General features: G+C 68.7%; 109 protein-coding genes, 1 tRNA gene and 2 riboswitches (1 of these 112 only partly in view). Of the genes, 47 read left to right on the top strand and 63 right to left on the bottom strand.

Going from position 1 to position 114,354, the window contains the following annotated elements; genetic code table 11:
* Nucleotides 1-90: 90 nt before the first annotated feature.
* Entirely contained in the window at nt 91-2,199 is a 2,109-nt protein-coding gene (locus BR47_RS0106210; protein ID WP_029118928.1) for an acyl-CoA dehydrogenase family protein, read from the bottom strand.
* 255 nt (nt 2,200-2,454) lie between these two features.
* Between BR47_RS0106210 and kstR the strand changes: the two genes are divergently transcribed.
* Together kstR and otsB are read left to right on the top strand one after the other, a co-directional pair.
* Nucleotides 2,455-3,060: a cholesterol catabolism transcriptional regulator KstR gene (gene kstR / locus BR47_RS0106215; protein ID WP_177127349.1), complete on the top strand. Its 606-nt coding sequence runs from the start codon at nt 2,455-2,457 to the stop codon at nt 3,058-3,060.
* Between the two features lie 3 nt (nt 3,061-3,063).
* On the top strand, nt 3,064-3,807 hold the full coding sequence (gene otsB, locus BR47_RS0106220) for a trehalose-phosphatase (RefSeq protein WP_029118929.1): 744 nt from the start codon (nt 3,064-3,066) through the stop codon (nt 3,805-3,807).
* Here otsB and BR47_RS0106225 read toward each other — a convergent pair.
* Entirely contained in the window at nt 3,804-4,904 is a 1,101-nt protein-coding gene (locus tag BR47_RS0106225; RefSeq protein WP_029118930.1) for an Rv3575c family transcriptional regulator, read from the bottom strand. The genes otsB and BR47_RS0106225 overlap by 4 nt on opposite strands.
* Before the next feature lie 97 nt (nt 4,905-5,001).
* On the opposite strand from BR47_RS0106225, the gene BR47_RS0106230 reads away from it, so the two are divergent.
* Genes BR47_RS0106230 through BR47_RS0106240 form a run of 3 tightly spaced genes read left to right on the top strand, consistent with a single transcriptional unit; the run spans nt 5,002 to nt 7,552 of the window.
* Nucleotides 5,002-5,922, top strand: a complete 921-nt coding sequence (locus BR47_RS0106230; RefSeq protein WP_020100875.1) for a metal ABC transporter solute-binding protein, Zn/Mn family — start codon at nt 5,002-5,004, stop codon at nt 5,920-5,922.
* Nucleotides 5,923-5,931: 9 nt separating this feature from the next.
* Complete coding sequence (locus BR47_RS0106235) at nt 5,932-6,729, top strand: metal ABC transporter ATP-binding protein (RefSeq protein ID WP_020100876.1); 798 nt, start codon at nt 5,932-5,934, stop codon at nt 6,727-6,729.
* The gene (locus BR47_RS0106240) at nt 6,722-7,552 is read left to right on the top strand and encodes a metal ABC transporter permease (protein ID WP_020100877.1); all 831 of its coding nucleotides are present in this window, start codon (nt 6,722-6,724) and stop codon (nt 7,550-7,552) included. The genes BR47_RS0106235 and BR47_RS0106240 overlap by 8 nt, the downstream gene beginning before the upstream one ends.
* 20 nt (nt 7,553-7,572) lie before the next feature.
* On the opposite strand, the gene BR47_RS0106245 is transcribed toward BR47_RS0106240, so the two are convergent.
* On the bottom strand, nt 7,573-8,376 hold the full coding sequence (locus tag BR47_RS0106245) for a sulfurtransferase (protein WP_029118931.1): 804 nt from the start codon (nt 8,374-8,376) through the stop codon (nt 7,573-7,575).
* Between the two features lie 24 nt (nt 8,377-8,400).
* On the opposite strand from BR47_RS0106245, the gene BR47_RS0106250 reads away from it, so the two are divergent.
* The 4 genes from BR47_RS0106250 to BR47_RS0106265 all read left to right on the top strand — a co-directional run bounded on the left by BR47_RS0106250 (nt 8,401) and on the right by BR47_RS0106265 (nt 12,900).
* On the top strand, nt 8,401-9,159 hold the full coding sequence (locus tag BR47_RS0106250; RefSeq protein WP_029118932.1) for a LamB/YcsF family protein: 759 nt from the start codon (nt 8,401-8,403) through the stop codon (nt 9,157-9,159).
* Nucleotides 9,159-10,079 carry an MBL fold metallo-hydrolase gene (locus tag BR47_RS0106255; protein WP_029118933.1) on the top strand — a complete coding sequence of 307 codons (921 nt, stop codon included), beginning with the start codon at nt 9,159-9,161 and terminating at the stop codon, nt 10,077-10,079. The genes BR47_RS0106250 and BR47_RS0106255 overlap by 1 nt, the downstream gene beginning before the upstream one ends.
* On the top strand, nt 10,052-11,200 hold the full coding sequence (locus tag BR47_RS29890; protein WP_197035047.1) for an SLC13 family permease: 1,149 nt from the start codon (nt 10,052-10,054) through the stop codon (nt 11,198-11,200). The genes BR47_RS0106255 and BR47_RS29890 overlap by 28 nt, the downstream gene beginning before the upstream one ends.
* Nucleotides 11,201-11,343: 143 nt before the next feature.
* On the top strand, nt 11,344-12,900 hold the full coding sequence (locus BR47_RS0106265; RefSeq protein ID WP_051634653.1) for a purple acid phosphatase family protein: 1,557 nt from the start codon (nt 11,344-11,346) through the stop codon (nt 12,898-12,900).
* 1 nt (nt 12,901) lies between these two features.
* On the opposite strand, the gene rlmB is transcribed toward BR47_RS0106265, so the two are convergent.
* The 4 genes from rlmB to carD are packed head-to-tail and all read right to left on the bottom strand — an operon-like array spanning nt 12,902 to nt 16,254.
* Nucleotides 12,902-13,840, bottom strand: a complete 939-nt coding sequence (gene rlmB / locus BR47_RS0106270) for a 23S rRNA (guanosine(2251)-2'-O)-methyltransferase RlmB (protein ID WP_029105093.1) — start codon at nt 13,838-13,840, stop codon at nt 12,902-12,904.
* Nucleotides 13,841-13,842: 2 nt separating this feature from the next.
* A complete protein-coding gene (gene cysS, locus BR47_RS0106275) occupies nt 13,843-15,252 on the bottom strand; it encodes a cysteine--tRNA ligase (RefSeq protein WP_029118935.1) in 1,410 nt (469 codons plus the stop codon).
* Between the two features lie 19 nt (nt 15,253-15,271).
* A complete protein-coding gene (gene ispF, locus BR47_RS0106280) occupies nt 15,272-15,745 on the bottom strand; it encodes a 2-C-methyl-D-erythritol 2,4-cyclodiphosphate synthase (RefSeq protein ID WP_020100885.1) in 474 nt (157 codons plus the stop codon).
* A 20-nt stretch (nt 15,746-15,765) separates the two neighbouring features.
* Entirely contained in the window at nt 15,766-16,254 is a 489-nt protein-coding gene (carD, locus tag BR47_RS0106285; RefSeq protein WP_020100886.1) for an RNA polymerase-binding transcription factor CarD, read from the bottom strand.
* Between the two features lie 358 nt (nt 16,255-16,612).
* On the opposite strand from carD, the gene BR47_RS0106290 reads away from it, so the two are divergent.
* From BR47_RS0106290 to disA, 4 genes are all read left to right on the top strand, one after another.
* Nucleotides 16,613-17,203 (top strand): copper chaperone PCu(A)C domain-containing protein, encoded by a 591-nt coding sequence (locus BR47_RS0106290; protein WP_020100887.1) that lies wholly within the window; start codon nt 16,613-16,615, stop codon nt 17,201-17,203.
* 67 nt (nt 17,204-17,270) lie between these two features.
* Nucleotides 17,271-17,849 carry a DUF4241 domain-containing protein gene (locus BR47_RS31940; RefSeq protein ID WP_029118936.1) on the top strand — a complete coding sequence of 193 codons (579 nt, stop codon included), beginning with the start codon at nt 17,271-17,273 and terminating at the stop codon, nt 17,847-17,849.
* A gap of 35 nt (nt 17,850-17,884) precedes the next feature.
* The gene (radA, locus tag BR47_RS0106300) at nt 17,885-19,279 is read left to right on the top strand and encodes a DNA repair protein RadA (protein ID WP_029118937.1); all 1,395 of its coding nucleotides are present in this window, start codon (nt 17,885-17,887) and stop codon (nt 19,277-19,279) included.
* A 75-nt stretch (nt 19,280-19,354) separates the two neighbouring features.
* Nucleotides 19,355-20,434 (top strand): DNA integrity scanning diadenylate cyclase DisA, encoded by a 1,080-nt coding sequence (gene disA, locus BR47_RS0106305; protein ID WP_177127355.1) that lies wholly within the window; start codon nt 19,355-19,357, stop codon nt 20,432-20,434.
* A gap of 2 nt (nt 20,435-20,436) precedes the next feature.
* Here the strand turns inward: disA and BR47_RS0106310 are convergent, their stop codons facing one another.
* The gene (locus tag BR47_RS0106310) at nt 20,437-21,180 is read right to left on the bottom strand and encodes a hypothetical protein (protein ID WP_020100891.1); all 744 of its coding nucleotides are present in this window, start codon (nt 21,178-21,180) and stop codon (nt 20,437-20,439) included.
* A 153-nt stretch (nt 21,181-21,333) separates the two neighbouring features.
* Nucleotides 21,334-21,951 (bottom strand): carbonic anhydrase, encoded by a 618-nt coding sequence (locus tag BR47_RS0106315; protein ID WP_029105097.1) that lies wholly within the window; start codon nt 21,949-21,951, stop codon nt 21,334-21,336.
* A 37-nt stretch (nt 21,952-21,988) separates the two neighbouring features.
* Here BR47_RS0106315 and BR47_RS0106320 point away from each other — a divergent pair, with 37 nt between their 5' ends.
* Together BR47_RS0106320 and BR47_RS0106325 are read left to right on the top strand one after the other, a co-directional pair.
* Nucleotides 21,989-22,876 carry an iron-sulfur binding domain-containing protein gene (locus BR47_RS0106320; RefSeq protein WP_029118938.1) on the top strand — a complete coding sequence of 296 codons (888 nt, stop codon included), beginning with the start codon at nt 21,989-21,991 and terminating at the stop codon, nt 22,874-22,876.
* A 99-nt stretch (nt 22,877-22,975) separates the two neighbouring features.
* Nucleotides 22,976-23,320, top strand: a complete 345-nt coding sequence (locus tag BR47_RS0106325) for a hypothetical protein (protein ID WP_051634655.1) — start codon at nt 22,976-22,978, stop codon at nt 23,318-23,320.
* Here BR47_RS0106325 and BR47_RS0106330 read toward each other — a convergent pair.
* Nucleotides 23,317-24,291, bottom strand: coding sequence for a helix-turn-helix domain-containing protein (locus BR47_RS0106330; protein ID WP_029118940.1), 975 nt, complete (start codon nt 24,289-24,291; stop codon nt 23,317-23,319). The genes BR47_RS0106325 and BR47_RS0106330 overlap by 4 nt on opposite strands.
* Nucleotides 24,292-24,363: 72 nt before the next feature.
* On the opposite strand from BR47_RS0106330, the gene BR47_RS0106335 reads away from it, so the two are divergent.
* The gene (locus BR47_RS0106335) at nt 24,364-24,564 is read left to right on the top strand and encodes a hypothetical protein (protein ID WP_020100896.1); all 201 of its coding nucleotides are present in this window, start codon (nt 24,364-24,366) and stop codon (nt 24,562-24,564) included.
* On the opposite strand, the gene BR47_RS0106340 is transcribed toward BR47_RS0106335, so the two are convergent.
* Nucleotides 24,565-25,323 (bottom strand): alpha/beta fold hydrolase, encoded by a 759-nt coding sequence (locus BR47_RS0106340; protein WP_029118941.1) that lies wholly within the window; start codon nt 25,321-25,323, stop codon nt 24,565-24,567.
* A gap of 42 nt (nt 25,324-25,365) precedes the next feature.
* On the opposite strand from BR47_RS0106340, the gene mhuD reads away from it, so the two are divergent.
* Together mhuD and BR47_RS0106350 are read left to right on the top strand one after the other, a co-directional pair.
* Nucleotides 25,366-25,683, top strand: a complete 318-nt coding sequence (mhuD, locus tag BR47_RS0106345; RefSeq protein ID WP_020100898.1) for a mycobilin-forming heme oxygenase MhuD — start codon at nt 25,366-25,368, stop codon at nt 25,681-25,683.
* Nucleotides 25,646-27,010: a serine hydrolase gene (locus tag BR47_RS0106350; RefSeq protein ID WP_081633376.1), complete on the top strand. Its 1,365-nt coding sequence runs from the start codon at nt 25,646-25,648 to the stop codon at nt 27,008-27,010. Before mhuD ends, BR47_RS0106350 begins: the two co-directional genes overlap by 38 nt.
* On the opposite strand, the gene BR47_RS0106355 is transcribed toward BR47_RS0106350, so the two are convergent.
* The 4 genes from BR47_RS0106355 to BR47_RS0106370 all read right to left on the bottom strand — a co-directional run bounded on the left by BR47_RS0106355 (nt 26,976) and on the right by BR47_RS0106370 (nt 30,227).
* A complete protein-coding gene (locus BR47_RS0106355) occupies nt 26,976-27,635 on the bottom strand; it encodes a (2Fe-2S)-binding protein (RefSeq protein WP_029118942.1) in 660 nt (219 codons plus the stop codon). The genes BR47_RS0106350 and BR47_RS0106355 overlap by 35 nt on opposite strands.
* On the bottom strand, nt 27,628-28,182 hold the full coding sequence (locus BR47_RS0106360) for a TetR/AcrR family transcriptional regulator (protein ID WP_081831217.1): 555 nt from the start codon (nt 28,180-28,182) through the stop codon (nt 27,628-27,630). The genes BR47_RS0106355 and BR47_RS0106360 overlap by 8 nt, the downstream gene beginning before the upstream one ends.
* 65 nt (nt 28,183-28,247) lie before the next feature.
* Nucleotides 28,248-28,715: a DUF4334 domain-containing protein gene (locus BR47_RS0106365; protein WP_029118944.1), complete on the bottom strand. Its 468-nt coding sequence runs from the start codon at nt 28,713-28,715 to the stop codon at nt 28,248-28,250.
* A gap of 93 nt (nt 28,716-28,808) precedes the next feature.
* Entirely contained in the window at nt 28,809-30,227 is a 1,419-nt protein-coding gene (locus BR47_RS0106370; protein ID WP_029118945.1) for a short-chain fatty acyl-CoA regulator family protein, read from the bottom strand.
* Between the two features lie 119 nt (nt 30,228-30,346).
* On the opposite strand from BR47_RS0106370, the gene prpD reads away from it, so the two are divergent.
* Genes prpD through BR47_RS0106390 form a run of 4 tightly spaced genes read left to right on the top strand, consistent with a single transcriptional unit; the run spans nt 30,347 to nt 37,272 of the window.
* On the top strand, nt 30,347-31,852 hold the full coding sequence (prpD, locus tag BR47_RS0106375) for a 2-methylcitrate dehydratase PrpD (protein ID WP_036426876.1): 1,506 nt from the start codon (nt 30,347-30,349) through the stop codon (nt 31,850-31,852).
* Nucleotides 31,849-32,769 (top strand): methylisocitrate lyase, encoded by a 921-nt coding sequence (gene prpB / locus BR47_RS0106380; protein ID WP_029118947.1) that lies wholly within the window; start codon nt 31,849-31,851, stop codon nt 32,767-32,769. The genes prpD and prpB overlap by 4 nt, the downstream gene beginning before the upstream one ends.
* Entirely contained in the window at nt 32,766-33,884 is a 1,119-nt protein-coding gene (locus BR47_RS0106385) for a bifunctional 2-methylcitrate synthase/citrate synthase (protein WP_029118948.1), read from the top strand. Before prpB ends, BR47_RS0106385 begins: the two co-directional genes overlap by 4 nt.
* Before the next feature lie 7 nt (nt 33,885-33,891).
* Complete coding sequence (locus tag BR47_RS0106390) at nt 33,892-37,272, top strand: pyruvate carboxylase (protein ID WP_036426911.1); 3,381 nt, start codon at nt 33,892-33,894, stop codon at nt 37,270-37,272.
* A gap of 12 nt (nt 37,273-37,284) precedes the next feature.
* On the opposite strand, the gene BR47_RS0106395 is transcribed toward BR47_RS0106390, so the two are convergent.
* From BR47_RS0106395 to lysS, 8 genes are all read right to left on the bottom strand, one after another.
* Entirely contained in the window at nt 37,285-38,202 is a 918-nt protein-coding gene (locus BR47_RS0106395) for an NADP-dependent oxidoreductase (RefSeq protein ID WP_029118950.1), read from the bottom strand.
* Between the two features lie 151 nt (nt 38,203-38,353).
* Nucleotides 38,354-40,627, bottom strand: a complete 2,274-nt coding sequence (gene metE, locus BR47_RS0106400; protein WP_029118951.1) for a 5-methyltetrahydropteroyltriglutamate--homocysteine S-methyltransferase — start codon at nt 40,625-40,627, stop codon at nt 38,354-38,356.
* A 115-nt stretch (nt 40,628-40,742) separates the two neighbouring features.
* A riboswitch (cobalamin riboswitch) is annotated at nt 40,743-40,950 on the bottom strand.
* 26 nt (nt 40,951-40,976) lie between these two features.
* Nucleotides 40,977-41,393, bottom strand: a complete 417-nt coding sequence (locus BR47_RS0106405; protein WP_029118952.1) for a YbjQ family protein — start codon at nt 41,391-41,393, stop codon at nt 40,977-40,979.
* 57 nt (nt 41,394-41,450) lie between these two features.
* Nucleotides 41,451-42,359 carry a CbtA family protein gene (locus BR47_RS0106410; RefSeq protein WP_029118953.1) on the bottom strand — a complete coding sequence of 303 codons (909 nt, stop codon included), beginning with the start codon at nt 42,357-42,359 and terminating at the stop codon, nt 41,451-41,453.
* A gap of 15 nt (nt 42,360-42,374) precedes the next feature.
* Nucleotides 42,375-42,590, bottom strand: coding sequence for a CbtB domain-containing protein (locus BR47_RS0106415; protein WP_029118954.1), 216 nt, complete (start codon nt 42,588-42,590; stop codon nt 42,375-42,377).
* Nucleotide 42,591: 1 nt separating this feature from the next.
* Nucleotides 42,592-42,738, bottom strand: a riboswitch (adenosylcobalamin (AdoCbl) riboswitch).
* 69 nt (nt 42,739-42,807) lie between these two features.
* Nucleotides 42,808-45,330, bottom strand: a complete 2,523-nt coding sequence (gene clpC1, locus BR47_RS0106420) for an ATP-dependent protease ATP-binding subunit ClpC (protein ID WP_029105103.1) — start codon at nt 45,328-45,330, stop codon at nt 42,808-42,810.
* A 257-nt stretch (nt 45,331-45,587) separates the two neighbouring features.
* Nucleotides 45,588-45,935, bottom strand: coding sequence for a histone-like nucleoid-structuring protein Lsr2 (gene lsr2 / locus BR47_RS0106425; RefSeq protein ID WP_020100914.1), 348 nt, complete (start codon nt 45,933-45,935; stop codon nt 45,588-45,590).
* Between the two features lie 109 nt (nt 45,936-46,044).
* Nucleotides 46,045-47,547, bottom strand: a complete 1,503-nt coding sequence (gene lysS, locus BR47_RS0106430) for a lysine--tRNA ligase (protein WP_029118955.1) — start codon at nt 47,545-47,547, stop codon at nt 46,045-46,047.
* Between the two features lie 24 nt (nt 47,548-47,571).
* Here lysS and BR47_RS0106435 point away from each other — a divergent pair, with 24 nt between their 5' ends.
* Nucleotides 47,572-48,819 carry an alanine racemase gene (locus BR47_RS0106435; RefSeq protein ID WP_029118956.1) on the top strand — a complete coding sequence of 416 codons (1,248 nt, stop codon included), beginning with the start codon at nt 47,572-47,574 and terminating at the stop codon, nt 48,817-48,819.
* On the opposite strand, the gene BR47_RS0106440 is transcribed toward BR47_RS0106435, so the two are convergent.
* The 11 genes from BR47_RS0106440 to ftsH all read right to left on the bottom strand — a co-directional run bounded on the left by BR47_RS0106440 (nt 48,816) and on the right by ftsH (nt 58,153).
* Nucleotides 48,816-49,616, bottom strand: coding sequence for a type III pantothenate kinase (locus BR47_RS0106440; RefSeq protein ID WP_020100917.1), 801 nt, complete (start codon nt 49,614-49,616; stop codon nt 48,816-48,818). The genes BR47_RS0106435 and BR47_RS0106440 overlap by 4 nt on opposite strands.
* 5 nt (nt 49,617-49,621) lie before the next feature.
* Nucleotides 49,622-50,029 carry an aspartate 1-decarboxylase gene (gene panD, locus BR47_RS0106445; RefSeq protein ID WP_020100918.1) on the bottom strand — a complete coding sequence of 136 codons (408 nt, stop codon included), beginning with the start codon at nt 50,027-50,029 and terminating at the stop codon, nt 49,622-49,624.
* Nucleotides 50,029-50,985, bottom strand: a complete 957-nt coding sequence (panC, locus tag BR47_RS0106450; protein WP_029118957.1) for a pantoate--beta-alanine ligase — start codon at nt 50,983-50,985, stop codon at nt 50,029-50,031. Before panC ends, panD begins: the two co-directional genes overlap by 1 nt.
* The gene (locus BR47_RS0106455) at nt 50,982-51,908 is read right to left on the bottom strand and encodes a Rossmann-like and DUF2520 domain-containing protein (protein ID WP_029118958.1); all 927 of its coding nucleotides are present in this window, start codon (nt 51,906-51,908) and stop codon (nt 50,982-50,984) included. Before BR47_RS0106455 ends, panC begins: the two co-directional genes overlap by 4 nt.
* Nucleotides 51,909-51,988: 80 nt before the next feature.
* Nucleotides 51,989-53,041: a DUF6779 domain-containing protein gene (locus BR47_RS0106460; RefSeq protein ID WP_020100921.1), complete on the bottom strand. Its 1,053-nt coding sequence runs from the start codon at nt 53,039-53,041 to the stop codon at nt 51,989-51,991.
* A gap of 67 nt (nt 53,042-53,108) precedes the next feature.
* The gene (locus BR47_RS0106465; RefSeq protein WP_020100922.1) at nt 53,109-53,585 is read right to left on the bottom strand and encodes a DUF3180 domain-containing protein; all 477 of its coding nucleotides are present in this window, start codon (nt 53,583-53,585) and stop codon (nt 53,109-53,111) included.
* Complete coding sequence (gene folK, locus BR47_RS0106470) at nt 53,585-54,088, bottom strand: 2-amino-4-hydroxy-6-hydroxymethyldihydropteridine diphosphokinase (protein WP_029118959.1); 504 nt, start codon at nt 54,086-54,088, stop codon at nt 53,585-53,587. The genes BR47_RS0106465 and folK overlap by 1 nt, the downstream gene beginning before the upstream one ends.
* Nucleotides 54,081-54,455 (bottom strand): dihydroneopterin aldolase, encoded by a 375-nt coding sequence (folB, locus tag BR47_RS0106475; RefSeq protein ID WP_020100924.1) that lies wholly within the window; start codon nt 54,453-54,455, stop codon nt 54,081-54,083. The genes folK and folB overlap by 8 nt, the downstream gene beginning before the upstream one ends.
* Nucleotides 54,448-55,242, bottom strand: coding sequence for a dihydropteroate synthase (gene folP / locus BR47_RS0106480; RefSeq protein ID WP_029118960.1), 795 nt, complete (start codon nt 55,240-55,242; stop codon nt 54,448-54,450). Before folP ends, folB begins: the two co-directional genes overlap by 8 nt.
* Nucleotides 55,243-55,289: 47 nt before the next feature.
* Entirely contained in the window at nt 55,290-55,898 is a 609-nt protein-coding gene (gene folE, locus BR47_RS0106485) for a GTP cyclohydrolase I FolE (RefSeq protein WP_020100926.1), read from the bottom strand.
* 8 nt (nt 55,899-55,906) lie between these two features.
* On the bottom strand, nt 55,907-58,153 hold the full coding sequence (ftsH, locus tag BR47_RS29900; protein WP_051634676.1) for an ATP-dependent zinc metalloprotease FtsH: 2,247 nt from the start codon (nt 58,151-58,153) through the stop codon (nt 55,907-55,909).
* 132 nt (nt 58,154-58,285) lie between these two features.
* Here ftsH and BR47_RS0106495 point away from each other — a divergent pair, with 132 nt between their 5' ends.
* From BR47_RS0106495 to BR47_RS0106505, 3 genes are read left to right on the top strand one after another with little or no spacing between them, the layout of a single operon-like run.
* Complete coding sequence (locus tag BR47_RS0106495) at nt 58,286-59,206, top strand: alpha/beta fold hydrolase (protein ID WP_286154335.1); 921 nt, start codon at nt 58,286-58,288, stop codon at nt 59,204-59,206.
* Nucleotides 59,203-60,387 carry an LLM class flavin-dependent oxidoreductase gene (locus tag BR47_RS0106500; protein ID WP_029118962.1) on the top strand — a complete coding sequence of 395 codons (1,185 nt, stop codon included), beginning with the start codon at nt 59,203-59,205 and terminating at the stop codon, nt 60,385-60,387. Before BR47_RS0106495 ends, BR47_RS0106500 begins: the two co-directional genes overlap by 4 nt.
* 5 nt (nt 60,388-60,392) lie before the next feature.
* Entirely contained in the window at nt 60,393-61,103 is a 711-nt protein-coding gene (locus BR47_RS0106505) for an SIMPL domain-containing protein (RefSeq protein WP_020100930.1), read from the top strand.
* On the opposite strand, the gene BR47_RS0106510 is transcribed toward BR47_RS0106505, so the two are convergent.
* Genes BR47_RS0106510 through dacB form a run of 5 tightly spaced genes read right to left on the bottom strand, consistent with a single transcriptional unit; the run spans nt 61,100 to nt 67,309 of the window.
* Nucleotides 61,100-63,316 carry a molybdopterin-dependent oxidoreductase gene (locus tag BR47_RS0106510; RefSeq protein WP_029118963.1) on the bottom strand — a complete coding sequence of 739 codons (2,217 nt, stop codon included), beginning with the start codon at nt 63,314-63,316 and terminating at the stop codon, nt 61,100-61,102. The genes BR47_RS0106505 and BR47_RS0106510 overlap by 4 nt on opposite strands.
* A 19-nt stretch (nt 63,317-63,335) precedes the next feature.
* On the bottom strand, nt 63,336-63,935 hold the full coding sequence (gene hpt / locus BR47_RS0106515; protein WP_036420423.1) for a hypoxanthine phosphoribosyltransferase: 600 nt from the start codon (nt 63,933-63,935) through the stop codon (nt 63,336-63,338).
* Nucleotides 63,936-63,957: 22 nt separating this feature from the next.
* Entirely contained in the window at nt 63,958-64,914 is a 957-nt protein-coding gene (gene tilS / locus BR47_RS0106520) for a tRNA lysidine(34) synthetase TilS (RefSeq protein ID WP_029118964.1), read from the bottom strand.
* Complete coding sequence (locus BR47_RS0106525) at nt 64,893-65,942, bottom strand: Rv3626c family coenzyme F420 biosynthesis-associated protein (RefSeq protein WP_029118965.1); 1,050 nt, start codon at nt 65,940-65,942, stop codon at nt 64,893-64,895. The genes tilS and BR47_RS0106525 overlap by 22 nt, the downstream gene beginning before the upstream one ends.
* Nucleotides 65,939-67,309: a D-alanyl-D-alanine carboxypeptidase/D-alanyl-D-alanine endopeptidase gene (gene dacB / locus BR47_RS0106530; protein ID WP_029118966.1), complete on the bottom strand. Its 1,371-nt coding sequence runs from the start codon at nt 67,307-67,309 to the stop codon at nt 65,939-65,941. The genes BR47_RS0106525 and dacB overlap by 4 nt, the downstream gene beginning before the upstream one ends.
* 89 nt (nt 67,310-67,398) lie before the next feature.
* Here dacB and BR47_RS0106535 point away from each other — a divergent pair, with 89 nt between their 5' ends.
* Both BR47_RS0106535 and BR47_RS0106540 read left to right on the top strand, forming a co-directional pair.
* The gene (locus BR47_RS0106535) at nt 67,399-67,887 is read left to right on the top strand and encodes an inorganic diphosphatase (protein WP_029118967.1); all 489 of its coding nucleotides are present in this window, start codon (nt 67,399-67,401) and stop codon (nt 67,885-67,887) included.
* Between the two features lie 65 nt (nt 67,888-67,952).
* Nucleotides 67,953-69,359, top strand: a complete 1,407-nt coding sequence (locus tag BR47_RS0106540; RefSeq protein WP_029118968.1) for a lipase maturation factor family protein — start codon at nt 67,953-67,955, stop codon at nt 69,357-69,359.
* Here the strand turns inward: BR47_RS0106540 and BR47_RS0106545 are convergent.
* On the bottom strand, nt 69,356-69,910 hold the full coding sequence (locus BR47_RS0106545) for a TetR/AcrR family transcriptional regulator (RefSeq protein WP_051634677.1): 555 nt from the start codon (nt 69,908-69,910) through the stop codon (nt 69,356-69,358). The genes BR47_RS0106540 and BR47_RS0106545 overlap by 4 nt on opposite strands.
* A gap of 131 nt (nt 69,911-70,041) precedes the next feature.
* Between BR47_RS0106545 and BR47_RS0106550 the strand changes: the two genes are divergently transcribed.
* The 3 genes from BR47_RS0106550 to BR47_RS0106560 are packed head-to-tail and all read left to right on the top strand — an operon-like array spanning nt 70,042 to nt 73,509.
* A complete protein-coding gene (locus BR47_RS0106550; RefSeq protein WP_029118970.1) occupies nt 70,042-71,463 on the top strand; it encodes an ABC1 kinase family protein in 1,422 nt (473 codons plus the stop codon).
* Nucleotides 71,450-72,601, top strand: a complete 1,152-nt coding sequence (locus BR47_RS0106555; RefSeq protein WP_029118971.1) for a cytochrome P450 — start codon at nt 71,450-71,452, stop codon at nt 72,599-72,601. The genes BR47_RS0106550 and BR47_RS0106555 overlap by 14 nt, the downstream gene beginning before the upstream one ends.
* On the top strand, nt 72,601-73,509 hold the full coding sequence (locus tag BR47_RS0106560; RefSeq protein ID WP_029118972.1) for an NAD-dependent epimerase/dehydratase family protein: 909 nt from the start codon (nt 72,601-72,603) through the stop codon (nt 73,507-73,509). The genes BR47_RS0106555 and BR47_RS0106560 overlap by 1 nt, the downstream gene beginning before the upstream one ends.
* Here the strand turns inward: BR47_RS0106560 and BR47_RS0106565 are convergent.
* Nucleotides 73,501-73,887 (bottom strand): thiol-disulfide oxidoreductase DCC family protein, encoded by a 387-nt coding sequence (locus tag BR47_RS0106565; RefSeq protein WP_029118973.1) that lies wholly within the window; start codon nt 73,885-73,887, stop codon nt 73,501-73,503. The genes BR47_RS0106560 and BR47_RS0106565 overlap by 9 nt on opposite strands.
* Nucleotides 73,888-73,944: 57 nt before the next feature.
* Nucleotides 73,945-75,264 (bottom strand): HNH endonuclease, encoded by a 1,320-nt coding sequence (locus BR47_RS0106570; protein ID WP_029118974.1) that lies wholly within the window; start codon nt 75,262-75,264, stop codon nt 73,945-73,947.
* A 112-nt stretch (nt 75,265-75,376) separates the two neighbouring features.
* On the opposite strand from BR47_RS0106570, the gene BR47_RS0106575 reads away from it, so the two are divergent.
* The 6 genes from BR47_RS0106575 to BR47_RS0106600 all read left to right on the top strand — a co-directional run bounded on the left by BR47_RS0106575 (nt 75,377) and on the right by BR47_RS0106600 (nt 83,451).
* Complete coding sequence (locus tag BR47_RS0106575) at nt 75,377-75,898, top strand: 2-oxo-4-hydroxy-4-carboxy-5-ureidoimidazoline decarboxylase (protein WP_020100944.1); 522 nt, start codon at nt 75,377-75,379, stop codon at nt 75,896-75,898.
* A gap of 62 nt (nt 75,899-75,960) precedes the next feature.
* Nucleotides 75,961-79,845 carry a Pls/PosA family non-ribosomal peptide synthetase gene (locus BR47_RS0106580; RefSeq protein ID WP_029118975.1) on the top strand — a complete coding sequence of 1,295 codons (3,885 nt, stop codon included), beginning with the start codon at nt 75,961-75,963 and terminating at the stop codon, nt 79,843-79,845.
* Nucleotides 79,842-81,176, top strand: a complete 1,335-nt coding sequence (locus BR47_RS0106585; RefSeq protein ID WP_029118976.1) for a M1 family metallopeptidase — start codon at nt 79,842-79,844, stop codon at nt 81,174-81,176. Before BR47_RS0106580 ends, BR47_RS0106585 begins: the two co-directional genes overlap by 4 nt.
* The gene (locus BR47_RS0106590; protein WP_020100947.1) at nt 81,173-82,381 is read left to right on the top strand and encodes a polysaccharide biosynthesis protein; all 1,209 of its coding nucleotides are present in this window, start codon (nt 81,173-81,175) and stop codon (nt 82,379-82,381) included. The genes BR47_RS0106585 and BR47_RS0106590 overlap by 4 nt, the downstream gene beginning before the upstream one ends.
* 21 nt (nt 82,382-82,402) lie before the next feature.
* Nucleotides 82,403-83,095 carry a polyprenyl-phospho-N-acetylgalactosaminyl synthase PpgS gene (gene ppgS, locus BR47_RS0106595; RefSeq protein WP_020100948.1) on the top strand — a complete coding sequence of 231 codons (693 nt, stop codon included), beginning with the start codon at nt 82,403-82,405 and terminating at the stop codon, nt 83,093-83,095.
* Nucleotides 83,092-83,451: a DUF2304 domain-containing protein gene (locus tag BR47_RS0106600; protein WP_020100949.1), complete on the top strand. Its 360-nt coding sequence runs from the start codon at nt 83,092-83,094 to the stop codon at nt 83,449-83,451. Before ppgS ends, BR47_RS0106600 begins: the two co-directional genes overlap by 4 nt.
* On the opposite strand, the gene BR47_RS0106605 is transcribed toward BR47_RS0106600, so the two are convergent.
* From BR47_RS0106605 to BR47_RS0106615, 3 genes are read right to left on the bottom strand one after another with little or no spacing between them, the layout of a single operon-like run.
* Entirely contained in the window at nt 83,442-84,038 is a 597-nt protein-coding gene (locus tag BR47_RS0106605; protein ID WP_020100950.1) for a TetR/AcrR family transcriptional regulator, read from the bottom strand. The genes BR47_RS0106600 and BR47_RS0106605 overlap by 10 nt on opposite strands.
* 1 nt (nt 84,039) lies before the next feature.
* On the bottom strand, nt 84,040-85,824 hold the full coding sequence (locus BR47_RS0106610; protein WP_029118977.1) for an N-acyl-D-amino-acid deacylase family protein: 1,785 nt from the start codon (nt 85,822-85,824) through the stop codon (nt 84,040-84,042).
* A gap of 57 nt (nt 85,825-85,881) precedes the next feature.
* Entirely contained in the window at nt 85,882-86,814 is a 933-nt protein-coding gene (locus BR47_RS0106615; RefSeq protein WP_029118978.1) for an NAD-dependent epimerase/dehydratase family protein, read from the bottom strand.
* Nucleotides 86,815-86,865: 51 nt separating this feature from the next.
* Between BR47_RS0106615 and BR47_RS0106620 the strand changes: the two genes are divergently transcribed.
* From BR47_RS0106620 to BR47_RS0106630, 3 genes are all read left to right on the top strand, one after another.
* On the top strand, nt 86,866-88,611 hold the full coding sequence (locus BR47_RS0106620) for a hypothetical protein (protein ID WP_029118979.1): 1,746 nt from the start codon (nt 86,866-86,868) through the stop codon (nt 88,609-88,611).
* Between the two features lie 96 nt (nt 88,612-88,707).
* Nucleotides 88,708-89,052 carry a hypothetical protein gene (locus BR47_RS0106625; protein WP_029118980.1) on the top strand — a complete coding sequence of 115 codons (345 nt, stop codon included), beginning with the start codon at nt 88,708-88,710 and terminating at the stop codon, nt 89,050-89,052.
* A 35-nt stretch (nt 89,053-89,087) separates the two neighbouring features.
* A complete protein-coding gene (locus tag BR47_RS0106630) occupies nt 89,088-89,444 on the top strand; it encodes a hypothetical protein (RefSeq protein WP_029118981.1) in 357 nt (118 codons plus the stop codon).
* A gap of 12 nt (nt 89,445-89,456) precedes the next feature.
* On the opposite strand, the gene BR47_RS0106635 is transcribed toward BR47_RS0106630, so the two are convergent.
* Both BR47_RS0106635 and BR47_RS0106640 read right to left on the bottom strand, forming a co-directional pair.
* A tRNA-Thr gene (locus tag BR47_RS0106635) sits at nt 89,457-89,532 on the bottom strand.
* Between the two features lie 57 nt (nt 89,533-89,589).
* Nucleotides 89,590-90,822, bottom strand: coding sequence for a DNA polymerase III subunit delta' (locus tag BR47_RS0106640; RefSeq protein ID WP_029118982.1), 1,233 nt, complete (start codon nt 90,820-90,822; stop codon nt 89,590-89,592).
* Between the two features lie 83 nt (nt 90,823-90,905).
* Here BR47_RS0106640 and BR47_RS0106645 point away from each other — a divergent pair, with 83 nt between their 5' ends.
* A complete protein-coding gene (locus BR47_RS0106645) occupies nt 90,906-92,501 on the top strand; it encodes an adenylate/guanylate cyclase domain-containing protein (protein ID WP_029118983.1) in 1,596 nt (531 codons plus the stop codon).
* On the opposite strand, the gene topA is transcribed toward BR47_RS0106645, so the two are convergent.
* The 3 genes from topA to BR47_RS0106660 all read right to left on the bottom strand — a co-directional run bounded on the left by topA (nt 92,498) and on the right by BR47_RS0106660 (nt 96,376).
* Nucleotides 92,498-95,323, bottom strand: coding sequence for a type I DNA topoisomerase (gene topA / locus BR47_RS0106650; protein WP_029118984.1), 2,826 nt, complete (start codon nt 95,321-95,323; stop codon nt 92,498-92,500). The genes BR47_RS0106645 and topA overlap by 4 nt on opposite strands.
* Nucleotides 95,324-95,468: 145 nt before the next feature.
* Complete coding sequence (locus tag BR47_RS0106655) at nt 95,469-96,050, bottom strand: hypothetical protein (protein ID WP_029118985.1); 582 nt, start codon at nt 96,048-96,050, stop codon at nt 95,469-95,471.
* Nucleotides 96,051-96,172: 122 nt separating this feature from the next.
* On the bottom strand, nt 96,173-96,376 hold the full coding sequence (locus BR47_RS0106660) for a cold-shock protein (protein ID WP_029118986.1): 204 nt from the start codon (nt 96,374-96,376) through the stop codon (nt 96,173-96,175).
* 181 nt (nt 96,377-96,557) lie between these two features.
* Here BR47_RS0106660 and BR47_RS0106665 point away from each other — a divergent pair, with 181 nt between their 5' ends.
* The gene (locus tag BR47_RS0106665; protein ID WP_029118987.1) at nt 96,558-98,900 is read left to right on the top strand and encodes a DEAD/DEAH box helicase; all 2,343 of its coding nucleotides are present in this window, start codon (nt 96,558-96,560) and stop codon (nt 98,898-98,900) included.
* 55 nt (nt 98,901-98,955) lie between these two features.
* Nucleotides 98,956-99,996 (top strand): PAS domain-containing protein, encoded by a 1,041-nt coding sequence (locus BR47_RS0106670; RefSeq protein WP_029118988.1) that lies wholly within the window; start codon nt 98,956-98,958, stop codon nt 99,994-99,996.
* Between the two features lie 12 nt (nt 99,997-100,008).
* Here the strand turns inward: BR47_RS0106670 and soxR are convergent, their stop codons facing one another.
* From soxR to ssd, 8 genes are all read right to left on the bottom strand, one after another.
* Complete coding sequence (gene soxR / locus BR47_RS0106675) at nt 100,009-100,497, bottom strand: redox-sensitive transcriptional activator SoxR (protein WP_020100963.1); 489 nt, start codon at nt 100,495-100,497, stop codon at nt 100,009-100,011.
* A 110-nt stretch (nt 100,498-100,607) separates the two neighbouring features.
* Nucleotides 100,608-100,991: an Rv3654c family TadE-like protein gene (locus BR47_RS0106680; RefSeq protein WP_353582937.1), complete on the bottom strand. Its 384-nt coding sequence runs from the start codon at nt 100,989-100,991 to the stop codon at nt 100,608-100,610.
* The gene (locus BR47_RS0106685) at nt 100,942-101,283 is read right to left on the bottom strand and encodes a TadE family type IV pilus minor pilin (protein WP_029118990.1); all 342 of its coding nucleotides are present in this window, start codon (nt 101,281-101,283) and stop codon (nt 100,942-100,944) included. Before BR47_RS0106685 ends, BR47_RS0106680 begins: the two co-directional genes overlap by 50 nt.
* Complete coding sequence (locus BR47_RS0106690) at nt 101,264-101,464, bottom strand: DUF4244 domain-containing protein (RefSeq protein WP_029118991.1); 201 nt, start codon at nt 101,462-101,464, stop codon at nt 101,264-101,266. Before BR47_RS0106690 ends, BR47_RS0106685 begins: the two co-directional genes overlap by 20 nt.
* Before the next feature lie 23 nt (nt 101,465-101,487).
* The gene (locus BR47_RS0106695; protein ID WP_197035045.1) at nt 101,488-102,057 is read right to left on the bottom strand and encodes a type II secretion system F family protein; all 570 of its coding nucleotides are present in this window, start codon (nt 102,055-102,057) and stop codon (nt 101,488-101,490) included.
* Nucleotides 102,054-102,842, bottom strand: a complete 789-nt coding sequence (locus BR47_RS0106700; protein ID WP_029118993.1) for a type II secretion system F family protein — start codon at nt 102,840-102,842, stop codon at nt 102,054-102,056. The genes BR47_RS0106695 and BR47_RS0106700 overlap by 4 nt, the downstream gene beginning before the upstream one ends.
* Nucleotides 102,839-104,005: a TadA family conjugal transfer-associated ATPase gene (locus BR47_RS0106705; protein WP_029118994.1), complete on the bottom strand. Its 1,167-nt coding sequence runs from the start codon at nt 104,003-104,005 to the stop codon at nt 102,839-102,841. The genes BR47_RS0106700 and BR47_RS0106705 overlap by 4 nt, the downstream gene beginning before the upstream one ends.
* Complete coding sequence (ssd, locus tag BR47_RS0106710) at nt 104,002-105,075, bottom strand: septum site-determining protein Ssd (protein WP_029118995.1); 1,074 nt, start codon at nt 105,073-105,075, stop codon at nt 104,002-104,004. Before ssd ends, BR47_RS0106705 begins: the two co-directional genes overlap by 4 nt.
* 506 nt (nt 105,076-105,581) lie before the next feature.
* Between ssd and BR47_RS0106715 the strand changes: the two genes are divergently transcribed.
* On the top strand, nt 105,582-106,439 hold the full coding sequence (locus BR47_RS0106715) for an HAD-IB family hydrolase (protein WP_225433701.1): 858 nt from the start codon (nt 105,582-105,584) through the stop codon (nt 106,437-106,439).
* A 447-nt stretch (nt 106,440-106,886) separates the two neighbouring features.
* Here the strand turns inward: BR47_RS0106715 and BR47_RS0106720 are convergent, their stop codons facing one another.
* Nucleotides 106,887-107,657 carry a Fic family protein gene (locus BR47_RS0106720; protein ID WP_029118996.1) on the bottom strand — a complete coding sequence of 257 codons (771 nt, stop codon included), beginning with the start codon at nt 107,655-107,657 and terminating at the stop codon, nt 106,887-106,889.
* Nucleotides 107,658-107,781: 124 nt separating this feature from the next.
* Between BR47_RS0106720 and acs the strand changes: the two genes are divergently transcribed.
* Nucleotides 107,782-109,728, top strand: a complete 1,947-nt coding sequence (gene acs / locus BR47_RS0106725; protein ID WP_029118997.1) for an acetate--CoA ligase — start codon at nt 107,782-107,784, stop codon at nt 109,726-109,728.
* Nucleotides 109,729-109,753: 25 nt separating this feature from the next.
* Here the strand turns inward: acs and BR47_RS0106730 are convergent, their stop codons facing one another.
* Nucleotides 109,754-110,419, bottom strand: a complete 666-nt coding sequence (locus BR47_RS0106730; protein WP_502685818.1) for a chymotrypsin family serine protease — start codon at nt 110,417-110,419, stop codon at nt 109,754-109,756.
* 117 nt (nt 110,420-110,536) lie between these two features.
* On the opposite strand from BR47_RS0106730, the gene BR47_RS0106735 reads away from it, so the two are divergent.
* Entirely contained in the window at nt 110,537-111,046 is a 510-nt protein-coding gene (locus BR47_RS0106735) for a phage holin family protein (protein WP_029105113.1), read from the top strand.
* Nucleotides 111,046-112,011 carry an alpha/beta fold hydrolase gene (locus BR47_RS0106740; RefSeq protein ID WP_029118999.1) on the top strand — a complete coding sequence of 322 codons (966 nt, stop codon included), beginning with the start codon at nt 111,046-111,048 and terminating at the stop codon, nt 112,009-112,011. The genes BR47_RS0106735 and BR47_RS0106740 overlap by 1 nt, the downstream gene beginning before the upstream one ends.
* Here BR47_RS0106740 and marP read toward each other — a convergent pair.
* The 3 genes in view from marP to BR47_RS0106755 are tightly spaced (each overlapping or abutting the next) and all read right to left on the bottom strand, a layout consistent with a single transcriptional unit that may run on beyond the window.
* On the bottom strand, nt 112,000-113,193 hold the full coding sequence (gene marP, locus BR47_RS0106745) for an acid resistance serine protease MarP (protein WP_020100977.1): 1,194 nt from the start codon (nt 113,191-113,193) through the stop codon (nt 112,000-112,002). The two genes, BR47_RS0106740 and marP, sit on opposite strands and share 12 nt — an antisense overlap.
* Nucleotides 113,190-113,954 carry an NUDIX hydrolase gene (locus BR47_RS0106750; RefSeq protein ID WP_029119000.1) on the bottom strand — a complete coding sequence of 255 codons (765 nt, stop codon included), beginning with the start codon at nt 113,952-113,954 and terminating at the stop codon, nt 113,190-113,192. The genes marP and BR47_RS0106750 overlap by 4 nt, the downstream gene beginning before the upstream one ends.
* Nucleotides 113,951-114,354 carry the 3' portion of a TlpA family protein disulfide reductase gene (locus tag BR47_RS0106755; RefSeq protein WP_029105114.1) on the bottom strand. 250 nt of this gene lie beyond the right edge of the window, so the window shows 404 of its 654 coding nt (coding positions 251-654); the start codon falls outside the window, past its right edge — the gene reads right to left on this strand; it ends in the stop codon at nt 113,951-113,953. The genes BR47_RS0106750 and BR47_RS0106755 overlap by 4 nt, the downstream gene beginning before the upstream one ends.

The raw sequence follows: 114,354 nt of genomic DNA on the forward strand, positions 1-114,354 counted from the left end.
GCTACACACCTACAATCACCACCGCGGCCACACCGCACTCAACGGTCAACCACCCGCTACCCGCGTACCCAACCTCTCAGGTCAGTACAGCTAGCGCGGCAGGCCCAACAGGCGCTCGCCGGCCACGGTCAGCAGAATCTGTTCCGTGCCACCGGCAATCGACAGGCAGCGGGTGTTGAGGAAGTACCGGACGTCGGGCGAATCCTCGATGCCCGAACCGTCGTGGGCATCCATGATGGTCTCGGCCAGCGTCTGGCGGTAGCGCACGCCGATCAGCTTGCGCACGCTCGACGGCGCACCCGGATCGTGGCCACCGACGGCCATCTGCGCCGTCAACTGATCCAGCAGTGAACCCACCTGGGCCGCAACGATAAGTGCGCCAAGGCGTTCCGATTCGGCGGCGTCCAACTCGCGGTCACCGAGCACGTCCAGCAGGTGCTCCATGCCCTTGTCCAGGGCGCCACCGGCGGCCATGGCGACACGTTCGTTGGCCAGCGTGGTGCGGGCCAGGGCCCAGCCGCCGTCGACGGGGCCGATGACGCAGTCGTCCGGCACGAACAGGTCGTCGAGGAAGACCTCGTTGAACAGCGCCTCGCCGGTGATCTCGCGCAGCGGACGGATGTCGATGCCGGGCGAGCTCATGTCGACCACGAAGTAGGTGATGCCCTTGTGCTTCGGCGCGTCAGGGTTGGTGCGCGCCAGGCAGATTCCCCAGTTGGCCCGGTGCGCGTTGGAGGTCCACACCTTCTGGCCGGTGAGCTTCCAGCCACCGTCGACCTTGACGGCCTTGGTGCGCAGGGCCGCCAGGTCCGAGCCGGCGCCCGGCTCACTGAACAGCTGGCACCAGTACACGTCACCGGTGAGCGTGCCGGGGATGAAGCGGTCGATCTGCTCGGGGGTGCCGTGCCCCAGGATGGTCGGCGCGGCCCACCAGCCGATCGAAATGTCCGGGCGCACAACGCCTGCGGCGCTGAGCTCGTCGTCGATCACGAGCTGCTCACCCGGCGACGCGGCGCGACCGTAGGGCGCGGGCCAGTGCGGCGCCATCAGCCCGGCCTCGGCCAGCGCGGCCTGATGCTTCTCGACGGGCAGCGCGGCGATCTGGGCGACGGTGGCGGCGATCTCGGGACGGATCGTCTCGGCCGCACCGGTGTCGACGTGCAACTGGCGACGCAGCCCCGAGCGGGTCAGCGCCGCCACGCGGCGCAGCCACGTGCCGTGGCCACCGAGAATCTGCGCGGTGGCGTACGCGCGCCGCAGGTACAGATGGGCGTCGTGCTCCCAGGTGAAGCCGATGCCGCCCAGGACCTGAATGCAGTCGCGCCCATTGTGTTTCGCGGCGTCGATGGCGGCCGCGGCAGCCACCGCGGCGGCGATGGAGAGTTGCGTGGCGTCGCCTTCGACGGCGGCCTCGGCGACGTCGCTCGCGGCGACCGCAACCTGCTGCGAACGCAGCAGCATCTCGGCGCACATGTGCTTGACGGCCTGGAAGCTGCCGATCGGCTTGCCGAACTGCTCACGCACCTTGGCGTAGTCGGCGGCCGTCTCGAGCTGCCAGCGGGCCAGGCCCGCGGCCTCGGCGGCCAGCACCGTCACGGCCAGATCGGCCACTGGCGCGTCGAGGGCGGTCGCCGCGGCGCCGGCCAGCTCGACGCGGGCCAGCGGGCGTGAGAAGTCGGTGGCCTCGAGCGGCGTGACGGTGACGCCGGCCACGGTGGCGTCGACGAGCAGCCAGACGTCGTCTGCAGGCAGGATCAGCAGGCCGTCGGGCAGGGCGCCCAGGACAAACTTGGCGGTGCCGGTGGCGGTCTGCCCGTCGAAGGCGATGTCGGAGCTCAGGGCCAGGCCTGCGGTGCGCTGCCCGGAGGCCAGCGCCTCCAACAGCCCGGCGTCGGTGATCACGAGAGTTGCCAGGGCGGTGGTGGCGACGGGGCCGGGCACCAGCGCCGCAGCGGCTTCGTCGACCATCACGCACAGGTCGGCGATGGACCCGCCGGCGCCGCCGAGGTCCTCGGGCACCGCGACGCCGAAGGTCCCTAGTTCGACAAGACCGTCATACGGGCCCCGCCAGGCGTCAGCGCTATTCTCCTCGGCAGCGCGGACCGCGGCGATCGAACCCGACGCGACAGCCCAGCTACGGACCATTTCGCGAACCTCGGCCCGCTCCGCATCGACGGTTGTGGAAGTGATGGACACCATGCGCTCCTAGCGTTTGGGCGAGAAGAACACGCTTCTCACTAGAACGTGTTCTAATGGTGACAGCAATCAGACGTCAAGTCGATCGCCATTACAGCAGGACACTTGGGTGTCCCGGGGCGCCTGGAGGTGGGAAATTACCGATCACTTTGCGTATCGTTTTCACCCAATGCGCTACCCGAAGGAGCTGACCGCCGCATGCCGACGCCAGCAACACCCGAGTCCGATTCCGCTGTTCGCCCGAGGGAGGTGACGACCATGGCTGTACTCGCCGAATCCGAGCTCGGCTCCGAAGCGCAGCGCGAGCGGCGCAAGCGCATCCTCGATGCCACCCTGGCGATCGCCTCCAAGGGCGGCTACGAGGCAGTTCAGATGCGTGCGGTGGCAGAACGTGCCGACGTCGCCGTCGGCACGCTGTACCGCTACTTCCCGTCCAAGGTGCACCTGCTGGTGTCGGCGCTGGGCCGCGAGTTCGAACGCATCGACGCCAAGACCGATCGCGCCGCGCTGACCGGTGGCACGCCGTACCAGCGGCTCAATGCGATGGTCGGCAAGCTCAACCGGTCGATGCAGCGCAACCCGCTGCTGACCGAGGCCATGACGCGTGCATTCGTGTTCGCCGACGCCTCCGCGGCCGGTGAGGTTGATCACGTCGGCAAGCTCATGGACTCGATGTTCGCGCGCGCCATGAGCGAGGGCGAACCCACCGAGGACCAGTACCACATCGCCCGCGTCATCTCCGACGTCTGGCTGTCGAACCTGCTGGCCTGGCTCACCCGCCGCGCCTCGGCCACCGACGTGAGCAAGCGGCTCGATCTGGCGGTCCGGCTGCTGATCGGTGACGGGGAGCACCCTAAAGTCTGACCGGTGCTCCCGGCTGATCTGATCGCGGCGCTCGACACCGTCGCCGCCACCCCCCGACTGCTCGTCACCTCGGATTTCGACGGCACGCTGTCGCCGATCGTGAACAACCCTGCCGACGCGCGGGCGCTACCCGCCGGATCGGCCGCCCTGCTGGACCTGGCGGCCCTGCCGGACACCTTCGTCGCGCTGGTGTCGGGACGTGCCCTCGACGTCCTGCGCGAGCTGTCCGGCATGCCGGACTCGGTGCACCTCGTGGGCAGTCACGGCGCGGAGTTCAACACCGGCTTCACGCAGACCGTCGACACCGCGCTGCTGGCCGAGATCGTGGATTCGCTCACCGAGATCGCAAGCCGGTACCCGGGCACGGCAGTCGAGACCAAGCCGGCCAGCGCCGCCCTGCACGTACGCAACGCCACGGCGGCCGACGGCGAGGCCGCCCTCGCCGCTGCGCGCAAGGCGGGGACGCAGTGGGCCGCCGAGCCCACCGAGGGCAAGGCGGTGCTGGAGTTCGCGGTGGTCACCACCAACAAGGGCTCGGCCATCGACGTCCTGCGGGAGCGCGACGACGCGACCGCCGTGGTCTTTCTCGGCGACGACGTCACCGACGAGAAGGCCTTCGCCCGGCTGCGCGACGGTGACGTCGGCGTGAAGGTCGGTCCGGGGCCGTCGGCCGCGCAGTACCGCGTCGACTCCCCTGAGGACGTCGCGGCGGCGCTGGCGTACCTGGCGGCGCGCCGGGCGGGTTAGGCGGGCGGGCCCGAGGTGCGGCCGCGGACCAGTTCGGTGTCGAGCACCTCGATCACCGGGATCCCGGACCGCGGCGGATTGTTCAACAGGTATCCGGCCCGGCGGCCCTTCTCCAGGCTGGGCTGCGCGACGGTCGTCAGCCCGCGCGCCAGTGCCTCGGGGACACCGTCGAATCCGGTGACGGTCATCTGGCCGGGCACGTAGATACCGCGCGATCGCAGGTGGTCCATCGCCGAGAGCGCCAGCACGTCGGCAGTGCACATCAGCGCCGTGATGCGCGGATTTGCTTGCAGCGCAACGGCCGCCGCCGCCCCGCCGGAACTCGGCAGGTGCTCGAAGGTCTCGACCACTGTGAGGGCACCGGGATTGAGGCCGGCATCGGACATCGCGTCGCAGACGCCGAGGATGCGCTCGCGCTGCACGTGGAAGTGCGGCGAGGTGAGCCGCTCGGGGTCCGCGACGGCCGACTGCGCGTCGCCGTGCGGCCACTGCCGCCCGAGCCGCATGGTCAGCAGGCCGATCTCCCGATGACCAAGGCTGACAACATATTCCGCGATCCCGCGCATGGCCGCCCGGTCGTCGATGCAGACCCGCGACGCGCCCTGCACGTCCTTCGGCTGGTCGACGACCACGATCGGCACGCCCCGCTGCTGGACCACGGGCAGGTACGGATCGTCGTCCGAGGCCGCGTACACCGCGAAGCCGTCGACCCCGGCGGACAGTATCGCCGCGGTGCCGTCCTCGACCGACCGGTTGGGCCCGGCCGCCACCAACAGCAGACCCTGCCCGGCCTCCTCGCACGATTCGGCAAGTCCGGCAACGAAATCCAGCGCCGCCGGATCACGGAACGAGTAGTTGAGCGACTCGGTGATCATGAGCCCGAAGGCACCGGCTCTGCGGGTGCGCAGAGAACGCGCCACCGGGTCGGGGCCGGGGTAACCCATCTCCTTGGCCGCGGCGAGCACGCGCTCACGCAGCTCCGGCGAGAGCTGATCCGGCCGGTTGTAGGCATTCGAGATCGTGGTGCGCGAGACCTTCAACTCAGCAGCGAGCGAGGCCAGCGTGGCCCGACGCCTCGGGTTGGGGCTCCTCGGCATATTTGTGACGCTAGCGCATCCGATTCGCGCTGCACGGCTACGGTGCACTAGATTTATTGCAAACGGTTTTCATTAACACTAGCCCACAGGAGCACACATGACCCGGACCAGGCTCATCGCACTGTCCGCCCTCACTGCGCTGGCCTCGGTCACCGGGTTGGCCGCCTGCGGGTCGCAAGGCGACTCCGGCCACGCCAACGGCGCCGCCAAGGTCGTCACCACCACCAACGTCTGGGGCAGCGTCGCTACGGCAGTGGCCGGCGGACACGCCGACGTCAAGGCCCTCCTGACCAGCGACGTCGACGACCCGCACTCCTACGAGGCCACCCCGGCCGACGCCGCCGCCATCGCCGACGCGTCGCTCGTCGTCATCAACGGCGGCGGTTACGACCACTGGGCCGACGACGTGTTGAAGAACCACAAGAACGTCACCACCGTGGACGCGTACTCGCTGCTGCCGCACAGCGCGCCCGGCGAGGCCAACGAGCACGTCTTCTACAACATGGCCGTCGCCAAGGCCGTCGCCGCCAAGATCGCCGAGGACCTGGCCAAGTCCGATTCCGCAAACGCCGACGCCTACCGGGCCAACGCCACGGAATTCGGCAAGAAGACCGACGCGATCGCCGCCACCGAGCACGCCATCGGACAGAAGCACCCGGGCGCAGCGGTCGTCTCCACCGAACCCGTCGCGCATTACCTGCTGGCCGCCGCGGGCGTCGTCGACAACACCCCGCACGGCTTCGCCGCCGCCGCCGAAGAAGGCCACGACCCCGCCCCGGCCGACGTGGCCGCGGTGCTCGACCTCATCAACGGCCACAAGGTCGACGCACTGGTGGTGAACAAGCAGACCGAGACCGCCGTCACCAAGCAGCTGCAGGACGCCGCGCGTAAGGCCGCGGTGCCCATCGTCGAGGTCACCGAGACCCTGCCCGCCGGACAGGACTTCCTGACCTGGCAGCGGCAGACCGCGGAGGCATTGGCCCACCAGCTCGATAGCGCCGCGGCGCCGGGTCGATAATCAGTAACCGTGCCTTCTGAAGCGGTCGCCGAACTCACCGGCGCACGACTGTCGTTCGGCGACCGCGTGCTGTGGGACCGGCTGGATCTGACGGTGCGCCGCGGCGAGTTCATCGCGGTGCTCGGCCCGAACGGCACCGGCAAGACCTCGCTGCTCAAAGTGCTGCTGCGCCAACAGTTGCTGACCGCCGGCCGGATGACCACCACCGGCGCCATCGGCTACGTGCCGCAGCACCGCTCACTGGACACCGGGCTGACGCTGCGCGGCCGCGACCTCGTCGGCCTCGGCTGCGACGGGCACCAGTGGGGTTTCGCCGGTCCACGGAAGCGCGCGCAGCGCCGCGCCGTGGTGACCAAGGCACTCGGCCAGGTCGACGGCGCCCGGCTGGCCGACGTCCCCGTCTCGGTGATGTCCGGCGGCGAACTGCAACGGGTCCGCATCGCGCAGGCCCTGGCGTCCGACCCCGCACTGCTGCTGTGTGACGAACCGCTGCTGAACCTCGACCCGGCCAACGCGAAACTGGTGTCGAGCCTCATCGACCAGCGCCGCAAGGACGCCGGTACCGCGGTCCTGTTCGTCACCCACGAGGTCAATCCCGTGCTGCCGTACGTCGACCGCGTGCTGTACCTGGTCGACGGCCGCTTCCGGATCGGCACCGTCGAGGACGTCATGACGTCCGAGACGCTGTCCGCGCTGTACCGCGCCGACATCCAGGTCGCCCAGATCGGCGGACAGTACGTCGTCGTCGGTCAGGACGGTGCGGTCGTGGACAACTCCGAGCATGCGAGCGGACACTGCTGTGAATAACTTCGTCGACACGGCACTGACGGCCGACCTGCTCGGCCGTGATTTCGTCCAGCAGGCCGTGCTCGCGGCGGCGCTGCTGGCGCTGCTCGGTGGTCTGATCGGACCGTTCATCGTGATGCGGCAGATGTCGTTCGCCGTTCACGGCTCGAGCGAGCTGTCCCTCACCGGCGCGGCCTTCGCACTGCTGACGGGGCTCAACGTCGGCCTCGGCGCCCTCGTCGGGAGTGCCCTGGCGGCAATCCTTTTCGGCATCCTCGGGCAACGCTCGCGCGAGCGGGACTCGGCCATCGGCGTCGTACTGGCTTTCGGGCTGGGCCTGGCCGTGTTGTTCATCCACCTGTATCCCGGCCGCACCGGCACCAGTTTCGCGTTGCTCACCGGACAGATCGTCGGCGTCGGCTATTCGGGTCTGGCACTGCTGGCGGTGGTGACCGTGTTGGTGGTCGCGATCCTGGCGGCCTGTTACCGGCCGCTGCTGTTCGCCACCGCCGACCCGGAAGTGGCTGCCGCTCGCGGCGTTCCGGTACGGGCGCTGGGCATCGTGTTCGCCGCACTGGTCGGTGTCGCGGCCGCGCAGGGCGTGCAGATCGTCGGGGCACTGCTGGTGATGTCGCTGTTGATCACCCCCGCCGCCGCGGCCGGACGCGTGTTCAGCTCCCCCGTCACGACGATGGTGGCCTCCGTGGTGTTCGCCGAGATCGCCGCGGTCGGCGGCATCGTGCTGTCCCTCGCCCCAGGCGTCCCGGTGTCGGTGTTCGTGACGTCGATCTCGTTCGGCATCTACCTGCTGTGCTGGGGCGCGGGTCGGGTCCGTCGCCGGTAACAGGATCAACCACCCCGTCGCTACGCTCGCCCCACCGGTCGCCCCGGCTCGTTGCTCCATTGCGACCACGAACCGGGGAACAGCGCCACGTCCCGGCCGGCGGCCGCCAGCGCGGCCACCGCCACCGCCGCGGTGACGCCCGAGCCGCAGTAGACACCGTCCACGTCTGCACCGCCATCGGTGCGCAGGGTGCCGTCGGCGGCCAGCACGCTGGGCAGGTTGATCGCCCCCGGAATGTGTCCGGCGATGGGGTCGATGGGCTCGACGTCGCCGCGGAACCGTTCCGGCGCGCGGACATCGCCCAGGCGCGGGCCCAGGGCCGCCGCCTCGTCGGCGGTCAGCGTCGGCATGGCACCGGCGTACAGGTCCTGGTGCGTGACGGTGATGTCGCCCGGTGCCGGTTCGACGTCGCCGCGGTCCAGCGGACCGCCCGACGTGGTCCACGCGGCCAGCCCGCCGTCCAGGATGCGCACGTTCTCGACGCCCGCCGCGCGCAGCACCCACCAGGCGCGCGCCGAGCCGGCACGGTTCCAGTCGTCATAGATGACCGTCGGCACGCCCTCCCGCACGCCCCAGCGGCGCGCGGCCTCCTGCACCGCGGCGCCCGACGGCAGCGGATGACGGCCGCGCCCCGTGACGGTGTGATCCGACAGGTCGTCCTCCAGCGAGACGTACACCGCATCGGGGATGTGCCCGGCCAGGTACTCGTCGCGGCCGTCGGGCTTGGCCAGCTGCCAGCGCACGTCGAGCAGCGTCACGTCGCCGGCGGCGATCAACTGGGCGAGGCCGAACGCGGTGATGAGAATGTCGTCACGAGTGGACATGGCGGCCAGCCTAGGCTGGCTGACATGTCAGCGGTGGACCTCAATGCCGATCTCGGAGAAAGCTTCGGGGTGTGGAGTCTGGGTGACGACGACGCGATGCTCGATCTGGTCACCAGTGCCAACATCGCCTGCGGGTTCCACGCCGGCGACCCGGCCGGGCTGCTGCGGGTCTGTCACGCGGCCGCCGAGCGCGGCGTGCGCATCGGTGCTCAGGTGGGCTACAACGACCTGGCAGGCTTCGGCCGCCGCTACATCGACGTCAGCCCCGAAGACCTGACCGCCGAGGTGATCTACCAGATCGGCGCGTTGCAGGCGCTGGCACGGGTCGCCGGGTCGACCGTCAGCTACGTGAAACCCCATGGCGCCCTTTACAACACGATCGTCACCGATCACGTGCAGGCGCGGGCGGTGGCTGCCGCGGTGCACGCCGTGGATCCTGCGCTGCCCGTGTTGGGGCTGGCCGGTTCGGCGTTCTTCGCCGCCGCCGACGAACTCGGGTTACGCACCGTGCCCGAGGCCTTCGCCGACCGCTCATATCGCCCCGACGGACAACTCGTTCCGCGCACGCAACGCAACGCGGTGCTGCACAACGTCTCGACCATCGCCGACCGGGTGGCGTCCATGGTGACCGCCGGTCGCGTCGGCGCCGTCGACGGTTCCACCATCAAGATCACCGTGAAATCAATTTGTGTACACGGCGATTCGCCCGGCGCCGTCGACATCGCCCGGGCGGTCCGCGAACGGCTGACCACTGAGAACGTACAGATCGAGGCATTCTGCTGATGCGACCGAAACTCGGACGGCCCGACCTGGCCGCATACACCCGCTACTTCGACCAGCCGGCCGCCGGCGCCGACTCCCCGCTGACCGTCACCTGGGCCGGCGTCACCACCATGCTGGTGTCCGACGGGTCGTCGGCGCTGTTGACCGACGGCTTCTTCTCCCGGCCGAGTCTCTTGGCCGTCGGGCTGGGCAAGCTGAGTCCCGCGCCACCACGCATTGATGGCTGCCTGCACCGGCTCGGCATCGACCGGCTCGACGCCGTGCTGCCGGTCCACACGCACTTCGACCACGCCATGGACTCCGCGGCCGTCGCCGCGCGCACCGGCGCGCAACTGGTGGGTGGGACGTCGGCCGCACATATCGGCCGGGGCGGCGGCCTTCCCGACTCGCAGCTGACGGTGGCCACTCCCGGCGAGTCGATCACGTTGGGCGCCTTCGACGTAACGCTGTTCACCGGACACCACTGCCCACCCGACCGCTTCCCCGGCACCATCACCGCACCGGTGGTGCCGCCGGTGCGGGCGTCGGCGTACAAGTGCGGCGAGGCCTGGTCCACGCACATCCATCACCGCAGCAGCGGCCGTCGTCTGCTCGCCGTCGGCAGCGCCGGGTTCGTGCCGGGCGCCCTCGCCGGGCAACGCGCCGAGGTCGTGTATCTCGGGATCGGACAGCTCGGTCTGCAGCCCGAGCAGTACCTCGTCGACTACTGGAACGAGACGGTCCGGACCGTCGGTGCGCGCCGGGTGGTGCTGACGCACTGGGACGACTTCTTCCGCCCGCTGCACGAGCCGCTGCGCGCGCTGCCGTACGCCGGTGACGACCTGAACGTGTCGATGCGGGTGCTGAGCCGGCTGGCCGCCGAAGACGGCCTGCCGCTGCACCTGCCGACGCTCTGGCAACCCGCCGATCCCTGGCTGTGAACACCGCACTCCACGAGATCGGCCGATTGCTGCCGGTCGTCGGGTTTCTGGCCGCCGTCCTGGTGCTGGCCAAACTCTGCGACGACGAAGGGCTGTTCCACGCTGCCGGTGTCTACATGGCCCGGCACAGTTGGGGCGCCGGACAGTCGGCGGCGCGCCGACTGCTGGTCACCGTCTTCGTCATCGCGGCCGGGACGACCGCCGTGCTGAGCCTCGATGCCACCGTCGTGTTGCTGACACCCGTCGTGCTGTCGACCGCACGGACCCTGGGCGTACCGGCACGGCCACACGGCTATGCCGCGGCCCACCTGGCCAACACCGCGTCGCTGCTGCTGCCGGTGTCGAACCTGACCAATCTGCTGGCCTTCACGACCGCGGGCCTGAGCTTCACCAGATTCACCGCGGCGATGTCCCTGCCCTGGCTGTTCGCCGTCGCCGCCGAATATGTGTTGCTGCGGTGGTACTTCCGGCGTGAACTGCGCGCCGGCGCCGTGGACCGGCCGGCACCACCCGCACCCGAGATCCCCTATTTCGTCCTGACCGTGGTGGTGCTGACGCTCATCGGCTTCGGCGCCACCTCGCTGCTCGGTCTGGAACCGGCGTGGGCCGCGTTCGCCGGTGCCGCGGTACTGGCGGTGCGCGCCGTCGTGCGCGGTCACGAGACGATCCTGGGCATCGTGCGGGCGGCCAACGTGCCGTTCCTCGTCGCCGTGCTGGCGCTGGGCGTCCTGGTGAGCGTCGTACTGGACCTCGGCCTGGGCCGGGTCATCTCGCAGGTGTTGCCACACGGCGCCACCCTGCCGGCATTGCTCGGTATCGCCGCCATCGCGGCGGTGCTGTCGAATCTGATCAACAACCTGCCCGCCGTGCTGGTGCTGCTGCCGCTCGTCGCGGCCGGCGGGCCGGTCGCGGTGCTGGCGGTCCTCATCGGCGTGAACATCGGGCCCAACCTGACCTACCCCGGCTCGCTGTCGAACCTCTTGTGGCGCAACGTCGTCCGCGACGAGATGCCCGCAGGGGCCCGGGAGTTCACCACCGTCGGACTGGTGACGGTGCCGGTCACCCTGATTCTGGCCGTGACCGGATTGTGGTTGACCTGTTCGATGTTGGGACTGCGATGAGCGGGGAAGAAGACCGACCGGCCATCTCGGTCGTCGAGTTGCAGCGGCGCTGAATCAGCGCGGTTACCGCAGCGCGAACAGCACACGTCGATTCGTGGCCGGGCGGTGTCGCCGCCGGGCCGGCGGTCCGCATCACAGGCAAGATGGCTGTCGTGGACGTGAGCCGCAGATCGCTGATCGTGGGAGGCACGTCGGCTCTCGTCGGCGCGGGCCTCGGAGCCGGCGCCACCGGATACGTCACGACCAGGCGCACCGGTCCGATGCTGTGGCAGCGGGCCGACCGCGGCGGTGCACCACCGGTCACCGGATTGCACACCCAGTTCGGCTCCGACGCGGCCACCGAGGTCGTGGTGTCCTGGCACACCGCTGCCGCCGTGCAGAACCCCCACGTCATGGTGGGCACCCCGGACGACGGGGTCGGCAACACCGTCACGGCCGAGACCGTCACCTACCGGGATGCGGCGTCACGCAGCGAGATTCGCGTCCACCATGCCCGATTGACCGGCCTCGCGCCCGACACCGACTACATCTACGCCGCCGTACATGACGGCGCGAGTCCCGAGCTGGGCTCGGTGCGTACCGCACCCCGCGGCCGCGCACCCATCCGGTTCACCAGCTTCGGCGATCAGTCGACTCCGATGCTCGACGCCAAGGTGGCGGCATCCTTCGGCAGCGATCACGTCGGATCGCCGGCCGCCGGTGACATCACCACCGCGGTCGAACGGCTGGCCCCGCTGTTTCATCTCGTCAACGGCGACCTCTGCTACGCCAACCTCGCGCACGACCGGGTCCGCACCTGGTCGGAATGGTTCGAGAACAACACCCGCTCCGCGCGGCACCGACCGTGGATGCCGGCGCCGGGCAATCACGAGAACGAGCTGGGCAACGGCCCGATCGGCTACGGCGCCTACCAGGCCTACTTCGGGCTGCCGGACTCCGGTGCCGACCCCGAACTGCGCGGCCTGTGGTACGCCTTCACCGCCGGCTCGGTCCGCGTGATCATCCTGGCCAACGACGACGTCTGCTACCAGGACGGCGGCAACTCGTATGTGCGCGGCTACTCCGGTGGCGCCCAAAAACGGTGGCTCGAACAAGAACTCGAGCGCACCCGCAGCAACAGGGAGATCGACTGGGTGGTGGTGTGCATGCACCAGACGGCCGTTTCCACGGGCAACAAGACCAACGGCGCCGACCTCGGCATCCGCGAGAACTGGCTGCCCCTCTTCGACCGGTTCAACGTCGACCTCGTGGTCTGCGGGCACGAGCACCACTACGAACGCAGCCATGCGATCCGCGGCACCTTGCCGACCGACACCCTCACACCGAATCCGGTTGACGCACAATCGGGTTCGATCGACACCAGCAAGGGCACCGTGCACCTGGTCATCGGCGGGGGCGGCACGTCGATTCCGTCGAACACGATGCTGTTTCCCGAGCCGCGGTGCCGCGTCCTCATGTCCGTGGGCGAGGTGAATCCCGGCACCGGCAGGAAGACGCCGAACTACATCGAGGAAGCCGCGCCCTGGTCCGTCTTCCGCGATCGGGAGAACCCCTGCGGCTTCGTGGCTTTCGATGTCGACCCGGGCCGGCCGGGCGGCAATACCTCGATGGACGCCACCTACTACGCGGTGAGCGGTCCGTTCGGCGAGGTGCGGGCCGTCGACAGCTTCAGGCTGACGCGGCCCCGCACCGACCGCTGAATCAGCGCCGCTGCCGGGCGATCTCGGCCAGCACCACGCCGGCGGCCACCGACGCGTTGAGCGACTCGGTGGGCCCGGCCATCGGGATCGAGACGATGTGGTCGCAGTTCTCCCGCACCAGTCGTGACAGGCCCTTGCCCTCGGAACCCACAACGACGACCGTCGGCCCCGAGGCGTCCAGTTCGTCCAGGGTGGTGTCGCCGCCGGCGTCCAGTCCGACGATGGTCAGGCCGGCGTCGGCCCAATCCTTGAGCGTCCGATTGAGATTCGTCGCCCGAGACACCGGCAGCCGGGCCGCGGCACCGGCGCTCGTACGCCAGGCCACCGCACTGACCGACGCCGAACGCCGCTGCGGGATCACCACGCCATGCCCGCCGAACGCCGCCACGGACCGCACGATGGCGCCCAGGTTGCGCGGGTCCGAGATGTTGTCGAGCGCGACGAGCAGGGCCGGGCTCGAGTCAGAGGTCGCCGACTTCAGCAGATCGTCCGGGTGCACGTACTGGTACGGCGGCACCTGCAGCGCGATCCCCTGGTGCATGCCATTGCTGGTGATGCGGTCCAGATCGTGGCGCTGCACCTCCATGATGGCGATGCCGGCATCGGCCGCGCGCGTCACCGATTCGGTGAGCCGCTCGTCGGCTTCGGTGCCCAGCACGACATAGAGCGCGGTGGCCGGGACGCCGGCGCGGAGGCATTCCACGACGGGGTTGCGGCCGACCACGACCTCGACGTCATCGGTCTTCTTGTGCCGTCCCTGATTCGACCGGGCCGCCTTCTGCGCGACCTTGTACGCCTTGTGGTTGGGGCGCTGTTCGGCGCGCGGCGTCGCGCCCTTGCCCTCCAACCCACGCCGGCGTTGGCCACCGGAGCCTACTGTCGGGCCCTTCTTCGTGCCCGCCTTGCGAATTGCGCCGCGGCGCTGGGAGTTTCCGGCCATGGTCAGGCCCCATCAGTCAGGGCCCATTGCGGGCCATCAGCGGTATCGGTGACCTCGATGCCGGCCAGCTTCAGCTGGTCGCGGATCGCGTCGGCGGCAGCCCAGTCCCGGTTCTCCCGGGCCTCGGCGCGGCTCTTGAGGGCCCACTGCACCAGGGCGTCAACAGCATTCAGCGCTGCCGATGTCTCGTCACGGGTTTCCCAGCGCTCATCGAGCGGATCGCACCCGAGGATGCCCATCATGGCCCGGATCGACGTCGCTGCGGCCATCGCGCCGGCGTGGTCGCCGGCGTCCAGTGCGCGGTTGCCGTCGGCGCGGGCGGCGTGCACCTCGGCCAGTGCCGCGGGCACCGCCAGGTCGTCATCCAGTGCGGCCGCGAACTTCTCGGTCCAGGTACCGACCTCGACGGCACCCACCCGGGTGCGGACCCGGTGCAGGAATTCCTCGATGCCGGTGTAGGCCTTGGCCGCGTCCTGCAGCGAGTTCTCGGAGAACTCCAGCATGGACCGGTAGTGCGCACTGCCCAGGTAGTAGCGCAGCTCGGCGGCACGAACCCGTTGCAGCACAGCCGGGATCGCCAGCACATTGCCCAGCGACTTGCTCATCTTCTCGCCACCCATGGTGACCCAGCCGTTGTGCAGCCAGAACCGCGCGAACTCGTCGCCGCAGGCGTTGGCCTGCGCGGTCTCGTTCTCGTGGTGCGGGAAGATCAGGTCCATACCGCCGGCGTGGATGTCGAACACGGAGCCCAGGTACTCCTGGCACATCGCGACGCACTCGGTGTGCCAGCCGGGGCGGCCCCGGCCCCACGGCGTCGGCCACGACGGCTCACCGGGCTTGGCGCCCTTCCACAGGGTGAAGTCCCGCGGGTCGCGCTTGCCGGTCGCCACGCCCTCGCCCTGGTGGACGTCGTCGATGCGGTGGCCCGAGAGCTTGCCGTAGTCGGGCAGGCTCAGCACGTCGAAGTAGACGTCGCCGTCGGCCGCGTACGCGTGCCCGCGCTCGATCAGCTTCTCGATGACCTCGACCATCTGGGTGATGTGCCCGGTGGCCCGGGGCTCGGCCGACGGCGGCAGGACGCCCAGCGCGTCGTAGGCGGCCGTGAAGGCCCGCTCGAAGGTGGCGGCCCACTCCCACCACGGCCGGCCGGCTTCGGCGGCCTTGTTGAGAATCTTGTCGTCGATGTCGGTGACGTTCCGGATGAACGCGACGTCGTAGCCCTTGGCCGTCAGCCAGCGGCGCAGCACGTCGAACGCGACGCCGCTGCGAACATGGCCGATGTGGGGCAGGCCCTGCACGGTTGCGCCACACAGGTAGATGGATGCGTGTCCGGGCCGCACCGGGGTGAAGTCCCGCACGGCACCGGTCATGGTGTCGTAGAGCCGCAGGCCCTCGAGACGGTTTTCGGTCACGACGGGCCAGCTTACCGGCCTAATCGAGCGAGACCACCAGCGCCGTCGCAATCGCCGCCAGACCCTCGCCCCGACCGGTGAGCCCGAGCCCATCGGTGGTGGTCGCCGAAACGGAGACGGGAGCATCCAGAAGCGCCGACAGCACCTGCTGGGCCTCTTCCCTGCGGGGCGCGATTTTCGGGCGGTTGCCGATCACCTGGACCGCCGCATTGCCCACCCGGAAACCGGCAGCCGTCAGCAGCGTGGCGACATGTTTGAGCATGTCGGTACCGGTGACGCCGCGCCATTCGGGACGGTCGGTCCCGAAGACGCTGCCCAGGTCACCGAGGCCGGCAGCGCTCAGCAGGGCATCACAGAGTGCATGCGCGGCGACGTCGCCGTCGGAATGCCCGGCACAGCCGTCGGCATCGTCAAAAGACAGGCAGAGCAGCCAACACGGCCGCCCTGCCTCGATGGGATGTACATCGGTACCAAGACCGATACGGAAGTTCACTGCTCCGTTGGAGATGGCGTTCAGGACGCCGCGGCGAGAACCTCGTCCAGGATGGTGGCGGCCTTCGCGTCATCGGTGTTCTCGGCCAGGGCCAGCTCACCGACAAGGATCTGACGAGCCTTGGCCAGCATGCGCTTCTCGCCGGCGGACAGACCGCGCTCCTGGTCACGACGCCACAGGTCACGAACGACCTCGGCGACCTTGTTCACATCACCGGAAGCCAGCTTCTCCAGGTTCGCCTTGTAACGACGGGACCAGTTGGTTGGCTCCTCGGTGTGCGGGGCGCGCAGCACCTGGAACACCTTGTCGAGGCCTTCCTGACCCACCACGTCGCGAACACCGACGTATTCAGCGTTTTCTGCGGGTACTCGAACGGTCAGATCGCCCTGCGCAACCTTGAGGACGAGATATTCTTTCTGCTCGCCTTTGATGGTCCGGGTTTCAATCGCCTCGATCAATGCTGCACCGTGGTGTGGGTAAACGACGGTGTCTCCGACCTTGAAAATCATCAGATTCGGGCCCCTTTCACATAGCAATGTTAGCACGGGCGTCAGACACCCGCGGATCAACAATGCAGGTCAGGGGCCATACAGATGCGTGAAAGGGGTTGACAGCGCAGCGTTTACGTGCAGTGGCGGGGGCCACAATCCGGCCGAATTCCCCCGGATTCACGTCCCATTCACCGGTCATTCGCGGCCGGAAAGACGCCCGAACCAGGCAGATGGCGGGCCTCCGCTACCGCCGCCAACCGCCACCTACTACTCTGCATAGTCGAACGCCGGACCAGTCCGGGGACACAGCAGGACATACCCAAGGCCGTCACGCGCATCGCCGCTGGCGCCCAAGCAGGAGGCTTGAGTGAACCGCATGAAATCGCGCACTTCTGCCGTCACGCTGGCCGCCTTCGGGCTGGCCACCGCGGTGACGCTCACCGGCTGCAGCAGCGGCCAGGTCTCACAGAGCGCGAACCAGCTGCCTGCGGTCAACGGCACCGCCACCACCATCGGCAACGAGAAGGCCGGCGTGGACCTGCGCAACGTCTACCTGCGCGCCCCGCAGACCCGCGACTTCGTCAAGCCCGGCACCATGGTCGAGCTGCTGTTCGTCGCGACCAACAAGTCGCCCGACAACGCCGACAAGCTGGTCGGCATCACCTCCGACACCGGCGAGGTGCTGGTCAACGGCGGCACCACGGTGCCCGCGGGCGGCGTGCTGCTGGTCGGCACCCCGGACGGCCAGAAGCAGACGCTGCCGCGGTCCGAGGACGCCACGACCTCCATCGCGATGGTGGCGCTGACCAAGCCCATCAGCAACGGCCTGAACTACAACTTCACGTTCAAGTTCCAGAACGCCGGCGAGAAGACCATCTCGGTCCCGATCTCCGCAGGCGAAGCCCCGCGCCGCGAGGCCGGCGAAGCCGCTCCGGCACCTGCCGGCGGCGGCGAGGGACATCACTAGCCTCGTTTCGTTCCTCGCAGCCACCACCGGTCGCGCTGCGGGATGCACCGTCGTCGAACTCGGAACGGTGCAGGTCAGCACCGGCGCATTGATCGCGCGCGATCCGTTCGGCCCGAGAAGCGGCGGTTGCGTACTTGCCGTCCCGAATGGCTCGTACCGGGTTTGGGCAACGGTGGTCGACGTGAGCGACGACGGCATCCCTGAACCCCGCCAGGCATATTTGAGCGTGGCGATCGGCGACGGCCAACCAGCCCTACTCGGTTCCGCCGACGAATTACTGGTGCCGCCCGTCCCCAGCTTCGGCGCGTTCACCGGCACCGACCACGGGCTGCTCGCGGTTCACGATGCGGCGGTCGAGGATTCCGTGCTCGCAACTCGCACCGAGGCCGTCGACCGCGGCCTGTGGGCACCGGATATCGGCCCGGGCTACGCCAATGTGTCACTCGACTCGGCCTCCGGCGCCAATATCGTCGTCAGCGGATCCGGTTGGGGCGACGGCGGTTTCCCGGTCCTTGCGACGTACGACCGCGACGACAGGCCCGTTGCCGTACACGTGGATTTCGGTGTCATCGGGGACCACCCGGATGATCAACCCGGCTTGATGCGAAAACTGGCCAGGCGTCTCGGATTCGGACGCCGAGCCTGACGCAATCTGTCGGTACCAGCGACTAAGTTCGCGGCATGGCCAGAACCGGTTCGAAAGTACGTTCGCAGTTTCGCTGCTCGGAGTGCCAGCACACCACGGCGAAATGGGTGGGCCGCTGCCCGGAGTGCGGCACCTGGGGCACGGTCAACGAAGTCGCCGTTCTGAGCTCTCTGACGCCCGCGACGCACCGCGCTGTCGCGCCGGCCTCCCCCGCGGTGCCGATCAGCTCGATCGATCCGGGCACGACCAGGCATTTCCACACCGGGATCAGCGAATTGGACCGCGTGCTGGGCGGCGGCGTGGTGCCGGGTTCGGTTACGCTGCTGGCCGGTGATCCCGGCGTCGGCAAGTCGACGCTGCTGCTCGAGGTCGCACACCGCTGGGCCATGTCCGGTCGGCGTGCGCTGTATCTGTCGGGCGAGGAATCCGCCGGGCAGATCCGGTTGCGCGCCGAGCGCACCGGCTGCACGCATGACGACGTCTTCCTGGCCGCCGAATCCGACCTGCAGACCGCACTCGGCCACATCGAGGCGGTCCAGCCCACGCTGGTGGTGGTGGATTCGGTGCAGACCATGTCTACCGCCGAGGCCGACGGCGTCACCGGCGGCGTGACGCAGGTTCGGGCCGTCACCACCGCCCTCACCATGGCCGCCAAGACGACGGGCATCGCGATGGTCCTGGTCGGCCACGTCACGAAGGACGGGGCCATCGCCGGGCCGCGCTCACTGGAGCACCTGGTGGACGTCGTGCTGCACTTCGAGGGCGACCGCGCCTCGGCACTGCGCATGGTCCGCGGCGTGAAGAACCGCTTCGGCGCGGCCGACGAGGTCGGCTGTTTCATGTTGCACGACAACGGAATCGAATGCGTTGCCGATCCGTCGGGGCTCTTCCTCGACCAGCGGCCGGCACCGGTGTCCGGCACCGCGGTGACCGTCAGCCTCGACGGCAAGCGGCCACTCATCGGCGAGGTGCAGGCCCTCATCGGCTCGCCGTCGGCGGGATCGCCGCGCCGCGCGGTCAGCGGTATCGACTCGGCCCGCGCGGCCATGATCACCGCGGTACTCGAGAAGCGGGCGCGGCTGCCCGTCGGCACCAACGACATCTACCTGTCCACGGTGGGCGGCATGCGGTTGACCGATCCGTCGTCGGATCTGGCGGTGGCGCTGGCCATCGCATCGGCGTACACCGACCTGCCGCTGCCGGCCACCGCGATTGCCATCGGCGAGGTGGGTCTGGCGGGCGATCTGCGGCGGGTGACCGGCATGGACCGCCGGCTCGCCGAGGCCGCCCGGCTCGGATTCACGACGGCCGTGGTGCCCACCGGAATCGAGTCGCCGCCGCGCGGGCTTCGGGTGCTGCCGGCCGACAACATCACCGCGGCGTTGCGGGTGTTACGCAAGATCACAGAGAATGTGGACCGGACCGGGTAGAGCCCGGCCGGAAAACCACCGAGGAGTGCACCGATGTCGGTGAAAGCGGGAACCCGGGCCGGGCGCGGCAACGTCGTGCATCTGACCCGACCGACACTGCGTGAGACGTTGGGCAAGCTGGCGCCCGGCACCCCACTGCGGGACGGCCTCGAGCGCATCCTGCGCGGCCGTACCGGCGGGCTGATCGTGCTGGGTTACGACGACAGCGTCGAGGCCATCTGCGACGGCGGCTTCCCGCTGGACGTCCGGTTCGCGCCGACCCGGCTGCGGGAGCTGTCGAAGATGGACGGCGCCGTGGTGCTCTCCAGCGACCTCACCCGCATCCTGCGGGCCAACGTGCAGCTGGTGCCCGACCCGTCGATCCCGACCGACGAATCCGGTACCCGGCACCGCTCCGCCGAGCGCGCCGCCATCCAGACCGGTTTCCCGGTCGTGTCCGTCAGCCACTCGATGAGCATCGTGACGGTGTACGTGGCCGGCGAGCGGCACGTCGTACCGGAAACTCCGACCATCTTGTCGCGCGCCAACCAGACCGTCGCCACATTGGAGCGCTACAAGTTCCGCCTCGACGAGGTCAGCAAGCAGCTGTCGATGGCAGAGATCGAGGACTTCGTGACGCTGCGCGATGTCATGACCGTCGTGCAGCGCATGGAGATGGTCCGCCGGATCAGCCTGGAGATCGACGCCGACGTCGTCGAGCTCGGTACCGACGGGCGCCAGCTCAAGCTACAGCTCGACGAACTGGTCGGCGACAACGACGCGGCCCGCGAACTGATCGTGCGCGACTACCACGCCAACCCCGATCCCCCGACCGCCGATCAGGTGACCGCGACGCTCGAGGAACTCGATGCGCTCAGCGACAACGAACTGCTCGACTTCACCACGCTTGCAAGGGTTTTCGGCTACCCGTCGACGCCCGAGGCGCAGGATTCGGCGATGAGCTCGCGCGGCTACCGCGCGATGGCCGGCATCCCGCGCCTGCAGTTCGCGCACGTGGACCTGTTGGTGCGGTCGTTCGGATCGCTACAGGGCCTGCTCGCCGCGAGCGCCGACGACCTGCAGTCGGTCGAGGGCATCGGGTCCATGTGGGCCCGCCACATTCGCGAGGGTTTGTCGCTGCTCGCCGAGTCGACGATCGCCGACCGGCTCGCCTGAGATCAGTTGGCGGGGCCGGGCAGCGTCGGCTCGCCGGGTGCCGGGGCAGCGGGGGCCGGCGGCGGTGCCTCGCCCGCCGGCGGTGCACCCGCGCCGGGCTGCTGCGCCTCCGACAGTACGAACGGCACGGGAGCCGATCGCAGGTTGCCCAGCTGGACGACCAGGTTGTAGGTGCCGGGCCCGATCGCCTGGCGCGGCAGCGGGCAGTTCGGCGCCGAGCCCATCCCGGTCCAGGTGACCTCGGTGGTCACCTGCTCGCCGGGCTTGAAGCCCCGCACCAGGGTCTCGTTCGACGGCGCGCAGTCCAGGTTGGACCACAGCCGGTTGTTGTCCAGTGAGTAGACGTAGGCGGCCAGCACGGCGGCACCGACGTCACGCTTGCACTCGACCAGACCGATGTTGGTGACGACCATGGTGAACTTCGGCTGGTCACCGATCACGTAGGTCGGCTGGTTGGTGATGCCCTTGGCCGCCAGCGTGGTGTCCGGGCAGTCGTCGCCCGCCTTGAGCACCGGCGGCGGCGTGACCGCCGTGGTCGGGGTGGGCGTCGGGGCCGGAGCCGCGTTCGGCGGCGGCGCGATCGGACTCTTCACCCCGGGCGTCTCACCGGGCAGTGGGGTCGCGGACGTCGACGTCTTGGCGGTGGGCTGAGTCTCTTTGGAATCGCCCGTGCTGTTGCTGAAGACGACGACCCCGATGATCACGACGAGGAGCAGGACGACTGCGGCGACACCGATCGCCAGCATCCGCCGACGGAAATAGATCTGGGATGGCAGCGGGCCATGCGGTTCTAGATCCGGCACATTGTCACGGTAAGGGCACAAAACGCGGTGGGCTCTGACCTGGTGCGGCGTGTCGTCTGTGAACTGGGGTGGTGTTCGCCACCCCAGTTCCACCGACTATTCGCCGATATCGCCGACGTGGTCGCGCTTGGTGACCCGACCCTCGGCCAGGTGGTAGGTGGCGCCGACGATGGCGACCTTGCCCGACTGCAGCTTCTCGGCGACGATGCTGGATCGCGTGCTCAGCAGGTGCACCGTCTCGTTGACGTGCCGGGCCTCGAGTTCGTCGACCTCGGTGAGGCCCTCACGGCGGCCGACCAGGATCGACGGCGTGACCCGCTCGACGATGTCGCGGACGTAGCCACCCGGCACCGCGCCGTCGTCGAGAGCGGTGATGGTGGCCTTGACCGCGCCGCAGCTGTCGTGGCCGAGCACGACGATCAGCGGCACTTCGAGGACCGCCACGGCGTACTCGATCGAGCCGATCACGGCGGAATCGAGAACGTGGCCCGCGGTGCGCACGACGAACATGTCGCCGAGGCCTTGATCGAAGATGATCTCGGCGGCGACGCGGCTGTCAGCACATCCGAACAACACGGCGGTCGGCTTCTGGCCACCGGCCAACTGCGTCCGACGCTCGATGCTCTGGCTGGGGTGCGCTGGTTCACCGGCAACGAATCGCTCGTTACCCTCTCTCAGTGCTTTCCAGGCATTTATCGGGTTTGAGTTGGGCATGCCGCCCATTGTGCCCTGCTTGCATAGTGGGTGTGCAATGAGTTCAGGGCAAATTCTCATCCCGGTCGGCGAGCTCCTGGAGTGGTATCGCACGGCGCAGCGCGACCTGCCGTGGCGGGCGCCGGATGTCACCGCGTGGCAAATTCTGGTCAGCGAATTCATGCTGCAGCAGACCCCGGTGTCGCGGGTCGAACCGATCTGGCGGGACTGGATCGCCCGCTGGCCGACACCGTCCGCCACCGCCGCGGCCGGGGCCGCCGACGTGCTGCGCGCGTGGGGCAAATTGGGCTACCCGCGGCGCGCCAAGCGATTACACGAATGCGCCGAGGTGATCGCCACTGAACACGGCGACGAAGTCCCCCGCGACGTCGAGACGCTGCTGACGCTGCCGGGCGTGGGCGCCTACACCGCGCGGGCCGTCGCCTGCTTCGCCTATCAGCAGGACGTCCCCGTCGTCGACACCAACGTGCGCCGGGTGGTGGCACGCGCGATTCGCGGCGTGGCCGACACCCCCGCACGCTCCCGCGACCTCGACGACGTCGCCGCGCTGCTGCCCGAAGATGGCACGGCACATGTGTTTTCGGCCGCGTTGATGGAACTCGGCGCGATCGTCTGCACCGCCCGCACCCCGAAATGCGGAGTCTGCCCGTTGACCGTCTGCGCGTGGCGCAGCGCCGGCCATCCGGAACTGGACGCGCCGACCCGTCCCGTGCAGAAATACGCGGGAACCGATCGCCAGGTCCGCGGCCGGCTGCTGGATGTGTTGCGCGGCAGCGCAACTCCGGTGACGCGGGCGCAATTGGATGTGGCGTGGCTCACCGATACCGCGCAGCGCGACCGGGCGCTGGACTCGCTGCTGGTCGACGGCCTGGTCGAGCAGACCGCCGATGATCGGTACGCGCTGGCGGGTGAGGGCGAGCGCTAGAAACCCCGTTTCAATGAGAACGGCATGAAATCGCGTGCTTTCCAATGAGAACGGCATGAGTCAGTACCACATGCGGTGATGCTCGGATAGAACGGAAGCATGACCGCATACCGAATTTCAGGTGAACAGAAAGCAAACAACAAGCGACGCGGCCTCGTTATCGTCGGAGCCGCCGCAGCGGCAATCGCTGCCGGGGCACTCGCCCCGGCCACGGCCTCCGCGCTGCCGACCGGCGGCGGCTCGGCCGTCGACACCATCAACGAGCTGCAGTCCCGCGGCTATCACGTCCAGGTCAACACCAGCACCTCCGGCCCGCTGTCCGCGTGCTCGGTGACCGACGTGCACGGGCTGACCGGCTCCAACATCGACGGCCGGGGCCAGCGCATCAACTCCGGTCAGTTCGACACCGTGTACGTCAACGTGCAGTGCAGGCCGCAGGGCTAGTCAACCGGTTGCGGCGCAACCAGATTGGGACACGCGAAGCGCCGCCGATAGTCGGACGGGTTGACGCCGACAACGCGCCGGAAATGGTGCCGCAGCAAGGTTGCGGTACCAAATCCGGCCTTGTCCGCCACGCGATCGACATCGAGATCCGTCTCCTCCAGCAGCGTGCGGGCGTACAGCACGCGCTGATCGGTGACCCACTGCATGGGCGTCCGCCCGGTCTCCTCGACGAACCGCCGTGCGAACGTGCGGCCCGACATGCTGGCCCGTTTGGCCAGGCTCGCCACCGTGTGCGGCTGCCGCAGGTTGGTCAGAATCCAATCCAGATGCGGCGCAAAGCCTTCCGAGCACCGCACCGGGATGGGCTGCTCGATGAACTGCCGCTGACCACCGTCGCGCTGCGGCGGTACCACCATGCGGCGCGCGATCTTGTTGGTGATCTCGCTGCCCATCTCGCGGCGCACCAGGTGTAGGCAGGCGTCGATACCGGCGGCGGTACCCGCGCTGGTGATGAGATTTCCGTCGTCGACGAACAGCACGTCACGATCGACGCGGGCGGTGGGAAACATGCGGGCCAACTTGTCCGCGTGCATCCAGTGCGTGGTACACGCACGGCCGTCGAGCAGCCCTGCGGCGCCGGCGACGAACACCCCTGAGCAGATGGTCAGGATCATCGAACCGGAATCCGCGGCATTGCGGACGGCGTCCAGCGCCGCCTGCGGATAGACCGGACCCGCCACTGCCGGAATTGCGACCAGATCGGCCCCCAGCAGCTGGTCGATGCCGTGGTCGGGGGTCAATGAAGCGCCCACCGACGTGCGCACGGGCCGTCCGGCCTCCGGTCCGCACACCTTGAAATCGAAGTTCGGCACACCGTCGGCTGACCGGTCGATGCCGAAGACCTCGCACACCACGCCGAACTCGAACGGCGCCACTCCGTCCATCACCAGGACCGAGACACTGTTGATCATGGCAGTATTTTATCGAATGCCGTCCGAACTGCCACTGTTTATTCAGTTGCCCCGGATTCGAGAATTATCGGTATGAACACCATCCTGACTCTCGTCGCGATGGTCGCGATCATGGTCGCCCCCTTCGCACTCGGCGCCCTGTTGAGCGCCATCACCCGAAATCCCGGTGCACGCAACGGCTTCGGCAACTTCAACTGGACCGACGTGGGAGACTCCCGCGACCTGGACCGCGTCGCGCACGACCTCGCCGCGGCACGGTCCCGATACGAATAGTCAGACGGACGCGAGGAAATCCTCGACCGCGCGGCGGTAGACCTCGGGCGCGTCGTCGTGCACGAGGTGGCCGGCCCCCGGAACTTCCACATACGTTGTCCGGTACCCGATCTCGGCCATCTTGCGCATCTGTCCCGGCGGCGCGACCCCGTTGCCGGCCTCGATGAGCAACGTCGGCGCCCGTACTGCCGTCCACTGCTGCCAGTAGTCCCGGGTGCCCCACTCGGCGGCGATCGCGACCCAGTGCGCCGCCTCGCCGTGCAGCCGCCAACCGGTCTCGGTGCGATCGAACGCGTCCAGGAAGTACTGGCCGGCGACCGGGCCGAAGAGATCCAAAACCTTTTGCGCCGAATCGAATTCGACCGGAATCGAATGTGTCCAGGGATCCCAGGCACCGATGGTGAAGCCGACGAAATCCGCTGCCATGTCCTCGACCACCAGCGCGGTGACCAGTTCCGGATGTTCGGCGGCCACACACCAGCTGTGCAGCCCACCCATCGAGTGCCCGATCAACCGCGCCGGACACCCCAACGAGCCGACCGCGTCGGCCAGGTCGGCGACGAACCGTTCGGTGCTGATCGGCTCGGAATCGTGGACACCGCGCCCGCGGTGCCACGGCGCGTCGTACGTATAGACCTCGCCCAATTCGGTCAGCCACGGCAACTGCCGGTCCCACGTCGTCCCGCGGCCCATCAATCCGTGCACCAGCACAATCGGCTCGCCGGTGCCGCCCCGGGCGGTGAGCAGGTCGGTCGTCATGGCCCCATCCTGCCTGTCGAGTAGCGCGGTAACCTGAACCACATGCCTGTGGTGAAGATCAATGCGATCGAAGTTCCGCCCAACGCCGGCCCGGAATTGGAGAAGCGGTTCGCCAACCGCGCTCACGCAGTGGACGGCCAGCCCGGCTTCCTCGGATTCCAGCTGCTCCGCCCGGTCAAGGGCGAAAACCGCTACTTCGTGGTGACGCAGTGGGAGTCCGACGAGGCGTTCCAGGCCTGGGCCACCGGCCCGGCCGTCGAGGCCCACGCCGGGCAGCGGGCCAACCCCGTCGCCACCGGAGCGTCACTTCTCGAATTCGAGGTTGTGTTGGACGTTGCTGGTTCCGGCCAGCAGGCATAAGACCCGGGCTGCGCTGGCCACGGCCGGCGCAGTCATCGTCGTCTTAGGCGGCTGTAGCAGCACGCCCGCAGCCGTCGCGCCACCATCGAGCGCTGCCTATGGCGCCCTGATCGACATGAGCACCCCGCAGGGCATGCGGTCCCGGCAGACGATGGACATGCTCAACTCGGACTGGTCCATCGAGCCGGCCGGGGTGAAGACACTCGCCGCACCCGACCAGGTCGACGACATCACCTACCGGATGAAGTGGATCTGGTGGGACCGCCCGTTCAAGCTCACCGGCATCGACATCGGCGCAGGACAGTCGACGCTGCACGTCACCAACTCCTACGGCGTGAACCAGGACATCCAGCTGCACGTCGACGGCAAGGGCACCGTCGACCGCATGGAGGTCTCGCTGCGTCCGCCGCCCGTCAAGTCCTGGGCTGACGTCGACGCGGCCATCGCGAAGTCCGGCGCCCACTACTCGTATCAGGTCGCCAAGGTCGTCGACGGCAAGTGCGTCAAGGTCGCCGGCACCAACGTCGACGAGCCGATGCCGCTGGCGTCGATCATGAAAATCTATGTGCTGCTTGCCGTTGCGCGAGCGGTGTCGGCCGGCACCCTCAGCTGGGACGACAAGGTCACCGTCACCGCCGAAGGCAAGAAGCTCGGTTCGGCCGGCATGGACAACCTGGCCCCGGGCACACAGGTGACGGTCCACGAGGCGGCCCAGCAGATGATCTCGGTCAGCGACAACATGGCCACCGACATGCTGATCAACAAGGTCGGCCCCGCCGCGGTGGACGAGGCACTCGTGGTCGCCGGGCACCACGACCCGGCAAGTCTGACGCCGTACCCGACCATGCACGAGCTGTTCTCCATCGGCTGGGGCAAGCCCGATGTGCGTGACCAGTGGAAGAACGGCGACAAGGCGCAGCGCACGGCGCTGTTGCAGCAGGTGAGTTCGCGGCCGTACGAGCCCGACCCGTACCGCACCCGGACGCCGGCCTCGAGCATCGGGGCCGAGTGGTACGGCAGCGCCGCCGACATCTGCCGCGAGCACGTCGCGGTGCAGGCCGCCGCAGTCGGGCCCGCCGCACCGGTCCGGGACATCATGTCGAAGGTCGCCGGCATCGACCTGGACCGCGCCAAGTGGCCCTACCTGGGCTCCAAGGGCGGCAACCTGCCCGGCGACCTCGGCTTCAGCTGGTACGCCGTCGACCACACCGGCCAGCCGTGGGTGGTGAACTTCCAGCTGACCTGGCCGACGTTCAAGGGTCAGACCGCGGCGCAGTGGCTGCTGAGCATCATCAAGCAGGCGTTCGATCTGATCCCGGTGCGGTGAGCACGCAGTCGCCGCAGCACGCCGCCCTGTCGCCTGCCAGCTGGTAGATCAGGCAGCAGCTGCTCCGCCGAAAATCCGGCCCTGAGCGCAACACTCCCCCGTCGACCCTGAGGTCCGCGAGCACGACGTCGGCCGCTTGTCGCGCCTGCTGTCCCAAGTCCGGCCGGGCCCGGCCGATCTGCTGGGCCGCACTGTTGGCCGCTGATCCCACGTTGCCCCACAACACTTTCGGGCTGACGCCGAATCGCCCGAACGCGTTCGTGAGCGCCTCGACGGCGGGTGGGCCACCCGTCGACTCGGTGGAGACCGACAGCGGATAGGGGCCGCCCAACTGGTCCTGCCAGGCGAGGTCGCCCAATGACCACGACACCGGCTCGCCGAGGGCAGCGGTACCGATCATCGGCGCGATCAGCCGGGCCACCAGTCCCAGATGTGCGACGGACGCGGCAACGCGAATCTCGGGCTCGCCGTTGCCCATCAGCGCCGACCTGACCTTGTGCACGCGCGCGGTCAGCGCGTCCGGATCGTCGATGAGCTCGGACATCGGCCGCCACGGCTGCGTCGGCGAAACCTGGTGCCGTGCAACGGCAAAGAACGGGCCGAACCCGTCCAGGTCGTCACTCACCGGCGGGCTGCTGAACCAGCCGGCGCGCGGCCTCGGCGACGGCGGCACGCCGGACGGCCGCGGTTTCCGGCGACAGCGGCTGATCGACGATGCGGTCGATGCCGAATCCGCCCGCGGCGAGCGCGTAGGTCATGTCGTTGAGCAGCACCAGCAGATCCATCGGCCGCCACGACGCGTCGATGATCCCGCTGCGCTGCGCCTCGGCGATCCGGTCCAGCTTGGACTGAAAGATGCGACGCAGCACGTGGTCACCGAACATCCCCTCGGCGGCCTCCAACTCGATCCAGCGCTGCAGCCGGGCCCCGACCGGGTCGGCCACCATGTAGTCGAAGAGCGCGACCGCGTACGCCGGGACGTCGTCGGGCTTGAAGATCGCGTCGTACGGCGCGTCCTGAATCCACTGCTCGACGACGGCCTCGAACAGGTTCTGCTTGCTCTGGAAGTAGCTGTACAGCCGCTCCTTGCTGGCATTGGCTTCGGCAGCAATGCGATTCAGCCGGGCGCCGGCAAATCCGAGGGCGGAGAACTCCACTTTGGCGGCAGCCATGATGCGCTCGCGTGTCGCATGTCCGGCTGCTCTCATAGCATCCGCCAGGGTAACAGCCAGCTACCTCACTGGTCGCGTTCGAGAAGGAAGTAGAACAGCTTGTCGTCGGTGCGCTGCCGCTTGCCGTTCATGATGCCCATCAGGGTGTCGCTGTCGACCCGCTTGAAGTGGTCGAACACCGGCTGCCCGTCGTAGACCATGGTCCCGGTCACCTCACCGCGAAACTCGATGTCCCACAACGTCGCGCCGCCACGGCTCAGGTCCCTGTTCGAAAACAGTTGCCCCGCTTCGTCGTAGCAGACGATGGGCTCGACTTCGTTGATCGATTTGAAGATTTTGCCGTACCACCGGGCCGCCTGCAGCTGGCCGTTCATCTTGTGGCCGGTGTCGAACTCGTCGCCTTTCCAGTTGCCGACCATGTCGACGGCGCGGACCGGTTCCAGCGAGGCCCAGATTTCGTCCAACTCGGCCGGATCGACACGAGCCTGACCCCGCAGTTCGGCGAAACGAGCGCGGGCGGTATCGACGTCCACAAGGACCTCCCAAGTCAGTTGGTTCGGAAACTGACTGTAATCCCGAACCAACCGGTTCGGCAAGCCTCGATATTGACGTCTGCAGATATTCATTCAGCCGCCCTCCGGCGACGACGAGTAGGGCAGGTCGCTGCTGGTGTGCCGGTCGACCTGCACCGGACGCCCGATGTAGGGAAACGCCCGCTGCGGACAGGCGGGGCGATCACAGATCTTGCAGCCCGCACCGATCGGCACCGCAGCCTCGGGGTCGGCCAGATCGATGCCGGCCGAATAGATCAGCTTGTCGGCGTGCGCCAGGTCGCAACCGAGACCGATGGCGAAACGCTTCCGCGGCCCCCGGAACCGGCTCGGGGTCGACGTCGTCGTGCGCGCGATCCAGAAATACGACCGCCCGTCGGGCATCTGCGCCACCTGGGTGATGAACTCCCCCGGTCTCGCGAAGGCGTGGTGCACCACCCACAGCGGGCAGTTGCCGCCCACCCGAGAGAAGTGAAAGGCCGTGGCGGACTGACGTTTCGAGATGTTGCCCGCACTGTCGGTGCGCACGAAGATGAAGGGCACGCCCCGGGCATCGGGGCGCTGCAGCGTCGAGAGCCGATGGCACACGGTCTCGAATCCGACCTCGAACCGGCGCGCCAACCTGTCGATGTCGTACCGCAGTTCCTCGGCCGCCGCCAGGAACAGCCGGTACGGCATCAGCAGCGCGCCGGCGAAGTAGTTCGCCAGCCCGATCTGCGCGACTTCCCTTGCCTCGGAACTCAATTGGTCGTCGCCGGCCACCAGCGCCGCGATCAGGTCGGCATACATCAACAGCGCCACCTGAGTGGCCAGCTGGAACGCGCGCTGCCCCGGATGCAGCCAACGGGCCAGATACAGAACGCCGACGTCCTCCCGGTAGAACCGTTTGGCGTTGGGGCCCAATACATCCCCGTCGTCGATGACCACAGTGATGCCGAGCTCTGCGGTCAACAGGTCGGCAAGTTGCGCGTCCAGACCGCCGAGCCGCATGCCGGACCGGTCGAACAACGACTCGGCCGCCGCGTCCAGTTCGCCGACGTGGTTCTTCCGGTCGTAGAAAAAGTCGCGGACCTCTTCGAACGGCATCGGCTGCGGCAACGGCGCCGACGCGTCGACAGTGGCGCGGGTATGCATGGCGTCGAGTTCGGTTGTGGCATCAAATAATCGGCGGTTCATGCTGACCAGCATCTGACCAACCGCCGGCATTCTGGCCACCAGCTCCTCGATCTGGCCGGCAGTCGCCGAGGTGTCGGCGAGAATCTCGCGCAGGTCGGAAACCAGCCGCGCATCGGAATCGGGGGCGAAGTAGTTGGTCGGCAGATCGAAGCGCTCCGCCAGGGTGAGCAGCACCGGTACCGTCACCGGGCGCTGGTCGTTCTCCAGCTGGTTGACGTAGCTCGTCGACAAATCCAGGGCGCGCGCCAGCGCGACCTGCGTCAGGCCCTGTTCCTCGCGCAGCCGTCGCAGACGGGCGCCCACGAATGTCTTTGCCACTGCCGCGAGCCTAACCCCGGCGGCTTACACAAAGTTCGCAAACCACGGCCACCAAGGACGCAAAATTACGCAAATACAGGGTCTTTCCGGCTCGCGACCAGCTGCGTAGCGTGCGAATCATGCAGACACACGAGGTACGCACCCGACGCAGCGCGGAGGAATTCCCCCGCTCGGAACACCTGGCGTGGAAGATCGCGGAGGTCGCCGCCGATCCGGTCGACGTGACGCCCGAGGTGGCGGCGATGGTCGTCAACCGGATCATCGACAACGCCGCGGTCTCGGCCGCATCGGTGATCCGGCGTCCCGTCACCGTCGCCCGGACCCAGGCACAGGCGCACCGCACGCCGCGCGGTGCCACGGTCTTCGGCATCGACGGCACCTACTCGCCCGAGTGGGCCGCCTGGGCCAACGGGGTGGCCGTCCGCGAACTCGACTTCCACGACACCTTCCTGGCCGCCGAGTACTCGCACCCGGGGGACAACATCCCGGCCCTGGTCGCGGTGGCCCAGCAGCTCGACGTCCGCGGCGCCGACCTGATCCGCGGCATCGCCACCGCATACGAGGTGCAGATGGACCTCGTCCGCGGAATCTGTTTGCACGAACACAAGATCGACCACGTTGCGCACCTCGGCCCGTCCGTCGCGGCCGGCCTCGGCACCATGCTGCGGCTGGACCCCGAGACCATCTATGCCGCGGTCGGCCAGGCGCTGCACCTCACCACCGCCACCCGCCAGTCCCGCAAGGGTCTGATCTCCAGCTGGAAGGCCTACGCCCCGGCGCTGGCCGGCAAGGTCGCCATCGAGGCCGTCGACCGGGCCATGCGCGGTGAAGGCTCCCCGGCCCCCATCTGGGAAGGCGAGGACGGCGTCATCGCCTGGCTGCTGTCCGGGCCCGAGCACACCTACCAGGTGCCGCTGCCGGGTCCCGGCGAACCCAAGCTCGCCATCCTGGACAGCTACACCAAGGAACACAGCGCCGAATACCAGAGCCAGGCCCCCATCGACCTGGCGCGCCGGATGCGTTCGCGGATCGGCGATCTGGACCAGATCGCCACAATCGTGCTGCACACCAGTCACCACACGCACGTGGTGATCGGCACCGGCTCGAACGATCCGCAGAAGTTCGATCCGGATGCAACACGAGAAACCCTCGACCACTCCGTGATGTACATCTTCGCGGTCGCACTGCAGGACGGTGCGTGGCACCACGAGCGGTCGTACGCCCCCGAACGCGCACACCGGCCGGACACCATCGAGCTCTGGAACAAGATCTCGACCGTCGAGGATCCGGAGTGGACCCGGCGATACCACTCGAATGACCCCGCCGAGAAGGCATTCGGCGCCCGGGCCGTGGTGACGCTCAAGAGCGGCGAGGTGATCGTCGACGAGCTGGCCGTGGCCGACGCCCACCCGCTGGGCGCGCGCCCGTTCGAGCGGGCGCAGTACCGCCACAAGTTCACCGAGCTCGCCGACGGCGTGATCGCCAACACCGAGCAGGAGCGTTTCCTGACCGTCGTCGATGGTCTCGCCACCATGAAGCCGGGCAGCCTCGACGCCCTCAACCTGCGGGTCGAACAGGTCGTGCTGGACAAGGCTCCGACCATCCCGTCGGGGATCTTCCGATGAGCGCCGGCCTGCTCGGTTCGCGGGTCTCGGCGGCCGACAAGCGGGCGGCATTACGGGCGGCACTGAATTCCGGCCGGCTGCAACGCTATCCGGGCGCATTCTCGCCACTGGTGGCCAAGCTGGTGTCGGAGATCGGCTTCGAGGGGGTCTACGTCTCGGGCGCGGTCCTGTCGGCCGACCTGGGCCTGCCCGACATCGGGCTGACCACCTTGACCGAGGTGGCCGGACGCAGCGCCCAGATCGGCGCGGCAACCGATCTACCCACCCTGGTGGACGCCGACACCGGCTTCGGCGAGCCGATGAGCGCCGCCCGCACCATCACGGTCCTGGAGGACGCCGGGCTGGCCGGCTGCCACCTCGAGGACCAGGTGAACCCCAAGCGCTGTGGCCATCTGGACGGCAAGGCCGTCGTGCCGGCCACCGAGATGATCAAGCGACTGCGTGCCGCGGTCGCCGCGCGCCGGGACCCGAACTTCGTCATCTGTGCCCGCACCGATGCCGCCGGGATCGAGGGCATCGACGCCGCCATCGACCGCGCGAAGGCCTACGCCGACGCCGGCGCCGACCTGATCTTCACCGAGGCACTCTCCACCCCGGAGGAATTCGAGCGCTTCCGGACGGCCGTCGACACTCCCCTGTTGGCCAACATGACCGAGTTCGGCAAGTCGGAACTCGTGACGGCTCAGCAGTTGTCCGACATCGGCTACGACATGGTGATCTACCCGGTCACCACCCTGCGCCTGGCGATGCACGCGGTCGAGGCCGGCCTACGCGAAATCCATACCGCCGGAACCCAAGCCGGCCTATTGGACCGGATGCAACACCGCAGCCGGTTGTACGAACTGCTGCGCTATGCCGACTACAACCAATTCGATGCAGACATCTTCAATTTCACCCTCCAGGACGTGAAAGCATGACCACTGAAACGCCCCACATCCACAAGGGCCTGGCCGGTGTCGTCGTCGACACCACCGCCATCTCCAAAGTCGTGCCCGAGACCAACAGCCTGACCTACCGGGGCTATCCCGTGCAGGATCTGGCGACGCACTGCACGTTCGAGCAGGTGGCCTACCTGCTGTGGCACGGCGAGCTGCCGACCGAACACGAACTCGCGATGTTCTGCCAGCGCGAGCGGGCGTCCCGGCGGATCGACCGGTCGATGTACTCGCTGCTGGCCAAGCTGCCCGAGAGCTGCCACCCGATGGACGTGGTCCGCACCGCGATCAGCTATCTCGGCGCCGAGGACCCGGAAGAGGACGACAGCACGGTTCCGGCCAACTACGCCAAGTCACTGCGCATGTTCGCCGTCCTGCCGACCATCGTCGCCGCCGATATCCGCCGCCGGCAGGGACTTTCGCCCAGCCAGCCGCACAGCCAGCTGGGATACGCCGAGAACTTCCTGAACATGTGCTTCGGATCGGTCCCCGAACCGGCGATCGTCGACGCCTTCTCCCAGTCCATGGTGCTGTACGCCGAGCACAGCTTCAACGCATCCACGTTCGCGGCCCGGGTGGTGACTTCCACGCAGTCGGACATCTACAGCGCGGTCACCGCGGCCATCGGCGCCCTCAAGGGCTCGCTGCACGGCGGCGCCAACGAGGCCGTCATGCACGACATGCTGGAGATCGGCTCGGCCGAGAACGCCCCGAAGTGGTTGCACGGCAAGTTGTCCCGCAAAGAGAAGGTGATGGGCTTCGGACACCGCGTCTACAAGAACGGTGACTCTCGGGTGCCGACGATGAAGGCGGCACTCGACCGGGTGGTGGCTGCTCGCGGCGGCCAGCGGTGGCTGGACATCTACACCGTGCTGGAGCGCGAGATGTTCACCGCCACCAGGATCAAGCCGAACCTCGACTTCCCCACCGGGCCGGCCTACTACCTCATGGGCTTCGACATCCCGGTCTTCACACCGCTTTTCGTGATGGCCCGCATCGTGGGCTGGACCGCGCACATCATGGAACAAGCGGCGTCGAACGCACTGATCCGTCCCCTGAGTGAATACTCGGGCCAACCACAGCGTTCCATTGCCTGAGCGCGCCATCACCAAAATCCTCGTCGCCAACCGGGGTGAGATCGCGATCCGGGCCTTCCGGGCGGCCTATGAGCTGGGTATCGCGACGGTGGCGGTGTACGCCCACGAGGACCGGAACTCCCCACACCGACTGAAGGCCGACGAGTCCTACCAGATCGGCGAGCCGGGCCATCCCGTTCGCGCCTATCTGTCGGTGCCCGAAATCATCCGGGTGGCGCAGCTATCCGGCGCCGACGCGGTGTACCCGGGATACGGATTCCTGTCGGAGAACCCGGAACTCGCGTCAGCGTGCGCCGCGGCGGGCATCACGTTCGTCGGCCCGAGTGCCAGCGTCCTGGAGTTGACCGGCAACAAGGCCAGCGCCATCGCCGCGGCCCGAACCGCCGGCCTGCCGGTGCTCGCATCGTCGGAGCCGTCGGCTTCGGTCAGCGAATTAATCACGGCCGCAGCCGGTATGGAGTTTCCGCTGTTCGTCAAGGCCGTCTCGGGTGGTGGCGGACGTGGCATGCGGAGGGTGACCGAGCCGGCCGCCCTGGCCGAGGCCATCGCGGCGGCGTCGCGCGAAGCGGAGTCTGCTTTCGGTGACCCGAACGTCTACCTCGAGCAGGCGGTCCTCAACCCCCGCCACATCGAGGTGCAGATACTGGCCGACGGAACCGGCGAGGTGATCCACCTCTTCGAACGGGACTGCAGTGTGCAACGCCGGCACCAGAAGGTGGTCGAGCTGGCCCCCGCCCCGAACCTCACCGACGAACTGCGGAACCGAATCTGTTCGGACGCGGTGACATTCGCGCGCCAGATCGGTTACTTCTGCGCCGGAACCGTCGAGTTCCTGCTCGACGAGCGCGGGCACCACGTGTTCATCGAGTGCAATCCGCGCATTCAGGTCGAGCACACGGTGACCGAGGAGATCACCGACGTCGACCTGGTGGCCGCCCAGTTACGGATCGCGGCCGGCCGGTCGTTGGCCGAGCTCGGGCTGAGCCAGGATCGCATCAGAATCCGTGGCGCCGCCATGCAGTGCCGCATCACCACCGAAGATCCCGCCAACGGTTTCCGCCCCGACACCGGCCGGATCACCGCCTACCGTTCTCCCGGTGGTGCCGGCGTCCGGCTGGACGGCGGCACCAACGTCGGTGCGGAGATCAGCGCCCACTTCGACTCGATGCTGGTCAAACTCACCTGCCGCGGTCAGGATTTCGCGACGGCGGTCAGGAGGGCCCGACGCGCCCTCGCGGAGTTCCGCATCCGCGGGGTGTCGACGAACATTCCTTTCCTGCAAGCGGTTCTCGATGATCCGGACTTCGCCGCGGGCAAGGTGTCGACATCGTTCATCGACGAGCGTCCGCAACTACTGACGGCCCACACTCCAGGGGACCGCGGCACCCGCATCCTCAACTACCTCGCGGACGTGACGGTGAACCAGCCGCACGGCGGTCGTCCGTCGACTGTGTATCCACGTGACAAGCTGCCGAAGATTGATCTCGACGGTCCGGCGCCGGCGGGCAGCAAGCAGCTGCTGACCGAGCTCGGCCCAGAGCGCTTTGCGGCCGCCCTACTGGAGTCGCCGCGGCTGTGGGTCACCGACACCACGTTCCGCGACGCCCATCAGTCGCTACTCGCCACGCGAGTGCGTACCTCGGGCCTGGTCAAGGTGGCACCGTACGTGGCCCGCATGACGCCGCAGCTGCTGTCGGTCGAGTGCTGGGGCGGCGCGACTTATGACGTGGCGCTTCGGTTCCTGAAGGAGGACCCGTGGGAGCGGCTGGCCGCGCTGCGGGAGGCGATGCCCAACATCTGTCTCCAGATGCTGTTGCGCGGCCGAAACACCGTGGGTTACACACCCTATCCGGCATCGGTCACGTCGGCATTCGTGCAGGAGGCCACAGCCACCGGCATCGACATCTTCCGGATCTTCGACGCGCTGAACAACGTGGAATCGATGCGGCCGGCGATCGACGCAGTGCGTGAAACCGGTTCCGCGGTGGCCGAAGTCGCGATGTCCTACACCGGCAACCTCTCCGACCCCACGGAGACGCTGTACACGCTCGACTATTGGCTGAAGCTGGCCGAGCAGATCGTCGATGCCGGTGCCCATGTGCTGGCCATCAAGGACATGGCCGGTCTGCTGCGACCGCCCGCGGCGGCAGAACTCGTGTCGGCGTTGCGATCCCGGTTCGACCTGCCTGTACACGTCCACACCCACGACACCCCGGGTGGACAGCTGGCCACGTACGTCGCGGCCTGGCAGGCCGGCGCCTCGGCAGTCGACGGGGCGGCGGCACCGCTGGCCGGCACCACCAGCCAGCCTGCCCTGTCGTCGATCGTTGCGGCAGCCGCGCACACCACGCACGACACCGGTCTGTCGTTGGCGAACGTCTGTGAGCTGGAACCGTATTGGGAGGCGTTGCGCCGCGTCTACGCGCCTTTCGAGGCGGGCCTGCCCGCACCGACCGGCCGCGTGTACACCCACGAGATCCCGGGCGGGCAGCTCAGCAATCTGCGTACCCAGGCCACCGCCCTCGGGCTGGGCGGCCGCTTCGAGGACATCGAAAACGCCTATGCCGGAGCAGATCACGCTCTCGGCAGGCTGGTGAAGGTGACGCCGTCGAGCAAGGTGGTAGGTGACCTTGCGCTGGCGCTCGTCGGCGCCGGGATGAGCGCCGGGGAGTTCGCCGCCGACCCGCACCGCTGCGACATCCCGGATTCGGTGATCGGCTTCCTCCGCGGCGAGCTCGGCGACCCGCCCGGCGGCTGGCCGGAACCCTTGCGCAGCAAGGCCCTTCACGGAAGGTCCGACACCAGGCCGACGGCAACCCTCACCGTCGAGGACCACGCCGAACTGGCGGAGCCCGGTCTTACCCGCCGAGCCGCCCTGAATCGGCTGCTCTTCCCCGGTCCGACCCGCGAATTCCTGACGCATCGAGAACAATTCGGCGACACCTCCCGCCTGAGCGCCAACCAGTTCTTCTACGGGCTGCGCCGCGGCGAGGAGCACCGCGTCAAGTTGGAGAAGGGCGTCGAGCTGCTCATCGGTCTCGAGGCCATCTCCGAGCCCGATGACCGCGGCATGCGGACGGTGTTGTGCCTGTTGAACGGTCAGCTGCGCCCGATCCTGGTGCGGGACAGGTCGATCGACAGCGCAGTCCCCGTCGCGGAGAAAGCGGACCGCGGCAACCCGGACCACGTTGCGGCGCCGTTCGCCGGTGTCGTGACGATCGGGGTGACCGTTGGCGAGCGGGTCAGCGCGGGCCAAACGGTCGCCACCATCGAGGCGATGAAGATGGAGGCAGCCATCACGGCGCCGAAGGCCGGTACCGTCACGCGGATCGCGTTGGCGCCCACCGCGAGCGTCGAAGGCAATGACCTGCTCGTGGTGGTCAGCTGACCAACGCCGTGTTCACGGCACGACGACGAGCTTGCCGTGCACGTGGCCCGCCGTGCTCGCCGAGAGCGCGGCACCGGCTTCGGTCAGCAGGTACGTCTCGCTGATCGAGATGGTGAGGCGTCCCTGCGCGACAAGCGTCGCCAGTTCCCGCAGGGCGGCGCCCAGTTCGCTTCCGGAACCACCGACATGCACCTGGATTCCGGTGGCGGCCTGGTCGAAGGCGACCAGCGTGAGAACGCGCGCCGGGTCGCCGGTGAGCTCGATGGACAACGGAATCTCGCCGCGACCGGAGGCGTCGAGAACGGCGTCGACCCCGTCGGGTGCGGCGGCCCGGACCCTGTCGAGCAGACCAGCGCCGTAGGTGACCGGCGTCGCGCCGAGCGAACGCAGGTATTCGTGGTTGGATTCACCGGCTGTGCCAATGACGTTGACGCCTTGAGCCTTTGCGAGCTGGACGGCAAAAGTACCGACGCCGCCGGCGGCCGCGTGGATGAGCAGGGTGTCGCCCGCCTTGACGCCGAGCTTCCCCAGCACCGTGTACGCAGTGCCGCCCGCGCCTGCCAGCGAGCCCGCCACTTCCCAGCTGACGCCCTCAGGCTTACGGACGAGCTCGGCAGCTTCCGCCAGCGCGAGATCCGCGAACGAACCTGTCGTGGACCGGCCCAGGACCTCGTCGCCAACCGCCCACTCGGTTACCTCGGACCCGACGGCGTCGACGACGCCGGCCACGTCGGACCCCACACCGGCGGGCAGCTCGAGCGGCATCAGTTCGCGCATGTACCCGCCGAGGATCTTCCAGTCGATCGGATTCACGCCCGCGGCACGTACCGCGATTCGCACCTGGGTGGGTAAGGGAGCCGGCGGCTCGACATCGACAACTCGCAAAACCTCGGGTGCGCCGTATTCGGCGAACTGCACTACTCGCGACATCGATTCGTCTCCAATCGGTTTCCGGGCACCGGCCCAGCAAGGTCAAGGCTCGAGCAGCCGGTTTTATTTCAGGTGACGCACCGCCGCGTGACCCCGAAATGAACTGCGCTCCGGAACCTGAGCCAGATTCCGGAGCGCAGTCATCGGCGAGCTATCCGGCGCGAACCAACTGTGCCGCCTGCACCATGTGCCGCAGCGACTCGGTCACCTCATCGGTCTTGCGGGTCTTCAGCCCACAGTCCGGGTTCACCCAGAGCCGTTCTGCCGGAACGGCATCCAGCGCACGGCGCAGCGATGTCGCCATCTCGCCGGTGGTGGGAACCCGCGGTGAGTGAATGTCGTACACACCGGGGCCGACGCTGTTCGAGAACCCGATGCCGTTGAGGTCGTCGAGGACCTCCATGTGGGAGCGGGCCGCCTCGATCGACGTCACGTCGGCATCGAGATCGGCAATGGCACCGATCACCTCACCGAACTCCGAATAGCACAGGTGCGTGTGAATCTGCGTGGCGTCGCTGACGCCCGACGTCGAGAGCCGGAACGCATCGACCGCCCACTGCAGGTAGGCCGCCTTGTCGGCATTGCGCAGCGGCAGCAGCTCTCGCAGTGCCGGCTCGTCGACCTGGATGATCGCGATGCCGGCGGACTGCAGATCGACGGTCTCGTCCCGGATGGCCAGCGCCACCTGGTTGGCCGAGTCCGCCAGCGGCTGATCGTCGCGAACGAACGACCAGGCCAGGATCGTCACCGGACCGGTGAGCATGCCCTTGACCGGCTTGTCGGTCAGCGTCTGCGCGTACGTCGCCCACTCGACCGTCATCGGCTGCCGCCTGGTGACGTCACCGAAGAGGACCGGCGGGCGCACGCAGCGGCTGCCGTACGACTGCACCCAGCCGTTCTTGGTGGTCAAGAAGCCGTCGAGCTGCTCGGCGAAGTACTGCACCATGTCGTTGCGCTCGGGCTCGCCGTGCACCAGCACATCGAGGCCGAGTTCCTCCTGCAACCGGATCACCGTCTCGACTTCGGATTTCATCCGGCCGGTGTAATCGGCCTCGTCGATCTCGCCGGCGACGAACGCCGCCCGGGCCTTGCGGATCTCGACGGTCTGCGGGAACGAACCGATCGTGGTGGTCGGCAGTGCCGGCAGGTGCAGCCGGGCATCTTGTGCCTTACGCCGTTCGGCGGCCGGCCCGCGGCTGATGCCACCGGACAGGACCGTGTCGAGCCGGGCTCGGACGGCGGCGTTGTGCAGTCGCGGGTCGTGCGTGCGCGACGCGACCGCCCGGTTCGACGCCTCGAGCTGCGCAGTCACCGAGCCCCGGCCGTTGCGCAGCGCCGTCGCCAGCGTCGCGACCTCGCCGACTTTCTCGGCACCGAACGCCAGCCAGCCGCGGAGCGCGTCGTCGAGCCCGTCCTCAGGTTCGAGCGAGTACGGGACGTGAAGCGTCGAGCACGACGTGGACACAGCCACCGAACGTGCCGACTCCTGCACTGACTCCAGCCGGACCAGTGCGGCCTCCAGGTCAGTGCGCCAGACGTTGCGGCCGTCGACTACGCCGGCCACCAGCAGCTTGTCCGCGAGGCCTGGAACACCGGCCACCGGCCGGTCGCCACCGGAAACGAAATCGACTGCGACGCCGTCGATCTGGGTACGAGCCAGTGCCGGCAGCACGGGCCCCAGTTCGCCGAAGTAGGTCGCGACCAGGATCGCCGGGCGCTTGGTGGTTGCCGCGAGCGTGGCGTAGACGTGCTCGGCCAGTTCGGCGGCGTTGGCAGCGTCGCCCAGGATGTCGGTGACCAAGACGGGTTCGTCGATCTGCACCCACTCGGCACCGGCTGCGGCGAGCCGGCCCAGCAGTTCGGCATACAACGGCAGCAGCTCACCGAGGCGCCCGATGGGCGCCTCTGCGCCGTCGACGGCCTTACTCAGCGCCAGGAACGTGATCGGCCCGACGATCACAGGCCGGGCCGGAATACCCTGCGCCTGAGCCTCTTTGAGCTCGGCCAGCACCTTGTCCGGATGCAGCGCGAACGTGGTGTCGGGGCCGATCTCCGGGACCAGGTAGTGGTAGTTGGTGTCGAACCACTTCGTCATCTCGAGCGGTGCAATGTCCGCCGTCCCGCGAGCCGCCGCGAAATAGCGGTCGAGATCGTCGGCAATGCCGCTCACGCGACTCGGCAGGGCGCCGAGCAGCACCGCGGTGTCGAGCACCTGGTCGTAGTAGGAGAACGTATTGACCGGAACGGAATCCAGTCCGGCGGCCGACAACGCGGCGACGGTCTCGCGGCGCAGGCCCGCGGCGATTTCCTCGAGCGCGGCCCGGCCGATCCGGCCCGCCCAATAGCGTTCGACGGCCCGTTTGAGTTCACGGTTCGGACCGATGCGGGGCGCGCCGAGAATGGTTGCGGTGAATGGTGTTGACAACTGACGTCCTTCAAATGCGACGGAAGTGCGCACCGCCCAAGGACATTCATCGAGGACAGCACAAACCGCCCTCGGCGATCAGCCCATTCCACGAGGCGATGCACCGCCGGACGCGGCGCATCCGGCACAGCTGGCAGGTCTTCGGACTCGCGGGCACGCACCCCTCGGGTGCACCTAGTGGCCGTCGCTTCCCAGTTCGGTACGAACCAGTGCCGATGACGGCGGTCGTTCCTGCTCACCGCTGCGGGACAGTCCCGGATTCTCACCGGGTTCCCTCTCATGGCGGATTTCCGCCATTCGATGCCGCAGACGCCGAAGCGTCATTGGCAAACCAGCTGCGCCGTGGAGATTACCCTGTCGGGCCCGGACCGCCGGGGCCAACCGGGCCGGCCGGGCCCGGACCGCCGCCGTAACCCAACTGCTGTGCGGTGTAGCGGGCCGCGTCGGTGACCGGAACCGCTTGTACCGCAGTGCCGTACGCGCAGATCTCGGTCCACACATCGCCGATCTCGGTGGTGTCGAACCGCATCCCGATGATGGCATTGCCGCCGCGGGCGTGACACTCCTGGAGCAGCCGGCCCATGGCTTCGTTGCGGCTCTCGGCGAGATTCTTGGTCATGCCCTGCAGCTCGCCGCCGAACATCGCCTTGAAGCCGGCGCCCATCTGCGCGAAGGCGTTCCGGGACCGGACGGTGAGGCCGAATACCTCACCGCAGACCCGCTGAATCTCCCACCCGGGCAGGTCATTCGTCGTGACAACCAGCATGCTGCCGCCTTTCTGTGTCGGTATGCCTCGAACTGTAGTGCGCGGCAACCGCAATCGTCAGAGCGCGGCTGCCACGTCCTGCACCGGTGCGGCCTTCCTGGTGCCACCGAGGTAGCGCTCGACGAGCCCGCCGAACACCAGCCCGATGACCGTCCAGATCAACGCCTGGTCGATCAGCGAGTACCACCGGAACTTCCACAGCAGGTCGGCGTCGAATCCGGGGTAGATCAACTGCCCGGGGGCATAGACCTTGCCGTCGACGGTGACCGGCGTATCGAATGTGTTGGTGATCGGCTGCGGCGTCTCGGTGGCGGCGCGCGCGAAGCCGAACTCGCCCGAATGCTCGACGTTGGCGGCCAGATCACCCAGCGACGGCAGCGCCGCCAGCAGACCGCCGTACACGACGAAGAATCCGAGCACCGAGATTCCGACGGCACGCGCCCAGCCGACCTTCGCGGACAGCTTGCGCGCGGCGAACACCGCGAGGCCCAGCAGGGTCAGCGATCCCCACACCATGCCCAGGTACAGGAAACCGCGGGCCTCCATGGTGAATTCGTGGCCGACGGCAGGCGGGTTCGACGGGTATTTCACGAACGGCAGCAGGTACACACCCAGGAAGCCGAAACCGGCGACGGTCCAGCCCAGCACCTTGGGCCGCACGCCGAACCGGCCGTGCAGCACCAGATACGCGACCGCCACCAGCGCACCCATCGCCACGGAGAACGCGATGATGCCGGTGGCCGCACCGATACCCGACTGGATGGACCGGCTGAACAGCTCCGGCCCGTCCGGCTCGACCGGATGCCCCATGGCCGTATGAACGGTCGAGAGCACGTTCATGCGGCCGGATTCGTAGTCGATGGCCTTGTCGATGGTGGGTTCAGCAAAAATCCAGGCAAACAGGAACCCCAGAATGCCGGCGATCAGACCGGCGAGGGCTCCGCGCCCGATGACGCGGATTTCCACAAGAAGTCCCGTGGATCAGTGGCAGGGGAAGCCGAGGAAGTGCCGCGAGTCGTGCACCCACTCGTGGACCACGACGGTCTTACCGAACATCGACATCATGCCCTCGTCGATGCCGACGAGGTAGTACGCCAGCACGGCAAGGAAGATCGTCACCCCGAGCAGCACTGCCACCCGGGTGGCCGAAAGCGCCTTGGTCGATACGCCCGGCTTGGAAACCGCAATACTCGTCATGGTCAAACCTCCTACGGGGTCACGCGCCCCTACATTGTTCGGTTCTGCACGACGGCGAAAGATCTGACTCGCCGCAGAGGGCTCACAGTGGCGCAACCGTGCCGGATTTCCACCGGCTTCCATGCACCGTCGTACGGGATGAACATACACGCCCAACGAAAAATACCCTCCCCCGATGTTCGGGGAAGGGCATTTTTCGCGATCGGTTACGGCAGGTTTACTCCGAGGCAGTCGCAGCGGCCTCGGCCAGGTCGGCCGATTCCTTGCGACGGCCGGCGAAGGTGAACACCGCATCCTCGGTGTTGTTGCTCTCGCCGTCCCAGTTCTCGACGTCCACGGTGACCAGCTGACCGGGGCCGACCTCCTCGAAGAGAATCTTCTCGGAGAGCTGGTCCTCGATCTCGCGCTGGATGGTCCGGCGCAGCGGGCGGGCACCAAGGACCGGATCGAAGCCGCGCTTGGCCAGCAGTGCCTTGGCCTTGTCGGTCAGCTCCATCTCCATGTCCTTGGCCTTCAGCTGCTTGCCGACCCGGCCGATCATCAGGTCGACCATCTGGATGATCTCGTCCTGCGTCAGCTGGTGGAACACGATGATGTCGTCGATACGGTTCAGGAACTCCGGGCGGAAGTGCTTCTTCAGCTCGTCGTGCACCTTGAGCTTCATCCGCTCGTAGTTGTTCTCGCCGCCACCCTGGGTGAAGCCGAGGCCAACCGCCTTGCTGATGTCGCTCGTACCGAGGTTCGAGGTGAAGATCAGCACGGTGTTCTTGAAGTCGACGGTGCGACCCTGACCGTCGGTCAGGCGGCCGTCTTCGAGGACCTGCAGGAGGCTGTTGTAGATCTCCTGGTGGGCCTTCTCGATCTCGTCGAACAGCACGACGCTGAACGGCTTGCGGCGCACCTTCTCGGTGAGCTGGCCGCCCTCTTCGTAGCCGACGTAGCCCGGAGGGGCACCGAACAGCCGCGACGCGGTGAAGCGGTCGTGGAACTCGCCCATGTCGATCTGGATGAGCGCGTCGTCGTCACCGAACAGGAACTCGGCCAGCGCCTTCGACAGCTCGGTCTTACCGACACCGGACGGGCCGGCGAAGATGAACGAGCCCGACGGACGCTTCGGGTCCTTCAGGCCGGCGCGGGTACGCCGGATGGCCTTCGAGACCGCCTTGACGGCGTCGACCTGGCCGATGATCCGCTTGTGCAGCTCATCTTCCATGCGCAGCAGACGCGTGGTCTCGGCCTCGGTCAGCTTGAAGACCGGGATGCCGGTCCAGTTGCCCAGGACCTCGGCGATCTGCTCGTCGTCGACCTCGGCGACCACGTCGAGATCACCCGAACGCCACTGCTTCTCCCGCTCGGCGCGCTGGGCGACCAGCGTCTTCTCCGAGTCGCGCAGCCGGGCTGCCTTCTCGAAGTCCTGCGCGTCGATGGCCGATTCCTTCTCCCGGCGGGCATCGGCGATCTTCTCGTCGAACTCGCGCAGGTCTGGCGGAGCGGTCATCCGGCGGATGCGCATGCGGGCGCCGGCCTCATCGATGAGGTCGATGGCCTTGTCCGGCAGGAACCGGTCGTTGATGTAGCGGTCGGCCAGGGTGGCCGCGGCCACCAGCGCACCGTCGGTGATGGAGACGCGGTGGTGCGCCTCGTAGCGGTCACGCAGACCCTTGAGGATCTCGATGGTGTGCTCGACGGTCGGCTCACCCACCTGCACCGGCTGGAACCGGCGCTCGAGGGCGGCGTCCTTCTCGATGTACTTGCGGTACTCGTCGAGCGTCGTCGCACCGATGGTCTGCAGCTCGCCACGGGCCAGCTTCGGCTTCAGGATGCTGGCGGCGTCGATGGCGCCCTCGGCGGCACCCGCACCCACGAGCGTGTGCAGCTCGTCGATGAACAGGATGATGTCGCCGCGGGTGTTGATCTCCTTGAGGACCTTCTTGAGGCGCTCTTCGAAGTCACCGCGGTAGCGGCTGCCGGCGACCAGCGAACCCAGGTCCAGCGTGTAGAGCTGCTTGTCCTTGAGGGTCTCGGGGACCTCGCCGTGCACGATGGCCTGCGCCAGGCCCTCGACGACGGCGGTCTTACCGACACCGGGCTCACCGATCAGCACCGGGTTGTTCTTGGTGCGGCGGCTCAGCACCTGCATGACCCGCTCGATTTCCTTCTCGCGGCCGATGACCGGATCGAGCTTGCCCTCGGCGGCGGCGGCGGTCAGGTTGCGACCGAACTGATCGAGCACGAGCGACGTCGACGGGTTGCCCGTCTCGCCACCGCGGCCACCGGTACCGGCTTCGGCGGTCTCCTTGCCCTGGTAGCCCGAGAGCAGCTGGATGACCTGCTGACGCACGCGGGTCAGCTCGGCGCCCAGCTTCACGAGCACCTGGGCGGCGACGCCCTCACCCTCGCGGATCAGGCCGAGCAGGATGTGCTCGGTGCCGATGTAGTTGTGGCCGAGCTGCAGCGCCTCGCGCAGCGACAGCTCGAGCACCTTCTTGGCGCGCGGCGTGAACGGAATGTGGCCGGACGGCGCCTGCTGGCCCTGGCCGATGATCTCCTCGACCTGGCTGCGCACACCCTCCAGCGAGATGCCCAGCGATTCCAGCGACTTGGCAGCTACGCCCTCGCCCTCATGGATGAGGCCAAGCAGGATGTGCTCGGTGCCGATGTAGTTGTGGTTGAGCATCCGGGCTTCTTCTTGAGCCAAGACGACGACCCGGCGGGCCCGGTCGGTGAATCTCTCGAACATCGGTGTTACCTGCTCTCCCTCGTAGCGCAGCTCCTGCCACGTCACTTCGCGTGTCGCGACGCTGTGCGCCTACCGTCCACTCTAATGGGCGGCGACCATGCGTGCCCTGCGGTATCCCCTAGCTCGCAAGGCCACTCAGCGCTGCGAAAAGGCCAACGCGCTGCGGCGACGAAACGTTTCCCGGATCAGCCTGACCGGGCTACGCCGAAAGCGAACAGAGAAACTGCGGGCAATCCTGAATTCTGTTGCCCGCGGGCTCAGGTGGCGGCGTGGAACGCGTCGATGATCTCCGCCGGAATACGGCCCCGGCTGGAGACATTGTGACCGTTGCGGCGCGCCCATTCCCGGATGGCGGCGCTCTGCTCACGGTCGATGGACGCGCGGCCCCGCCCCGTGGCACCGGTGCTGGCGCGGCCGCGGCGGCGACCACCGACACGACGGCCGGCCTCGACCCATTTCTTCAAATCATTCCGAAGCTTGGTGGCGTTCTTGGTGGTGAGGTCGATCTCGTAGTTCACCCCGTCGAGAGCAAATTCGACCGTCTCATCCGCCGCACCTTCACCGTCGAAATCGTCGACGAGCGTGACAGTCACTTTCTTTGCCATCGGCCCACACTAACCCTTCTGCCTCGGAAAAATGCAGAATCGACTCTGCCATAACAATGCTGGCATAGGAGTTCAATTCCTTCAACAAGTCTCAGGGTCAGCTCAGTTTTCAGTCCGCTTGGCGCCGCACAATCGGGAACAAAACCGTGTCCCTAATCGTCAACCCCGTCAACGCCATCAGCAAGCGGTCGAGTCCCATTCCTGTTCCGGTCGTCGGCGGCATCGCATACTCCAATGCGATAAGGAAATCCTCATCAAGTCGCATTGCCTCGTCGTCACCGGCCGCGGCGGCACGCGCCTGCGCCTCGAAACGCTCGCGTTGAATCACCGGATCGATCAACTCCGAATAGCCGGTGGCTAGCTCGAACTTCCGGACATACAGATCCCACTTTTCCGTAACGCCCGGAATAGTGCGGTGGGCGCGAGTGAGCGGCGTGGTCTCCACCGGGAAATCCCGGACGAACGTCGGCGCCCAAAGGTGATCACCGACGGTGTGCTCCCACAGTTCCTCGATCAATTTCCCGTGGCCGTATCCACGGTCGCGGGGAATCTCGGCACCCAGCCGTTCGGCCACCTTCCACAGGTACTCGACGGAAGTCTCCGGAGTGATCTCCTCACCCAGCGCTTCCGACAACGACGGATACATTTCGACGGTCGCCCATTCACCGTCGAGGTCATAGGTGGAACCGTCCGGCAGCGGGACCATTCGGGTCCCAATGGCCTCGTCGGCAACCTCCTGAATAAGCTCACGCGTCACAATCGCGGAATCGTCATATGTGCCGTAGGCCTGATATGTCTCCAACATCGCAAATTCCGGTGAATGCGTGGAATCCGCGCCCTCGTTGCGAAAGTTCCGATTAAGCTCAAAAACCTTCTCGAAGCCACCGACCAGGCAGCGCTTCAGGAACAACTCGGGCGCGATGCGCAGGTACAGATCCGCATCGAGCGCGTTGGAGTGCGTGATGAATGGCCGCGCCGCGGCGCCACCGGGCAGCGTCTGCAACATCGGGGTCTCGACTTCGAGAAAACCGCGACGCTCCAATGCCGAGCGCAATGCCCGTACCACCGCAATGCGCTGCCGGGCGACATTGCGGGCCTCGGGGCGCACGATCAGGTCGACGTACCGCTGCCGGACCCGGGTCTCTTCATTCAGTTCCTTGTGCGCGACGGGAAGCGGTCGCAGGGCCTTGGACACAATTTGCCAGTTCTGGGCAAGCACAGATAATTCACCGCGGCGGGAACTGATGACCTCGCCCTCGATGAACACGATGTCGCCCAGGTCGACGTCGGCCTTCCAGGCGTCGAGCGACTCCTGGCCCACCTTGTCCAGGCTCAGCATGGCCTGCAGCTGCGTGCCGTCGCCCTCCTGCAGCGTCGCGAAGCACAGCTTTCCCGAGTTCCGGGCGAACACGACGCGCCCTGCCACACCGACGATGTCGCCGGTCGCGGTGTCCGCGGCGAGCTCCGGGTACGCCGCCCGCAGCTCTGCCAGGGTGTGGGTACGCGGCACCTCGACCGGATACGGATCGCGCCCCTCGGCCAGCAGCCGCTCACGCTTGGCCTGGCGGATGCGGAACTGCTCGGGAATGTCGGGGCTGTCGGCTTCGCTCACGAAATGCCAGCTTAAATGAAGCCCATGGCCACCAGTTTGGAGCAGTCCGCCGTAGACGCGCTGGACCACGAGCCGATCGACTGGAAATTCAAGGGACTGCCGGCCTCGTGGTGGGGCCAGACCCCTGCTCAGGTGTGCCGTCGACGCCCCAGTCTGTTCGCCGACGGCGCGGTATCGCCGGTGTGCACGCTGCGTACGCAGCCCCTGGTGCACAACATGGTCACCATGGCGCGCTGGTGCCGCCGCCGGGGCGTACAGCTCGCGCCGCACGGCAAGACCCACATGTCACCGCAGCTGCTGGCCCGCCAGCTCGGCGCGGGTGCGGTGGCCGTCACGGCCGCCACCATCAGCCAGGTCCGGGTGTTCCGCGCGTTCGGGGTGCGCCGGATCATCCTGGCCAACGAGCTCGTCGACGTCACCGGGCTGCGGTGGCTGGCCGCCGAACTGGACGCCAACCCCGACTTCGAGCTGACGTGCTGGGTCGACTCGGTGCGCGGCGTGCAGCTCATGACGTCCGCGCTCACCGGCCGTCGCCGCCAGGTGGACGTCTGCGTCGAGGTCGGTCAGCCGGGCGGCCGCACCGGCTGCCGCGACGCCGAGACCGCCGACGCCGTGGCGCGCGCGGTGGTGGACTCGGACCGGCTGCGGCTCGTCGGCGTCGCCGGATACGAGGCGGCGACGGGCCATGAGGTCGGCGACGCCGCGGTGGCTGCCGTCACGGGCTACCTGCAGTCGATGCGGGACACCGTCATCCGGTTGCACCCGCTGTTCGAGACCGACGAGATCTTGGTGACGGCCGGCGGCAGCACGTACTTCGACCTGGTCGCCGACATCCTGACCGGCTGGCCCGAGGGCATGACGGTGCACACCGTCCTGCGCAGCGGCTGCTACCTGACGCACGACGACGGTCTGTACGCCCGCACGACACCGCTGGGCCGTACCGACGACGCCCACCTGGAGCCCGCGCTCAGCGTGTGGGCGCAGGTGCTGTCGCGGCCCGAACCCGACCTCGCCATCGTGGGCATGGGCCGCCGGGACGTGTCGTTCGACCAGGACCTGCCCGTGCCCTACGGACGGCCCGACAGCCGCGTCGAGAAGCTCAACGACCAGCACGCCTACCTGCGGCTGGCACCGGCCGACCAGGACCTGGCCGTCGGCGACTGGCTGGAATTCGGCATCTCACACCCCTGCACGGTGTTCGACAAGTGGCAACTGATCCCGGTGCTCGACGCCGACCACCGGGTGGTCGAGTTGGTCCGGACGTTCTTCTAGCCGCGGCGGGCGTTGCGCTGGTTGCGCTCGAAGACCAGTCGGAGGCCGTCGAGGGTGAGGTTCTTGTCGTAGTGCTGCACGGTCCGCAGATCGGGCAGCACCAGCTGCGCGGTGTGCCCGGTGGCGACGACCGTGACGTTGTGGCCGTCGAAGCCGTCGACGTCGTCACGTACCCGGTTCACCAGACCGTCCACCAGAGCGGCGAAACCGAACACCGCACCGGCCTGCATGCACTCGACGGTGTTCTTGCCGATCACCGATCGCGGCCGGGTCAATTCGACGCGGCGCAGCGCCGCCGACCGCGCCGCCGCGGCGTCCGAGGACACCTGGACACCGGGCGCGATGGCACCGCCGAGGAACTCACCCTTGGCCGAGACGACGTCGACGCAGATCGACGACCCGAAGTCGACGACGATGGCCGCGGTGCCGTACTTGTGGTACGCCGCAAGGCAGTTGACGATGCGGTCGGCCCCGACCTCTTTCGGGTTGTCCACCAGCAGCGGGATGCCGGTGCGCACCCCCGGCTCGATCAGCACGTGCGGCACCTTCGGCCAGTACTGGTCCAGCATCACCCGGATTTCGTGCAGCACCGACGGCACCGTCGACAAACCCGTTGCCCCGAGCAGGTTTTCGGCGTCGTCACCGATCAAGCCGTCGATGGTCAGCGCGAGCTCGTCGGCCGTCACCTCCGACTCGGTCCGAATCCGCCAGTTCTGCACCACTTTTGCGTGATCTCCGGAGCCGGAGATCAACCCGACGATGGTGTGGGTGTTGCGGACATCGATTGCCAGCAGCACCGGCGTTACCGCGGCGACAGCAGGCCGTCGACACCGTCCGGGACGTGCGCGGCGTCGTGCGAGAAGTCGATCTGCCGGTTCTGCGCGTCCACGAAGATGACGTTCGGCTGGTAGGTGCGGGCCTCGGCGTCGTCCATGGTGGCGTAGGCGATGAGGATCACCAGGTCACCCGGGTGGATGAGATGCGCTGCGGCGCCGTTGATCCCGATGATGCCGGTACCGCGCTCACCGGTGATGGCGTAGGTGACCAGCCGGTTGCCGTTGTCGATGTCGACGATGGTGACCTGCTCGCCCTCGAGGATGTCGGCGGCGTCCATCAGGTCGGCGTCGATGGTCACCGAACCCACGTAGTGCAGGTCCGCCTGCGTCACCGTGGCCCGGTGAATCTTGGACTTCAGCATGGTGCGAAACATCAATTCCTCCAAGGTAATTCGTGGCTACCGTCATTGCCGATGGCAGACCCCACATTGGGGTGACCGTCGATCCCTGCGGATGCACCGATATCGATGGCGATGTTGTCCAACAATCTGGTCGTGCCGAGCCGGCCCACCACCAGCAAGCGGGCCGGGCCCGAAGCCGGTGCCGGACCCAGCCATGGGTCCCGGACCTCCAGATAGTCGACGTCGATGGCGGGTACCTCATCGAGGACCGCCCGGGCCGCATCGAGTGCGGCGGCCGCGCCGTGCGACGCGGAGTACTTGCCGGCGAGCAGCGCCGCGGACAATGCCCCGGCCTGTTCGCGCTGTTCAGCATCGAGGTAGCGGTTGCGCGACGACATGGCCAGTCCGTCGGACTCGCGCACGATCGGCACCGCCTGGATGCGCACTTCGAGGTCGAGGTCGTCGACCATCTGGCGCACCAGAACCAGCTGCTGGTAATCCTTTTCGCCGAAGAACGCGCGATCGGGTCGCACGATGTTCAGCAGCTTGAGCACCACCGTCAGCATCCCGGCGAAGTGCGTCGGCCGCGAGCCGCCCTCCAGCTCGGCACCCAGCGGGCCCGGGACGACGGTGGTGCGCTGGCCGTTGGGGTACATCGCGGCAGCGCTGGGCGCGAAGACGATGTCGACGTCCTCGCCCCGCAGCAGCTCGACGTCGGAGTCCAGCGTCCGCGGGTAGGCGTCCAGGTCCTCACCCGCGCCGAACTGCAAGGGGTTGACGAAGATCGATACCACCACGACGGCGCCGGGCACCTTCTTGGCCGAACGCACCAGCTCCAGGTGACCCTCGTGCAGCGCGCCCATGGTCGGCACGAGCATCACGCGGCGCCCTGTCGCGCGCAGCACCCGCGACACATCCGACACGTCGGTCGGATTGGTGTAGAGGTTCAGCTCGCCGGCGGTGAACTTCGGCGGCCTGCGATCGGTCACTGCGCTCTCCCTGAGTCGTTCAACACGGCGAAAACCTCTTCGGGTGCGTGGGCACGTTGTGCGGTGCGCAGCGACATGGCCCGATATGCCTGCGCCAGTTCGGGATTCACTTCTTCCATGGCGCGCAGGTGGGCCGCGACAGCGGCGCCGTCACCCCGGGCCACCGGGCCCGTCAGCGCACTCTGCCCGCGCTGCAGCGCGTTCTCCAGGGAAGCCCGCGCCAGCGGCGCGAGGATGCGCTCGGCGATGCCGGCGGGGTCGCCCGTGACGAGTTCCTGTCCCAGCAGTTCCTGCCCGGCCAGCGCATCGCGCAGGGCTTCGACGGCGTCGAGGACGACGGTGATGACGTGATTGCCGGCGTGCGCCAGGGCCGCGTGATAGAGCGTGCGGGCGTCTTCGCGAACCCGGAACGGTTCGCCGCCGATTTCGAGAACAAGGGATTGGGCGATGGCGTAGCCGATGTCGTCGGCCGCGGTGATGCCGAAACAGGTCTCCGACAGCCGGGTGATGTCTTCGTCCGCGCCGGTGAACGTCATGGCCGGGTGGATGGCCAGCGGGATACAGCCCTGCTCGGTCAGCGGGGCCAGCACGGCGATGCCGTTGGCGCCCGAGGTGTGCACGACGATGGTCCCGGGCCGGACCGAACCGGTGGCCGCCAGGCCGGCGACGACGGACGTCAGCTCGGCGTCGGGCACGGCCAGCAGCAGAAGTTCGGCTTTGGCGGCGACGTCGTGCGCGGGCAATACCTGGGTGTCGGGCAGCCGGCGCTCGGCACGGCCGCGCGACGCGTGGGAGATCGCGCTACACGCGACGACGACGTGGTCGGCGCGCTCGAGCGCCACACCCAGCGCACTGCCGACCCGCCCTGCGGAAATGATTCCGACAGTGAGCCGGGCCGGACGCAGTCCGTCGAGCTGCTTCATTGCAGCGACCTCACAATTGGTGGTTTCTCCTCGTTCCAGTCCTGCTCGGCAGGTACCGGACGGTCACCGCAGAGCGTAGCTCAGTCCTCGCGGCGACGTCGACGGCCGCCGCCGCTGGTGTTGGCCTGCAGCCGCGCCAGCAATTCCGCCGCCGGTTGCCCGCCAACGTGCTGACCTGCGGGTTCGTCGTCCGGTTCGGCGCGGCGCCGACGACCGGATGTGACAGGGGTCTCTGTCGCGGGCGGCTCGACGGGGGCCCCGTGGCGGCCGCGGCGCGGCGGTTCGGGGGTCGGCTCGGGAGCGGGCGGGACGACCGGCAGGGTCATGGTCGGCTCGGGACCACGGTCCTGGACCGGCGGCGGAGGCGGCGTCGGTTCCGGCGTCACCGGGGCCCAGTTGCTGCCGGGCTGACCGGCCGGAATCCACTGGCCCTCGGCCGGGGTGGGCTGCCAGTCGGACGGCGCCGGCTGCGGGGGCAGACGGTGCGCGCCACCGAACGGCGGCTGCGGCGGCGGGGGCGGCGGTGCCCAGGGATCCGGCGGTACGTGCGGCTCGGCCGCCACGTCGATGATGGGGCTCTCTTCGGTGTTCGGCTCCGACATCAGGTCCGGCCGGTCCTCGGTGTCGATCCGGCTGGCGACGACGCGGCCGACCGGCGCGGACTGCCCGCTGCGGTCGGTCTCGAGCGCCGGGCGGTGGGCCAGATCGGTGTCGAAGTAGAACTCGAGGTTGGCGCGCAGCGCGGCCAGCTCCGCACGCAGCGCCGCGACCTCGTCGGCCGACTGGGCGCGCAGTTCGGAGGCCAGCTCACGGCGCAGATGCGATTCCAGCGACAGTTCGTATTCGCGACGCGCCGCGATCTCGCGGTCCAGCTGCAGGTCGTACACGAGCTTGAGGTCGCGGGCCCGGGCCTGGTCCAGATCGGCCTGGCGCCGGTAGATGAACGAGGCGAACGCCGCCGCCACCGCGGCCCACAGGGCAATGACCACGGCGAGTTTCAGCAACTCGACCTGATCGGTGAACACCAGCGCGGAACTGGCGATGATCGCGAGCACCAGCAACGCCGTCAGCAGCAACCAACCCGGCCTGCGGTTCGCACGCCTGCCGCGCGCAGCCCGGGTCGGATCGATCATGGGCTGACTGTACCGTTTTGCCTTCCCATCGCAGGTCGACCGACACCCCGTCCGGACGGATCGTTACCTATTCGGTTGCGCCGTCGGACTTCTCCGGCGGGTCCAGCGGTGCGCGGCAGCAATGCTGCAACCACAGACTCGCCACCACCAGGGCCAGCGCACTCACCGCGGCGACCGTCACACCCGGGAAATCGGCCGCGGCCACCCGCAGTACACCGCGCCGCGGGAGCACGTAACCGAGCACGCCGAGCCACCAGCCGAGGGCCAGCGCACCGACCCAGGCCGACGCCTTGGCCACCACCACCGACCGCGCGACCGCCAGCGGATGGATCCGGCCGGCCCCCACCCCGATGGCACCGTCGCGGATCTTGGCCCGCAGGAAGAACGCCCAGCCCGCCTCCACGGCGGCAAAAACCAACAGCGACAAGCCCGTCCACACCGTGATCGGTGGGAACCAGCGGTACACCACGATCACCAGCAGGTACGCGACGACCGTGGCCAGCGCCGTGCCGATCGCCAGGTCCCGCTTCCGGGTGGGTCCCATCAGGGCACCAGCGCCAGGTCGGTGCGGCGCACGCCGTCGCGCTCGCCGGCGTCGATGGCGGCCAGCAGCTCGGTGACCGGAACACCTCGCAGTTGGGCGGCGGGGTCGGCGGCCAGCCACGGCACCAGCACGAAAGCGCGCTGATGCGCCAGCGGATGCGGCAATGTGAGGACCGGATCGTCAGAGCGCACTTCGCCGTCGCCGTCGTGGCAGCTGACGATGTCGACATCGAGAGTTCGTGGGCCCCAACGCTGTTCGCGCACCCGGTCCGCCGCGTTCTCGAACTCGTGGGCCCGCCGCAGCCAGCCGGGACCGTCGAGGCCGGGATCGTCGGCCAGCAGCACGGCGTTGAGGAACGGCCCCTGCTCGACACCGCCCCAGGCCGCCGTCTCGTAAACCGGGGAGACGGCCCGGACCGCACCGCGCAGCCCCGAGACCACCGACTGCAGGTGAGCGAGCCGGTCGCCCAGGTTGGAGCCGATGGAAAGAACGACGCTAGCCACGACCGCCCCGCCTCGACCGGCGCGCCACGACCGCAACGTCCTTGAACGTCAACGGGATCGGCGCACTGGGCTTGTGCAGCACCACCTCGACGGCGTGGACGCGCTGGTCGGTCATCACCGAGTCGGCGATCTCGGCCGACACCGTCTCGATCAGATTCCGCGGCGGCCCCGCGATGATGTCGGCGGCCTGCTGCGCCAGCGCGCCGTAGTCCAGGGTGTCCGACAACTCGTCGCTCATCGCGGCCGCGACCAGGTCGATCCACACCGTGATGTCGACAATGAAGTCCTGCCCGTCCTGCCGCTCGTGGTCGAAGACGCCGTGGTTGCCACGAACGGTCAAGCCCCGCAGTTCGATTCGATCAGCCATGCCAGGCCCCCACCACTTTCACCGCATCAACCGACGCCTGCACATCATGCACCCGCACTCCCCACGCGCCCTGCTGCGCCGCCAGCGCCGAGATCACCGCGGTGGCCGTCTCCCGGCCGTCGGGTGCGCGCGGCGTGCCGTCGGCATCGGCCAGCAGGGTGCCGAGGAACCGCTTGCGCGACGCCCCGACCAGCACCGGGATGCCGGTGGCCACGAATTCGGGCAGCGCCCGCAGCAGCGCCCAGTTGTGCTGCGCCGACTTGGCGAAGCCCAGACCCGGATCGATGATCAGGTTGCCCGGATCGACGCCGGCCGCCACCGCGTCGTCGACCGCGGTGAGGAGTTCGGCCCGGACATCGGCCACGACGTCGGCGTACTCCGGGATCCGGTGCGGCTGCTCGGCATCGACCTCGCGCCAGTGCATCAGCACCCACGGCACCCGCGCGCCCGCCAGCAGCGGGGCCATGTTCGGATCGGCCCGGCCACCTGAAACGTCGTTGACGATGTGCACGCCGCATTCCAGTGCGGCCTCGGCCACGTCGGCGTGCATGGTGTCGACGCTGACCGTGATGCCTTGTGCGACAAGCTCTCTGATCACCGGAAGGATGCGGCCGCGTTCGACCTCGGGATCCAGCCGGGCGGCGCCGGGCCGGGTGGACTCCCCACCGACGTCGATGATCTGTGCTCCCTGGGCCGCCAGCGCCAGACCGTGCTCGATCGCGCGATCGTGGTCGAGGAAGCGTCCACCGTCGGAGAACGAGTCGGCCGTGACGTTGACGACGCCCATGACCTGCGTGGAAAGTGTCACGGCCTGGGCGAGCGGAGCGACGGGATTCACTTCCGCAGGATCAGATCCAGCGCTTCGGCTCGCGACGACGCGCAGGTCTTGAACTGGCCGCGCACCGCCGAGGTGGTGGTCACCGCGCCGGGCTTGCGGACTCCGCGCATCGCCATGCACAGGTGCTCGGCCTCGATCACCACGATGGCGCCCTGCGGGTTCAGCTTGCGCATCAGGGCGTCGGCGATCTGGCCGGTCAGCCGTTCCTGCACCTGGGGCCGCTTGGCGTACAGGTCGACCAGGCGGGCGATCTTGGACAGCCCGGTCACCCGGCCGTCCTCGCCCGGGATGTAGCCGACATGCGCGACGCCGTGGAACGACACCAGGTGGTGCTCACACGTCGAGTACATCGGGATGTCCTTGACCAGCACGAGCTCGTCGTGGCCCTCGTCGAAGGTGGTGTCGAGCACCGAGTCGGGGTCGGTGTACAGCCCGCCGAAGATCTCTTCGAAGGCGCGGGCAACGCGGCCGGGGGTGTCCCGGAGCCCGTCCCGGTCCGGGTCCTCGCCCACGGCGAGCAGCAGCTCACGCACTGCTGCTTCGGCTCGATCGTGATCGAACTTCGGCGGGGTGAGCCTGGCCGAATGGATCTGCGACCGCGTCATCTATGCGCCTACTCGTCGTTGGGCTTGGCAGGCGGCGGTGCCGGCTGCTGCGGATACGGCTGGTAGCCCTGCGACGGGCCGGGTTGTCCCCAGCCCGGCTGCGGGTACCACTGGCCCTGCTGGCCGTGGTGGCCCTGGCCATGCTGCGGCGGCCAGCCCGGGGCCTGCCAGCCCGCGGGTGCGCCGTAGTTCGGCTGGGTCTGGCCGTGCTGGGGCTGGCCGTTCGGCGCGGCGTGCGCGCCGTTGGTGCCGTTCACGCCGGATCCGGCGGCGGCCTGGCTGGCCGCGGCGATGGCCGCCTTGAATGCCGGCTCCTTGACGGGCGGGGGCCACGGCTCGCCGCGCTCGATGGCCAGCTCGCCCGGCGTCTTGATGGGCGGCTTCTCCGACGGGATCCGGCCACCGAAGTCGTCGAACATCGTCAGGCGGGGCCGCTTCTCGACGTCGACCAGGATGCGCTCCAGGTCGGGGCGGTGCAGCGTCTCCTTCTCGAGCAGCTCGCCGGCCAGCGTGTCCAGCTGGTCGCGGTACTGCGTCAGCACGTCCCAGGCTTCGGTGTGGGCGGCCTCGATGAGCTTGCGGACCTCGTCATCGATGAGCTGCGCGACCTCGTGGCTGTAGTCGGCCTGCGTGCCCATGGTGCGGCCCAGGAAGGGGTCACCGTGTTCGGTGCCGTACCGGACCGCGCCCAACCTCGCGCTCATGCCGAATTCCGTGACCATGGCGCGGGCGATCTTGGTGGCGTTCTCGATGTCGGACACCGCGCCGGTGGTGGGCTCGCGGAAGATCAGCTCCTCGGCGGCGCGGCCGCCAATCGCCATGACCAAGCGCGCGATGAGTTCGGAGCGGGTCTGCATACCCTTGTCGTCCTCGGGGACGGCGACGGCGTGCCCGCCGGTGCGGCCGCGGGCCAGGATCGTCACCTTGTACACCGGGTCCAGGTGCGGCATGGCCCAGCCGGCCAGCGTGTGCCCGGCCTCGTGGTAAGCGGTGATCTTCTTTTCCAGCTCACTGATGATGCGGCCCTTGCGGCGCGGACCACCGACGACGCGGTCGACGGCTTCCTCCAGCGCCGGACCGGTGATCACGGTGGCGTTCTCGCGGGCGGTCAGCAGCGCGGCCTCGTTGATGACGTTGGCCAGGTCGGCGCCGGACATGCCGACGGTCCGCTTGGCCAGGCCGTCGAGGTCGGCGTCGGGGGCGATGGGCTTGCCGGCCGAGTGCACCCGCAGCACGGCCTTGCGGCCGGCCAGGTCGGGCGCCGAGACCGGGATCTGCCGGTCGAAGCGGCCGGGACGCAGCAGCGCCGGGTCCAGGATGTCGGGCCGGTTGGTGGCGGCGATCAGGATGACGCCCTGGCGGTCGCCGAAGCCGTCCATCTCGACCAGCAGCTGGTTCAGCGTCTGCTCGCGCTCGTCGTGGCCACCGCCCAGGCCGGCGCCGCGCTGGCGGCCGACAGCGTCGATCTCGTCGACGAAGATGATGCACGGGCTGTTCTGCTTGGCCTGCTCGAACAGGTCGCGGACGCGGGAGGCACCGACACCGACGAACATCTCGACGAAGTCCGAGCCAGAAATCGTGAAGAACGGAACCCCGGCCTCACCGGCGACGGCGCGCGCCAGCAGCGTCTTACCCGTTCCGGGCGGGCCGTAGAGCAGCACGCCCTTGGGGATCTTGGCGCCGAGGGCCTGGTAACGGCTCGGGTTCTGCAGGAAGTCCTTGATCTCGTAGAGCTCTTCGACGGCCTCGTCGACACCGGCGACGTCGGCGAACGTCGTCTTCGGCATGTCCTTGCCGAGCATCTTGGCGCGCGACTTGCCGAAGCCGAAGCCCATGCGGCCGCCGCCCTGCATGCGGGAGAACATGAAGAACAGGCCGACGAGCAGCAGCAGCGGCAGCAGGTAGATCAGCAGCGAGCTGAGGATGCTGCCCTGGTTCACGACGGTCTTGGTCTTGACGTTCTTCGCGTTGAGCGCATCGAACAGCGGCACCGCGTAGCCCGTCGGGAACGACGTGATGATCTTGTTGCTGTTGTCGGTGTCGGCGCTGACGCTCTTCAGGTCCAGCCGGACCTGCTGTTCGCGATCGTCGATCTGGGCGCCGGTGACGTTCCCGGCGTTGATCTGAGCGACCGCCACAGACGTGTCGACCTGGTGATAACCACGCGTGTCATCACTGAAATAGAAGAAAGACCAACCCAGCAGCAACACGACCGCGACGACGGTCAGGGTGCGGATGACGTTTTTTCGCTTCATCGACATATTTCGGCCGGCGAATACTCGTCGGCCAGGTCCTTCCGATACACAGATGCGGGATAGTTCACAGGTTACCGCTATGCAAACGATCGGCAGTTCCCGGAGGGAAACCTGTGCTTTGGTGAAACGGTGATGACGTCCACCAAACGGTCAGTCGAGACCAATGGCGTGCAGTTGCAGGTCACGGAGGCGGGTGACCGTGGCGCTCCCGTCGTGGTGCTGGCGCACGGGTTCCCGGAACTCGCACACTCCTGGCGGCATCAGATTCCCGCGCTCGCCGCGGCCGGCTACCACGTGCTCGCACCCGACCAACGCGGCTACGGCGGCTCATCACGCCCGCCGGCCATCGAGGACTATGACATCGTCCACCTCACCGGGGACCTGGCCGGCCTGCTCGACGACGTCGGCGCCGAGCGCGCGGTGGTCGTCGGGCACGACTGGGGCTCCCCGGTGGTGTGCAACTTCGCGCTGTTGCACCCGGACCGGGTGACGGCCGTCGCGACGCTGAGTGTGCCGCCGGTGCCGCGGGCGTCGGCGCCGCCGACCGAAATCTGGCGCCGGCGGGTCGGCGACAACTACTTCTACATGCTGTATTTCCAGGAACCCGGCGTGGCCGACGCGGCCCTGGGCCGCGATCCGTACAGCTCGATGCGCCGGATGGTCGCCGAGGAGGGCTTCGCGGCACCACCAGACACGCTCGTCGACCACCCGCTGCCGCCGCTGCCCGACTGGCTCACCGAAGACGAATTCGAGCCGTATGTCACGGCTTTCACCGAGAGCGGCTTCACCGGACCACTGAACTGGTACCGCAACTTCGACCGCAACTGGGAGCTGACGGAGACCACCCCCGCACCGACCATCACGGTGCCGACGCTGTTCGTGGCCGGCAGCGCCGACCCCGTACTGACCTTCACGCCACGCGACCGCGTGCGGGACGTCGTCGCCGGCGACTACCGCGAGGTCATGATCGACGGCGCCGGGCACTGGCTGCAGCAGGAACGTCCCGACGAGGTCAATGCCGTACTCATCGAGTTCATCGAAGGACTGAAATGACGCTTCGCCCACTGGATTTCGGGGCTTTCATCACACCGTTCCACCCGGTCGGCCAATCTCCCACCACGGCACTGGAATACGACCTGGAGCGCACCGTCCGCCTGGACCGGCTGGGCTACGACGAGGTCTGGTACGGCGAACACCATTCCGGCGGTTACGAATTGATCGCCTGCCCCGAGGTTTTCATCGCCACGGCAGCCGAACGCACCAAGAACATCCGGTTCGGCACCGGCGTGGTGTCGCTGCCGTACCACCATCCGCTGATGGTCGCCGACCGCTGGGTGCTGCTCGACCATCTGACCCGCGGCCGGGTGATGTTCGGGACCGGTCCGGGCGCGCTGCCGTCGGACGCCTACATGATGGGCATCGACCCGGTGAACCAGCGGCCGATGATGCAACAGTCACTCGAAGCCATCCTGGCCCTGTTCCGCGCCGCACCCGATGAGCGCATCTCCCGCGAGACCGACTGGTTCACGCTGCGCGACGCGGCGCTGCACATCCGGCCGTACACCTGGCCGTATCCCGAGATATCCACGGCGGCAATGGTTTCCCCCTCCGGTCCACGGCTGGCCGGGCAGCTGGGCACGTCGCTGCTGTCGCTGTCGATGTCGGTGCCGGGCGGCTACGCCGCCCTCGAGACGACGTGGGACCTGGTGCGTGACCAGGCCAAGAAGGCCGGCCGGCCCGAGCCGGACCGGCGGAGCTGGCGGGTGCTGGGCGTCGTGCACCTGGCCGACACCCGGGAGCAGGCCATCGAGGACTGCACCTACGGCCTGGAGGACTTCTCGAATTACTTCGGCGCGGCCGGCTTCGTCCCGCTGGGCAGCCAGACCGGTCCGGCGCCGACGTCCCGGCAGTTCGTCGAAGACTATGCGGCCAAAGGCAATTGCTGTATCGGCACGCCCGCCGACTGCATCGGCTATATCCAGGACATGCTGGACCGTTCCGGCGGCTTCGGCACGTTCCTGATGCTGGGCCACGACTGGGCGCCGCCGGCGGCCACCATGCACTCGTACGAACTGTTCGCCCGTGAGGTGATCCCGCATTTCAAGGGTCAGCTCACCGCGCCGCACGCCTCGCACGAATGGGCAAAAGGCCTGCGCGACCAGCTGTTCGGCCGGGTCGGCGAAGCCGTCGGCAACGCGATCGCCGAGCACACCAAAGACGCGTCGGTACGCTGAAAACCATGCCATTTGCGACCCGACGTACTGCCGCCCTGACCCTTGCCGGAATAGCGATCGCCACGGCTGTCGGCGTCGCCGGTTGTGGTTCCGACGACGCCAAGCCGGAGAGCCGCCAGGTCACCGTCGTCGGCAACGGCAAGGTCCAGGGCACGCCGGACACCCTGAACGTCACCGCGTCCATCGAGGCGACCGCGCCCGACGTCACCGCCGCCATGAACCAGACCAGCAGCCGCCAGCAGGCGGTGATCGATGCACTGACCGGGGCCGGTATCGACAAGAAGGACATCGCCACCAAGCAGGTCGAGCTGCAGCCCGACTACCGCGACTCCGTCATCACCGGATACCGGGCCAGCAACACCATCGACATCAAGGTCCGCAAGCTCGATACCGCGTCGCAGGTGCTGGCGAAGATCGTCACCGCGGGCGGCAATGCCACGCGGATCAGCAACGTCGCCTACTCGATCGACGACGACTCGCAGCTGGTGAAAGATGCCCGCACGCATGCCTTCAACGACGCCAAGGACCGCGCCCAGCAGTACGCGCAGCTGTCCGGGCTGAGCCTGGGCAAGGTCGTCTCGATCTCCGAGGCCACCGGCGGCACCACCCCGACGCCCATGCCGGTGCCGCGGATGGCCATGGCCGAATCCGTGCCGCTGTCCCCCGGCCAGCAGACCGTCAGCTTCTCGGTGACGGTGATCTGGGAGCTGGGTTAACCCGCCGCCGAGATTTCCACCGGAATCCCGTTGAGCACCGCGGTACCCGACAGCCGGTCCAGGTGGGTGCCGTCGTTGAGCTGGTTGACGTTGACGCCGGGATGGCTGCTCGCGAGCTGCTGACCGGTGCCACCGCGGTTGTGGCCCCAGCCGTGCGGCAATGACACCACGCCGCGCCGCATCACGTCGGTCACCTCGATCGGCGCGAGCAGTTCGCCGCCCGGGCCCTTGATGATGGCGATGTCGGTGAGACCGAGATCGGCGGCGTCGTCGGGGTGAATCTGCAGGGTGCAGCGGTTGGAACCACCCGAGAGCGCGGGCAGGTTGTGCATCCAGCTGTTGTTGGAGCGCAGGTGGCGGCGGCCGATCAGCAGGAAACCGCCCGCCGAGCGGCTCAGCGCCTCGTGTAGCCGCACCACGTCCGCCACGATCGGTTCCGGCGCGAGTTCGATTCTGCCGCTGGGGGTTCGGAGCACCTCGGGGATTCTCGGCTGCATTGCGCCCAGATCGATACCGTGCGGATTGGCCTTGAGCTTCTCGAGTGTGAGGCCGTCGGGCTTGGCGCCGAATGCGTCACCGTAGGGCCCGAGCCGCAGCATCATGTCGAGGCGGCGCTCGTAGCCGGGGGCCGCGGGGAGCCTGGCGGTCAGTTCGTCGACGTCGCGTCCGGCGACCGGCGAATCGGGGTCTTGCGTCTCCTTGGCCAAGGTCATCGCGATCACCTGCGCATCGACCAGTGCGGGATCCGCTTGTGCCCCAAGGCCGGACAGGACCAACGCGATACGCGACAGAATCTCGGCCTCGCCGGGCCGGTCGTCCAGCGGCAGCACCGGCGGCGAGTAGCGCACGTTGTTGCGCACCGCGAGGTTGTTCAGCAGGACGTCGAAATGGGGACTCTGCGAGGGCGGGGGCGGGGGCAGGATGACGTCGGCATGCCGCGTGGTCTCGTTGAGATAGGGGTCGACGGACAGCATGAATTCGACACTGTCCAAGGCCTTGTCGAGCCGGTCGCCGTCCGGCGCGGACAGCACGGGATTCCCGGCGATGGTGATCATCGCCTTGATCTGCCCGTCGCCCGCGGTATCGATCTCCTCGGCGAGCGCGGTGGCCGGCAACTCGGACATCACCTCGGGGTACCCGGACACCCGGCTGGCCCACCGGCCCGTCCGGAACCCGCGGCCGGGCTTCGGTGGCCGCGGCGCCGGGACCGCCGCACCCAGCGGGAACATCACCCCGCCGGGCCGGTCCAGGTTGCCGGTGAGGATGTTGATGACGTCGACGAGCCAGCTGCCGATCGTGCCGAATTCGACTGTGGAGGTGCCGATCCGGCCGTACACCGCCGCCGTCGGCGCCGCCGCGAGTTCGCGGGCCAATTCGCGGATCTCGTCGGCACCGACCCCGCAGGCCTGTTCGACCGCTTCGGGCGCGAAGTCGGCGGCCAGCGCCCGGACCTGCTCGACGCCGATGACGTACTCGGCGTTCGCACCGAGATCGACGAGGCCCTCGTCGAACAGCACGTGCACGACGGCCAGCAGCAGCGCGGCGTCGGTCCCGGGGCGCGGCGCCAGGTGCCGGTCGGCGAGCTTGGCGGTCTGGGTACGCGCCGGGTCGATCACGACGAGCTTGCCGCCGCGCTTCTTCAGCGCCCGCAGCTTGCCGGGGAAGTCGGCGGCCGTCGTCACGCTGCCGTTGGACACCAGCGGATTCGCGCCGATGATCACCAGGTGGTCGGTGCGGTCGAGGTCCGGCACCGTGAACGCGCCCGGGCTGCCGAACATCAGGCCCAGCGCAACGTGTTTGGGCATCTGGTCGAGGGTGCTGGCGCTGAACACCTGGCGGGTGCCCAGGGCTTTGAGGATCAGCGGGGCATACAGCGCGCCCGCGATCGTGTGCGCGTTCGGGTTGCCCAGGTACACCCCGACCGACGCGCCACCGTGCGCGGCGATGACGGCGCCGAGCCGTTCGGCGACGACGGCGTAGGCCTCGTCCCAGGTGGCCTCGGTCAGCACGCCGTCACGGCGGACGAGCGGGCGGGTCAGCCGGTCGGGATCGTTGTCGAGCTCACCGAAGCTCGCGCCCTTGGGGCAGATGAAGCCCGCGCTGAAGACGTCGTCGTGGTCACCACGCGCGGCCGTGACACGGCCGTCGTCGATGGTGAGGGTCAGGCCGCAGGTGGCTTCACAGAAGGGGCAGATCCGGAGCGCGGTAGGCATGCCTGCGATTCTGCGCCCACTAGCGCTGTTCGTACACCTTCGGATCGAGCGTGCCGATGTACGGCAGGTCGCGGTAGCGCTCGTCGTAGTCCAGGCCGTAGCCGACGACGAACTCGTCCGGGATGTCGAACCCGATGTGCGCGACGTCGATGTCGGCGCGCATGGCGTCGGGCTTGCGCAGCAGCGTGCACACGCGCAGCGTGCGCGGGCCGCGGGTCGCCAGGTTGCGCAGCAGCCACGACAGCGTCAGGCCGGAGTCGATGATGTCTTCGACGATCAGCACGTCGCGGCCGCTGATGTCGCGGTCGAGGTCCTTGAGGATGCGCACGACGCCCGACGACGAGGTCGACGACCCGTACGAGCTGACCGCCATGAACTCCAGCTGCGTCGGCAGCGGGATCGCGCGGGCCAGGTCGGTGACGAACATGACCGCGCCCTTGAGCACGGTGATCAGCAGGAGGTCCTGGTCGCCGGAGTCGGCGCGGTAGTCCTCGGCGATGAGCGCGGCCATCTCGGCGATGCGCGCCTGAACCTGCTCCTGAGACAGGAGAACCGACTTGATGTCACCCGGATACAGCTCCACGGCAACAGCGTGCCACGTTGCCTCGCCGAGTACCAAGACCGTCCCATTCGGCGGTCGCTCACACGGGCCGGGCGGCGACTGTGAGCAGTCCCGCGCGGCGGGTGACGATCAATCGCTGGTACCGCAGCGGCGAGCTCACGGCGGCGCCGCCCTGCCCGTGCCAGTCCGCCACGAGCGCGTCGACGGCGCGCAGCTGGACGTCCGTGAGCGTGGTGGCCCCGACGCTCAGCAGCCAGCCGCGGATCACCCGGCGCCGCAGCGCGGCGGGGAGGTCCTCGAGGCCGGCGACGGTGAGGCCCTCGCTTTCGCACAGGGCGGCCAGGTGCTCGGCGGCCAGGGCATCGAGGGCGTCGTTGTCCTCGCGCAGCGCCGCGGCCGTGCGGGCCAGCGCCGGCGCGACGCCACCGGCCAGCACATCCTCCAGCAGCGGCAGCACCTCGGTGCGCAGCCGGACCCGGGTGTAGCGCGGATCGGTGTTGTGCGGGTCCTGCCACGGCGTGAGTCCCAGCTCGGCGCAGACGGCTTCGGTGTCGGCGCGCCGCACCTCCAGCAGGGGCCGTCCCCACGGCGGGTCCCAAACCCGCATGCCGGCAATGGATCTCGGGCCCGAACCGCGGCCCAGGCCGAGCAACACCGTCTCGGCCTGGTCGTCGAGGGTGTGCGCGAGGAGCACCGGCGCCTCACCACGGGCGGCGTCCAGGGCGGCGTAGCGTGCGGTGCGGGCCGCGGCTTCCGGCCCGCCGTCGGTGCCGACGTCAACGGAGATCACTTGTGCGTCAACGCAACCCAGCTGCCGGGCCTGTGCCGCCGCAGTGGCGGCCACGTCGGCCGATCCGGTTTGCAGGCCGTGGTCGACGATCAACGCGACGGTCGGCTTGAGGGCGGCGGCGAGGGCGGTCAGTGCCAGCGAGTCGGCGCCACCGGAGAGCCCGACGCACCACCGGTCGGCCGGATGCCGACGCGCGAAGGCGGTGACGGCCGCGCGCAGCGGGGTCAGAGCACTCGATCGATCCATCGCCGCGGCTCGTCGATTTCGTTTGTCAGCGGCAGGGTTTCAGCGTCGGTCCAGACCGCGTTGAACCGCTTCATGCCGACGGTCGACACCACCTCGTCGACGAACTTCTTGCCGCGGGTGTACTGGGCGATCTTGGCGTCGACGCCGAGCAGGGCGCGGACGATCCGTTGCAGCGGAGACTGTTTGCGGTGCCGGCGCTCGTCGAACCGGCTACGGATGGTGGCGACCGACGGCACCACCGCCGGACCGACGGCGTCCATCACATGGTCGGCGTGCCCCTCCAGCAGTGTCCCCAGTACCAGCAGCTGATCCAGCGCGCGCTGCTGCTCGTCGGACTGCATGATGCGCATGATGCCAAGGATGCCTTGCGAATTCGCGTCGGCGTCGCCGTCACGCTGCGCCCGCACGTACTCGGCGAGCCGGCCGATGACGTCACCGGCATCCAGACCGGATTCGTCCGTCAGCACAGCGAGCGCCTGTGACATGTGTTCGGTGAGCCACGGGTTGGCGCGGAACTGCACGCGGTGGGTCACCTCGTGCAGGCACACCCAGAGCCGGAAGTCGGTGGGATCGACCTTCAATTGCCGTTCGGCGGCAAGCACATTCGGGGCGACGAGCAGCAGCTCTCCACCATTGGCGGCGAACGGGTCGTACTGCCCGAGGATGCCCGACGACACGAACGCCAGCACCGCGCCCGTCTGCGCGCCGGTGATACGTCCGCCCAGCTTCGCGGCCAGGCCTGTGGGGCTCGAGGTTTCGCCGCCCGTCATCACCCGCATGGACTCGGTCGCGGCGCGCACCCAATCCTGCCGATCGACGACGCGCGCTTCGGGCACTTCGGCGCCCTCGTTGAGCAGCGTCACCTCCCGCACCGGGAGCTCGGCCCGCCGCGCCGAATCGGCGAGCTGCGCGCGCACCTGGTTGCGGGTGTAGTCGGTGGTCTCCGGTTCCGGGCGGGTCAGCTTTGCCCCGACCGTGGCGGCGAAGCCCCAGTCGACGGCGCGGCCGACGGTCGGCGTCCGGCTCACGTGCCGCACCCGCAGGACCGGAACGCCGCGGCGAGGGCGTCCAGCGCGGTGCGTCCCTCCGGACCGGCGTTGTTCGAGATGAGCGCGAAGGTCAGGACCCGTCCGCTCTGGTCGGTGACGATGCCCGCCAGGGCGTTGGTACCGGTCAGCGAACCGGTCTTGGCGCGCAGGTATCCGGCCGACGAGGTGTCCGCGTAGCGGTTCCACAACGTGCCGCTGCCGCCGGCGATCGGCAGGACGTCGAGCAGCGGACGCAGGCGGGGCTCGCTGGTGCCCGCGGCGGCGTTGACGACGTCGTCCAGGACCGTCGCGGTGAGGCGATCGTTGACCGACAGACCGCTGGCGTCGAACAGCGTCGCGCCCGAGGTGGTCAGTCCCGCCTTCGCCAGCTGCCCGAGAACGGCGCGGACTCCGCCGTCGAAACTCTGCGGCTGGTTCACCGCGGCGGCGACCTCCCGGCCGATCGACTCGGCCATCACGTTGTCGGAGGCGCCCATCATCTCGCGTAGGCGCTCGATCAGCGGCGGGGACTGCACCGCGGCGAGCTGCTGACCGCCGGCGGGTGTGGTGCGGAGCGTCACGTTGGCCGGGTCGACCCGCAGGGCCGCCGCCAGTGCGCGGCCGGCATCGAGGGCCGGTGTCGTCGAGCGCTTGGACTCGACCGTGGTGGGCTGGACGCGACCGGCGTCGACCATGACCGATTGGATCGGGGCCCAGTCGCCGCCCTCGATGTCGGCGACGTCCCAGCCGGGCGCCATGCTCGGGCCGGAGTAGAGGCTGGTGTCGACCTGAATGGCGCGAGGTGTGACGCCGGCCTTCCGGATCTGGTCGGCCAGGTCGGAAATCCGGGCCGCATCGCCGTACCAGGTGTCGGTGCCCGGCGGCGCCGCCGACAGTGTCGGGTCGCCGCCGCCCTTGAGCACCACGACGCCCGGGCTGTCGCCGGACACGACCGTGGTGGTCAGCCGGGCGTTACGGTCGAGGGTCAGCAGGGCCGCGGCCGCCGTGAGGGTCTTGTTGGTGGATGCCGGCTGCAGCGGGATGTTCGCGCCCTGCGCCCACAGCTCTGTCCCGGTGATGGCATCGGTGATCCGGCCACCGAGCATGCCGAGATTCGGGTTGGCGGCCAGCGGCGCCAGCACGGCGGCGAGCTGCGCGGGCACCACCTGCGGGGCGGCGTCGGAGACCGGTTGCACCGCAGGTCGGGGCGAGACGAGCGCGGGTTGCGGCTTGGCCGTCGCCCCTGCCGCCGGGACGGCGTCGTGCCGCGTCATCACTGCGGCGGCCGCCACCAGCGCGGCAACCAGCACGAGAACTGCCACACCGATCACCAAGTGGGTCGATCGGCGCCACCGGGTGGGCCGCATGTTGCTCCTGAACTCGTACGGGTCACTCAGCAGGGTATCGCTCGTCTAAGGTGTAGCCCGTTATCAGCACAGAGCTAAGGAGTCTCCCGGTGGAGCACGAAGTCGTCATCGAGATCCCCAAGGGTTCGCGGAACAAGTACGAAGTGGACCACGAAACCGGGCGAGTGAAGCTCGACCGCTACCTCTTCACCCCCATGGGTTACCCCACCGATTACGGGTTCTTCGAGAACACCCTCGGCGAGGACGGCGACCCGCTGGACGCTCTGGTGCTGCTGACCGAGTCGGTCTTCCCGGGCTGCATCGTCGACGCCCGCCCGGTCGCCATGTTCAAGATGACCGACGAGGCCGGCGGCGACGACAAGCTGCTGTGCGTGCCCGCCGGTGACCCGCGCTGGGACAACGTCCAGGACCTGAGCGACATCTCGGAGTTCGAGCTGGACGCCATCAAGCATTTCTTCGTCCACTACAAGGACCTGGAGCCGGGCAAGTTCGTCAAGGCCGCCGACTGGGTCGGCCGCAAAGAGGCCGAAGAAGAGCTGGCCCGCTCGATCGCCCGGTTCGAAGAGCAAGAGCACTAGTCTTTCGTCTTCACCGAGCCTGACCCGCCGTACCCTGGAAAGCAGCGGCGGGTCAGGAATCGGCGATGGATTGGTTCACAGCACCCGAATACTGGTTCAGCCGGCTGGTGCTGGAGCGTGGCATCGCCGGCGTCTATCTGATTGCTTTCCTCTGCGCCGCAAGGCAATTCCGCGCTCTACTCGGCGCACAGGGCATGTTGCCCATTCCGCGATATCTGTCGGCGGTGTCGTTCCGGCAGGCGCCCAGCATCTTTCACTGGCATTACTCCGACAGGTTCTTCGCAACCGTCGCCTGGTCGGGTGCCGCACTCAGTACCGCGCTGGTCGCGGGCGCCGGCGACGTCGTGCCGCTGTGGGCGGCGATGTTCCTGTGGCTGCTGCTGTGGGTGCTGTATCTGTCGATCGTCAACGTCGGGCAGCGGTGGTACGCCTTCGGCTGGGAGTCGCTGCTCCTGGAGGCCGGCTTCCTCGCGGTGTTCCTCGGCAACGACTCCGTGGCGCCACCGGTCCTGGTGATCTGGCTGGCGCGGTGGCTCGTCTTCCGCACCGAGTTCGGTGCCGGGCTGATCAAGCTGCGCGGTGACCGGTGCTGGCGCGATCTGACGTGCCTCTACTACCACCACGAGACCCAGCCGATGCCGGGCCCGCTGAGCTGGTTCTTCCATCACCTGCCCAAGCCCTTGCACCGGGTCGAGGTTGCGGTCAACCACGTCACGCAACTGGTGGTTCCGTTCGGATTGTTCGCACCGCAGCCCGTCGCCACTGTCGCGGGCGCGATCGTGGTGGTCACGCAGCTCTGGCTGGTGATCTCCGGCAACTACGCGTGGCTGAACTGGTTGACGATGGTGTTGGCGTTCGGTGCGATCGCCGGGCCGGCGCCCGGCTCGACGCTGCCCGCCGCACCGCCCACGTGGTTCGTGGTGCTCGTCATCGGCTTCAGCGTCCTGGTCGTGGTGCTGAGCTACTGGCCGGTTCGCAATCTGCTGTCGCCGCGGCAGCGCATGAACGCATCGTTCGATCCACTGCATCTGGTGAACACCTACGGCGCCTTCGGCTCGATCGGCCGCATCCGGCGGGAGGTGGTGATCGAAGGCACCGCCGATCCCGACATCACCGACGAAACCGTCTGGCAGGAATACGAATTCAAGGGCAAGCCCGGCGCCGTGGGCCGACTGCCGCGGCAGTGGGCGCCTTACCATCTGCGGCTCGACTGGCTGATGTGGTTCGCCGCGATCTCGCCAACCTACGGCCGTCAGTGGTTCGTCGGCTTGCTGGAGCGATTGCTGCGCGGTGACGCGGCGACACTGAAACTGCTGCGGCACAACCCGTTTCCCGGTTCACCGCCCAAGTTCGTCCGCGCGCGGATCTTCCGCTACCGCTACGCCACTCCCCACGAACTGAGGCACGAACGCGTGTGGTGGCACCGGACGCCGGAAGGCGAGTACTTCCCGCCGGTCACGTTGCCCGACTAGCGGGCCGCTTCGATGCGGCCGGCCAGCATCGCGGTCCAGTCCGCGATGTACTCGTTATCGGGGATGTCCACCTCCGGGGCGTGAAAGACGACGCGCGTCGCCTGCTTGCCCAGCAGCGCGTTGACCCCGACCACGGCGATCCGCCGGGCCTCGGCCGGATCGAGGCCGGGCGCGCAACCCCCGATCCAGTCGGCCAGCTCGCTGTAGAGGCCGTCTACGAGAGCGGCATAGGCGGCGTTGACGCGGTCCGACTGGTCCGCCGGCGTGCGGGCCGCCACCTGCAGGAACTGGCTTTCCTGGTTCAGGACACTCAGCACGTACCGGCCGAGCAGCGTGAGCTCGGTCCGGAGCTCCCCCTCCCCGGCGAACAGCGCGCTGATGTCGTGCATCGCGCGGCGCCGGTCGAGTTGCCGGTCGATCCCCGCCGCGAGCACGGCCTCTTTGGTCTTGAAGTGGTTGTAGAGGGCGCCGCAACCGGGCACCAGGCCGGCCGCTTTCTCGATCTGCGTGATGCTGGTGGCTTTGTAGCCCTGCTCACCGAACAGCCGCATGGCCTCGGTGACCAGCCGTTCCTTGGTCCGTTCCTTCGTCGAGGTTTCCACCGCTGACTCCCCACCATTGACCGCATATAAGAAGGGTCATATATTTCGTACTAGGTCACCATACAACGCTGGGAGGCGCAATGACCGGGAATGTGCCGCGCGGACGCATCCGCCGCACCATGCCGGTCGCCGGCTTCACCGCGCGCGCCGCCGGCGGACGGATGGTCGCGGCGCTGCGGGAGAAGGCCGGCAACACCGGCGCCGTCGAACGTTTCCACGAGCGCACCGCCGAGCAGTACGCCGAACTCCTCGGCCACTCCAAGGGCGTGTTGATGAAGGCCGGTCAGCTGGTGTCGATGGTCGATGCCAATGCCATTGGCGCCGGCGAACTCTCGCCATATCAGCGGGCGCTGACCCGACTGCAGGCCGATGCGCCGCCGATGGACTCGGCCCTGGCCCGGCGCGTCGTCGAGGACGACCTGGGCCGCCCGATCTCCGCTGTCTTCGCGTCGTTCTCCGACGAACCGATGGCCGCGGCGTCCATCGGACAGGTCCACCGGGCAGTCTTGCACGACGGCCGCGACGTAGCGGTGAAGGTGCAGTATCCCGGTGTGGCACAGGCCATTCGCGATGATCTGTCGAACACCGAACTGCTGGCGACGATGTTCCGGTTCGCGGCCGGGGCGGCGAGCACGTTCGGCGGCGCGATCCTGCCCGATATCGCCCCCGTCGCCGCGGAGATTTCGGAGCGCATCTCCGAGGAGATCGACTACCGCCGCGAGGCCGACCACATCACCGCGTTCCATGAGCTGTACCGCGATCATCCGTTCATCCGGGTACCCGAGGTCGTTCGCGAGGCATCCGGCGACCGTGTCCTCACCATGACGTATCTGAACGGATTGGACTGGGCGGCAGCGCAAGACGTCGATCAGAACTTGAAGGACACCTGGGCCGAGGTGATCACCCGATTCATCGCCGGAGCGTACCGGCACGGCAATCTGTTCCACGCCGACCCACACCCGGGCAATTACCGATTCGGCCTTGACGGCACGGTCGGATTCGTCGACTTCGGCTGCGTGAAGGTGTTATCCGAGGATTTGCGTAGTCGCATTGTGCGCATGATGCGGTCAGCGGTCGACGGGCGCAAATACGAGCTGAGGTCAGTCATGGTCGAAAGTGGATTCTTCACAACCGATTCCGCGCTGACCGCTGAAGACGCTTATCGGTGGTACCAGGGGATCATCTATGAGATTCTCGCGCCCCAACCAGTGACCTACACAGACGAGACATCGCGGCGCGCGATCGCAAACCTCCTAGACGTACGTGATGCTAACCACCTGATGCGGCACATCACAGTGCCGCCCGATCTCGTATTCTTCTCCCGCCTCAATCTGTCGATGAACGCCATCTTCACCGCCTTGCACGCGACCTTCCACGCTCGGGCCGCCGTCGACGACATGGACGGCGTCGCAGAGCCGATCACGGAGTTGGGCCGTCAGCACGTTGCCTGGGTTCGCGAGCGTGGCTTGCCGTTCGGGACGGACGATCATGAGCACCGCTGACGTCAGCGCGGCCCGGCTGCCCTGGGATGCCACCGATCCCTACCCCTTCTACGAGGCCCGGCGGCGCGACGGAGATGTCGTGTGGGACAACGCCGCACAGGGTTGGTTGGTGCTCGGCTACGACGCGGCCCGGCAGGTGCTCGGCGGGTCCGGCTGGACGAGCGACCCGCTGGCCAACCCGGTGGCACGCGCGTCGATGACCATGATGGCGCCGGAGTTCACCAAGGCGTCGATGCTTTTCACCGACGGCGCCGACCACGACCGGCTGCGCGGCGCGGTCCGGGATGCGTTCACCCGCAGCACGATATCCGGGCTGACCGAGGGCGTGGAGACCATCGCCGCCGAGGTCATCGCGCAGGTGCCCACCGGTGAGCCGTTCGATTTCATGTCGCGGATCGCACTGCCGCTGCCGATCGCCGTGGTGGGTGAATGGCTCGACCTCGACCCGGCCCACGCGGCGTCGCTGCGTGAGCTGTCGCCGGCGATCATCCGCATGCTCGGCACCTTGGCCGATCCCGTGGAGGTGGCCGAAGGCTTCGGCGCCGCCGCCGCACTCATGGCGGAGTTCCTGCCACTCGCCGCCGATCGACGGGCTCATCCCGGCGATGACCTGCTCAGCTTCATCGCCACCGATCCAGAGCTGTCCCTCGAAGATGTCGTGGTGACCGCCATCCTGATCGCGGTCGCCGGGCACGAGACCACGGCGAATCTGCTTGGCGCCGGGCTGATTCGACTGGTGCACGAACACGTCGACACCGTTGACGGGGCGGTGATCACCGAGCTGCTGCGGCTCGACGGTCCGGTGCAGTCGACGGTGCGCACGGCGACCGAGAACCACACGGTCGCCGGCGTCGATATCGCCGCCGGCGACAGCGTCGTGGTCGTGGTGGCGGCCGCCAACCGCGACCCGGCGGTGTTCGACGACCCCGACCGCTTCCGATTGGGCCGCACCGGGCCCGCTCCTGTGGCCTTCGGATACGGCGCGCACTACTGCCTTGGTTCTGCGCTGGCCCAGCTGGAGTTGATCGTCGCGTTGCGTGAAGTCCTTGCCCGCCAACCCGTTATCCGCGGAGAGGTCACCTGGCGCGACACACCCGCCATTCGGGGACCGCAGACGTTGCCGGTGGCGTTCAGCTGATGCGGGTTTTCGTCACCGGAGGGACGGGCGCCATCGGCGTCCACACCGTGCCCGCCCTGGTCGCGGCGGGGCATGCCGTCACCGCCTTGGCTCGCGGCGACGCGAAAGCCGCCTGGTTGCGAAGCCAAGGCGCTGAGCCGGTTTCGGTGTCGCTGTTCGACCGTCGCGGGCTGGCCGACGCTTTCGCCGACCACGACGCGGTGATCAATCTGGCGTCGGCGTTGCCGTCGACCACGGCGTTCATCCGTAAATCCGCCTGGGCGGAATGCGAGCGGGTACGTATGGAGGGGTCCGCGACCGTCGTCGATGCCGCGCGGGATGCGGGCGTTCCCAACCTGATTCAAGAATCCGTGGTGATGATCTACCGCGACGGCGGCAGCGACTGGATCGACGAAGACCAGCCTGTCGACCATTACCCGATCACCCGCGGCAACCACGCCGCCGAAGCCAGCGCACATCGGTTCACCGCCGCCGGCGGGCAGGCGACGATCCTGCGGTTCGGCGTCTTCTACGGTCCGCACGCGGCACATAGTGAACAGATCCTCGACATGGCCAAGTGGCACATCGGGTTCTCCCCCGGGCGCCCCGGCACCTACCTGTCGTCGATCCACGTCGCGGATGCGGCGAACGCCGTCGTCGCGGCACTCACGGCACCCGGCGGCACCTACAACGTCGTCGACGACCGGCCACTCACCAAGCGCGAGTACGCCGAGGCCTGCGCCGCCGCCGTCGGGCGCCGCATCTGGATCAGCGGGCCAGGACGGCTGGGACTCCTGCTCGGTGACCGACTCACGTCGATAACGAGGTCACTTCGGGTGAGCAACAAGCGTTTTCGCGAGGCTTCGGACTGGCGTCCCCGCTACCCCAGCGCCGTCGAGGGTTACCGCGCGATGGCGCAGCTACGCTGAAACACATTCCGACGGCGCGGATTCGCACCACGGTGTGACGCCGCGGAAGTGGTAGCGGTGGGTCGCGACCCAGTGGTAGATCCGCTCTTGGAGCGCGCCGATTCCCGGGATGCCATAAACCCACAACGGCAACCGGGTGCCGATCGCCGCGGCCACGGCAGCGTTGGCCGCCTTGGCGCCGCCGAGCACTTCGCCGGAGGAATCCAGCCACCACACCGATTCCATCAGGTGTTCGGGTGCCACGCCGAGTCGTTCGGCGGTGCCGGGCTTCTGCAGCGGTTCGGTGCGGAGCCGGCCGGTGCGATTCATCCGCAGCAACTGATTGCGGGCGCGGGTACACATTCCGCACTTGCCGTCGAAGAACAGCACACCGTCCATGACTTCATCATGCGCCGCCGAGCGCCGCCGGAAACCGTGAGTCGCCACACAGGTGGGCTAGCTGCGCATCACCCGCGGGCGCGATCCCTCGTCGATGATCGCGAGATGGACCCTGCGGGTCAGGATTTGCAGTCCTGTCGGCATCGGCGGCGCGGCGGAGGTGTAGACCGCACCGGTCGGAGTGGTCAGTGTGACGGTGTGGCGGCCGTGCCGGTCGTAGGTTGTGGCCGCGTGCCAGCCGGGTTCTTCTTTGACGTAGTTGCAGTGCGCACATTGGCCTTGACCGTTGTGCACGCTGGTCGGGCCATGCTGCGCGTGCGGCCGGATGTGGTCGGTGTGCCGAATCCTGGCGTTGCAGTACGGGGTCCGGCAGATCTGATCCCGCAACGCGATGAACCGGGCCAGGGCTTTCGGGAACGCCCGGGATTTCGACTCCATCGCCACCAGCTTGTTGGTGCCCGGCTGGGCGTACAGGCGCCGCACCGCGGCCGCGCCCTGCGCATCGAGCGCGCCGACCACGACGAGATCCCGCGCTATTTCGGCCGGGATCGGCCCGTACCCCTCCAGATGCGCCGGTTCTGAGCCACCGCCGAGCAGGGTCTCATCCGAGAGCACCAGGTTCGCCGTCACCGGCACCGGCGACTGCACCGGGTTGCGGCCCGTGACCCGCTGCACCATCACGTCGGCCATGATCTGGTCGTGGGTGCGGCCCAACCCGGCCGGTACCGTCGTGCCCGGCAGTGTCGAGGCCAGCGTGCTCGCCGCCTCATCGGACAGCGCGGTATGCATGGCGCGGCCTTCGGCAGCCGGCAGCCGCACGCTCACGGTGGCCATGCCGTCACCAGCAGGCCGGAACCGGACATGACGCCCGGCCGGCGCGCGGCGCACCCGCTGCACGATCGCCTCCTGATCGAGCCGGTAGGCGATCCGCTTGGCCTCGGCGGTGATCTCGGCATCACCCTTACCATCGAGGGTGGCAGGGTCCGAGCACAATTCGGCATCCAGCAGCCGGCGATCCAACACCGACAGGCACTCGGCCTCTTTGGTGATCAGCTCGGCCCGGTGCTCGGAGAGCACACCCGACTCCAACGCGGCCAGCGTGCACGGCATGTCCGCGACCAGGATGCGGGCCATCGCCATCAACCGCTCACCCCGATGCGGCGACTCGCGCCGCGCCAACCCGATCTCCGAACCCAGCGCGGCCCGCGACACCCGCGGCCCACCCGCCGCGGCCGCCGCCACCCGCCGCGCCTCCAGTTCGGCCGCAATCCGGGCCTGCTGGGCCGCCGCACGCGCCTTGACCCGTTCGAGCTCCGCCATGCGACCCGACAACGCCGCCTCATCGGCCTTGGAATCTACCGACAGAATCTCGAACATACGTTCGATTCTATCGGATACGTATGGTGCACGCCATACCCCAGATAAATGAATTTGCCCCGCTGTAACACGAGGAAATCTGCTCGTACCCTGCAGATTCGATGATGTCCTTGTGTTGATGCATCAGGGAATCGGTCTCGACGCGTTCAACGCCATGCCGAAGCAGCGGGCGGTGCACGCACTGTACGAATGCTGCTACAGCGTGCCGCTGGCCGGCAGCCTGGCCGACGGACGCGCCTACGAAGACCACGACCACCTGTTCCGGCGGGCCGACGACCTCCTCTTCGCGCTCGGCGATTCCTCGGTGGACGCGATCCTGCAGGCCTATCCGCAGCTCGGGCGCCGCCCCGGCAGCGCCCGCTCGCAGTTCGAGCAGTGCGCGGTGTGCGATCGCGACCCCGACCTGATGGCGACCCTGACCGCACACGCCGCGACCTACCGCGACCACTTCGGCTTCGACTTCGTGATGTTCGTCGGCGCCATGAGCGCCAACGAAGTGCTGACCCACATGGCCGACCGCATGCACAACGACCACGAGACCGAGCGCAAGGTGGTCCGTAACGAGCTGGCCCGCATCAACCGGACCCGGCTGGAACGCATGCTCGGGCCTGAAGGCGGCTACAACAACTGGTAACGAAGCCGCCACGGCGTGCCCGCCGCCAGGAAGCGTTCGCCAAGCCTTAGTAGTTTGTACCCGTGCATCAGGAGATCCCCCCGCAGTACGTGCGTTCGGCGAACGCACCGCAGGCCCGGACCCTCATCGACATCCTCTACGCCACGGCCGACCAATATCCCGATGCACCCGCCATCGACGACGGCACCGTCCAGCTCACCTACGCCGAGCTGATCGCCGACGTCGAGGAAAGCGTCGCCTGGCTGGCCGCGCGCGGCATCGGCCGCGGTGACCGCATCGGCATCCGCATGCCGTCGGGCAGCTACGCGCTGTACGTGTCGATCCTGGCGACCCTCGCGACCGGCGCCGCATACGTCCCCGTCGACGCCGACGATCCCGAGGAACGCGCCGCGCTGGTCTTCGGCGAGGCCGGGGTGGTCGGCATCATCACCGAAGCCGGTCTGGTCCGCGGTCCCGGTTCGACCCGGGGCTGGCAGGCCGGCCGCCCGCTGACCCGCGATGACGCATGGATCATCTTCACCTCCGGCTCCACCGGCACCCCGAAGGGCGTCGCGGTGACGCACCGCAACGCCGCCGCGTTCGTCGACGCCGAGGCCGAAATCTTCCTGAAGGACAACCCGCTGGGCCCGGGCGACCGCGTGCTGGCCGGGCTGTCTGTGGCGTTCGACGCGTCCTGCGAAGAGATGTGGCTGGCCTGGCGCCACGGCGCGTGCCTCGTCCCGGCCCCGCGCTCGCTGGTGCGCAGCGGCATGGACCTCGGCCCCTGGCTGGTGTCACGCGACATCACCGTCGTCTCGACGGTGCCGACGCTCGCCTCGCTGTGGCCCGCCGAGGCGCTGGAGGCCGTGCGCCTGCTGATCTTCGGCGGCGAGGCCTGCCCGCCCGAGCTCGCCGAGCGCCTGGCCGTCGAGGGCCGCGAGGTGTGGAACACCTACGGACCGACCGAAGCCACGGTCGTCGCCTGCCTTGCGCCGCTCGGCGGTGGCCCGGTCAGCATCGGCCTGCCGCTGCCCGGCTGGGATCTGGCCGTCGTCGACAAGGACGGTCTGCAGGTTGGCTACGGCGAAATCGGCGAGCTGGTGATCGGCGGCGTCGGCCTGGCCCGCTACCTCGACCCGGAGAAGGACGCCGAGAAGTACGCGCCGATGGAGACCCTCGGCTGGGGCCGCGCGTACCGCAGCGGTGACCTGGTCCGGCTCGAGGCGGACGGTCTCTACTTCCAGGGTCGCGCCGACGATCAGGTCAAGGTCGGCGGCCGGCGCATCGAACTCGGCGAGGTCGACGCCGCACTCGTCAACCTGCCGGGTGTCAGCGGCGGCGCGGCCGCGGTGCGCAAGACCGCCACCGGCACTCCCCTGCTCGTCGGCTACATCGCCAGCACCGACCCCGAATTCGATATCACCAAGGCCCGCAAGACACTTGCCGAGTCGCTGCCCGCCGCGCTGGTGCCGCGCCTCGTCCTGGTCGACGAATTGCCCACGCGCACATCAGGAAAAGTCGACCGCAACGCGCTGCCGTGGCCCGTCGACGGGGCGGGCGACGACAGCCCCGACCTGGACGGCACCATGGGCTGGCTCGCCGGGCTGTGGCGCGACGTACTGGCCTCCCCGATCGACGGACCCGGAGCCGATTTCTTCGCGCTCGGCGGCGGCTCGCTGTCCGCCGCGCAGCTCGTGTCGCTGCTGCGCGAGAAGTACCCGCAGGTCACCGTCGCCGACCTCTACGACCACCCACGCCTGGGCTCGCTGGCCGGCTATCTCGACGAACTCGACCCACCACCGGTGGTCGAAACCCGAAGCGTCACACCGGTTCCTCTGACGACACAGCTGATCCAGACCGCCGCCGCCATCCCGCTCGCGACCCTCGCCGGCATGCAGTGGGTCGTCTGGCTGGCCATCCTGAACAACGCCGCCGCGGCGCTGCACCTGCTGCCCTGGGCCCACACCGTGAACTGGTGGGTGACCCTCGTCGGGTTCCTCGTGTTCGTCACACCGATCGGCCGCATGGGTATCGCCGTGTTCGCCGCCCGCGCCCTGCTGTCCGGCCTGGAACCGGGCACCTACAAGCGCGGCGGATCCGAGCACCTGCGGGTCTGGCTCGCCGAACGGCTCGGCGAGGCCAGCGGCGCCGAAAACCAGGCCGGCGCACCCTGGTTGGTGTACTACGCCCGCGCACTGGGCAACCGGGTCGGCGACGGCGTCGACCTGCACTCGACACCACCGGTCACCGGCATGCTCACCCTCGGCGACCGTTGCTCGGTCGAGCCGGAGGTCGACCTCACCGGGCACTGGATCGACGGCGACCTGTTCCATGTCGGACCCATCAGCATCGGCAACGACGCCACCATCGGTGCCCGCACCACGCTGCTGCCGGGTGCGGTGGTCGGCAAGAACGCCGACGTCGCACCGGGTTCCGGCGTGATCGGCAAGGTCAAGGCCGGTCAGTACTGGAAGGGCTCGCCGGCGGTGAAGTCCGGCAAGGCCCACCACCCGTGGCCCGACGAGCGGCCGGGCCGCGCGCCCATCTGGGTCGCGATGTACGGGGTGACGTCGGTGCTGCTCGGCGGACTGCCGATCCTGGCCCTCGCGGCGGGACTCGCGGTGCTGATTCTGCCGGTGCGCCATACGCATTCGCTGCCGGAGGCGGTCCTGCCGGTCGCGTTGTGGACGCCCGTCGCCGCGGTGGTCGCCATGGCGGTGTACGCCGCGCTGACCGTGATCGGGGTGCGGCTGTTGGCCCTCGGCCTGACCGAGGGCTACCACCCCGTGCGCAGCCGCGTGGGCTGGCAGCTGTGGGCCACCGAGCGCCTGATGGACGCCGCCCGCAACTACCTGTTCCCCATCTACGCCAGTCTGTTGACGCCGTGGTGGCTGCGGATCCTCGGCGCGAAAGTCGGTAAGGACACCGAGATTTCGACGGCCCTGCTGACGCCGAAGTTCACCGAGGTGCTCGACGGCGCGTTCTTGGCCGACGACACCATGGTGGCGTCGTACGAACTGGGTGGCGGCTGGATTCACGTCGCCAAGGCGACCGTCGGCCGGCGCGCGTTCCTCGGCAACTCCGGCATCACCCAGCCCGGGCGCCGTGTCCCCGACGACGGGCTGGTCGCGGTGCTGTCGGCGACGCCGCACAAGGCCAAGGCCGGGTCATCGTGGCTGGGCAGTCCGCCGATCCGGTTGCGCCGTCAGCCAACCGAGGCCGACGCGGTGCGCACCTTCCACCCGTCACTGCGCCTGAAGGTGATGCGGTCGACGGTCGAGACCCTGCGGATCGTCCCGGTGATGGTGACGTTCGGCATCGGCGTGGCCGTCCTCGGCGTCCTGCAGGCCCTCGCCGGCGAATTGGGCTGGGTGTGGGCGGCATTGGGCGCCGGCCTGGTCCTGCTGAACGCGGGCGCCATCGCCGGTGCCATCGCCGTGGTCGCGAAATGGTTGATGGTCGGGCGCATCCGGGCCGTCGAGCACCCCCTGTGGTCGCCGTTCGTGTGGCGCAACGAGGTGTCCGACACCTTCGTCGAGACCGTCGCCGGCCCGTGGTTCGCCCGCGCGGCCAGCGGCACCCCGGTGATGAACCTGTGGCTGCGGGCCCTCGGCGCCGCGATCGGTCGCGGCGTGTGGTGCGAAACCTATTGGTTGCCAGAGGCCGACCTGGTGACGCTGGGCCGGGGCGCGACGGTGAACCGGGGCTGCGTGGTGCAGACCCACCTGTTCCACGACCGCATCATGCAGCTCGACACCGTGGTGCTGGACGAGGGCGCGACGCTCGGTACCCACTGCGTCGCACTGCCCGCCGCCAGCATCGGTGCGGGTGCGACGGTCGGCCCGGCCTCGCTGGTGATGCGCGGCGACGCGGTGCCGGCCTCGACGCGCTGGCAGGGCAATCCGATTGCCCCGTGGGTCGGCAAGAAGCGCAAGTCCGGCAACCGACATAAGGCGCAAGCCGCGTGACCCGAACAAACAAGAAGGACCGCAAAAGCGTTGCGCCGGTGATCGATCCGTACCTGCCCAACAACGGCAACTTCGGTTTCCGCGTCTCCCGCTACGAGCTGAGCCTCGAATACAAGGTGGAGAGCAACCGGCTGACGGGCATCGCCCACATCACCGCGGTCACCCTGGCGTCGCTGAACTGGTTCACCCTGGACCTGTCCGACGACCTGTCGGTGGCCAAGGTCGAGGTCAACGGCCGGCGCCCGGCCAAGTTCCGCACCGTCAACGGCAAGCTGCACATCACGCTGGCCGACCAGCTGCCCGCCGGCGCCGCGATGAAGGTGACGGTGCGCTACGGCGGCAACCCGCGCCCCATCAAATCCATCTGGGGCACAGTCGGTTTCGAGGAGCTGACGGAGGGGGCCCTGGTCGCCGGGCAGCCGAACGGCGCGGCCTCGTGGTTCCCGTGCGACGACCACCCGAGCAGCAAGGCGAGCTACCGCATCGCGATCAGCACCGACAGCCCGTACCGGGTCATCGCCAACGGCGAGCTGGTGAGCCGGAAAACCCGTGCGGCACAGACCTTGTGGGTGTACGAGCTCGCCGAGCCGACGTCGACCTACCTGATCACCCTGCAGATCGGCCGCTACGAGTCGGTGCGCCTGTCCAAATCACCGGTGCCGATGTCCGCCGCCCTGCCGCAGCGGCTGATCCGCAACTTCGAATACGACTTCGGCCGCCAGCCGCAGATGATGCAGCTGTTCACCCGGCTGTTCGGGCCGTATCCGCTGTCGACCGGCTACACCGTCGTCGTCACCGACGACGACCTGGAGATCCCGCTGGAGGCGCAAGGCATTTCGATCTTCGGCGCCAACCACTGCGACGGCCGCCGCAGCGCCGAGCGGCTCATCGCGCACGAGATGGCGCACCAGTGGTTCGGCAACTCGGTGACGGTACGACGCTGGCGCGACATCTGGCTGCACGAAGGATTTGCCTGTTACGCGGAGTGGCTGTGGGCCGAGGAGTCGGGCTGGCGCACCGCCGACCAGCTGGCCGCCCACAATCTGCAGAAACTCCGGGGCCTGCCGCAGAACCTGCTGTTGGCCGATCCCGGGCCCGAGGACATGTTCGACGACCGCGTGTACAAGCGCGGCGCACTGACCCTGCACGCCCTGCGGCGCACCATCGGCGACGCGAATTTCTTTGCGCTACTACGTGATTGGACCACCCGGTACCGGCACTCGACCGCACTGACCGATGACTTCACCGGCCTGGCCGCCAACTACACCGACCAGTCCCTGCGCGGACTGTGGACCGCCTGGCTCTACACGACGGAGCTACCGGCACAGTGAAACCCAGCGGTGTGGCGCGGGTCGCCGTCGCAACGGTGCTCAGCGCGCTCTGCGGCTACGCGATCCTCTACCTCGCCGCGCGCGATCTGGCCCCCGCCGGGTTCTCGGTGTTCAGCGTCTTCTGGGGCGCCTTCGGGTTGTTCACCGGCGCGGCCAACGGGCTGCTGCAGGAGGCCACGCGTGAGGTCCGCGTCGCCCGCGCGGCCGAGCCCCAACCCGGGCCGCATCTGCAGCCCCTCCGGGTGGCCGCGCTCGTGGCCGTCGCCGCGGGCCTGCTGATCGCCGGCACCGCCCCGCTGTGGGCGGCGCACGTGTTCGTCGAATCCACCCCGCTGAGCGTGACGCTGCTGAGCGTCGGCCTGGCCGGCTTCTGCTTGCACGCCACGCTCCTGGGCGTGCTGGCCGGGGCGGACGGCTGGACCCAGTACGGCACGCTCATGGTCACCGACGCCGGTATCCGGGTCGCCGTCGCGGTCGCCGCGTTCGTCCTGGGCTGGGGGCTGGACGGCTATCTGTGGGCCACCGTTGCCGGGTCGATGTCGTGGCTGATCCTGCTGCTGGCCTCCCACGTGGCCCGGTCCGCGGCCGCCATCCACACACCCGGCACTCCGCGGACGTTCCTGACGGGCTCGGCGCACTCGATCGCCGCCGCGGGCGCCAGCGCCGTGCTGGTGATGGGCTTCCCCGTGCTGCTGCAGGCCACGTCCCGGGACCTGGGTGCCACCGGCGGCGTCATCATCCTGGCGGTGACGCTGACCCGCGCCCCGCTGCTGGTTCCGCTGACCGCCATGCAGGGCAACCTGATCGCGCATTTCGTCGACAACCGCAGGCTGCGGGCCCTGCTCACGCCGACCCTCGTCCTCGCCGGGCTGGGCGCGCTGGCGGTGGTGGCCGCCGGGCTGCTCGGGCCATGGCTGCTGCGCACGCTGTTCGGGCCCGAGTACGCCGCGAGCGGCGCGCTGCTGGCCTGGTTGACAGCCGGCGCCGTCGCCATCGCCTTTCTGACCCTGACCGGGGCCGCCACCGTCGCCGCCGCGCTGCACCGCGCCTACGCGGTGGGCTGGGTGAGCGCCACGGTGGCCGCGGCACTGTTGTTGCTGCTGCCGCTGGACCTCCAGACCCGGACCATCGTCGCGCTGATGTGCGGACCGCTGGTCGGAATCGTCGTCCACCTGGCCGCGCTCGGCGCGATCCGGCGTCCCTGAGCGTGTAGTTTCGGCAGCAACATGTCCCTTTACCGCGACGTCTGGATCGTCATCCCCGCGTACAACGAGGCGAGCGTCATTGCCGACGTCGTCGCCGACGTGCGCGCCGTCTTCCCCAACGTCGTCGTCGTCGACGACGGCGGCCGCGACGACACCGGCGACCGCGCCTTTGCCGCCGGTGCCCACGTCGTGCGTCACCCCGTGAACCTCGGGCAGGGCGCGGCCATCCAGACCGGCGTCGAATACGCCCGATCCCGCCCCGGGGCACAGTTCTTCGCCACGTTCGACGCCGACGGTCAGCACCAGGTCAAGGATGTCGTGCGGATGCTCGACCGGCTGCAGGCCGAGGACCTGGACATCGTCATCGGCACGCGGTTCGCCGACCAGCCGCCCGACCGCATGCCGATGCTCAAACGGCTGCTGCTGCCGATCGTCGCCAAACTCAGCCGGTCCAGCCGCCAGCTGCACCTGACCGACGCGCACAACGGGCTGCGGGTGTTCAACAAGACCGTCGCCGACGGATTGAACCTGACCATGAACGGCATGAGCCACGCCAGCGAGTTCGTCGCGCTGATCGTGGAGAACCAGTGGCGGATCGCCGAACAGCCGGTGCAGATCCTGTACACCGACTATTCGATGTCGAAGGGTCAGCCGCTGGTCAACGGCGTCAACATCGTCGTCGACGGGCTGCTGCGCGGGAGGTTGCGCCGATGATCTGGACCAAGGCATTACTGATCGGCGCGGTGGTCCTGCTGCTGGCCTACCTGTTCTCGTCGCGGCGCAACGCGCAGTCGCGGGCGTGGGTGAAGGTCGGCTACGTGTTCTTCGTGCTCGGCGCCATCTACGCGATCCTGCGCCCCAACGACACCACGGTGGTGGCGCACTGGCTCGGCATCGGCCGCGGCGCCGACCTCTTGTTGTACGCGCTCGTCATCGCGTTCCTGTTCACGACGATCAGCGCGTACATGCGCTTCAAAGACCTGGAATTGCGGTACGCCCAGCTGGCCCGCGCGGTGGCGCTGGAAGGCGCGCGGGTGCCCGATCCCGAGCCGCCGACCCGTCAGGTCTGAACGCCCAGACTCCCCAGCATCGTGGCCAGCAGTTGGATGCGGCCATCCTCGAGTTCGGGCTGCGGCAGCACGGCGCGGATCAGCGCCGCGCCGTCGAAGGTGTTGACCATGACGGCGACGATCAGCATCAGCAGTTCCGGCGGCAACTGATCGGCGCCGGGCATCTCCTGCGCGGTCTCGTAGATGTTGCGGCCGTATTCGACGAGGGCGCCCTGCAGCGTCGTCCGCAGCTTCTCGTCGGTGCGCGCCGCGACCATCAGCTCGTACATCACCGCATTGGTCGCGTTGCCGCTGATGTCACGCAGCGCGATCAACGCGCCTTCCAGAGCCGGCCGGTCCGAAGGGATTTCGGCGATCTGCTTGCTGAACTGCTCCAGCTGACGGCGCATGACCTCCAGCGCCGTGGCGGCCATGAAGTCACCCATGGTGGCGAAATGCTTGAACAGCGCGCCGTCGGAGACCTCGGCCCGACGCGCGATCACCGCCGCCGAGGCGCGGGCATAGCCGACCTCGACGATGGTGGCGATCGCGGCGTCGAGAAGGCGGGCCCGCGTCTCTTCGCGGCGTTGCTGTTGGGTTCTGGCCATGTCAGACCGCTTGCGCCACCGGCAGTTTCGCGCCACGCGCGGGCAGGTAGTGGCCGGACTTCACCGTGTCGCCGTAGCCCTCGACGAATTCACCGTCGCGGAACACCACCTGACCACCCACACCGGTCGCCACCACGGCGGCGTCGCTGCGGTTGACCATGCGGCTCAGGCCACCGTAGAACTCGACCGAATCCTCGTGGTACGCCTCGAGTCCGGCGTCGAGGCCGGCGGGGTCGATCACCACGAAGTCGGCGCGCTCACCCTGACGCAGCGTGCCGGCCTCCAGGCCGAACCAGTCGGCGACCTCACCGGTGAGCCGGTGCACGGCGTGCTCGGTGGTCATGAACGGGCGGCCGGCCTTGTCGGCGTCCTGCACGCGGCGCAGCATCCGCAGCGCGTAGTTGTAGAACGCCATATTGCGAAGGTGCGCACCGGCATCCGAGAAGCCCATGTGCACCGACGGTTCGACGGCCAGCTTGTCGAGCTGCTTGGGACGGTGGTTTGCCACGATGGTGGTCCAACGCGTGTTGCGCTCGCCGTGCTCGACGAGGACGTCGAGGAAGGCATCGAGCGGGTGGCTGCCGCGCTCGTCGGCGATCTGGCCAAAGCTCTTGCCGATCAACGACTTGTCGGGGCATTCGACGATGGTCGAGTCATGGAAGTCGCGGTGCCACAGCGTCGGGCCCAGCACCTTCTTGTCGAACGACTTGCGGAACCGGCGCCGGTACTCCGGGTCGGCCATCAGCTTGTTGCGCTCCAGCTGGTCGCGCAGATGCAGCGCGGCGGTGCCCGCACCGAACTCCTCGAAAACCGGGAGATCGATTCCGTCCGAATACAACTCGAACGGCACCGGCAGGTGCTGGAAGCGGACCTTCGAGTTCAGGACCTTGTTGGCCAGGCGCGTCACCGGACCCAGCAGGTACACCGCGCCAGGCGAGGACTTGGCATCGGCGGCCACCAGCAGGCTCATGCGCACGCCGGCGCGACGGCCGAACCAGCCGCTGCTCTCGAGGAAGAAGTTCAGGGCCTCTTGCAGTTTCGCGACGTTGGGCGCGCTCTGCAGGATGCGGCCGCGCTTGCGCAGCACCTTGATCAGGCGGCGGCGCTCACGCCACGTGGCGAAGGTCGACGGCAGCGCGCGGGACCGGAAGCGGTCACCGTCGAGCTTGTCGATCGCGGCGTCCATACCGGACATGCCGAGCATGCCGGCGTCCAGGGCGGCCTCGAGCCGCGACGCCATGGTCTCGAGCTCGGCGTTGGTCGGGGTGACGTTCGGGGTCGTCGCGCGGTCCAGACCCAGCACCGAGGTGCGCAGGTCGGAGTGGCCCAGCAGCGAGCTGACGTTCGGGCCCAGCGGCAGGGCCTCGAGCGCCTGCACGTACTCGGCGGGTCCGGACCACGACCGGTTCTCCTCGAGCGCGCCGACGACGAACTTGCGCGGCACCGCCTCAACGCGGCTGAACAGGTCGGCGGCGTCGTCGTTCTCGGCGTAGACCGTCGACAGCGAGCACATGCCCAGCAGCACGGTCGTCACGCCGTGGCGGACGGACTCCCGCAGGCCCGGATCGAGCAGCACCTCGGCGTCGTAGTGGGTGTGGACGTCGATGAAGCCCGGCGTCACCCACTTGCCCTTGGCGTCGATGACGTCGGGGCAGCCCGTCTCATCGAGCGGCTGTGCCGACACCGTCGCGACGACGCCGTCGCGGATACCCAGATTGCGCAATTGCGGCGTGCGGCCGGTGCCGTCGAACCACAAGCCGTCTTTGACGATCACGTCGTAGGTCATGACGTGAGACTAGGACAGAAAGTGAGTGCTTACAATCTTTTTCTGCGTATTCGCAGTTCAGGCGCGGAAGAAGTCCACCGTCCGGGCCACGCCCTCAGCCAGCGCGACCTTGGGGCTCCACCCCAGCACCTGCTGCGCACGGGTGTAGTCGAGGCGGGATTTGCGCAGGTCACCGAGGCGCGGCGGGTGCATCTCCGGGGCGTCTGGCACGCCGACGGCCGCGGCGATCGCGGTGTGCAGCTGCGCCGTCGACGTCTCGACGCCAGTGCCGACGTTGAACCGCTGCCCACCGCCGGCTTCGCCGCCGGCTCGCACGAAGGCGTCGACGACGTCGTCGACGAACACGTAGTCGCGGGTGTCGGTGCCGTCACCGAAGATCTTGGTGGGCCGCCCGGCCAGCAGCGCCTGGCTGAAGATCGCGACCACACCGGCTTCGCCGTGCGGGTCCTGGCGCGGGCCGTAGACGTTGGCGGGCGCGATGTGCGAGCAGTCCAGGCCGTACAAGTTGCGGAACATGTTGAGGTAGACCTCGCCGCACACCTTGCTGGCGGCGTACGGGGACGACGGATCGACCGGCATGTCCTCGTTGGTCGGGTAGCCCGGCGGGACGCCGTAGATGGACCCGCCCGACGAGGTGTGGACCACCTTGCGCACGCCGTTGCTGCGCGCCGCCTCGGCCAGCCGCACGGTGCCGACGACGTTGACCGAGGCGTCGAACGGAGCGTCCGTCACCGACCGTGCGACGGAGATCTGCGCGGCCAGGTGGAAGATCACCTCGGGCTGCTCTTCGGCCACGATGGCGTGCAGATCAGCGTCGACGATGTCGGCCTTCACGAACTCGAATCGCGGGTTGCCCTCGGCATCAGCGAGGTTGTCGACCTTGCCGCTGCTCAAGTCGTCGAGCCCGACGACGTCGTGTCCTTCGGACAGGAGCCGGTCGACGAGCGTCGACCCGATGAACCCGGCAGCACCAGTGACAAGTGTTCGCACGGCGCAACCATACCGACGGTTGCTGCGTGACGCCCCGTACAGTCGACAAGAGTGAACTGGGTCGCCCGAACCGCCGCCGCACTGGTGGCGCTGCAGCTGATACTGCGGGCGGTTCTGGCATTCGGCGGCTACTTCTACTGGGACGACCTGATCCTGATCGGCCAGGCCGGCACCCATTCCCTGCTGTCGCCGGACTTCCTCTTCAACGACCACGACGGGCACGTCATGCCCGCCGGATTCCTGCTCGCCGGGGTGCTGACGCGGCTGGCGCCGCTGAACTGGTTCTGGCCGGCCCTGAGCCTGGTGCTGCTGCAACTCGTCGCGTCGGTGGCGCTGGTGCGCGCCCTGCGCGTGATCCTCGGCTGGCGCCCGGTACTGCTGGTGCCGCTGACGTTCGCACTGTTCACGCCTCTGGGCGTGCCGGCGTTCGCCTGGTGGTCGGCCGGGCTCAACGCGCTGCCGATGGCGGCGGCCATGGCGTGGGTCTGCGCCGACGCCATCCTGCTGGTCCGCACCGGAAATCCGCGGTACGTGTGGACCGGCTGCCTCGCCTATCTGGGCGGGCTGGTGTTCTTCGAGAAGTCCGCGGTGATTCCGTTCACCGCGTTCGCGGTGTGCTGGCTGCTGGTGTACGTCACGGGCGCACGTACCTCGGTATGGCGCAAGGGCCTGCGGCTGTGGCTGGGGCTGCTGACCATCACGATCGGCTGGGTCGGGGTCTATCTACTGGTGGTCAACCAGAAGCGCTGGACGCTGGACCTGGCGATGACGTGGGAGCTGTTGGCGCGGTCCGTCACGCACGGGCTGGTACCGACGCTGGCCGGCGGGCCGTGGGATTGGCAGCGCTGGGCGCCCGCCTCCCCGTGGGCGACGCCCGGCCCGGTCGTCATGGTGCTGGGCTGGCTGGTGCTCGCCGCCGTGGTTGCGGTGTCACTGCTGCGGAAGCGTCGACTGGGCCCGGTCTGGCTGGCCGCCGTGGGCTACGTGGTGGCGTGCCAGGTACCGATCTATCTGATGCGCTCGTCGAAGTTCACCGCCCTGGAGCTGGCGCAGACGCTGCGTTACCTGTCCGATCTCGTCGTGGTGCTGGCGCTGCTGGCCGCCGTCGCGTTCTGCGCGCCCAACCGGAGCAGCCGGTTCGACGACTCCGCGCGGCGACGGGCCGTCGTCGCCTGTGCCGCAACACTATTCGTGGCCAGCAGCCTGTACTCGTGGGCGACCTTCCTGCCCAGCTGGCGCGACAACCCCACGCGCGCCTATCTCGTCAACGTCGAGGCGGCGCTGGCCAACGCACCCCGCGGCGTGCCGCTGCTGGATCAGGAAGTCGATCCCCTGGTGCTGCAACGCGTGGCATGGCCACAGAACCTGGCGAGCCACATGTTCGCCCTGCTGCGCGACCGTCCTGAATTCGCTTCCAGCACAACCTCTTTGCAGATGCTCACTGCGACCGGTCAACTGGTACCGGCCAAGGTGACGTGGACGCGCACCATCGCGCCCGGCCCGGCACCGAACTGCGGCTACCTCGTACAGACCGACGCACCGGTCACCATGCCGCTCGACGGCCCACTGCTGCCGGCCGACTGGACCGCCGAGATCAACTACCTCGCCAACAGCGACGGGTCCCTGACCATGTCTCTGCCCGAGGGGCGCGAGGCCCGCGTCCCGGTGCACCCCGGCCTGAACCGGGTGTTCGTCCGGCTGCCCGGCGCCGGGGCCGCGATCCAGGTGAAGGCCAACACGTCGGCGCTGTCGGTGTGCGTCGCCTCCGGGCCGGTGGGGTTCCTGGCGCCCAAATAGCCGCGCAAAAAACCGTCCCCTTCCGGGGCGGTGCCCACTCCTACCTGTGTCAGCAAGTCCACAAGGGCCTGTGACCACCGGAAAAGGAGAACTCCCATGACCACCACCACCGGGACCGCAAACGGCAAGCGCATCGCACTGGCCGCGCTCATCGGCACGGCTGCGCTGTACGTGGCCCCGCTGGCGCTGACGACGCCCATCGCAAGCGCAGATTCCCTGGCCGAGCGCTGCACAAAAGGCAACGGCACTTTCGCGCTCGGGACGCGATCGGACGGGTCGATCGTCGCGAGCTGCACGACGACCAACTCGGACGGCGTCAAAACGCAGTGCTCCGAAATCAATCACAAACCGCAGGGCTGCATCACCGTGCCGCGGACGGCTGTGAAGGGCCCCCACATCCCGACCGGTGACCTCGTCCCGGTTCAGGTCGATCGCTCCTGACCCCCGTCGTCCACCGCCCGAAAAGGAATCCAGCAATGAACACGAACTCGATGATCAAGCCGACCTTGGCCGCCCTGCTGAGTGCTGCCGCGCTGTATGCCGTTCCGGCGATCCTGTCCGCACCAGGTGCCAACGCCACGGTCGGCAGCGATTGCATGGGTTCGAACCAGACCTACGAATCCAAAGTCGCGGGCGGGCACTCCTACGAGGCTTGCACCACGACCGACAAGAACGGCGATAAGACGAAGTGCTCGTACGTCGACGGAAAGGCTCAGGGCTGCATCGCCGTCCCGATGCGCAAGCCGAAGTTCAACCTGGACCCGAGCGTGGTGGCACCGGTTACGGAAACGCCGTCCGCGGGCCCGCACGTGCAGCCCGAACAGCGCCGGTAGCGCAAAAAGTTGTGGAGCCACCCAGGGGAATCGAACCCCTGACCTATTCATTACGAGTGAATTGCTCTACCGACTGAGCTAGGGTGGCGCGCCCCACCGAGGCGGGGCGGGACGAGTCTACGGGACGCGTCCGGCGCAACCAAAGTCAGTTCCGTTGTCCGGCCCGGAGCGCCTGGCCCATGGTCGCCACCATGGCGTCTACCGCGAACTTCGGCTTGACGTTGGTGGCCAGCGCCTCGCGGCAGGCCAGCACCGCCTCGATGCACCGCAGCAGCTGGTCGGCGGGCACGTGAGCGGCCATCGCGGCGGCCTTGTCACCCATGTCCGGATGGTTGGCGGCGGCCACGCCCGTCGCCCCCGACGACACCAGCAGCGCATCGCGGAAATAGGTGGCCAGGTCGACCAGCGCCCGGTCCAGCGCGTCGCGCGAGGCCCGGGTCTGGCGCGACTTCTGCCGCTTCTCCAGATCCTTCAGCGCGCCCGCGGCGCCCCGCAGCGCCCCCGCCGCGCCTTTACCGGTGCCACCGGCGCCCAGCGCCGTCTTGAGCTCCTCGGTCTCGGCCTCGTTGCGGCCGGCCGTCAGCGCCACCGCTTCGGCCTCGGCCGAGGCCACGAGCTCCTCGACCGCCGCGTACGCCCGCGCCGGCGTCGCGGCGTCCCGGGCCAGGCCCAGGGCCCGCTCCCGGCGTGACCGTGCGTCGGGGTCGGTCGCGAGCCGGCGGGCCCGGCCGACGTGGCCCCCACTGACCGACGCCGCCCAGCGCGCGTCGGTCTCGGACAGTCCGTCGTTGTCCATCAGGACCTGCGCGATGGCGTCGGCCCGCGGCGTCGTCAACGCCACGTGCCGGCACCGCGACCTCAGCGTCACCGCGATGTCCTCGGGATCGACCGACGGCGCGCACAGCAGGAACACCGTCGACGGCGGTGGCTCCTCGACGACCTTCAGCAGCGCGTTGGCGGCGCCCTCGGTGAGCCGGTCGGCGTCTTCGACGACGACGATCTGCCAGCGGCCGGTTCCGGGCCGCCGGGACGCGGTCTGCACGATGGCGCGCATCTCGTCGACACCGATCGACAGCCCCTCGGGAATCACGCGCCGGACGTCGGCGTGCGTGCCCGCCATGGTCGTCGTACACGCGCGGCAGGCGCCGCAACCCGGACCGCCTTCGGCGGCCTCCGCAGTGCACTGCAGCGCCGCAGCAAAGCACACAGCGGCGATGGACCGGCCCGAACCGGGCGGCCCCGTGATCAACCACGCATGCGTCATGCTGCCGGTTGTGAGCCCGCTGTGAGCCGAATCACCCCGGGCCGCCCGCGCTGCGGCCACCAACTCGGCTTCCACGGCATCCTGGCCGACCAAACGCGAGAAAACTCCGCTCATCGCGCCCCACAGTAACCGTCGCAGGCGACACGAACCTGCGCGCAGCGGCAATATCCGTCGCCCCGGCCGGATACGGTTAGCGGGTGGCCACCGATGTAGAGCACATCGGGCGAATCAGGGGGTTCGTCCGATGGGTGGCGCGCACGCCGTGGCCGGTGTTCACGCTGAGCCTGCTGCAGGCCGACATCATCGGTGCGCTGTTCGTTCTGGGCTTCCTGCGGTTCGGTCTGCCGGCCGAAGATCGCATCCAGCTCCAGGACCTGCCTGCGGTGAATCTGGCGGTGTTCCTGGCCGTCCTGTTCGTCTCGTTCGTCGTGGCGGCCTGGCTCAGTCTGCGACTGCTGATCCCGGTGATCCGCTGGCAACGGCGGGACACCCTGCACGGCGACGCCGACGACCCCGCATTCACCGAGCTGGCCCGGACCCGGGCGCTCAAGATGCCGTACTACCGGACGCTGATCAGCGTCGGGAACTGGTTCCTCGGCTCGGTGGTGTTCATCATCGCCAGCTGGCCGGTGGCGAGCCGCTCGGCGCCGTTCGTCGCCGTGGCCAGCGCGCTCGGCGCCACCGCGACCGCGATCATCGGCTACCTGCAGTCCGAGCGGGTGCTTCGGCCCGTCGCGGTCGCCGCGCTGCGCGACGGGGTGCCGGAGAACTTCCGGGCCCCCGGCGTCATCCAGCGCCAGGTGCTGACCTGGGTGCTGTCGACGGGCGTGCCGCTGCTGGCGATCATCGTGGCCCGGCTGGCCGGCCAGTACACGACCTTCATCGCCCAGAACGACCAGCTCAACACCCCGATCCTGCTTCTGGCGATCACCGCGCTGGCCGTCGGCCTGGCCGGCAACATTCTGGTCGCCATGTCCATCGCCGACCCGCTGCGCCAGCTGCGGTGGGCCCTGGGTGAGGTGCAGCGCGGTAACTACAACGCGCACATGCAGATTTACGACGCCAGCGAGCTGGGCCTGCTGCAGGCCGGATTCAACGACATGGTGCGCGACCTGTCCGAGCGGCAACGTTTGCGCGACCTGTTCGGCCGCTACGTCGGCGAGGACGTCGCCCGCCGCGCTCTGGAGCGCGGCACCGAGCTGGGCGGCCAGGAGCGCGATGTCGCGGTGCTGTTCATCGACCTGATCGGGTCGACGCAGCTGGCCTCGACGCGGCCTGCCGCCGAGGTCGTGTCGATCCTCAACGAGTTCTTCCGGATCATCGTCGACACCGTGAACCGGCACGGCGGGTTCGTCAACAAGTTCCAGGGTGACGCGGCGCTGGCCATCTTCGGCGCCCCCATCGAGCACCCGGACGCCTCCGGTGCCGCGCTGGCCGCGTCCCGCGAGCTGCACGACGAACTCGTGACGGTGCTGGGCACCACGGAATTCGGCATCGGCGTCTCCGCGGGCCGGGCCATCGCCGGCCACATCGGCGCGCTGGCCCGCTTCGAGTACACCGTGATCGGCGACCCCGTGAACGAGGCCGCCCGCCTCACCGAGCTCGCCAAGCTCGAAGAGGGCCACGTGCTGGCGTCCGCGATCGCGGTCAGCGGCGCGCTGGACGCCGAGGCCCTGTGCTGGGATGTCGGCGAGACCGTCGAGCTGCGCGGCCGGTCCGCGCCGACACAGCTGGCGCGGCCGCTGTCGCTGGCCTCGCCGCGGCCGGCTCCAGAAACCGAAGCCGCGAGTTAGGCCTTCTTCGCGGCAGCCTTCTTCGTCGGCGCCTTCTTGGCGGCCGTCTTCTTCGCCGCCGTCTTCTTGGCAGCGGTCTTCTTGGCGGCCTTCTTCACCGGGCCACGAGCACGCCTGTCGGACAACAACTCCGAGGCCCGCTCATCGGTGATCGACATGACGTCGTCGCCCTTGCGCAGGCTCGCGTTGGTCTCACCGTCGGTGACGTACGGACCGAAGCGGCCGTCCTTGATCACCATCGGCTTGCCCGACACCGGATCGGTGCCCAGCTCACGCAGCGGCGGCGTGGCCGCGCCTTGGCGCCCACGGCGTTTCGGCTCGGCGTAGATCTTCAGCGCCTCTTCGAGCGTGACGGTGAACATCTGCTCTTCGGTGGCCAGTGAGCGAGAGTCGCTGCCGCGCTTGAGGTATGGGCCGTAGCGGCCGTTCTGCGCGGTGATCTCCTCGTTGCTCTCCGGATCGACACCGACGACGCGCGGCAACGACAGCAGCTTCAGCGCGTCGTCGAGCGTGACGGTCTCCAAATCCATTGAGCGCAAGAGAGATCCGGTACGCGGCTTGGGGCCGACGGGCTTCTTGGTCTTCTTCGCGCCGGTGCCGGCATCCGGCTCCTCCGGCGGCGCCGGCAGCACCTCGGTGACGTACGGCCCGTAACGCCCGTCCTTGGCGACGATCTCGTGCCCGGTCTCCGGGTCGACACCCAGGACCCGGCCCTCTTGCGGTGTGGCGAAGAGCTTTTCGGCCAGTTCGAGGGTCAGCTCGTCGGGCGTCAGATCGTCATTGAGGTTGGCGCGCTGCGGTTTCAGCTCACCGGGGTTCTCGTCATCGGCGATCATCCGCTCCAGGTACGGCCCGTTGCGGCCGACGCGGACGTTGATCGCACGTCCTTCGGCGTCATCGAACAGCTTGATGGAGTTGACTTCTCGCGCGTCGATACCTTCGAGGTTGACGCCCACCAGCTTCTTCAGGCCACCCTCGCGGGCCACCGAGCCCTCGACGCCGTGGTCGCCACCGAAGTAGAAGTTGGTCAGCCAGTTGGTGCGCTGCTCGTTGCCGGCGGCGATCTCGTCGAGTTCGTCCTCCATGGCGGCGGTGAAGTCGTAGTCGACCAGACGCCCGAAGTGTTGTTCGAGCAGCCCGACGACGGCGAACGCCACCCAGGCCGGCACCAGGGCGCTGCCCTTCTTATAGATATAGCCGCGGTCCTGGATGGTCTTGATGATCGACGAGTACGTCGACGGGCGACCGATGCCCAGGTCTTCCAGCGCCTTGATCAGCGAGGCCTCGGTGTACCGGGCCGGCGGATTGGTGGTGTGCCCGTCGGCGGTGAGCTCGGCGGCATCCACGCGCTGACCCTGGGTCAGGTTCGGCAGGCGGCTCTCGGCGTCGTCGGCCTCGCCTCCGGCCTGTTCGTCGAGGCTCTCGACGTAGGCCTTGAGGAAGCCGGCGAAGGTGATGGTGCGGCCGGAGGCGCTGAAGACGACCTGCTCGCCCGTGCGGGCCTGGCCGGAGATCCGCAGGCTCAGGGTGGTGCCGCGGGCGTCGGCCATCTGGGAGGCGACGGTGCGCTGCCAGATCAGCTCGTAGAGCCGGAATTCGTCGGTGTCCAGCGCGCCGTGCAGCTGACCCGGGGTCTGGAACACGTCACCGGCGGGACGGATGGCCTCGTGTGCCTCCTGGGCGTTCTTGACCTTGCGGGTGTACTGCCGCGGCGTCGGGTGCACGTACTCCGGGCCGTACAGCTGCCCGGCCTGGGTGCGCGCGGCGTTGATCGCCGACTCCGACAGCGTCGTGGAGTCGGTACGCATGTAGGTGATGTAGCCGTTCTCGTACAGCCGCTGCGCGATGCTCATCGTGCGCTCGGAGGAGAACCGCAGCTTGCGGCCGGCTTCCTGCTGCAGCGTCGAGGTCATGAACGGGGCGTAGGGCTTGCGCGTGTACGGCTTCTGCTCCACCGAGCTGACGGTCAGCGACTCGCCGCGCAGCCCCGCGGCCAGGGCACCCGCGCCGGCCTCGTCGAGCACCAGCACCTCGTCGGGCTTCTTGACGGCGCCGAGGGAGTCGAAATCGCGGCCCGTGGCCACGCGCCGGCCGTCGACGGTGTTGAGCTTGGCGGTGAACCTGGGCGGCGACGCCTCGGGGTCGGAGACGCTGGCGTCCAGCTCGGCGGTGACGTCCCAGTAGCCGGCGCTGCGGAACGCCATGCGCTCCCGCTCACGCTGCACGATGATCCGGGTCGCAACCGACTGCACACGGCCGGCCGACAGCTTCGGGGCGACCTTCTTCCACAGCACGGGGCTGACCTCGTAGCCGTAGAGGCGGTCGAGGATGCGGCGGGTCTCCTGCGCGTCGACCAGGGCGATGTCGAGGTCACGAGGGTTCTCGGCGGCGGCCAGGATGGCGGGCTCGGTGATCTCGTGGAACACCATGCGCCGGACCGGCACCTTGGGCTTCAGCGTCTCGAGCAGGTGCCAGGCGATGGCCTCACCCTCGCGGTCACCGTCCGTCGCGAGGTAGAGCTCGTCGACACCCTTGAGCAGGTCCTTGAGCTCGGTGACCGTGGCCTTCTTATCGGGGCTGACGATGTAGAGCGGCTCGAAGTTGTCGTCGACGTTCACGCCGAGGCGCGCCCAGGCCTCACCTTTATATTTGGCCGGCACGTCCGCGGCGTTGCGCGGGAGGTCGCGGATGTGTCCGCGCGACGATTCGACGACATAGTTGGAGCCGAGGTAACCGGCAATCTTGCGCGCCTTGGTAGGCGACTCGACTATGACGAGTCGCCGGACCCGGCTGCCGCTACCGGCACCATCGAGGTCAGCCACCGTATCTATACGCTCCACTTCTTGGTCGGCACTAGGACACCGAATGAATGCCTAACGGTCATCCGGTTCCAAGGCAAGTCACAATTTGACACTCCGCGCGAGCCTACGCAAACCGGATGCGGCCAAAATATACGGGCTGCATCCCCTAAATCCGGGGCCATTGGAGAAACGCCTCGGTGAACGTGGGCGGCTCGCCCACGTTCTCTACCAGGCGCAACAACCTTCGACGGCCGCTGATCCGCAGGGCCGGATGGTGACCCCTCGTGCCGATCAAGGTCGGCGCGATCCCGACTCGCATAAGTGCCGACGCCAACGTCGAATGGGTATCCGGTGCGTGGGGATCCAAACCCAACAGGTAGCCGTTCGGTTCCGCGGTGCCCGCGGCCAGCACCCAGGCGCGTAGCTCCCGGGGGCCCGGCAACCATCCGTCGGGCACGGTCTTGACCGCTCCGCGCGTCCAGTCCTGCGCCATGCGGGCCAGCCGGGCGTCGGCTTCGGTGCGCACCAACGGGGTCTTCTCGTCGGTGTGGGTGATCTCGGGCTTCAGGCCCGCCTCGGCGATCATCTCGGCCAGCGCCTCGGCCCGCCACAGCGCGTCGACGACGACGGACAGGCGGACTTTGGCATCCCCCGCCATCACCACCTGTCCCGGCGCGGCGAGCAACCCGGCCAGGTCGGCGACCGCAGGCGGCACCGACTCGGCCGAGAAGAAGGACAGCTGACTCACCCTGCCGACAGTAGGCCAGCCCAGACCAAAAGGCAGGGAGGCCGGGCGCGACTACCCGCGGATGCGAAACGCCCCCACTTCGTCGCTGACGATGCGGGGGCGTTCGGCGGAGTCTGTGAACCTCAGACGGCGCGGACGTTCAGAGCCTGCGGGCCCTTGGGGCCCTGCTCGATCTCGAAGTCGACCTTCTGATTCTCCTCAAGGGTGCGGAACCCATTGGACTGAATCTGCTTGTAGTGGACGAAGACGTCGCCTCCGCCGCCTTCCTGCTCAATGAAGCCGTAACCCTTCTCCGGGTTGAACCACTTCACAGTCCCCTGTGGCATTTGTCCTTCATTTCCTTCTGTTACTGCGGGTGCGGTCCACCGAGTCTTCCGGCGTACCGGGAACGCAGGCGACGTTCCCGGGTGCTGACACACGAACACAGAAGCTGCGACCAAGATCAGTCAACCATGTTCCACGCTGCCGCAACAGTCACACAACGAACTGTGGTTAACAATTCATCTTGTGACGCAGGGACAGTCGAACTTCGGCCGCACGCTGTTGTCGGCTGCGCTGGACGGCACCCCGGCCGGCGAACAGCCGCTGCGGCACGTCGCCGACCTGGCACCGCGCCAGGCGCGCCGAATGCCCTGGCCCACTTGGGTTGGTGCCGACGTGGCGCAGGTCTTCACCGATCGTGGTGTGGCACAGCCGTGGTCGCATCAGGTGGCCGCGGCCGAGCTGGCGCACGCCGGTCGGCATGTGGTGATCGCAACGGGTACGGCGTCCGGGAAATCCCTGGCCTACCAACTGCCGATCCTGCATGCGCTACAAACCGATGTGCACGCCCGCGCCCTGTACCTGTCCCCCACCAAGGCGCTGGGCCACGACCAGCTGCGGGCCGCGCAGTCGCTGTGCGCCACGATTCCCGGCCTCCTCAACACCGCACCGTCCGCCTACGACGGCGACAGCTCAACCGAGGCAAGACAATTCGCCCGGGAGCGGTCCCGGTGGATCTTCTCGAATCCCGACATGGTGCACCTGTCGCTGCTGCGCAACCATTCCCGGTGGGCGGTGTTCCTGCGGCAGCTGAAGTACGTGGTGATCGACGAATGCCACTACTACCGCGGCATTTTCGGGTCCAACGTGGCGATGGTGCTGCGCCGGCTGCTGCGCCTGTGCGACCGGTATGGGTCCGCGCCCACGGTGGTGTTCGCCAGCGCGACCACGGCCGCCCCGGCGCAGACGGCGTCCGAACTGCTCGGCCAGACCGTCACCGCCATCACCGAGGACGGGTCGCCGCACGGCGGCCGCACCGTCGCGCTGTGGGAGCCCGCGCTGCTCACCGACCTGATCGGCGAGAACGGCGCCCCGGTGCGACGCGCCGCGGGCACCGAGGCGTCGCGCGTGATGGCCGACCTGATCGCGGAAGGCGCCCGCACCCTGACGTTCGTCCGCTCGCGCATCGGCGCCGAGTTGACGGCGCTCGGCGCGCGGGCCCGGCTCGAGAACGTCGCACCCGACCTGGCGCCGCTGGTGGCGTCGTACCGCGCCGGGTATCTCGCCGAGGACCGCCGGGCGCTGGAACATGCTCTGACGGAAGGTGAATTGCGCGGCCTGGCGACCACGAACGCCCTGGAACTCGGCGTCGACATCGCCGGACTGGACGCGGTGGTGCTGGCCGGATTCCCCGGCACGGTGGCCTCGTTCTGGCAGCAGGCCGGCCGGGCCGGACGGCGCGGGCAGAGCGCGCTGATCGTGCTGATCGCGCGCGACGACCCCCTCGACACCTACCTCGTGCACCATCCCGCCGCCCTGCTCGACAAGCCCATCGAGCGGATCGTCATCGATCCCGCCAACCCCTACGTGCTGTCGCCGCAATTGTTGTGCGCGGCAACCGAACTACCCCTGACGCCGGCCGAGGTGCGGATGTGGGACGCCGAAGCGGTGGCCGAATCCCTGGTCGACGACGGCCTGCTGCGCAAGCGTCCCGCCGGCTACTTCCCGGCGCCCGGCGTGGATCCGCATCCCGCGGTGGACATCCGGGGCTCGTCCGGCGGGCAGATCGCCATCCTGGAGTCCGGCACCGGACGCATGCTTGGCAGCACCGGCGCCGGGCAGGCGCCGGCCTCGGTGCATCCCGGCGCCGTCCACCTGCACCAGGGCGAGACGTTCCTGGTGGACGCTCTCGATTTCGAGGCCGGCGTCGCGTTCGTGCACGCCGAGGATCCCGGGTACACCACGTCGGCCCGGGAGGTCACGGACATCAGCGTGCGCGGTACCGGTGAGATCCACCGGTTCGGGCCCGTCGCCATCGGTCTGGTCCCGGTGTCGGTGTCCAACACCGTGGTGGGCTTCCTGCGCCGGGCCATGGACGGCACCGTGCTCGATTTCGTCGACCTGGACATGCCCACGCGCACCCTGGACACCATGGCGGTCATGTGCACGATGACCCCGGAGATATTGCTGGACAAGGGGATTGATCCGCTGCGTGTGCCCGGTTCACTGCACGCCGCCGAGCATGCCGCGATAGGCCTGCTGCCGCTGGTGGCCAGTTGCGACCGGGGCGACATCGGCGGGGTGTCCACCGCGGCGGGGCCAGCTCCCGGCGACTTGTCCGGTCTGCCAACGATTTTCGTGTACGACGGCTATCCGGGCGGCGCCGGGTTCGCCGACCGCGGGTTCCGGCAGCTGTCCACCTGGTGGTCTGCCACCGCCGCGGCGATCGCAGCATGTGAGTGCCGTCACGGTTGCCCCTCCTGTGTGCAATCGCCCAAGTGCGGCAACGCGAACGATCCCCTGGACAAAGCCGGCGCTGTCCAGGTACTTCGCCTGGTAGTGGACACTTTGGCGGCCCACGGCAAGTAGGCGGCGGGCCGACACCGGGCAGAGCAAAGAGCGTCAAAACGGATAAACTACGACCATGACGGACGACTGGCTCCTCGTCGAGACCCTCGGCGCCGAACCTGCCGTCGTCGCGTTAGGGCAGCAAACCCAGGACATGGTTCCCATCAGCACTTTCCTGCGGCGCAACGCGAGTCTGATGGCCATCCAGTCGGCGATCGGGGAAACCGTCCGCGCGGGCCTGCCGCTGACGAGCATCACGCCCAAGAGCGACCGGGTGATCCGGACCGAAGTGGTGCAGATGACCGACGGCCGTATCCATGGCGTGCACGTCTGGGTCGGCGCTCCCGATGCCGACCCACCGGACCGGATGATCCCCGGCCCGCTGAAGTGGGATCTGACCAACGGCATCGCGACCGACACCATGGAGTCGCTGGCCAACAGCGGTCTCAACCCGGCGGCCGAGGCCACCCATGGCCGCGCGTTCGCCGACGATCTGCAGACCCGCAAGCTCAACCCGAACGAGGCGCGGGTCATCTCCGCCGTGATCAAGCCCGAACCCGGCCAAACCTTCACGAGCACTTGGGAAATGACCGATTTCCGGGGCCGGCCCATCAGCGTCGGGTTCGCCGCGCGCGTGCTGAACGAGCCTGACGAGGACGACCGGGATCGGCTGATCTGCCGCGCCATGAACTGGCGTGGCGTCCGCGACACGTCGGCGGCCAACCCGCTCGACCGAGCGCAGCAGATCGCGGGCGGCCCGGGCGTGCCCGGCGTGTACCGGGCCCTGGTGGACCTGAACACCTGGAAGCTCATCAAGTGGGTCGACGAGCCCTGCCCGCTCTTCGACTGGAGCGCCGACGCGACGTCCGAAACTGTGGTGCACCCCAACGAGATCGCCGAGATGGCCGTCATGACGGTCGAATTCGGCAGCGGACCGACGTCGCGGGTGCTCCGGTTGCGCGCCAACGACGGCGGGTGGGTGCCGATTCACGTCACCGCACACCGGCTCCAGGTCGCCGACGACAGCTTCGCCGGCCTGCTGTCCCTGCGGCTGCCGACCTACGGTGAGCTGGTGGCAGCCGGGGACCGGCTGAACGACGACCTACCCGAGTCCTGACCAGGACGAGTCCTATTCGGCGCCAGCCGGATTCGCCCCGTCGAACGGCAGCAGTCGCCGCGCTCCCGGACCTTCGGCGGCGAGCGTGTCGCCGGGGTTGATGACCAGGCAGTGGTTGAGCGAGATGCACCCGCACCCGATGCACTGGTCCATCTCCGACTGAAGGCGCTCCAACTCGAGCTGCCGCTCGCGCAATTGCGCCCGCCACCGCTTGTTCAGCCTGGTCCAGTCGCGCAGTGACGGCATCCGGTCGTCGGGCAGCGTCTGAAAGTGCTCGGCCACCTCGCTGAGCGGAATGCCGAGCCGCTTCGCCACCTGGATGACGGCGATACGACGCTCCAGGTGACGTGGGTACAGCCGCGTCCCGCCCGACGTGCGCTCGGGGTGGATCAGCCCTTTTCGCTCGTAGAAGTGCAACGCGGACGCGGAGACTCCCGTCCGCTTCACGATCTCCCCGATGGTCAGGAGGTCGGTCGGACCCATGCGCTTGATCTCAACCATAGTTGAGATTCTACGGTAGTGACATGGCAAGCGACACAACGACGGACCGGCCCGGGTGGGGTGATCTGTTCTTCTGCGTCCTCCTGACCGTGGTGACCACCGCGCTGCCGTCAGCCTGGCCCGGCGCGGGCCCGGCCGTGCGCGTTGCCGAGGTGCCAGCGACCGAACCGCACCGGCACCTCCACGTCGACCACCACATCCAGCCGCTGCACCGCGCAGTGACCAACCCGGCTGTCCATGGCTTCGGCAACGGCGACCGCCCGGCCACAGGATTGGCCGGGCCCGCCGGCCAGTGCGCCCGCGGCGGCGAGTGCGGCCAGATCGGCCGCTGACTGAGCGCGATGCCGACCGATCACCGCCGCGCCGACCGCGGCCGCCCCGGTCATGAGCCCGATCAGCACCACGATGAGCGCGACCGCGAACACCGTCGCCGAACCCCGCTCGTCACGCGCCAGGCTCGGGTGCCGCGACCGCCTCGGCCCCCACGGTGACACCGGGCAGCAGCGGTGCGGGAACGCGGACCCGCGCGACGATGCGCCCGCCGTCGCGTCGCACCTCGACCGAGGCGCCGTCGGGGCCGGTGCGCTGAGCCGTGGCGACGGCGGCACGGTCGTCGCCGCGCGCCGCGAGCCGGGCCGCTTCCCGGGCCGCGTCGATACAGCGCACCTGCGCCGAGACCGCGCCGAGCCCGCCGACACCGAGTACCGTGACCGCGATGAGTGCGGCAGCCGAGAACGCCGCCTCGACCGTGACGCCACCCCGGTCATCACTTGGTGGTGAGGGCACGGGCGATGATGTTGGTCAGAGCGCTGACGATCGAGTCCCCGGTGACCACCGTGTACAGGATGGCGCCGAACGCCGCGGCAGCGACGGTCCCGATGGCATATTCCACCGTCGACATGCCGCTCTCGTCGGTGAGCAGCATGGTCGCGCGGGCTTCGAGTGCGCGAAAGCTGTTCATCTTCATGGTTTTTCCTCCCCTTGTTGCGATCAGAACACCCCGGACCGGAACACATCACCGGCCAGACCTGCCACCACCGGCACGATGCCGAGACACACGAATGCCGGCAGATAACAGAGCCCCAGCGGACCGGCGATCAGCACGTTGGCCCGCTCGGCGGCCGCATCCGCCGCGTCACCGGCATCGGCCCTGGCCTGCTCGGCCAGTTCGGCGACGCCCTGCGCCATCGCGGCGCCCGACGACGCCGACCGCCGCGCCAGCCGCAGCAGTGCGATCACATGCGGGTCCGTGCCACGCGCCGGCTCTGCCCAGGCCGCCGCCGGACCGGCCCCCAGGGCCAGGAGTTCGGCCGCACGGCGCAGCACGCCGGCCAAACCGGCCGGCGCCGACGCCACCGCTGCCCCGGCCGCCGCACCGGTCGCCATGCCTGCCGAAAGGCAGGCCGCCAGCACGTCCAAGCTCGACGGCACCGCCAGTGGGTCGTCCAGCACCGTGGGCGGCGGGGACCGGTCGGGCACGCGGGGCCGGATTCGGTGCACCGCCGCGCCCGGGATCAGCAGAACCGCCACGGCAAGCAGCAAAATCGGCACCGCGCTCATCGCTGTGCCCGCGCGATGATCCGGTCCGACCACAGCAGCCCGAGGCAGCACAGCACCACGCCGACCGCCAGCACGGCCGCGCCGTCGCCGAGCAGGAAGCGCACGGGATGCGCACCGATCAACTGCCCCAACACAATTCCGAGCACGGGCAGCCCGGACAGGACGGCCGCCGTCGTCCGGGCGCCGGCCATGCCCGCCCGGATCCGCGATGAGAAGCGTTCGCGCGCGATGACATCTCGCTCGGCGGCGCGCATGAGCGGGGCGATCGCGAGCCCGTGGTCGAGCGCCAGTTGCCAGTAGACCGCGAGGCGGTGCCAATGGGCCGACAACGCCGATGATTCCGCGACGCCGCGCAGACCGGCCGAGACATCGGCCCCCAACCGTGCCCGTGCCGCGACCTCCCCCAATGCCACCGCGACGGGCCCGTCCACTTCATGGGCCGCGGCTTCGAACGCCGCGACCGGATGCGCCCCGGCGCGCAATTCGCCGACCAGGATGCCGAGCGCGCCCTGCAGGGTTTGCGCTTCCCGGGCGCGCTGCGCCGCGTGCCGCGAGCGCCGCCACCGGACGCCGGCGGTTCCGGCCACCGCCGCCCCGGTCAGCAGCACCGGCACCGGCAGCAGGACGAGTGCCACGACGGCGACGGCGGCCACCGCCGACCAGAGCAGCCGCGGTCCACCCTGAGAGCCGAATCCCACCAAGCGTTTTCGATGCCCGAGGCGACCGGCGCCGCCCGCCGGTGGCGCGACGAGCACGGCCAGCGCCAACAACAGCGCGGGACTCACGACCGGCCCCGCGACGCCAGTAGCTCGCTCAGCGCGGGCATGCCCGGGCCGGCGCCCCGGCCGAAGTGCCAGGCCGTCACGACCGTCACGGTCCCGTCCGGGGCGCGGCGCAGCACCGCGATCTCACTCAGGTGGCGACGCCCGTCGCGGTCCCGCGCGGTGTGCACCACCACCTGGCAAGCGGCCGACAGTTGCGAATGCAGCGCCGCCCGGTCCAACCCGCCGACGGCCGCCAGCGCCTCCATGCGGGCGGGTACCTCGGCGGGGCTGTTCGCATGTACCGTCCCGGCCCCGCCCTCGTGGCCCGTGTTGAGCGCGGCCAGCAGGTCGACGACTTCCGCACCGCGGACCTCACCGACCACGATGCGGTCGGGGCGCATCCGCAGCGCCTGCCGAACCAGGTCACGCACGGTCACCTCGCCGACGCCCTCGACGTTGGCGCCGCGCGCGACCAGCCGGACCAGGTGCGGATGGTGCGGTGCGAGCTCGGCGGCGTCTTCGACACAGACGATCCGCTCTGCGGGGTCGACGGCCCCGAGGAGCGCGGACAACATGGTGGTCTTTCCGGCGCCGGTTCCGCCGGATATCAGGAAGGCCAGCCGCGCCGCGACGATGTCGGCGATGAGCGGGACGGCGGGCGGCGCGATGGCCCCGGACTCGACGAGGCCGGCCAGGTCCTGTGTTGCGGGCCGCAATACCCGTAGCGAGAGGCAGGTGCCCGCGGCGGCGATCGGCGGCAGCACAGCATGCAACCGCACGGTCAAGCCGCCACCGATACCACCGAGGTGGCCGTCGACCCAGGGCTGCGAATCGTCGAGCCGGCGCCCGGCCGCCAGCGCGAGACGTTGCGCCAGGCGCTGCACGGCGTTCTCGTCCGGAAATCGGATCATGCTGCGGCGCAACCCGTTTCCGTCGTCGACCCACACCTCGTCGGGCGCACTGACCAAGACGTCGGTGGTCCCCGGTGCTCGCAGGAGCGGTTCCAGAATCCCGGCGCCGGTCAGTTCGGTCTGCAGCAGCCGCATGCCGGCCAGGACATCGCTGTCGGCGACGACACCGCCGGATTCGGCGCGGATGGCGGCCGCCACCGCGTTCGGATGGAGGGCACCGCTGGTCTGCGCGGCCAGGCGTTCCCGGACGCGGTCCACCAACGACGACGTCACGCCGCCTCCCCTGGCTGTTGGCGCAGCACCGTGAGGACGCGACGGGCGGCCACGGCCAGCGGTGACCGGCTCCGCAGACTGCGGCCGAGCCCGCCCCGCTCCAGGGCACCGTCGAGGTTGGTCTCCGCGCGCATGGCCGCCAACAGCGGCAATCCAAGAATCGTCGCCATCTCGGCGGCACGGAGCCCTCCGGGCGCCGGGCCCCGGACGACCAGACCGACATTCGGGTTGACCGCCGTCACCCAGTCGGCGACGACCCGGGTCGCCGCACAGGCGCGCAGCTCGGCCGGCGCCACCACGACCACCAGATCCGCTGCGGCCAGCACGGTCTCGGCCGCCGGTGACGACTGCCGCGGCACGTCGCAGACGACGGTCGCGCCGGCTCGGCTCCCGGCCTCGACGACGGCCGCGAGCGCCGTCGGCCGCAACTCGACGCCGGTACGGCCCGTCGACAGCACCGCCACGCCGCGCCGGCGCGGGAGCGCATCGCGCAGCGCCGGATAGCTCAGCCGTCCCCCGGCTGCCGCCAGGTCGGGCCAGCGCAGGCCGGCCTCGCACTCGGCGCCGAGCGCGAGATCGATGCCGCCGCCCCAAGCGTCGACATCGACGAGCAGGCACTCCCGGTCCGGTTCACCCGCGGCCTGCGCCAACGCGATCGCGAAGACGGATGCGCCGCCGCCACCACGTCCGCCGATCACCGCGACCACGGCGCCGCGGCGCCCGTCGGATTCGCCGGCCGCGGCCTCCGACAGGACGCCGACCAGGCCCGACTCCTGGCCGGGAAGGGTGATGACCTCCTGCGCACCGATCGCCATCGCGGCCTCGAAATCCCGGGTGCCCGGCGCATCGGTGGCGATCAGCACCACGGCGGGCCGTCGCGGCAGCCCGAGCTCGCGACAGCGCCAGGCCGCCGCGACGTCGAGTAGCACCGCCGCCGCACCGACCCACGCCTTCCGGCCGGAGGGCTCTGCCGCGTACACGACCCTGATGCCCGCCGCCGCGGCGATGCGCTCGATCTCGTCGCGCAGTCCCGCGTCGGCGATCAAGGCCAGTGCCCCGTTCGTTGTCATGCGTCAACCGTGATCCGCGGCAGGCCGCGGCACCAGAGCCCGCAGCAAGAATGTGGATAGATCGCAAACTGTGGACAACTTTATTGACGGAGTCGTGAGAATGTCATTCCGCAACTTTTCCGTGGATGCACCGCGACACTCGACGAACCAGGGTCACGACACCTACGCCACGCGGGGAAAACAGCAATCGGGCGCCGGCTGAAACGCGGCGAAGAGGCCATGCCTCGAGGAATTTGACCGACCCCGAAAAAGGGACGACCCCCGCCAGGGGGGGAGGAGGCGGAGGTCGTCGTGGATCAGCCCCGGGGGGTCGGGCTGATGCACACCCGGCGCTGGCCGGGTAATGCCCACTATACACACGTCAACAGGGCTGTGCGCAACTGTTGATTGTCTGTGAAAGGCGCGTGTCAGCACGTCAATCGCCGCGATGGTCGCCCCACGGGCGACCGACACGGCGACACCGCCGCCCACCCGGCACCCGCGTTCCGGAGCATATGCTGGGAGCCGTGACCGCATCCGAACCGGCCGCCCAGGCCGCGGCCGCGCCGCGTCAGGAGGCCGAGTCGAGCGCTCCGGTGCGCACCGCAGCCTTCTTCGATCTCGACAAAACGGTGATCGCCAAGTCCAGCACCCTCGCTTTTAGCAAACCTTTTTTCAACCAGGGACTCCTGAACCGGCAAGCCGTCCTCAAGTCCACCTACGCACAGTTTCTGTTCCTGATGTCCGGCGCCGACCACGATCAGATGGACCGCATGCGGTCCTACCTGACCAACATGTGCACCGGCTGGGACGTCGAACAGGTCAAGTCGATCGTCGCCGAGACGCTGCACGACATCGTCGACCCGCTGGTCTTCGCCGAGGCCGCCAACCTGATCGCCGACCACAAGCTGTGCGGCCGCGACGTCGTGGTGGTCTCGGCATCCGGCGAGGAGATCGTGGCGCCCATCGCCCGCGAACTCGGCGCCGATCATTCGATGGCCACGCGCATGGTGGTCGAGGACGGCAAGTACACCGGCGACGTCGACTTCTACTGCTTCGCCGAGGGCAAGGTCGAGGCGATCGAGGAACTCGCGGCCCGCGAGGGCTACGCGCTCGAGCACTGCTACGCCTACTCGGACTCCATCACCGATCTGCCGATGCTCGAGGCCGTCGGCCACCCGGCGGTCGTGAACCCGGATCGCGCCCTGCGCAAGGAGGCCGCCGCCCGCGGCTGGCCGGTTCTGACTTTCACCCGCCCGGTCTCGCTGCGGGACCGGCTGCCGGCGCCGTCGGGCGCCGCGGTGGCCACCACCCTGGCCGTCGGCGCCAGCGCCCTCGCGGCCGGCGCCGTGACGTACTCGCTGCTCCGTCGACTGAACTTCTGAAAGCTACTGACGAGTTGCTGAGGCCCCCTCAATAACAATCACAAATCGCCGGTGATTGACCCTTGATGTGACTGCGGTCACGTAGTACAAAGGAAGCACGGAAGCCCCCGAGGCCAAGACCGAACCGGAAGAGAAGGTTCGACCTCCCGAGGCGGGCATCCCAGCACGGAATACCGGCACCCACGCGGAGCACATACCGCGACAATGGTAAAAGCGTTGTGGGCCTGCGTAATTGCGAAGAGCGAACGGCTAAGAGGACCCCTTGGGTGGGGTTGTAGTCGCAGCGCATTGCAGGGACGCCGAGGCCACCCACACAACCCGACAAGCACGCTTGGTAACCGGGGTTCCGTGCTAGCGGGCGGCGAGCCGAGTCAGATGCCCTCTGACGACGGAGCGCCGCCCGCTTTTATGTGTCCGCGTTTGCTGGATAGGGCCTCAGACGGCCCGCTACTTGGCGGAAGCCTGCGCGATCGACAGCGCCTCACGCGCCCCGGCATGCAGGGCACGACTGCTGGAGATCAACCAGGCCGTCAGCCCGTCGGCCGTGCCTGACGCGAAGCCCCGTGCCGTGGCACGGTATTCGCCGACCTGACGCATCCAGTACATCTCGGGAACGCCGAGGCCGTGCGGATCGAGTCCACTGGACATGGTGATCAATCGGGACACCGCGCGCGCCACCACACCGTCGGCCACTCCGAATGGAGCCAGGCTCAGTAGTTCGCCATGAGCGACGGCCGCGAGCACCGTCGCGGGCACCCGGCTCCCACCGCTCACGATCTCGCCCAGCAGCTCGAGCCGCCGACCCACGTCCAGATCGTCGGTGCGGGGCCGGCCGAGCTGGTCCGGATCCGTCAGATCCGCGGCCGCCAGCGAGTGCAGACGGGCGATCGCCTGCAGCGGCGCGCGCTGCCAGACGCCGACGAGCGCGGTCGAGCCGCCTTCGAGCGCCTCGGCCACCCGCAGCGCGCCGGCGAGCACCGCGTCGGCGCGCTCACCTTTCGCCGGGGCCTCGCCGTCCTTACTGAAACTCAGGGATCCGCCGTCCAGCACCGAGGACGCCCGCGCGGCCCGCATCGATGCCTCGGCCGCGGTGGCCGGCCAACCGCGCAGATTCACCTTGTGCCGGTGGGCCCGGCCGAGCGCTTCACGCGCCTCGTCTCCGGCCTCGGCCACGCCGGGCAGTTCGGCCAGGGGAGCCAGCGGGTCAGGTGCAGCCACGTCCGCACACGGTAATGCCACCGGGTGGTCACCTCCAACGTCACGGTGGCGAGCCACCTCCAACGTCACGGTGGCGAGCCACCTCCAACGTCATTGCAACCTGCCAGTGACTACGCTCACAACCATGACACAAGACACCGCTGTGCCACAGGCTTACCCGCCGCCTGCCGAGTTCGCCGCGCAGGCCAATGCCACTGCCGCGCTGTATCAAGAGGCCGACGCCGATCGCCTGGATTTCTGGCGCCGCCAGGGTGAGCGGTTGTCGTGGGCGACCCCGTTCACCGAGGTGCTCGACTGGTCCAACGCACCCTTCGCCAAGTGGTTCGGCGACGGCAAGCTCAACGTCGCCTACAACTGCGTCGACCGCCATGTCGAGGCCGGCAACGGCGACCGTGTCGCGATCCACTGGGAAGGCGAGCCCGTCGGCGACGCCCGCGACATCACCTACGCCCAGCTCAAGGACGAGGTCAGCAAGGCCGCCAATGCCCTGACCGCCCTGGGTCTGAACGCCGGCGACCGCGTCGCCATCTACATGCCGATGGTGCCCGAGGCCATCGTCGCGATGCTGGCCTGCGCCCGCCTCGGTGTCATGCACTCGGTCGTTTTCGCCGGTTTCTCGGCCACCGCGCTGGCCGCACGCGTCGAGGACGCCCAGGCCAAGCTCGTCATCACCACCGACGGGCAGTACCGCCGCGGCCAGGCGGCCTCACTCAAGTCCGCGGTCGACGAAGCCGTCACCGGCCAGCCGAGCGTCGAGCACGTCCTGGTGGTCAAGCGCACCGGCATCGACGTCGACTGGACCGAAGGCCGCGACGTCTGGTGGCACGAGATCGTCGACGCACAGTCCACCGAGCACGCCCCCGCGGCATTCGACGCCGAGCAGCCGCTGTTCCTGCTCTACACCTCCGGCACCACCGGCAAGCCCAAGGGCATCGTGCACACCAGCGGCGGCTACCTGACCCAGGCGTCCTACAGCCACCACAACGTCTTCGACATCAAGTCCGACGACGTCTACTGGTGCACCGCCGACATCGGCTGGGTCACCGGACACACCTACATCGTCTACGGCCCGCTCTCCAACGGCGTCACGCAGGTCGTCTACGAAGGCACCCCCACCTCACCGAACGAGCACCGGCACTTCGACATCATCGAAAAGTACGGCGTCACCATCTATTACACGGCGCCCACGCTCATCCGCACCTTCATGAAGCTGGGCCACCAGATTCCCGCGGCGCACAACCTGTCCAGCCTGCGGGTGCTCGGCTCGGTCGGCGAGCCCATCAACCCCGAGGCCTGGCGCTGGTACCGCGAACACATCGGCGCGGGCACGACACCCATCGTGGACACCTGGTGGCAGACCGAGACCGGCGCCATCATGATCTCGCCGCTGCCCGGCGTCACCGCCGCCAAGCCCGGCTCGGCCATGACGCCGCTGCCCGGCATCAGCGCCAAGATCGTCGACGACGACGGCAACGAACTGGTCCCCGGCGCCGACGAAGAAGAACACGTCACCGGCTACCTCGTGCTCGACAAGCCGTGGCCGTCGATGCTGCGCGGCATCTGGGGCGACGACGAACGCTTCAAGGACACCTACTGGTCCCGTTTCGCCGAGCAGGGCTGGTACTTCGCCGGTGATGGCGCCCGCTACGACGCCGACGGCAACATCTGGGTCCTGGGCCGCATCGACGACGTCATGAACATCTCCGGCCACCGCATCTCGACCGCCGAGGTCGAATCCGCCCTCGTCGGGCACTCCGGTGTGGCCGAAGCCGCCGTCGTCGGCGCCACCGACGCCACCACCGGCCAGGCCATCTGCGCGTTCGTCATCCTCAAGGCCTCCGCGCACGGCGGCTCGGAGAACATCGTCGAAGAACTGCGGGCCCAGGTCGCCACCGAGATCTCCCCCATCGCCAAGCCGCGCGAGATCCACATCGTGCCCGAGCTGCCCAAGACGCGTAGCGGCAAGATCATGCGCCGCCTGCTGCGCGACGTCGCCGAGGGCCGCGACCTCGGGGACACCTCCACCCTCGTCGACCCCAGCGTCTTCGAGGCCATCCGCGCCAGCAAGTAGGGCAGACGAGCAGGGCCAGGCCGGCTCAGGCGATGGGCACGTAACCCGCGCCGGGCCGGCTCTTGGCGTCGAGATCGGCGATCACCGCGTTGATCGACACCGTCACGGCCGGGGTGTGCAGCGGCACGTACTTGACGACGCACGTCGGCAGGTCGTCGCTGAACGCGCCGTGGATCATGCCGACCAGTTTGTTGTTGACGGTCACCGGCGCGCCCGAATCGCCCGGCTGGCCACACACCTGGTCCACGATGGTGCCCGGGTCCTGCCCGGGACCCCAGGTGACACCGCAGGTGTAGCCGGTGGTGCGGCCCAGCTTGCACGCCACCTGGCCGAAGGCCGGGTCCGGGCCGATGCCGTCGATCTGGAAGCCGTTGACGTTGTTGAGGGGCTGCACCTTGGCCGGGTCGAACTCGATGACGGCGTAGTCCAGCGGCTGGCTGCCGGCCACCATGACGCCCAGCGTGCCCCGGTTCTCGGCGCCCTCGGCCGCCACCTCGTGGCCGGGACCGCCGCAGTGCGCCGACGTGAAGCCGACGAGCTTGCCGCGGTTGTCATGCCCGATGGTGGTCAGGGTGCAGAACGTGTCACCGTCGACGACGACGCCGGAGCCACCGCCCAGCGGCACCGGTGCGTCCGCGTGGGCCGGCACCCCGACCGACGTGATGACCAGAGCAATGGCCATCCCACACATCGAAGCAAACCCGGGTGCCGAACGCATCGGGGCAGTGTATCGCTGGGCCGGATCGTTAAGCGGCGCCCCACGTGGCAACATATGCCAGGACTACACCGACGCCGGGAGGACGTGTTCGTGAGCAATGGCGATCGCAAGAATGGCCCCGTTCCAGCCACGGTGACCTCGATCCCGCTGGTGGATCCGCATGCGCCCAAGGCCGATCCGTCGATCGGCGATCTGGTCAAGGAAGCCACCGCGCAGATGTCGACGCTGGTGCGCGCCGAGGTCGAGCTGGCGCGCGCCGAGATCACCGCCGACGTGAAGAAGGGCCTGACCGGCAGCGTCCTGTTCATCGCCGCCCTCGTCGTGCTCTTCTATTCGACGTTCTTCTTTTTCTTCTTCCTCGGTTCGCTGCTGGAGCTGTGGCTGCCGGCCTGGGCGTCGTACCTCATCGTCTTCGCGCTGATGGTGCTGACGACCGGTGCGCTCGCCTTCCTGGGCTTCCTCAAGGTCCGCAAGATCCGCGGCCCGCGGGACACCATCGCCACGGTCAAGGAGGCCAAGGTGGCGCTGACACCAGGCCACGACAAGCCGTCGAGCCAAGCCTCCATTCGCACGGCTTCTAGCGACACCTCAGGCTGGTAGTGCCGCCACCTGATCCGTCGGTCGTCCGGATCGACGGTCCGTGGCGACACCTCCAGGTGCACGCGAACGGGATCCGCTTCCACGTCGTGGAGGCCGAGGGCTCGGAGCCCGAAGACCGGAACGCGGACGGTTCCTCCAACGCCGAGCGTCCCCTGGTGATCCTGCTGCACGGGTTCGCCTCTTTCTGGTACTCGTGGCGGCATCAGCTGCGCGACCTGCGCGGCGCCCGTGTGGTCGCGGTCGACCTGCGCGGCTACGGCGGCAGCGACAAACCACCGACCGGCTACGACGGCTGGACGCTGGCCGGCGACACCGCGGGCCTGGTGCGCGCGCTGGGACACAACTCCGCCGTACTGGTGGGGCACGCCGACGGCGGCCTGGTCTGCTGGGCGACGGCGATGCTGCATCCGCGGGTGGTCCGGGGTATCGCGCTGGTCAGTTCACCGCATCCGGTGGCGCTGCGGTCCTCGACGCTGACCGACAAGGGCCAGCGCGCGGCCCTGCTGCCGGCGATGCTGCGCAACCAGGTGCCGTGGTGGCCCGAGCATGTCCTGACCCGCCGCGGCGGTGTCGCCGTCGAGCAGCTGGTCCGCAGCCGGGCCGGCGCCGCCTGGCCGGCGACGGCCGATTTCGCCCAGACGGCCGCGCACCTGCGCACCGCGATCCAGATTCCGTCGGCCGCGCATTCGGCGCTCGAGTATCAGCGGTGGGCGGCGCGCAGTCAGGTCCGCGGTGAAGGCCGGCGCTTCATGCGCGCGATGAAACAGCGCACCGCGGTGCCGGTCCTGCACCTGCACGGCACTGCCGATCCGTACGTGCTCGACGACCCGGTCCGCCGGACCCAGCGCTACGCCCCGCAGACCCGCTTCGTGTCCATCCCCGGCGCAGGGCATTTCGCGCACGAGGAGCAGCCGTCGACCGTCACCTCGGAGCTGTCGACGTTCCTGCACCAGCTACCCGGCTGAGATGCACTTCCCGGTCGGCACCGCTTCGGAGTTGTCGACCTTGGCCATCTGCTTGGCCACCTCGTCGGCGGTGAGGACGAAGCCCGTGTCGGCGTCGTCGACCGCGGCGCCGAACACGACACCGAGCACCTTGCCACTGCCGTCGATCAACGGCCCACCCGAATTGCCTTGGCGGACATTGCCTCTGATCGTGTAGACCTCACGCGTGACGGTCGTGGAGTGGTAGATGTCCGGGCCGTTGAGCTTGATGACCTCGCGGATGCGCGCCGGGGTCGCGGCGAACTCACCGCCACCCGGGTAACCCATGACGACCGCGCCGGTCCCGGTCTGCGCCTCCTGCATGTCGAACTTCAGGGGCGCCGCGGGCAGGTCGGGGGCGTCGAGAATCGAGATGTCGGCCTCGGGGTCGTACGACACGACCTTGGCGTCGTAGCTCTTGTCGTCGACCTGGACGGTGACGCTGTTGGAGCCCGCCACCACGTGGGCGTTGGACATCACCCGGCCGGGCGCCACCACGAAGCCGGTGCCCTCGAGCACCTTCTGGCAGCTCTGCGCGACACCGCGGATCTTCACGACGCTGCCCTTGGCGGCAGCCACCGCCGGATCGGCGACGAGCGCGGGGTCAGGTGCCGAGACGCTGACGATCGGGGTGCGGCCGAACGGCTGCAGCACCGACGGCAGGCCCGAGGTGTTCAGCAGTGCCGAGAGCCGCGTGGGCACCCGCTTGAGCCAGGCCGGCGCGAGGTCGTTGACCTCAGACAGCACGCGCGAACCGTTCACCGCCGCAGCCAGGTTCGGCTGATCGGACGACGTCAGCGGCGTGGCCAGCAGCCAGGCGGCGACCAATACCGCGACCAGTTGCAGGGCCATGCCGACGACCGAGTCGAAGCCGCGCACCACTTCGTTGCGCATGGCGCCACGGACGGCGCGGCCCAGCACCACACCGGCGATCTCGCCGACCACGACCAGGCCCAGGATCAGGAACAGGGCGATGAAGAGCTTGCTGCGGGCGCCGTCGACGTGCGCCACCACATGCGGCGCCAGCAGGACACCGGCCACAGCGCCGAGCACCACACCGAGAAAAGACAGCAGCGAGCCCAACGCCCCGGACCGCCAGCCCGAGACGGCGGCGACGAAGGCGACGGACAGAACGGCCAGATCCAGCCATTGTGAAGGTGTCATGGTTGATCCACACGGTAGCCGCTGGACTCGCCCAGCAGCGCCATTGCCGCGTCCAGTTCCTCGACGACGTCGGTGTCCCAAGGCTTGGCCCAGCCTGCGACGTCGAGCATCGCGGAGATCACCTGAGCGGTGAAGCCCCACACCAGCATCTGGTTGAGCAGAAAGGCCGGGCCGGCGAACCGCCGCGTGTTCTCTTTGCGGTACACCATCAACCGGTTCTCGGGATTGACGAAGGCGCGCACCGGAACCCGCGCGACGATCGCGGTCTCGGCCGGATCGACAGCGCGGACGTGGCCCGGGTCGGGCGAGTACGCGAGCACCGGGACGACGTGAAAACCCGAGGGCGGGATGAACATTCGGTCCAGCTCCGCCAGTATGTGCAGCCGCGAGGGATCGATGCCGGTCTCCTCGTTCGCCTCCCGCAGGGCGGTGCCGATCGGACCGTCGTCCCCCGGATCGGATGCGCCGCCGGGGAACGCCGCCTGCCCGGCGTGGTGCCGCAACGTCGACGCGCGGACGGTGACCAGCAGGTCGGCGTCGGGCGGCAGGGCACCGGCCGGGGCGTCGGGCGCGCCCGAGAACAACACCAGGACGGCGGCGTCGCGTTTGGTGCCGGTCAGCGTCGCGGTGGCGCCGGCGGCGGTGATGGCCGCCAGCACGCTCTTCGGCACCCGTCGCCGGTAGGCCTGCGGCAGGTCCTGTGCGTTGTCGACCAGGGGTTGCAGCCAGGCCGGGGCGGCCTGCGGGTTCAGCACGGTCACCCCGACACTCCTAACTGTGGGTTCACTGCACTGGCGATCTCATCGGCGCTGGTGAACGGCCGGGGCAGGACCTGAGCAACGCTACCGTCCGGGCGCAGCAGCACCGTCGCAGGCATGACGTTGGGCACGCGCAGCGCGGCCGCGATCAGACGCCGGCCGTCCTGCAGCATCGGCAGCTTGACGCCGAGGTCGGCCAGCCGCAGCAGCCCGGCGGTCTCGTTCTCGTCCTGGTGCACCGTCACCACGGTCACCCGGGTGCCCATGCGGCGCTGATACTCGGCGAGTGCGGGCAGTTCGTCGGCGCAGGGACCGCACCAGTAGGCCCACAGGTTCAGCACCACGGCCCGGCCGGCGACGGCCTTCGCGACGTCGACGGGCGTGCCGTCGGCCGCACAGTCGA

It is taken from the genome of Mycobacterium sp. UNC410CL29Cvi84 (genome assembly GCF_000686745.1).
GTDB classification, from domain to species: domain Bacteria; phylum Actinomycetota; class Actinomycetes; order Mycobacteriales; family Mycobacteriaceae; genus Mycobacterium; species Mycobacterium mucogenicum_B.

Coding starts and splice junctions, on each gene's coding strand:
- BR47_RS0106210 (WP_029118928.1), bottom strand. CDS start 2,199: ATGGTGTCCATCACTTCCACAACCGTCGATGCGGAGCGGGCCGAGGTT.
- kstR (WP_177127349.1), top strand. CDS start 2,455: ATGGCTGTACTCGCCGAATCCGAGCTCGGCTCCGAAGCGCAGCGCGAG.
- BR47_RS0106225 (WP_029118930.1), bottom strand. CDS start 4,904: ATGCCGAGGAGCCCCAACCCGAGGCGTCGGGCCACGCTGGCCTCGCTC.
- BR47_RS0106230 (WP_020100875.1), top strand. CDS start 5,002: ATGACCCGGACCAGGCTCATCGCACTGTCCGCCCTCACTGCGCTGGCC.
- BR47_RS0106245 (WP_029118931.1), bottom strand. CDS start 8,376: ATGTCCACTCGTGACGACATTCTCATCACCGCGTTCGGCCTCGCCCAG.
- BR47_RS0106250 (WP_029118932.1), top strand. CDS start 8,401: ATGTCAGCGGTGGACCTCAATGCCGATCTCGGAGAAAGCTTCGGGGTG.
- BR47_RS0106255 (WP_029118933.1), top strand. CDS start 9,159: ATGCGACCGAAACTCGGACGGCCCGACCTGGCCGCATACACCCGCTAC.
- BR47_RS0106265 (WP_051634653.1), top strand. CDS start 11,344: ATGGCTGTCGTGGACGTGAGCCGCAGATCGCTGATCGTGGGAGGCACG.
- rlmB (WP_029105093.1), bottom strand. CDS start 13,840: ATGGCCGGAAACTCCCAGCGCCGCGGCGCAATTCGCAAGGCGGGCACG.
- carD (WP_020100886.1), bottom strand. CDS start 16,254: ATGATTTTCAAGGTCGGAGACACCGTCGTTTACCCACACCACGGTGCA.
- BR47_RS0106290 (WP_020100887.1), top strand. CDS start 16,613: ATGAAATCGCGCACTTCTGCCGTCACGCTGGCCGCCTTCGGGCTGGCC.
- radA (WP_029118937.1), top strand. CDS start 17,885: ATGGCCAGAACCGGTTCGAAAGTACGTTCGCAGTTTCGCTGCTCGGAG.
- BR47_RS0106310 (WP_020100891.1), bottom strand. CDS start 21,180: ATGCTGGCGATCGGTGTCGCCGCAGTCGTCCTGCTCCTCGTCGTGATC.
- BR47_RS0106315 (WP_029105097.1), bottom strand. CDS start 21,951: ATGCCCAACTCAAACCCGATAAATGCCTGGAAAGCACTGAGAGAGGGT.
- BR47_RS0106320 (WP_029118938.1), top strand. CDS start 21,989: ATGAGTTCAGGGCAAATTCTCATCCCGGTCGGCGAGCTCCTGGAGTGG.
- BR47_RS0106325 (WP_051634655.1), top strand. CDS start 22,976: ATGACCGCATACCGAATTTCAGGTGAACAGAAAGCAAACAACAAGCGA.
- BR47_RS0106330 (WP_029118940.1), bottom strand. CDS start 24,291: ATGATCAACAGTGTCTCGGTCCTGGTGATGGACGGAGTGGCGCCGTTC.
- BR47_RS0106335 (WP_020100896.1), top strand. CDS start 24,364: ATGAACACCATCCTGACTCTCGTCGCGATGGTCGCGATCATGGTCGCC.
- BR47_RS0106340 (WP_029118941.1), bottom strand. CDS start 25,323: ATGACGACCGACCTGCTCACCGCCCGGGGCGGCACCGGCGAGCCGATT.
- mhuD (WP_020100898.1), top strand. CDS start 25,366: ATGCCTGTGGTGAAGATCAATGCGATCGAAGTTCCGCCCAACGCCGGC.
- BR47_RS0106360 (WP_081831217.1), bottom strand. CDS start 28,182: ATGGCTGCCGCCAAAGTGGAGTTCTCCGCCCTCGGATTTGCCGGCGCC.
- prpD (WP_036426876.1), top strand. CDS start 30,347: ATGCAGACACACGAGGTACGCACCCGACGCAGCGCGGAGGAATTCCCC.
- prpB (WP_029118947.1), top strand. CDS start 31,849: ATGAGCGCCGGCCTGCTCGGTTCGCGGGTCTCGGCGGCCGACAAGCGG.
- BR47_RS0106385 (WP_029118948.1), top strand. CDS start 32,766: ATGACCACTGAAACGCCCCACATCCACAAGGGCCTGGCCGGTGTCGTC.
- BR47_RS0106395 (WP_029118950.1), bottom strand. CDS start 38,202: ATGTCGCGAGTAGTGCAGTTCGCCGAATACGGCGCACCCGAGGTTTTG.
- BR47_RS0106405 (WP_029118952.1), bottom strand. CDS start 41,393: ATGCTGGTTGTCACGACGAATGACCTGCCCGGGTGGGAGATTCAGCGG.
- BR47_RS0106415 (WP_029118954.1), bottom strand. CDS start 42,590: ATGACGAGTATTGCGGTTTCCAAGCCGGGCGTATCGACCAAGGCGCTT.
- clpC1 (WP_029105103.1), bottom strand. CDS start 45,330: ATGTTCGAGAGATTCACCGACCGGGCCCGCCGGGTCGTCGTCTTGGCT.
- lsr2 (WP_020100914.1), bottom strand. CDS start 45,935: ATGGCAAAGAAAGTGACTGTCACGCTCGTCGACGATTTCGACGGTGAA.
- BR47_RS0106435 (WP_029118956.1), top strand. CDS start 47,572: ATGGCCACCAGTTTGGAGCAGTCCGCCGTAGACGCGCTGGACCACGAG.
- panD (WP_020100918.1), bottom strand. CDS start 50,029: ATGTTTCGCACCATGCTGAAGTCCAAGATTCACCGGGCCACGGTGACG.
- BR47_RS0106455 (WP_029118958.1), bottom strand. CDS start 51,908: ATGAAGCAGCTCGACGGACTGCGTCCGGCCCGGCTCACTGTCGGAATC.
- BR47_RS0106460 (WP_020100921.1), bottom strand. CDS start 53,041: ATGATCGATCCGACCCGGGCTGCGCGCGGCAGGCGTGCGAACCGCAGG.
- BR47_RS0106465 (WP_020100922.1), bottom strand. CDS start 53,585: ATGGGACCCACCCGGAAGCGGGACCTGGCGATCGGCACGGCGCTGGCC.
- folB (WP_020100924.1), bottom strand. CDS start 54,455: ATGGCTGATCGAATCGAACTGCGGGGCTTGACCGTTCGTGGCAACCAC.
- folP (WP_029118960.1), bottom strand. CDS start 55,242: ATGGGCGTCGTCAACGTCACGGCCGACTCGTTCTCCGACGGTGGACGC.
- folE (WP_020100926.1), bottom strand. CDS start 55,898: ATGACGCGGTCGCAGATCCATTCGGCCAGGCTCACCCCGCCGAAGTTC.
- ftsH (WP_051634676.1), bottom strand. CDS start 58,153: ATGAAGCGAAAAAACGTCATCCGCACCCTGACCGTCGTCGCGGTCGTG.
- BR47_RS0106495 (WP_286154335.1), top strand. CDS start 58,286: ATGACGTCCACCAAACGGTCAGTCGAGACCAATGGCGTGCAGTTGCAG.
- BR47_RS0106500 (WP_029118962.1), top strand. CDS start 59,203: ATGACGCTTCGCCCACTGGATTTCGGGGCTTTCATCACACCGTTCCAC.
- BR47_RS0106505 (WP_020100930.1), top strand. CDS start 60,393: ATGCCATTTGCGACCCGACGTACTGCCGCCCTGACCCTTGCCGGAATA.
- BR47_RS0106510 (WP_029118963.1), bottom strand. CDS start 63,316: ATGCCTACCGCGCTCCGGATCTGCCCCTTCTGTGAAGCCACCTGCGGC.
- tilS (WP_029118964.1), bottom strand. CDS start 64,914: ATGGATCGATCGAGTGCTCTGACCCCGCTGCGCGCGGCCGTCACCGCC.
- dacB (WP_029118966.1), bottom strand. CDS start 67,309: ATGCGGCCCACCCGGTGGCGCCGATCGACCCACTTGGTGATCGGTGTG.
- BR47_RS0106540 (WP_029118968.1), top strand. CDS start 67,953: ATGGATTGGTTCACAGCACCCGAATACTGGTTCAGCCGGCTGGTGCTG.
- BR47_RS0106545 (WP_051634677.1), bottom strand. CDS start 69,910: ATGCGGCTGTTCGGTGAGCAGGGCTACAAAGCCACCAGCATCACGCAG.
- BR47_RS0106550 (WP_029118970.1), top strand. CDS start 70,042: ATGACCGGGAATGTGCCGCGCGGACGCATCCGCCGCACCATGCCGGTC.
- BR47_RS0106555 (WP_029118971.1), top strand. CDS start 71,450: ATGAGCACCGCTGACGTCAGCGCGGCCCGGCTGCCCTGGGATGCCACC.
- BR47_RS0106560 (WP_029118972.1), top strand. CDS start 72,601: ATGCGGGTTTTCGTCACCGGAGGGACGGGCGCCATCGGCGTCCACACC.
- BR47_RS0106565 (WP_029118973.1), bottom strand. CDS start 73,887: ATGGACGGTGTGCTGTTCTTCGACGGCAAGTGCGGAATGTGTACCCGC.
- BR47_RS0106570 (WP_029118974.1), bottom strand. CDS start 75,264: ATGTTCGAGATTCTGTCGGTAGATTCCAAGGCCGATGAGGCGGCGTTG.
- ppgS (WP_020100948.1), top strand. CDS start 82,403: ATGTCCCTTTACCGCGACGTCTGGATCGTCATCCCCGCGTACAACGAG.
- BR47_RS0106600 (WP_020100949.1), top strand. CDS start 83,092: ATGATCTGGACCAAGGCATTACTGATCGGCGCGGTGGTCCTGCTGCTG.
- BR47_RS0106605 (WP_020100950.1), bottom strand. CDS start 84,038: ATGGCCAGAACCCAACAGCAACGCCGCGAAGAGACGCGGGCCCGCCTT.
- BR47_RS0106610 (WP_029118977.1), bottom strand. CDS start 85,824: ATGACCTACGACGTGATCGTCAAAGACGGCTTGTGGTTCGACGGCACC.
- BR47_RS0106625 (WP_029118980.1), top strand. CDS start 88,708: ATGACCACCACCACCGGGACCGCAAACGGCAAGCGCATCGCACTGGCC.
- BR47_RS0106630 (WP_029118981.1), top strand. CDS start 89,088: ATGAACACGAACTCGATGATCAAGCCGACCTTGGCCGCCCTGCTGAGT.
- BR47_RS0106640 (WP_029118982.1), bottom strand. CDS start 90,822: ATGAGCGGAGTTTTCTCGCGTTTGGTCGGCCAGGATGCCGTGGAAGCC.
- BR47_RS0106660 (WP_029118986.1), bottom strand. CDS start 96,376: ATGCCACAGGGGACTGTGAAGTGGTTCAACCCGGAGAAGGGTTACGGC.
- BR47_RS0106670 (WP_029118988.1), top strand. CDS start 98,956: ATGACGGACGACTGGCTCCTCGTCGAGACCCTCGGCGCCGAACCTGCC.
- soxR (WP_020100963.1), bottom strand. CDS start 100,497: ATGGTTGAGATCAAGCGCATGGGTCCGACCGACCTCCTGACCATCGGG.
- BR47_RS0106690 (WP_029118991.1), bottom strand. CDS start 101,464: ATGAAGATGAACAGCTTTCGCGCACTCGAAGCCCGCGCGACCATGCTG.
- BR47_RS0106695 (WP_197035045.1), bottom strand. CDS start 102,057: ATGAGCGCGGTGCCGATTTTGCTGCTTGCCGTGGCGGTTCTGCTGATC.
- ssd (WP_029118995.1), bottom strand. CDS start 105,075: ATGACAACGAACGGGGCACTGGCCTTGATCGCCGACGCGGGACTGCGC.
- acs (WP_029118997.1), top strand. CDS start 107,782: ATGACACAAGACACCGCTGTGCCACAGGCTTACCCGCCGCCTGCCGAG.
- BR47_RS0106730 (WP_502685818.1), bottom strand. CDS start 110,419: ATGTGTGGGATGGCCATTGCTCTGGTCATCACGTCGGTCGGGGTGCCG.
- marP (WP_020100977.1), bottom strand. CDS start 113,193: ATGACACCTTCACAATGGCTGGATCTGGCCGTTCTGTCCGTCGCCTTC.